Origin of the sequence: Leptospira chreensis, assembly GCF_016919165.1 — a bacterium.
Taxonomy (GTDB): Bacteria; Spirochaetota; Leptospiria; order Leptospirales; family Leptospiraceae; genus Leptospira_A; species Leptospira_A chreensis.
Genome location: NZ_JAFFPS010000057.1, coordinates 115,344 through 230,686 on the forward strand (window position 1 = coordinate 115,344; position 115,343 = coordinate 230,686).

At 41.3% G+C, this 115,343-nt stretch carries 103 protein-coding genes and 2 pseudogenes (1 of these 105 only partly in view); 33 read left to right on the plus strand and 72 right to left on the minus strand.

Translation table 11 applies throughout. The features are described from left to right. Positions 1-88 precede the first annotated feature (88 nt). From JWG41_RS15555 to JWG41_RS15600, 10 genes are all read left to right on the plus strand, one after another. On the plus strand, positions 89-415 hold the full coding sequence (locus JWG41_RS15555) for a hypothetical protein (protein WP_205270834.1): 327 nt from the start codon (positions 89-91) through the stop codon (positions 413-415). A gap of 75 nt (positions 416-490) precedes the next feature. Further along, positions 491-3,790 (plus strand): efflux RND transporter permease subunit, encoded by a 3,300-nt coding sequence (locus JWG41_RS15560; protein WP_205270835.1) that lies wholly within the window; start codon positions 491-493, stop codon positions 3,788-3,790. Beyond that, positions 3,791-4,414: an inorganic pyrophosphatase gene (locus JWG41_RS15565; RefSeq protein WP_205270836.1), complete on the plus strand. Its 624-nt coding sequence runs from the start codon at positions 3,791-3,793 to the stop codon at positions 4,412-4,414. Then, entirely contained in the window at positions 4,411-5,736 is a 1,326-nt protein-coding gene (locus tag JWG41_RS15570; protein ID WP_205270837.1) for a TolC family protein, read from the plus strand. The genes JWG41_RS15565 and JWG41_RS15570 overlap by 4 nt, the downstream gene beginning before the upstream one ends. Positions 5,737-5,742: 6 nt before the next feature. After that, positions 5,743-6,924, plus strand: a complete 1,182-nt coding sequence (locus JWG41_RS15575) for an efflux RND transporter periplasmic adaptor subunit (RefSeq protein WP_205270838.1) — start codon at positions 5,743-5,745, stop codon at positions 6,922-6,924. 50 nt (positions 6,925-6,974) lie between these two features. Next, positions 6,975-7,583 (plus strand): transcriptional repressor LexA, encoded by a 609-nt coding sequence (gene lexA / locus JWG41_RS15580; protein WP_205270839.1) that lies wholly within the window; start codon positions 6,975-6,977, stop codon positions 7,581-7,583. A gap of 36 nt (positions 7,584-7,619) precedes the next feature. Next, a complete protein-coding gene (locus tag JWG41_RS15585; RefSeq protein ID WP_205270840.1) occupies positions 7,620-7,910 on the plus strand; it encodes an LA_1448 family UV-C exposure upregulated protein in 291 nt (96 codons plus the stop codon). Between the two features lies 1 nt (position 7,911). Continuing rightward, positions 7,912-9,276 carry a S41 family peptidase gene (locus JWG41_RS15590; protein WP_205270875.1) on the plus strand — a complete coding sequence of 455 codons (1,365 nt, stop codon included), beginning with the start codon at positions 7,912-7,914 and terminating at the stop codon, positions 9,274-9,276. Then, a complete protein-coding gene (gene tsaD / locus JWG41_RS15595; RefSeq protein ID WP_205270841.1) occupies positions 9,276-10,301 on the plus strand; it encodes a tRNA (adenosine(37)-N6)-threonylcarbamoyltransferase complex transferase subunit TsaD in 1,026 nt (341 codons plus the stop codon). The genes JWG41_RS15590 and tsaD (JWG41_RS15595) overlap by 1 nt, the downstream gene beginning before the upstream one ends. Beyond that, entirely contained in the window at positions 10,298-11,053 is a 756-nt protein-coding gene (locus JWG41_RS15600) for a CDP-alcohol phosphatidyltransferase family protein (protein WP_205270842.1), read from the plus strand. Before tsaD (JWG41_RS15595) ends, JWG41_RS15600 begins: the two co-directional genes overlap by 4 nt. Here JWG41_RS15600 and JWG41_RS15605 read toward each other — a convergent pair. Further along, entirely contained in the window at positions 11,050-11,367 is a 318-nt protein-coding gene (locus JWG41_RS15605; RefSeq protein ID WP_205270843.1) for an STAS domain-containing protein, read from the minus strand. The genes JWG41_RS15600 and JWG41_RS15605 overlap by 4 nt on opposite strands. An 85-nt stretch (positions 11,368-11,452) precedes the next feature. Between JWG41_RS15605 and JWG41_RS15610 the strand changes: the two genes are divergently transcribed. Then, positions 11,453-12,409: an MBL fold metallo-hydrolase gene (locus JWG41_RS15610; RefSeq protein WP_205270844.1), complete on the plus strand. Its 957-nt coding sequence runs from the start codon at positions 11,453-11,455 to the stop codon at positions 12,407-12,409. Position 12,410: 1 nt separating this feature from the next. Beyond that, positions 12,411-13,907 (plus strand): glycerol kinase GlpK, encoded by a 1,497-nt coding sequence (gene glpK, locus JWG41_RS15615; RefSeq protein WP_205270845.1) that lies wholly within the window; start codon positions 12,411-12,413, stop codon positions 13,905-13,907. A gap of 24 nt (positions 13,908-13,931) precedes the next feature. Here glpK (JWG41_RS15615) and JWG41_RS15620 read toward each other — a convergent pair whose 3' ends face one another. From JWG41_RS15620 to JWG41_RS15650, 7 genes are all read right to left on the minus strand, one after another. After that, complete coding sequence (locus JWG41_RS15620; protein WP_205270846.1) at positions 13,932-14,594, minus strand: hypothetical protein; 663 nt, start codon at positions 14,592-14,594, stop codon at positions 13,932-13,934. A gap of 67 nt (positions 14,595-14,661) precedes the next feature. Next, a complete protein-coding gene (locus JWG41_RS15625; RefSeq protein WP_205270847.1) occupies positions 14,662-15,840 on the minus strand; it encodes a FliG C-terminal domain-containing protein in 1,179 nt (392 codons plus the stop codon). After that, the gene (locus tag JWG41_RS15630; protein ID WP_135600649.1) at positions 15,837-16,082 is read right to left on the minus strand and encodes a hypothetical protein; all 246 of its coding nucleotides are present in this window, start codon (positions 16,080-16,082) and stop codon (positions 15,837-15,839) included. Before JWG41_RS15630 ends, JWG41_RS15625 begins: the two co-directional genes overlap by 4 nt. Positions 16,083-16,088: 6 nt before the next feature. Beyond that, positions 16,089-17,255 (minus strand): iron-containing alcohol dehydrogenase, encoded by a 1,167-nt coding sequence (locus JWG41_RS15635; protein ID WP_205270848.1) that lies wholly within the window; start codon positions 17,253-17,255, stop codon positions 16,089-16,091. An 83-nt stretch (positions 17,256-17,338) separates the two neighbouring features. Further along, on the minus strand, positions 17,339-17,665 hold the full coding sequence (locus JWG41_RS15640) for a flagellar biosynthesis anti-sigma factor FlgM (protein WP_205270849.1): 327 nt from the start codon (positions 17,663-17,665) through the stop codon (positions 17,339-17,341). 21 nt (positions 17,666-17,686) lie between these two features. Then, a complete protein-coding gene (rsmI, locus tag JWG41_RS15645) occupies positions 17,687-18,409 on the minus strand; it encodes a 16S rRNA (cytidine(1402)-2'-O)-methyltransferase (protein ID WP_205270850.1) in 723 nt (240 codons plus the stop codon). Beyond that, positions 18,399-19,139, minus strand: coding sequence for an LIC11073 family putative lipoprotein (locus tag JWG41_RS15650; RefSeq protein ID WP_205270851.1), 741 nt, complete (start codon positions 19,137-19,139; stop codon positions 18,399-18,401). Before JWG41_RS15650 ends, rsmI (JWG41_RS15645) begins: the two co-directional genes overlap by 11 nt. A 42-nt stretch (positions 19,140-19,181) precedes the next feature. On the opposite strand from JWG41_RS15650, the gene JWG41_RS15655 reads away from it, so the two are divergent. Next, a complete protein-coding gene (locus tag JWG41_RS15655) occupies positions 19,182-19,877 on the plus strand; it encodes an LIC_20245 family lipoprotein (protein WP_205270852.1) in 696 nt (231 codons plus the stop codon). On the opposite strand, the pseudogene nadE (JWG41_RS21255) reads toward JWG41_RS15655, so the two are convergent. Then, positions 19,874-21,658: pseudogene (gene nadE, locus JWG41_RS21255) on the minus strand (NAD(+) synthase); the annotation flags it as partial. The gene JWG41_RS15655 and the pseudogene nadE (JWG41_RS21255) sit on opposite strands and share 4 nt — an antisense overlap. On the opposite strand from nadE (JWG41_RS21255), the pseudogene nadE (JWG41_RS15665) reads away from it, so the two are divergent. Further along, positions 21,655-22,980, plus strand: a pseudogene (nadE, locus tag JWG41_RS15665) (NAD(+) synthase); the annotation flags it as partial. The pseudogenes nadE (JWG41_RS21255) and nadE (JWG41_RS15665) sit on opposite strands and share 4 nt — an antisense overlap. On the opposite strand, the gene JWG41_RS15670 reads toward nadE (JWG41_RS15665), so the two are convergent. Then, positions 22,977-23,672 (minus strand): LIC_20245 family lipoprotein, encoded by a 696-nt coding sequence (locus JWG41_RS15670; protein WP_205270852.1) that lies wholly within the window; start codon positions 23,670-23,672, stop codon positions 22,977-22,979. The pseudogene nadE (JWG41_RS15665) and the gene JWG41_RS15670 overlap by 4 nt on opposite strands. A 42-nt stretch (positions 23,673-23,714) precedes the next feature. Here JWG41_RS15670 and JWG41_RS15675 point away from each other — a divergent pair, with 42 nt between their 5' ends. The 7 genes from JWG41_RS15675 (at position 23,715) to JWG41_RS15705 (ending at position 28,754) form a co-directional block, all read left to right on the plus strand. Continuing rightward, the gene (locus JWG41_RS15675) at positions 23,715-24,455 is read left to right on the plus strand and encodes an LIC11073 family putative lipoprotein (protein WP_205270851.1); all 741 of its coding nucleotides are present in this window, start codon (positions 23,715-23,717) and stop codon (positions 24,453-24,455) included. Next, a complete protein-coding gene (gene rsmI / locus JWG41_RS15680; protein WP_205270850.1) occupies positions 24,445-25,167 on the plus strand; it encodes a 16S rRNA (cytidine(1402)-2'-O)-methyltransferase in 723 nt (240 codons plus the stop codon). The genes JWG41_RS15675 and rsmI (JWG41_RS15680) overlap by 11 nt, the downstream gene beginning before the upstream one ends. A gap of 21 nt (positions 25,168-25,188) precedes the next feature. Continuing rightward, the gene (locus tag JWG41_RS15685) at positions 25,189-25,515 is read left to right on the plus strand and encodes a flagellar biosynthesis anti-sigma factor FlgM (protein ID WP_205270849.1); all 327 of its coding nucleotides are present in this window, start codon (positions 25,189-25,191) and stop codon (positions 25,513-25,515) included. An 83-nt stretch (positions 25,516-25,598) separates the two neighbouring features. Beyond that, on the plus strand, positions 25,599-26,765 hold the full coding sequence (locus tag JWG41_RS15690) for an iron-containing alcohol dehydrogenase (protein ID WP_205270848.1): 1,167 nt from the start codon (positions 25,599-25,601) through the stop codon (positions 26,763-26,765). Positions 26,766-26,771: 6 nt separating this feature from the next. Further along, on the plus strand, positions 26,772-27,017 hold the full coding sequence (locus JWG41_RS15695; protein ID WP_135600649.1) for a hypothetical protein: 246 nt from the start codon (positions 26,772-26,774) through the stop codon (positions 27,015-27,017). After that, positions 27,014-28,192, plus strand: a complete 1,179-nt coding sequence (locus tag JWG41_RS15700) for a FliG C-terminal domain-containing protein (protein ID WP_205270847.1) — start codon at positions 27,014-27,016, stop codon at positions 28,190-28,192. Before JWG41_RS15695 ends, JWG41_RS15700 begins: the two co-directional genes overlap by 4 nt. A gap of 67 nt (positions 28,193-28,259) precedes the next feature. Further along, positions 28,260-28,754 (plus strand): hypothetical protein, encoded by a 495-nt coding sequence (locus JWG41_RS15705; protein ID WP_232374050.1) that lies wholly within the window; start codon positions 28,260-28,262, stop codon positions 28,752-28,754. A gap of 192 nt (positions 28,755-28,946) precedes the next feature. Here JWG41_RS15705 and glpK (JWG41_RS15710) read toward each other — a convergent pair whose 3' ends face one another. After that, the gene (gene glpK, locus JWG41_RS15710; RefSeq protein ID WP_205270845.1) at positions 28,947-30,443 is read right to left on the minus strand and encodes a glycerol kinase GlpK; all 1,497 of its coding nucleotides are present in this window, start codon (positions 30,441-30,443) and stop codon (positions 28,947-28,949) included. A gap of 1 nt (position 30,444) precedes the next feature. Further along, on the minus strand, positions 30,445-31,401 hold the full coding sequence (locus JWG41_RS15715; RefSeq protein WP_205270844.1) for an MBL fold metallo-hydrolase: 957 nt from the start codon (positions 31,399-31,401) through the stop codon (positions 30,445-30,447). Between the two features lie 85 nt (positions 31,402-31,486). Here JWG41_RS15715 and JWG41_RS15720 point away from each other — a divergent pair, with 85 nt between their 5' ends. After that, complete coding sequence (locus JWG41_RS15720; RefSeq protein WP_205270843.1) at positions 31,487-31,804, plus strand: STAS domain-containing protein; 318 nt, start codon at positions 31,487-31,489, stop codon at positions 31,802-31,804. Here JWG41_RS15720 and JWG41_RS15725 read toward each other — a convergent pair. From JWG41_RS15725 to JWG41_RS15770, 10 genes are all read right to left on the minus strand, one after another. Next, positions 31,801-32,556 (minus strand): CDP-alcohol phosphatidyltransferase family protein, encoded by a 756-nt coding sequence (locus JWG41_RS15725; protein ID WP_205270842.1) that lies wholly within the window; start codon positions 32,554-32,556, stop codon positions 31,801-31,803. The two genes, JWG41_RS15720 and JWG41_RS15725, sit on opposite strands and share 4 nt — an antisense overlap. After that, a complete protein-coding gene (gene tsaD / locus JWG41_RS15730) occupies positions 32,553-33,578 on the minus strand; it encodes a tRNA (adenosine(37)-N6)-threonylcarbamoyltransferase complex transferase subunit TsaD (protein ID WP_205270841.1) in 1,026 nt (341 codons plus the stop codon). Before tsaD (JWG41_RS15730) ends, JWG41_RS15725 begins: the two co-directional genes overlap by 4 nt. Continuing rightward, the gene (locus tag JWG41_RS15735; protein ID WP_205270875.1) at positions 33,578-34,942 is read right to left on the minus strand and encodes a S41 family peptidase; all 1,365 of its coding nucleotides are present in this window, start codon (positions 34,940-34,942) and stop codon (positions 33,578-33,580) included. Before JWG41_RS15735 ends, tsaD (JWG41_RS15730) begins: the two co-directional genes overlap by 1 nt. Before the next feature lies 1 nt (position 34,943). Then, entirely contained in the window at positions 34,944-35,234 is a 291-nt protein-coding gene (locus JWG41_RS15740) for an LA_1448 family UV-C exposure upregulated protein (RefSeq protein WP_205270840.1), read from the minus strand. A gap of 36 nt (positions 35,235-35,270) precedes the next feature. Further along, positions 35,271-35,879, minus strand: a complete 609-nt coding sequence (gene lexA, locus JWG41_RS15745; protein ID WP_205270839.1) for a transcriptional repressor LexA — start codon at positions 35,877-35,879, stop codon at positions 35,271-35,273. 50 nt (positions 35,880-35,929) lie between these two features. Further along, the gene (locus JWG41_RS15750) at positions 35,930-37,111 is read right to left on the minus strand and encodes an efflux RND transporter periplasmic adaptor subunit (RefSeq protein ID WP_205270838.1); all 1,182 of its coding nucleotides are present in this window, start codon (positions 37,109-37,111) and stop codon (positions 35,930-35,932) included. 6 nt (positions 37,112-37,117) lie between these two features. Then, a complete protein-coding gene (locus JWG41_RS15755; RefSeq protein ID WP_205270837.1) occupies positions 37,118-38,443 on the minus strand; it encodes a TolC family protein in 1,326 nt (441 codons plus the stop codon). Then, positions 38,440-39,063, minus strand: a complete 624-nt coding sequence (locus JWG41_RS15760) for an inorganic pyrophosphatase (protein WP_205270836.1) — start codon at positions 39,061-39,063, stop codon at positions 38,440-38,442. The genes JWG41_RS15755 and JWG41_RS15760 overlap by 4 nt, the downstream gene beginning before the upstream one ends. After that, positions 39,064-42,363: an efflux RND transporter permease subunit gene (locus JWG41_RS15765; protein WP_205270835.1), complete on the minus strand. Its 3,300-nt coding sequence runs from the start codon at positions 42,361-42,363 to the stop codon at positions 39,064-39,066. 75 nt (positions 42,364-42,438) lie between these two features. After that, positions 42,439-42,765, minus strand: coding sequence for a hypothetical protein (locus JWG41_RS15770; protein WP_205270853.1), 327 nt, complete (start codon positions 42,763-42,765; stop codon positions 42,439-42,441). A gap of 151 nt (positions 42,766-42,916) precedes the next feature. On the opposite strand from JWG41_RS15770, the gene JWG41_RS15775 reads away from it, so the two are divergent. Both JWG41_RS15775 and recJ read left to right on the plus strand, forming a co-directional pair. After that, a complete protein-coding gene (locus JWG41_RS15775; protein WP_002973855.1) occupies positions 42,917-43,237 on the plus strand; it encodes a bactofilin family protein in 321 nt (106 codons plus the stop codon). Continuing rightward, positions 43,225-45,174, plus strand: coding sequence for a single-stranded-DNA-specific exonuclease RecJ (gene recJ, locus JWG41_RS15780; protein WP_205270854.1), 1,950 nt, complete (start codon positions 43,225-43,227; stop codon positions 45,172-45,174). The genes JWG41_RS15775 and recJ overlap by 13 nt, the downstream gene beginning before the upstream one ends. Here the strand turns inward: recJ and JWG41_RS15785 are convergent. The 13 genes from JWG41_RS15785 to JWG41_RS15845 form a co-directional block, all read right to left on the minus strand. Continuing rightward, complete coding sequence (locus JWG41_RS15785; RefSeq protein ID WP_205270833.1) at positions 45,171-45,704, minus strand: cupin domain-containing protein; 534 nt, start codon at positions 45,702-45,704, stop codon at positions 45,171-45,173. The two genes, recJ and JWG41_RS15785, sit on opposite strands and share 4 nt — an antisense overlap. Positions 45,705-45,796: 92 nt before the next feature. Continuing rightward, positions 45,797-47,239, minus strand: coding sequence for an NADH-quinone oxidoreductase subunit N (locus JWG41_RS15790; RefSeq protein ID WP_205270832.1), 1,443 nt, complete (start codon positions 47,237-47,239; stop codon positions 45,797-45,799). Between the two features lie 3 nt (positions 47,240-47,242). Further along, positions 47,243-48,976, minus strand: coding sequence for a complex I subunit 4 family protein (locus tag JWG41_RS15795; RefSeq protein WP_205270855.1), 1,734 nt, complete (start codon positions 48,974-48,976; stop codon positions 47,243-47,245). Between the two features lies 1 nt (position 48,977). Beyond that, positions 48,978-50,906, minus strand: a complete 1,929-nt coding sequence (nuoL, locus tag JWG41_RS15800) for an NADH-quinone oxidoreductase subunit L (RefSeq protein WP_205270856.1) — start codon at positions 50,904-50,906, stop codon at positions 48,978-48,980. 4 nt (positions 50,907-50,910) lie between these two features. Further along, entirely contained in the window at positions 50,911-51,231 is a 321-nt protein-coding gene (gene nuoK / locus JWG41_RS15805) for an NADH-quinone oxidoreductase subunit NuoK (RefSeq protein ID WP_205270831.1), read from the minus strand. Further along, complete coding sequence (locus tag JWG41_RS15810; RefSeq protein WP_205270830.1) at positions 51,228-51,845, minus strand: NADH-quinone oxidoreductase subunit J family protein; 618 nt, start codon at positions 51,843-51,845, stop codon at positions 51,228-51,230. The genes nuoK and JWG41_RS15810 overlap by 4 nt, the downstream gene beginning before the upstream one ends. Continuing rightward, a complete protein-coding gene (nuoH, locus tag JWG41_RS15815; protein WP_205270829.1) occupies positions 51,824-52,894 on the minus strand; it encodes an NADH-quinone oxidoreductase subunit NuoH in 1,071 nt (356 codons plus the stop codon). The genes JWG41_RS15810 and nuoH overlap by 22 nt, the downstream gene beginning before the upstream one ends. A 16-nt stretch (positions 52,895-52,910) precedes the next feature. Beyond that, positions 52,911-54,182 carry an NADH-quinone oxidoreductase subunit NuoF gene (nuoF, locus tag JWG41_RS15820; RefSeq protein WP_205270828.1) on the minus strand — a complete coding sequence of 424 codons (1,272 nt, stop codon included), beginning with the start codon at positions 54,180-54,182 and terminating at the stop codon, positions 52,911-52,913. A 1-nt stretch (position 54,183) separates the two neighbouring features. Beyond that, positions 54,184-54,672, minus strand: coding sequence for an NADH-quinone oxidoreductase subunit NuoE family protein (locus JWG41_RS15825; protein ID WP_205270827.1), 489 nt, complete (start codon positions 54,670-54,672; stop codon positions 54,184-54,186). Next, positions 54,672-55,892: an NADH-quinone oxidoreductase subunit D gene (locus JWG41_RS15830; RefSeq protein WP_205270826.1), complete on the minus strand. Its 1,221-nt coding sequence runs from the start codon at positions 55,890-55,892 to the stop codon at positions 54,672-54,674. The genes JWG41_RS15825 and JWG41_RS15830 overlap by 1 nt, the downstream gene beginning before the upstream one ends. A gap of 16 nt (positions 55,893-55,908) precedes the next feature. Then, entirely contained in the window at positions 55,909-56,430 is a 522-nt protein-coding gene (locus tag JWG41_RS15835; RefSeq protein ID WP_205270825.1) for an NADH-quinone oxidoreductase subunit C, read from the minus strand. Further along, positions 56,427-56,987 (minus strand): NADH-quinone oxidoreductase subunit B, encoded by a 561-nt coding sequence (locus JWG41_RS15840; protein ID WP_205270824.1) that lies wholly within the window; start codon positions 56,985-56,987, stop codon positions 56,427-56,429. The genes JWG41_RS15835 and JWG41_RS15840 overlap by 4 nt, the downstream gene beginning before the upstream one ends. Continuing rightward, positions 56,978-57,355 carry an NADH-quinone oxidoreductase subunit A gene (locus tag JWG41_RS15845; protein WP_205270874.1) on the minus strand — a complete coding sequence of 126 codons (378 nt, stop codon included), beginning with the start codon at positions 57,353-57,355 and terminating at the stop codon, positions 56,978-56,980. Before JWG41_RS15845 ends, JWG41_RS15840 begins: the two co-directional genes overlap by 10 nt. A 436-nt stretch (positions 57,356-57,791) precedes the next feature. On the opposite strand from JWG41_RS15845, the gene JWG41_RS21015 reads away from it, so the two are divergent. Together JWG41_RS21015 and JWG41_RS21260 are read left to right on the plus strand one after the other, a co-directional pair. After that, positions 57,792-58,112, plus strand: coding sequence for a type III-B CRISPR module-associated protein Cmr3 (locus tag JWG41_RS21015; RefSeq protein WP_232374046.1), 321 nt, complete (start codon positions 57,792-57,794; stop codon positions 58,110-58,112). A gap of 1 nt (position 58,113) precedes the next feature. Then, positions 58,114-60,222, plus strand: a complete 2,109-nt coding sequence (locus JWG41_RS21260) for a SpoIIE family protein phosphatase (RefSeq protein ID WP_332461303.1) — start codon at positions 58,114-58,116, stop codon at positions 60,220-60,222. A 46-nt stretch (positions 60,223-60,268) separates the two neighbouring features. Here JWG41_RS21260 and JWG41_RS15855 read toward each other — a convergent pair whose 3' ends face one another. The 10 genes from JWG41_RS15855 to JWG41_RS15900 are packed head-to-tail and all read right to left on the minus strand — an operon-like array spanning position 60,269 to position 69,305. Further along, complete coding sequence (locus JWG41_RS15855; protein ID WP_205270823.1) at positions 60,269-61,528, minus strand: replication-associated recombination protein A; 1,260 nt, start codon at positions 61,526-61,528, stop codon at positions 60,269-60,271. A gap of 1 nt (position 61,529) precedes the next feature. Next, the gene (locus tag JWG41_RS15860) at positions 61,530-61,751 is read right to left on the minus strand and encodes a hypothetical protein (protein ID WP_205270822.1); all 222 of its coding nucleotides are present in this window, start codon (positions 61,749-61,751) and stop codon (positions 61,530-61,532) included. Then, the gene (locus JWG41_RS15865) at positions 61,752-62,336 is read right to left on the minus strand and encodes a YqaA family protein (RefSeq protein ID WP_205270821.1); all 585 of its coding nucleotides are present in this window, start codon (positions 62,334-62,336) and stop codon (positions 61,752-61,754) included. 53 nt (positions 62,337-62,389) lie between these two features. Then, a complete protein-coding gene (gene pth / locus JWG41_RS15870) occupies positions 62,390-62,956 on the minus strand; it encodes an aminoacyl-tRNA hydrolase (protein WP_205270820.1) in 567 nt (188 codons plus the stop codon). After that, the gene (gene cimA, locus JWG41_RS15875; RefSeq protein ID WP_205270857.1) at positions 62,953-64,488 is read right to left on the minus strand and encodes a (R)-citramalate synthase CimA; all 1,536 of its coding nucleotides are present in this window, start codon (positions 64,486-64,488) and stop codon (positions 62,953-62,955) included. The genes pth and cimA overlap by 4 nt, the downstream gene beginning before the upstream one ends. Further along, positions 64,485-64,760, minus strand: a complete 276-nt coding sequence (locus tag JWG41_RS15880) for a Smr/MutS family protein (protein ID WP_205270818.1) — start codon at positions 64,758-64,760, stop codon at positions 64,485-64,487. The genes cimA and JWG41_RS15880 overlap by 4 nt, the downstream gene beginning before the upstream one ends. 21 nt (positions 64,761-64,781) lie before the next feature. Continuing rightward, complete coding sequence (locus JWG41_RS15885) at positions 64,782-65,198, minus strand: response regulator (protein WP_135632817.1); 417 nt, start codon at positions 65,196-65,198, stop codon at positions 64,782-64,784. Next, complete coding sequence (locus JWG41_RS15890; protein ID WP_205270858.1) at positions 65,195-67,927, minus strand: sensor histidine kinase; 2,733 nt, start codon at positions 67,925-67,927, stop codon at positions 65,195-65,197. Before JWG41_RS15890 ends, JWG41_RS15885 begins: the two co-directional genes overlap by 4 nt. A 20-nt stretch (positions 67,928-67,947) precedes the next feature. Then, a complete protein-coding gene (gene mutY, locus JWG41_RS15895) occupies positions 67,948-69,024 on the minus strand; it encodes an A/G-specific adenine glycosylase (RefSeq protein ID WP_205270817.1) in 1,077 nt (358 codons plus the stop codon). Then, a complete protein-coding gene (locus JWG41_RS15900) occupies positions 69,021-69,305 on the minus strand; it encodes a hypothetical protein (protein WP_205270816.1) in 285 nt (94 codons plus the stop codon). The genes mutY and JWG41_RS15900 overlap by 4 nt, the downstream gene beginning before the upstream one ends. A gap of 138 nt (positions 69,306-69,443) precedes the next feature. Here JWG41_RS15900 and ispG point away from each other — a divergent pair, with 138 nt between their 5' ends. From ispG to JWG41_RS15915, 3 genes are read left to right on the plus strand one after another with little or no spacing between them, the layout of a single operon-like run. Continuing rightward, a complete protein-coding gene (ispG, locus tag JWG41_RS15905; RefSeq protein ID WP_205270815.1) occupies positions 69,444-71,516 on the plus strand; it encodes a (E)-4-hydroxy-3-methylbut-2-enyl-diphosphate synthase in 2,073 nt (690 codons plus the stop codon). Positions 71,517-71,558: 42 nt separating this feature from the next. Next, positions 71,559-73,244 (plus strand): DUF2339 domain-containing protein, encoded by a 1,686-nt coding sequence (locus JWG41_RS15910; RefSeq protein WP_205270814.1) that lies wholly within the window; start codon positions 71,559-71,561, stop codon positions 73,242-73,244. Beyond that, on the plus strand, positions 73,241-74,482 hold the full coding sequence (locus tag JWG41_RS15915) for a hypothetical protein (RefSeq protein WP_205270813.1): 1,242 nt from the start codon (positions 73,241-73,243) through the stop codon (positions 74,480-74,482). The genes JWG41_RS15910 and JWG41_RS15915 overlap by 4 nt, the downstream gene beginning before the upstream one ends. Before the next feature lie 101 nt (positions 74,483-74,583). On the opposite strand, the gene JWG41_RS15920 is transcribed toward JWG41_RS15915, so the two are convergent. Continuing rightward, positions 74,584-75,672 (minus strand): alkane 1-monooxygenase, encoded by a 1,089-nt coding sequence (locus JWG41_RS15920; protein WP_205270812.1) that lies wholly within the window; start codon positions 75,670-75,672, stop codon positions 74,584-74,586. 12 nt (positions 75,673-75,684) lie between these two features. Next, positions 75,685-76,188 carry a TetR/AcrR family transcriptional regulator gene (locus JWG41_RS15925; protein WP_205270811.1) on the minus strand — a complete coding sequence of 168 codons (504 nt, stop codon included), beginning with the start codon at positions 76,186-76,188 and terminating at the stop codon, positions 75,685-75,687. A 641-nt stretch (positions 76,189-76,829) separates the two neighbouring features. Here JWG41_RS15925 and JWG41_RS15930 point away from each other — a divergent pair. Continuing rightward, on the plus strand, positions 76,830-77,279 hold the full coding sequence (locus JWG41_RS15930) for a DUF1499 domain-containing protein (RefSeq protein ID WP_205270810.1): 450 nt from the start codon (positions 76,830-76,832) through the stop codon (positions 77,277-77,279). Positions 77,280-77,315: 36 nt separating this feature from the next. Here the strand turns inward: JWG41_RS15930 and carB are convergent, their stop codons facing one another. From carB to JWG41_RS15990, 13 genes are all read right to left on the minus strand, one after another. After that, the gene (carB, locus tag JWG41_RS15935) at positions 77,316-80,636 is read right to left on the minus strand and encodes a carbamoyl-phosphate synthase large subunit (RefSeq protein WP_205270859.1); all 3,321 of its coding nucleotides are present in this window, start codon (positions 80,634-80,636) and stop codon (positions 77,316-77,318) included. A 17-nt stretch (positions 80,637-80,653) separates the two neighbouring features. Next, complete coding sequence (locus JWG41_RS15940) at positions 80,654-82,915, minus strand: sulfatase family protein (RefSeq protein ID WP_205270876.1); 2,262 nt, start codon at positions 82,913-82,915, stop codon at positions 80,654-80,656. A 41-nt stretch (positions 82,916-82,956) separates the two neighbouring features. Continuing rightward, on the minus strand, positions 82,957-84,636 hold the full coding sequence (locus tag JWG41_RS21025; protein ID WP_232374052.1) for an alpha-2-macroglobulin family protein: 1,680 nt from the start codon (positions 84,634-84,636) through the stop codon (positions 82,957-82,959). Between the two features lie 114 nt (positions 84,637-84,750). After that, positions 84,751-88,557 carry an MG2 domain-containing protein gene (locus JWG41_RS15945; RefSeq protein ID WP_232374053.1) on the minus strand — a complete coding sequence of 1,269 codons (3,807 nt, stop codon included), beginning with the start codon at positions 88,555-88,557 and terminating at the stop codon, positions 84,751-84,753. Positions 88,558-88,737: 180 nt separating this feature from the next. Next, positions 88,738-90,003 carry a porin gene (locus JWG41_RS15950; RefSeq protein ID WP_232374044.1) on the minus strand — a complete coding sequence of 422 codons (1,266 nt, stop codon included), beginning with the start codon at positions 90,001-90,003 and terminating at the stop codon, positions 88,738-88,740. A gap of 138 nt (positions 90,004-90,141) precedes the next feature. Next, on the minus strand, positions 90,142-90,825 hold the full coding sequence (locus JWG41_RS15955; RefSeq protein ID WP_205270808.1) for a response regulator: 684 nt from the start codon (positions 90,823-90,825) through the stop codon (positions 90,142-90,144). Positions 90,826-90,837: 12 nt separating this feature from the next. Continuing rightward, the gene (locus JWG41_RS15960; RefSeq protein ID WP_205270807.1) at positions 90,838-93,414 is read right to left on the minus strand and encodes a sensor histidine kinase; all 2,577 of its coding nucleotides are present in this window, start codon (positions 93,412-93,414) and stop codon (positions 90,838-90,840) included. Beyond that, on the minus strand, positions 93,407-93,985 hold the full coding sequence (locus tag JWG41_RS15965) for a potassium-transporting ATPase subunit C (protein WP_205270806.1): 579 nt from the start codon (positions 93,983-93,985) through the stop codon (positions 93,407-93,409). Before JWG41_RS15965 ends, JWG41_RS15960 begins: the two co-directional genes overlap by 8 nt. Then, positions 93,985-96,036, minus strand: a complete 2,052-nt coding sequence (kdpB, locus tag JWG41_RS15970; protein WP_205270805.1) for a potassium-transporting ATPase subunit KdpB — start codon at positions 96,034-96,036, stop codon at positions 93,985-93,987. Before kdpB ends, JWG41_RS15965 begins: the two co-directional genes overlap by 1 nt. 9 nt (positions 96,037-96,045) lie before the next feature. Then, complete coding sequence (kdpA, locus tag JWG41_RS15975; RefSeq protein WP_205270860.1) at positions 96,046-97,683, minus strand: potassium-transporting ATPase subunit KdpA; 1,638 nt, start codon at positions 97,681-97,683, stop codon at positions 96,046-96,048. Positions 97,684-97,761: 78 nt separating this feature from the next. Then, positions 97,762-98,559 (minus strand): hypothetical protein, encoded by a 798-nt coding sequence (locus JWG41_RS15980; protein ID WP_205270803.1) that lies wholly within the window; start codon positions 98,557-98,559, stop codon positions 97,762-97,764. A gap of 3 nt (positions 98,560-98,562) precedes the next feature. Then, positions 98,563-99,711 carry an LIC10775 family protein gene (locus tag JWG41_RS15985; RefSeq protein WP_205270802.1) on the minus strand — a complete coding sequence of 383 codons (1,149 nt, stop codon included), beginning with the start codon at positions 99,709-99,711 and terminating at the stop codon, positions 98,563-98,565. Between the two features lie 3 nt (positions 99,712-99,714). Continuing rightward, the gene (locus JWG41_RS15990) at positions 99,715-101,181 is read right to left on the minus strand and encodes a hypothetical protein (RefSeq protein WP_205270801.1); all 1,467 of its coding nucleotides are present in this window, start codon (positions 101,179-101,181) and stop codon (positions 99,715-99,717) included. A 93-nt stretch (positions 101,182-101,274) separates the two neighbouring features. Between JWG41_RS15990 and JWG41_RS15995 the strand changes: the two genes are divergently transcribed. Next, positions 101,275-101,541 (plus strand): hypothetical protein, encoded by a 267-nt coding sequence (locus tag JWG41_RS15995; protein ID WP_205270877.1) that lies wholly within the window; start codon positions 101,275-101,277, stop codon positions 101,539-101,541. A 25-nt stretch (positions 101,542-101,566) separates the two neighbouring features. On the opposite strand, the gene JWG41_RS16000 is transcribed toward JWG41_RS15995, so the two are convergent. Genes JWG41_RS16000 through guaB form a run of 3 tightly spaced genes read right to left on the minus strand, consistent with a single transcriptional unit; the run spans position 101,567 to position 104,561 of the window. Then, positions 101,567-102,247, minus strand: a complete 681-nt coding sequence (locus tag JWG41_RS16000) for a 16S rRNA (uracil(1498)-N(3))-methyltransferase (RefSeq protein ID WP_205270800.1) — start codon at positions 102,245-102,247, stop codon at positions 101,567-101,569. 4 nt (positions 102,248-102,251) lie between these two features. Then, positions 102,252-103,025, minus strand: a complete 774-nt coding sequence (locus JWG41_RS16005) for an outer membrane lipoprotein-sorting protein (RefSeq protein ID WP_205270799.1) — start codon at positions 103,023-103,025, stop codon at positions 102,252-102,254. A 9-nt stretch (positions 103,026-103,034) separates the two neighbouring features. After that, positions 103,035-104,561 carry an IMP dehydrogenase gene (guaB, locus tag JWG41_RS16010; protein WP_205270798.1) on the minus strand — a complete coding sequence of 509 codons (1,527 nt, stop codon included), beginning with the start codon at positions 104,559-104,561 and terminating at the stop codon, positions 103,035-103,037. A 95-nt stretch (positions 104,562-104,656) separates the two neighbouring features. Here guaB and JWG41_RS16015 point away from each other — a divergent pair, with 95 nt between their 5' ends. After that, positions 104,657-105,814: a DUF1577 domain-containing protein gene (locus JWG41_RS16015; RefSeq protein WP_205270797.1), complete on the plus strand. Its 1,158-nt coding sequence runs from the start codon at positions 104,657-104,659 to the stop codon at positions 105,812-105,814. A 1-nt stretch (position 105,815) separates the two neighbouring features. On the opposite strand, the gene JWG41_RS16020 is transcribed toward JWG41_RS16015, so the two are convergent. The 3 genes from JWG41_RS16020 to JWG41_RS16030 all read right to left on the minus strand — a co-directional run bounded on the left by JWG41_RS16020 (position 105,816) and on the right by JWG41_RS16030 (position 109,415). Continuing rightward, entirely contained in the window at positions 105,816-107,753 is a 1,938-nt protein-coding gene (locus tag JWG41_RS16020) for a B12-binding domain-containing radical SAM protein (protein WP_205270796.1), read from the minus strand. Positions 107,754-107,798: 45 nt separating this feature from the next. Continuing rightward, a complete protein-coding gene (locus JWG41_RS16025) occupies positions 107,799-109,058 on the minus strand; it encodes an EAL domain-containing protein (RefSeq protein ID WP_205270795.1) in 1,260 nt (419 codons plus the stop codon). Between the two features lie 192 nt (positions 109,059-109,250). Further along, on the minus strand, positions 109,251-109,415 hold the full coding sequence (locus tag JWG41_RS16030; RefSeq protein ID WP_205270794.1) for a hypothetical protein: 165 nt from the start codon (positions 109,413-109,415) through the stop codon (positions 109,251-109,253). Between the two features lie 79 nt (positions 109,416-109,494). Here JWG41_RS16030 and tmk point away from each other — a divergent pair, with 79 nt between their 5' ends. After that, positions 109,495-110,103: a dTMP kinase gene (gene tmk, locus JWG41_RS16035; protein WP_205270793.1), complete on the plus strand. Its 609-nt coding sequence runs from the start codon at positions 109,495-109,497 to the stop codon at positions 110,101-110,103. Here tmk and JWG41_RS16040 read toward each other — a convergent pair. The 6 genes in view from JWG41_RS16040 to JWG41_RS16065 are tightly spaced (at most 20 nt apart) and all read right to left on the minus strand, a layout consistent with a single transcriptional unit that may run on beyond the window. Next, a complete protein-coding gene (locus tag JWG41_RS16040) occupies positions 110,086-110,985 on the minus strand; it encodes a class I SAM-dependent methyltransferase (protein ID WP_205270792.1) in 900 nt (299 codons plus the stop codon). The genes tmk and JWG41_RS16040 overlap by 18 nt on opposite strands. Before the next feature lie 7 nt (positions 110,986-110,992). Next, positions 110,993-111,847: a metal ABC transporter permease gene (locus tag JWG41_RS16045; RefSeq protein WP_205270791.1), complete on the minus strand. Its 855-nt coding sequence runs from the start codon at positions 111,845-111,847 to the stop codon at positions 110,993-110,995. Further along, the gene (locus tag JWG41_RS16050) at positions 111,840-112,553 is read right to left on the minus strand and encodes a metal ABC transporter ATP-binding protein (RefSeq protein WP_205270790.1); all 714 of its coding nucleotides are present in this window, start codon (positions 112,551-112,553) and stop codon (positions 111,840-111,842) included. The genes JWG41_RS16045 and JWG41_RS16050 overlap by 8 nt, the downstream gene beginning before the upstream one ends. Beyond that, complete coding sequence (locus tag JWG41_RS16055; protein ID WP_205270789.1) at positions 112,531-113,475, minus strand: metal ABC transporter substrate-binding protein; 945 nt, start codon at positions 113,473-113,475, stop codon at positions 112,531-112,533. Before JWG41_RS16055 ends, JWG41_RS16050 begins: the two co-directional genes overlap by 23 nt. Before the next feature lie 15 nt (positions 113,476-113,490). After that, positions 113,491-114,849, minus strand: a complete 1,359-nt coding sequence (locus JWG41_RS16060) for a TonB-dependent receptor (RefSeq protein WP_205270788.1) — start codon at positions 114,847-114,849, stop codon at positions 113,491-113,493. Between the two features lie 20 nt (positions 114,850-114,869). Continuing rightward, positions 114,870-115,343: the 3' portion of a hypothetical protein gene (locus tag JWG41_RS16065; protein ID WP_205270787.1), read on the minus strand. The gene runs 270 nt beyond the window's last position; the window shows 474 of its 744 coding nt (coding positions 271-744); its start codon lies off the right edge, out of view; the stop codon is at positions 114,870-114,872.

The following is a 115,343-nucleotide window of genomic DNA, read 5'->3' on the forward strand; positions in this document are numbered from 1 at the left end:
GGAAATGGAAAAAAGTTCATATTTCAAGGGTTTTCTCTTGTGTCTCCACTTCAATTCTTGAACCTGGGTCTCAAGAGTCGAAAAAATAGTGAAAATTAGGCGCTTCTGGAAGTCAGGTTTCATCCTACTTTTAGCGGTTTTCATCAATCTGAATCTGGTCGATGACCGGTTTGTTTCTCCTCTCGAAGATTTGGACTTTCAATACCAATCCTACGAGTTGGAAGAAACGACTCGTGTGCTGACCTCGACTAAGGAATCCAATCAAGTTTTAAAATTGGTTCCCAATCGCAGGGAACAGTCTCTGGTTAAGGTATCTGTCCATCGTTGGTCTACAATCTCCACAGAACCTGTATTTTTTACTGAAATTCCCATCTTATTTCATTTTCTTTACCTTCCGCCTCCTTATTTGGCTTAATCGTTGCATGTAGATTAGTCTAGTACCAGAGTCCAAGTTTGGTCTTTGCAGTGTATTTAATTTGAAATAGGAATTATGTTAGAAAAAATCATTCAGTTTTCCATTCACAAACGAGCCACTGTTCTCGTTTTGACAGTAGCACTCACCATTGTGGGTTTTTATAATGCACTTCATCTTTCTATTGATGCGATTCCCGATGTAACCAACGTCCAGGTATCCGCAGTGACGTCTGTTCCCGGTCTTTCTCCACTGGAAGTGGAACAATTTATTACTTATCCCATCGAACTTGAGTTTAACGGGATGCCGAAGGTGACAGAAATTCGTTCGATCTCAAGAACGGGTGTGAGTTCTGTTACTGTTATCTTTGAGGATGGAACCGATATTTATTTTGCAAGGCAACTTGTGAATGAAAGATTAAAACAAGCCGAGAACTTCATTCCCAAATCGTATGGAAGGCCAGAACTTTCACCGATTGCTACAGGTCTTGGTGATATTTATGAATTTACTTTAGTTTCCGAAAGCCATACTCCGGAAGAACTCCGCACCGTAATGGAATGGGAGATCGCAAGACAACTTCGTTCAGTGAAGGGAATCATTGATGTAAACGTTGTGGGAGGGGATGCCAAACAATTCCAAATCAAAATTGACCCCAAACGTTTGTTATCTCACAATTTAACACTCTCTCATATCACAGAAGCGCTCGAAGGAGCCAACGTCAACCTAGGTGGTGGTTACATCCAAAAAGGGGAAGAGCAGTTTGTGATTCGAGGCGAAAGCCAATTTAAATCCATTGATGATATCGCAAGATTATCTGTCAGAACATCACGCGATGGAATTCCGCTTACCCTTGGTCAAATTGCCAAGGTAGAAACGGGACCGGCCCTTCGTTTTGGACTGAGCACGATGAACGGCAAACGCGAAGTTGTGAGTGGGACAGCCATGATGTTACTTGGCAGTAACTCGCTCCAAGTGGTGAGCCGAGTGAAAGAGAAGATGAAAGAAATTGAAGCAAGGCTTCCGCCGGGGATGAAAATTAAAGTCTATTATGACCGCTCGGAATTCATTGGTCGCACTCTTTCGACAGTCTTTACCAATTTGGTGGAAGCGGCCATCATTGTACTCGTTTGTTTGATTTTAACTTTAGGAACGGTGAAGGGAGCCTTTGCAGTCGCCCTTGCCATTCCTGTTTCTATGATGGTGGCTACCATCCTTATGAATGCCTTCGGGATCGTGGGAAACTTGATGTCGCTCGGTGCCCTCGACTTTGGTCTCCTTGTGGATGGTTCCATTGTGATGTTAGAATCTACATTACATGGATTTTTACTTCGTAAAAGTTTCCTTCTTTCGAAAACTTCGGCCCAAGATATGGAAGATGGGATGGAAGAAGTCATTTTGGAGTCTTGTATCAAAGTGGTGCGGGCTTCTGCTTTTAGTGTGGGAATTATTTTACTCGTTTATTTACCTCTGATGACTCTGGAAGGGGTAGAAGGTCGGATGTTCCGTCCGATGGCCATTACCGTAGCATTTGCATTAGGTGCGGCACTTCTCTATTCCATTACAACGTTTCCAGCACTCATGTCTTATATTTATACAAAACCAATTTTACATGAGTCAACTTTTTGGAACAAGTTTCAGTTGAAGTATGCAGAAGTTTTGACATACGGGATGAAATTCAAACGCCAGTTCACTTATGCAGGGATTGGTGTGGTTTTGTTATCTTTTGCGTTAGCATCGACACTCGGATCTGAATTTTTACCAAGAATTGATGAAGGGGAAATTGCAATCGATATCAAACGTTTGCCTTCCACCGCTATCAACCACTCCCGCGATTTAAATTTGGAAATGGAAAGAGTGATTTTAAAGTTTCCAGAAACAGTGAGTGTTGTTTCCAAACAAGGCCGGGGAGAGTCTGCCGCAGAACCCATTGGTTCCGAAGAAGGGGAGATGATGGTCAAACTCAAACCCCGCAAAGAATGGACTTCTACTGACGACCGCGAGGAACTCATGGAGCTTATGAAACACTCTGTGAATCAGAATGTTCCTTCGTCTTATATTAGTTTGTCGCAACCCATTGAAAACCGCGTCAATGCTTTGTTATCTGGATCCAAAGCGGATATCGTAATTAAAATTTATGGTGATGATTTAAAAACATTAAAGTCCATTGCCGACAATTACGCCTCCAAAATCAAAAAGATCCAAGGAGCTGCCGATTTACGAGTGCAAAAACTCCTCGGCCTTCCTCTACTTGAGATCAAAATGAATCGTGGGAATATGGCTCGTTACGGCGTTCGTGCAGAAGAAGTATTAACAACCATAGAAACTCTTCGTGTAGGTTTTAACGCGGGAAAGGTTTATGAAGGATACAAACGATTTGATCTCATTGTTCGACTGGACGCCGATGTAACAGATATTGGAGTCATTGAAAATGTTCCCGTAATGACTGAGCTCGGTGGAACGGTCCCTCTCGGACAAGTCACAGACATTATGATGACGGAGGGGCCGGCTGCTTTATACCATGAAGGCCTCAAACGTAGGATTCTTGTGGAAGTGAACGTTCGCGGGCGAGATATGATTGGGTTTGTGAATGATGTACAAGCGGCGACCCAGTCCATTGAATCGGGACTCCCCCAAGGTTATTATGTGGATTGGGGTGGTCAGTTTGAAAACTTCACTCGTGCGAAAAACAGATTGGCGATTGTGATCCCCATTGCCGGTGCCATTATTTTTGCGATGCTCTTTATTGCTTTTGGAAGTGTCTATTATGCATTGGGAGTGTTTATTTTAGTGCCATTATCACTTTCTGGTGGTATCCTTTCTCTTGTGCTCCGAGGACTTCCTTTCTCGATTCCTGCAGGTGTTGGATTTATCGCCGCTGCCGGAATATCAGTGTTAAACGGGGTTGTCTATGCATCGGCCTTAAAAGATCAATTGAAAGTCACCCGTGATCCGTCTAAAGCTGTAGTGGAAGCTGCGGTGTATACACTGAGAGCGGTGGCAACAACAGAACTTGTGGCCATCATTGGATTTTTACCGATGGCCATTGCTTCCAGTGCTGGAGCGGAAGTGCAGAGACCTCTAGCAACTGTGGTTATGGGTGGGGTTCTTGTTGCGACTATCTTATCTCGTTTTCTTCTTCCCATTGCGTTTGAGTTTTTAGTCAAACTAGCACAGAGACAAGAAATTAGACAAATGGAACGGGAACGTAAGATGAATGAATACTTTGTAGAAGAGATGAGAAAATACAAAGCGTTAGAAATTCATGATTCTCATGGACATTCCCATCATTATACCGAAGTGGAAGAACAATCTTCTCCAAACGAAGATGATTCCAAATCAAACAAACTAAATCAGAAATCTAAAAAAAAGAGGACTTAAATGAAACCGAATTATTACGTAGCGCACCCTTGGCATGGATTGGAACTGGGACCAAAAGCTCCCGATGAATTGGATGTATTCATTGAACTGACACCACAAGACACGGTAAAATATGAGATCGATAAAGCATCGGGATTCATTCGTGTGGACCGGCCTCAAAAGTATAGTAACCGTTCGCCGACTCTTTACGGGTTCATCCCAAGAACCTTTTCTGGGGAAGCATCTGGAAAACATTGTTCGGAAGTTGTGGGAAGGCCTGACATCATTGGTGATGGAGATCCCATCGACATTTGTGTTTTGAGTGTAAATCCCATCACTCATGGAAATATGATTCTAACTGTGATTCCTATTGGTGGACTTCGGATGATTGATAAGGGGGAGGCGGATGACAAAATTGTCGCTGTTCTCAAAGGGGACGAAGTGTTCGGCCAAATCAAAGATATTTCTGAGGTTCCGAAAGCACTCATCAACAAACTCCACCATTACTTTTTAACTTACAAGTTGGATCCTAACTCTCCTTCCACAGGAACCGTTGAGATTACAGAAGTATATGATAGAACCGAAGCAATTAAAGTCATCCAATATGGTATCGAAGACTATATAAAGAAATTTGTAACTGTATGAAGTTGATTTGGAAGTTTTTGATTTTTTCCCTTTTAGGGATCCATTCCTATGCTGTTTTTCCGAAAGAAAAAGCAGTATATGAACTACATTCTAAAGAAGAATTGTTTTTTCTTGGTGAAGATTCTCGTGCCCAAGATGCAAAAGAAAAATGGAACTTGGATGAGTTAGAAAATTTTGCTGTGACAAGTAATCCTCTCTACCTTCGTGAAAAACAAAATATTGGTATGGCTCGTGGGGATATCATCACTGCCAGTTTGTATTATAACCCGATCATGAATATGCAACAGCAGTTTATCGGAGCTTCCGCGAGTGCAGCGACGGGAAGGGCAGAAACTTCCTTTATTTATAACCAACCATTTGATATGAGTGGGGTCATTCCGCAAAGAGAAAAGGTCGCCAAACAAGAGTTTTTGGGGACAATTGCTAGTTTTCGCGACTTTGATCGGATGTTTCGTTTGCGTCTCAGACAAAACTTTTGGACTTATCTTTATGTAACAGAGCAGATCAATTACCAAAAAGAATTTTTGGAAAACTACCAAGACCTTTTGGACCTTACCAAACTCCGAGCCGAAAAAGGAGATATTTCTTTTTTGGAATATGACCGTTTGGCTTTAGAACGCGTACAAATTGAACGTGAGTATCGGAACGCTAGGATCCTTCGGGCCCAGGTCGTGAAAAACTTAAGGATCCTCATTGGAATCTCTGATATCAATTCGCCACTGAGCATCAAAGGAAGATTGGAGTTTATCTCCACTCGTGAATTTGGAATCGATTTAAATGATTTTGATATTGAAGAAAGACCCGACTTGGTAGCTTTGAAAATTCGCCAACAAAAGGAAAGAATGAATATCGAATTAAAAAAACGAGAGATCATTCCTCCTTTAACTCTTGGTGTTGAATTTTTAAACAAAGGAAATGAGAATGTAACTGGTTTGTATGCGGCAACTCCACTTCCTTTGTTTGATCGCAAACAAGGGGAAATTTTAAAGTCAGAAGAAGCCTATAAAAAATTAGGATTCGATGTCGATGCCAAACGAAATGAAATCATGTCAGAGATTTCCGCAGCCATTAAAGAATTACAAGCGCGGGAATCACAACTACTTGATTACCAAAAGATGGGACTACTCGAAAAAAACAAAGAAGTCCAAGAGAAATCCAGGCTTGCTTACATTCGAGGTGCATCCAATTTAGTAACCTTTCTGGAAGCGGAGAAAAACTATCTCAGTGTCCTTCGTAGTTATTACGAGATCATTTACCTCTATTACAATGCTTTGGAAGGATACAAAGCTTCTATCGGAAAGATGGATAGCTCGGAGTTTTAAATTTTTATGAAAACAGAATTCAATTTTAAGAATATTAGATCATTAAGTATACTCGTTCTTGTGGCCAGTTTGGCCTATTTCGGGTATTCCAAGTTTTTTGGAGCCGGTAAAAAAACGGAGGCACTGACTGATGATAAATCCAAGTTTGCAATCTCTGCGGAGATTCAAAAGAACCATCCCTTTTCGGTAGTTTATTTAGAAGAAAAGGCTTTGGAAGAAGAACTCCAACTTCCAGGAACCGTTTCTTATGATATGAACAGCGTGGCCAAAGTAGGTTCACGGGTGAGCGGACGAATTGTACAGGTGTTTGTGAAGGAAGGGGAACATGTAAAAAAAAGTACGGCCCTTGCTTCCATCCAATCTGTGGAACTCGGAACCACAGAAGCCAATTATTTAAAAGCAAGAGCAAGACTGGAAGCCCTCAAAGTACAAGCGGACAGAGCGAAAGATCTTTATGAAAGAAAAGTAACGTCTGCCAAAGAATACGAAATGTCTCTTATGGATTATAAATCGGTAAAAGCCGAAATGGAAACCTCCAGGAACGCTTTGGAAAATTTAGGTCTCAATGATTCGGAAATTGCTAACTTAGAAGCTGGAAAATACAATTCCAAAAACTTATACATCAGAACTCCTATTTCCGGAACTGTGACGGAAAGAGAAGCCATCATTGGTCAAGCCGTCAATGCTCGTGACAATTTATTCACTGTTGCGGATTTGAGTGTTCTTTGGATCAATTTGGAAGTATACGAAAAAGATTTATCATCCATTCGTATGGGTAACGAAGCCAAGGTCATTCCTATTGGTTCTAAAGATGAATCTTTAAAGGCTGTTGTTTCTCACGTAGGGGATGTGATTGACCCTGTCAAAAAAACTGCGGAGATCCGTCTGGAAGTTAGAAACTCAAAAGGGAGACTTCGCCCGGGACAAAGTGTGACGGCAACTGTAGTCGGTGCCATGGTAGAATCTTCGGTAAACAAAGCGAAGGTGATCCCTGCAGATTGTATCCATAAAATCGAAGGGGAGAATTATATCTTTGTTCGGAACGGTGACGGATCCTTCTCTGCCAAAAAAATTGGAGTGGGTAAAACCTATGACCATTGGGTAGAGGTCACAAATGGTGTGGAATCTGGCGAAGCCATTGTGGAAGAAGGAAGTTTTGTTTTGAAAAGTGAGTATTTAAAGTTATAACTCCTAGTTTTTTGTTGACATAACGCCCATTTCCTAGTTATCTGTTTAGTATGAAAGACCTCACGGAAAAACAAGAATTTGTTTTGCAATACATATCGGACACAGTGCGGGAGAAGGGTTTCCCACCTACCATTCGTGAGATTGGAGATCAGTTTGGAATCACAGCTAAGGGTGCTTACGACCACCTAAAGGCGATCGAGAAAAAAGGTTATATTAAAACTTCTAAAAACCAAAGCCGCGCCATTGAACTTTTGAAAGGAAATGGGGAAGAGGCACTTCTTGTTCGTGCTTCGGGAATTCCCCTCCTGGGTCAAGTGGCTGCGGGTTCTCCCATCCTCGCCGAAGAAAATATCGAAGAATACATTGCTGTCCCAGAAGACTTGGCCACCAAACCCGGAACCTTTGCTTTACGAGTGAAGGGAGATTCTATGGTGGAAGCAGGGATTAGTGACGGTGACATTGCCATCATCCAAAAGAAAGACACAGCTAGGAATGGGGAGATCGTCGTCGCTATGATTGAAAACGAAGCCACTCTAAAAGTGTTTTATAAAGAACCGGATATGATTCGTTTGGAACCAAGAAACGTAAAACTAAAACCCATTCGTACCAAAAAGGCTACGATAATTGGGAAACTAATCGGACTCTATCGCATTTACTGATTGACCAAACCCTGGTTGGGAGTGAGTTTAGAAGGGATGTCGAAACATCTCTTCTCTTTCCCAACATTTCTCCTTCTCTCACTGATCCTCTCTTGCGCTCCTAAAAAACAAGAAATTGATGCCTATGACTTAAAACGTGTCTTGGAACGGTTTGCTCAAAATCGGATCCAAACTGGCCTTATGGCAGATACCAAAAGACCGACACCGACAGACAGTGCTCTTTTTGAAGAGGCCTGCGAAGTCTACCGGTTGTCCATCCCGGAAGCCAAAGAAATGTTAAAAAAAGAAAACAAAGCCCTTTACGAGTCAATTTATGGAAATGAATAAAATCAAAATATCGGAACGTCTGGTTTGGGGAAGTGTAACCTTCTGTTTGGTGGTACTTGTTTTTTTTACAAGTCAGGAGAAGGTGAAAGCCATATCCACTGACGGGGAAAAATACTTACAAATTCTACATGAAGTGGTTTCTTATATTGAAAATGATTTTGTAGACCCGCAAGACGAAAAAAAAATCTATACGGGCGCCATCCTTGGAGCCTTACAAAGTTTAGGTGATCCGCATACAAGGTTTTTAGATACTGATGAATTTGGTGAATTACAAAATGAAACCAAAGGAAGTTTCGGCGGAATTGGTGTGGAGATTAGTTTTCAAGAAAACGCTTTTATCATCGTAGCTCCCATCGAAGGAACCCCTGCTTGGAAGGCCGGACTCCAACCCCAAGACAAAATCACAGAGATCAACGGAAAAAGTACCAAGTCTGTTTCTCTATCCGAATCCATTGGGATGATGCGTGGGGATGTGGGATCCTCCATTTCTATGAAGATAGAAAGAAAGGGAATCAAAGATCCTTTTGTGGTCAATTTAGTCAGAGAACTCATTCAAATTCGATATGTAAGATCCCATTACCTTCCAGAAACCCAAACCGGTTATATCAAACTCGTTCAGTTTATGGGAAAAGAAACCACAGCCAAAGAATTTGCAAATGCCGTGACTGCGATGAAAGATGCGGGTGCTAAAAAACTTGTGATCGATTTACGAATGAATCCCGGTGGGCTTTTGGATTTGGCCATTGACCTCGCCGATCTCTTTTTGCCACCAGAGGCGGAGATTGTCTCTGTAAAAGGTCGGGGTGGGGTTCTTGTAAAAAGTTATAAGGCAGATAAAAAAGAGAAAAAGTTTTTAGACATACCGGTTGCTATTTTAGTGAACGGGGGATCTGCCAGTGCTTCTGAAATTTTAGCGGGTGCTTTAAAAGATAACAAACGTGCTGTGGTGGTGGGAACTCAAAGTTTTGGAAAGGGAAGTGTGCAGTCGATTTTTCCTCTCTCTGGGGGAACGGGTGTTGCCATCACCATCCAAAAATACTATACACCATCTGGGGTATCGATTCATGGAAAAGGAATCACACCTGATCATATCGTGAACCCGATTGCCGCAAGCGAAGATGAAAAGTATGTCTTGGAAAAACTTTTTAAAAAGAATTTGATTCGTCCCTTTTTAGAAACTCATCCAGAATACAATGATACCGCTCTGGCTGATTTTTCTGCTCTACTGAAAAAAGAAAACCTAACCATTTCAGATTCAGTCACTCGGATCTTTTTATTTAATGAAATGAGAGCTGGTTCTTCGAATGCAAAACCAAGATTGGATTTAGATACACAACTTGCTGAAGCCATTCGTATCTTGAAGTAATGGCCTACGGGTTAGGCATTGAATCCAGTTGTGATGAAACCTCTATTGCCATCGTTCGCGATGGTAAGGATCTCCTATCTCTAAAAATCTATAGCCAAATCGATTCCCATTCTCCCTACCGTGGTGTGGTTCCAGAAATTGCATCCCGTGCCCATTTAGAAAAAATCAACTCTCTCCTCGCTGTTTCTATGGAAGAGGCGGGCATCGAATATTCTGAATTGGACTATGTAGCTGTGACAACCTATCCCGGGTTAGTTGGTTCCCTTATGATTGGGGCACAGCTTGCCCGTTGTATATCTCTCGTGCATCAAATTCCTATTGTGGCCGTCAATCATCTCGAAGCCCATTTGGCAGTGATTGGTTTAGAAAGAGAACTTCCCCCCTTTCCTTGGCTCGGAGTCCTTTTGTCGGGAGGAAACTCTTCCATCTATCTTTACCAAGGGTTTGGTGATTTACAAATCCTTGCCGATACACAGGACGATTCCCTCGGCGAAGCCTTTGATAAAGTGAGTGCTGTCTTAAACCTTCCTTATCCGGGTGGCCCTTATTTGGAAGCCAAGGCCAATGCCTACAAACTCGGGGAAGCGGAAGTGAATCCTTTTCCAAAACTTCTAAAAGAAGACGGTGAGGATAAGATTCGGTTTTCCTATAGCGGGTTAAAGACAGCTGTCCTTTATTACCTGAAAGCCCATGCGGAAGCTCCCCCTGTGGAAAAAATTTCCTACTTCTTCCAAAAGACGGCCTTCGAACTCGTCACCCGTAATATCCGCAAAGCCATTGCCAAAACCGGAATTCGGACTGTAGTCGCGGCCGGTGGGGTCCTCGCCAACGGGAAACTCCGGGAGAGTTTGGAAGCCGAAAAAGAAAGATCCCAATTTGACCTATTTTATCCTGGCAAAAAAATTTACTGCACAGATAACGGAGCGATGGTGGCATGTCTTGGATACCATCTCTGGAAACAAAAATCTTTTGTGGGGCTCGACTTTAAGGTAAGTCCCAAGCGAAACTTTGAACAAACATTATGAAACTAAAACTTACTTGGATCCCCAATACACTGACTCTCGGAAACTTAACCTTAGGGTTTGTTTCTATGCTCCTGGTTGCTGAAACCAATCCATCCCACACAAATTCCCACGAACTTTATTCCCTGGCAGGAGTGTTTATCATCTTAGCCGCGTTATTCGATGGATTTGACGGAATGGCCGCTCGTGCCCTCAACTGTACAAGCGAACTTGGGGCGGACTTAGACAGTCTTGCCGATCTCACTACATTCGGCATCGCCCCCGGATTTTTATCGTACAAAATGTTCTTCTATGATATCAAATTGGATATCTTTGACAAACCGGATTACTTTCCTTTAGGTATGTTCATCGCAGCTTTGTATCCGATCTGTGCGGCTTACAGGCTTGCTCGGTTCAATGTAGCCCACGATCCAAAGTCTTTCAATGGACTTCCGTCTCCAGTGGCCGGGGTTGTGATTGGAATTTTCCCTTTGGTGTTTTCTGTCTCTCAAGTGCCTGTTTGGACAGCAGTTCTCTTTTTTGTGATCACCGCTCTTCTTATGGTTTCGACTCTAAGATATAGCAAACCACAAGTTGCCATTCGCGGACTTTTCTCTTGGAAAAAATTAGGGATTGTTATCGTCGGTCTTGGCCTATTGTTACTGGCAATTGGATTCTACCGTTGGCCTTATGTGATGTATGGGGCGGTTGGGTTTTATGTGTTTAGTGGAATTGTCTCTTTTCTCATCCAAACCATTCAGGACTACCGAGTTTAGGTTTCTTCTTTGAGTTGGAAGATATCCAAAAGGTTGGCAACGGTAAATATGGTTCGCACTTCAGCGGAAAGGTTGATGATACGAACCTCTTTATTTTTTTCTTTTGTCCAACTGTAGGTATGGAGTAGGATTCCCACTCCAGAAGAATCTAGGTAACTCAAATTTTTAAAGTCTAAAACTAGCTCTTTGATTTCTTCTGTATCGATCAGCGATTTGATATCCGTTCGAAGTTTGGGACTGTCACGAAGGGACAGGGAACCTTCTAGATGGACAAAGGCCTTTTCATTCTCTCGTTTAATTTCATACTGAAACATAACTTCAGTTAAGACAACATCTGAAAGAACCAAATACAATCAAAAAACGTTTGATTTTTCAAAAAAGGACTCTAGAAAAAGAGCAATGAAAATCAAGTTTTGGGGTGTCCGCGGTTCCATTGGTTCACCCATTCGGCCTGAAAGTGTTAAACATAAAATTGAAAAAATCCTTTCTTTGGCAAGTCCCACAGACATTCAAAACGAACAAAGTATCCATAGTTTTCTCAAATCTTTAAGTTTTTCTTCGTCATCAACTTACGGCGGTAATACGACCTGTATAGAAATTCGTGACAAAGAAGAGAACCTAATCATCATTGATGGAGGAACGGGACTTAGGGAGCTTGGAAACCAAATTATGGGCTCTGATTTTGGGAAGGGAACGGGGCATGCGTATTGGATCTTAACTCATACCCACTGGGATCATATCCAAGGGATTCCGTTTTTTGTTCCTCTTTTTTTACCAGGCAATCATTTCGAATTTATCTCTTCTATGAACGATGCAGAAAAAAGGTTGGAACATCAATTTGTCTTCACTCATTTTCCTGTCTCCTTTGATCACTATGCTGCCAAAAAAACATTCCAGTACATTGAAGAAGGAGAAACCATTTCTCTTGGACCACATATCCAGGCATTTAGTAAAGCCGTGCGTCATCCGGGAGGGAGTTTCTCCTATCGATTTATGGAAGAGGGAAAGGCTATCATCTTTGCATCCGATGCCGAATTCAATTTAGAAGAAATGGAAAACATTGATACTTATATCGATTATTTCCGTGATGCCGATGTTTTGGTTTTTGATACACAATATACATTCGAAGAATCACTTCAAAAAATTGACTGGGGTCATAGTTCGGCGTCCATTGCTACAGACATAGCCCTTCGTGCGAAGGTAAAAAAACTAGTAATGTTTCATCATGATCCATCGTATGATGATGAAAAGTTAGACTTGGTATATTTACGAGCTCTCAAATACAAAGAGATGTTTGATCCTCACGGTGCATTAGAAATTATTATGGCTTACGAAGGTTTGGAAATAGAGGTTTAATATGGCAAAAAAAAGTTATATCATTGGGATTGATGCAGGGACTACAGGAATTCGTACATTTTGTTTTAACGACAAAGGAAAAGTAATTTCATCCGCATACCAAGAATTCAAACAATATTATCCGAAACCAGGTTGGGTAGAACATGACCCAGAAGAGATCTGGGTAAAAACTCAGAAACTCATCGGAACCGCTATCAAAAATGGAAATCTAAATCCCAAAGATGCTGTAGCCATTGGTATCACAAACCAAAGAGAAACCTCTGTCGTTTGGGATAAAAAGACCGGCAAACCCGTGTACAACGCCATTGTTTGGCAATGTAGAAGAACCTCTGATATTTGTAAGGACTTAAAAAAACAAAGTTTAGATTCTAACTTTCGCAATAAAACGGGCCTTGTTCTCGATGCTTATTTTTCAGGAACCAAAATCCAATGGATTCTAGATAACGTAAAGGGTGCTCGTGCGAAAGCAGAAAAGGGTGATTTGTTATTTGGAACCATCGACACTTGGCTTTTGTACAAACTCACCGGTCATAAAGAACACAAAACAGACCATACCAATGCCTCAAGAACTCTCCTATTCAATATCCAAACCAAAGAATGGGATGAAGAACTTTGTGATATTTTACGAGTTCCTATGTCTATGTTGCCTAAGGCATTCAATTCCAAAAATTTGTTTGGATTCACTTCCAGCGTAAAATCTCTTCCTGATGGAATTCCCATTTCTTCTCTTGTGGGAGACCAACAAGGAGCACTTTTTGGCCAACTCTGTACAGAACCAGGTGAGGCCAAAAACACTTATGGAACCGGATGTTTTTTACTCTTCAATGTGGGGGATGAATTTCGTATTTCGAACCAAGGCCTTATCACCACACTGGCACTCGGTCCTGAAGGCAAAACAGTGTATTGTTTGGAAGGATCTGTTTTTATTGGTGGGGCTGTGGTTCAATTCCTCCGAGATAATTTAGAATTTTTTAAGTATTCCAAAGACTCGGAAAAATTGGTCAAAGCCATTAAAACAAAAGATGATTTGGTTTTTGTTCCAGCCTTTGCAGGTCTTGGTGCTCCCCATTGGGACCAAGAAGCCCGTGGTGCCATCTTTGGACTCTCGCGTGACACAACAGCTGCCCAAATCACAAGGGCCGCTCTCAAAGCCATTGCTTTGCAGTCTTATGAACTGGCCAATGCCATGGAAAAGGAAACGGGAAAACCTTTGAAATTCTTACGTGTGGACGGAGGAGCCACTTCCAATGCTTGGCTTATGCAATTCCAAGCAGACATTCTCGGAACAAAAGTCATTCGCCCAAGTAACGTAGACACAACCGTTCTTGGGGCCGCTTACCTTGCAGGTCTGGAAAGAGGATTTTTTAAATCCGTAGCAAGCCTTCGTAAGGAAGAACAGAAAACCACTCAGTTTGTTCCTAAGATGAAAGATGACGAACGAAAAGAAGAAATCAATAAATGGAACTGGGGCATCTCCCGAGTCAAAACGGGAAACTAAACCAATCCAAAGTATTGTTAGTTGCTATCTGTTTGGTGTATTCGGCTCTTCGTTTTCGTTTTTCAGAAAATAAAAACCGATCGATAATAACCAAATCGGAAAACTCAATTGGCAAAAAAGTAAAAACCCTGGTGGAAGTAACCAGGGGAAACTTGCGAAAATTTGGAGTCCAAACACAAGGATTCCAAACCCTAACCCCAAACCTCCTCCCGTTTTTTTTCTAAAAGCAATACTATACAATAGAATCGCTAGAGCTGTAACCAGGGAGATCATATGGTTGGTTCCTGAAATCAAACTTAAGATAAAAACGATACTATCTTCTGAGAGAGGATAGACATTTACAGGATAGACCAACCGACCGAAAAGTAAATCCACGAGAACATACATAGGAATCACAATTAAGAAAAACAAACCAGAGGCAAATAAAGCAACTGGCGACTGGTTCTGTTTCCTTGGATTTGTTAGGGTATAGATGGAAGGAAGTAGAGCGAGTGTGGCGAAGATTAAAATTTCATCAGCAATTTGTAAATACGTTTTCCATTCCGAAATCCAGGCATGCAATTGGGAAGTATCATTTGGGGGAGGGGGAACTAAATACAAGAGAAGATAATAAATTACAAATAAGAAACTTGCAATGAAGTATGGGAATCCATTCTTAAGAGAGTTATGGTTTTTCGAATGCGCCATGCCTCATTAATGTAGAGAAAATGACAGGCAAGTCTAGTGAAAAATGACAAACCTTGTTTCGCAAAATTCAATAATCAAACCAAAGAAGGGAAAATTCAAAAGGTTTTCTTTCTTTGGTAACCCCGGCTCCCACAAGAAAGATTCCTGTTGGATAATAGGGGACTTCAATCAGTAAGTCGGGTGGTAATCTATGAAACTCGGTAGTTTCTATTTCTTTGCGAGATAAAAAGAAATCAAAGCGTAAACATTCCATCCAATCATTAGTTTTAAAAAATAACTTTGTTTTGGTTTTTCCATAGAAACTGAGAAGACCACCATCGACGAAGAAATTGATTTTCTCTGCATTAGTAAAAGAAATTTCTTCTTTGAATTCCTCCTCTCCCTTTTCTCTATAAGTAAATATCGATCCTTCTTCATAATAGATATTTCTTGCAAAGCGTTTGAAAGTTTCCGTTTCCATAATGGTTACCAGATCCTCTCCGTCCGGCGGTTTTAGAAAGGGCCCGTCCATGATATGTTTCATTTTATTTTTGGATATAGAAGACCGAATCACTTCCATTACTGGTTTCGAAAGTGTAGGTAGAATATATTTGATATACCTTTCATCATGTTGACGGAGGATCTCTTGTAAAAAAGATCCATGGATTAGAGGGATCATTTCTACGGTAAACATCTGTTTGTTTAAGAATTTGGCAAACTCGGGTTCATGACGAAATAAATTAGAAACTATGGTTTCTTCTTCCCCCGGAGTTCCCGAAAAAAGAATGGATACCAAGCGAAAGAGATAGGTTTTACTTTTGGCATCGAAGTAAAGAGTTTCTATTTTTTCACGCACCAAGATTTCCGAGAGTTCTGGATGGATGATGTCTCTAAGGGACAAATACTTCGCCGATTCGAACTGGTCTCGTTTGGAACGAAAGAGTGGGGAGGGAGAATTACGCATCCCACCCATTTCCGTTAGGAGAGATCCAAATCCCGGCTTTGGTTTGGTTTCTGAATCTCTCTGTGGCTTTATGCTACCCATGTAAGTGGGTGTAGTAACCGGTTTTACAGAGAAAGTTTGTCTATTGTATTGTAAGGAATATAAAAACTGAGGAATGAGAATGGGGTCTGTGGTGACAGAAGGGAGTTCTGGAATCTGGTTTTTGGGAATTGGATAAAAGGGATCGATGGAAGTTTGGAACCTGGCAACCGAGTCGGTTGTGCTTAAGAAAAAATGGTAATTGTTTCCTTGGCTGTATATCAAAGGGGAGGGGATTTTTTCAGTTTTTTCTGAATTCGGATTCTAAAGTGCTCCCAATTATAATCAGTTTTTAAAATTTCCAACTCATTTTCGACTCCAAAACGCATGAAGTCATAGATCTCTTCGTGTTCCATCCCCACAACAATCGAAAGGTCTTGGATGACTCTTTGTAATCGTCTGGCATCGCGGTCACTGAGAGTAAAGGTTTCTAATAGTTTTTTTTCGAATTCCGTCAGTTGGATCAAGGGAACCTAAAACGCAGCCACAAGGATGGTTTCGATTTCATTTTTGGGAAGTTCTCTAGGAAGACAATCAAGAAACGAGTAAGTTGCTGCCAGGGTAGCAATCCCCGGTAAATCGATTTTTTTCACTTCGTATTCCGACAACCTTTGAGGAATTCGAAGTTCCAAATAGATTTTACGAATCCCTTCCACCGCTTTGATCGCAGCTTCAATGACGGAGATATTCGTCACATCTTCATCGAGGGCTCTTGCAATCATTACATACTTACCGGCAGAGGAGGTTAAGTTGTATTCCATAACGTGAGGGAGGAGGATCGACATACTTTGAAAGATATCAAGATTGGTAACGGTCGTTACAGCTAGTGACAAGGCATAACAAAGGCCAAGGCTACTTGTAGATTGTGCAATGCCAGCCAGTAGACTTGCCGCATAAATCGAGTTCTTCGGTCCTAGGTTTCTAGGTTCCCGAATGGCGGGAACAATGTTTTTGGAAATGAGTTCGATGGAGCGAAGTGCTGTGGAAGATGTGATTTCGTTGGCATATTTAGAAAGAATGCTATCAACAGCCGCAGATAAAATGGAGATTCCCGTTTTGGCTGTTTCGGAGCTAGACATACCCGCACCAATTTTCGGATCCGAGACAATGAGTTCTGGAAATGCCCATTCATGTGCAAAGTATTTTCTATTTTTATCTTTATCATCTACGATAGAAAAGAAAGGAGAACATTCATTTCCGAGTAGGGGTTTTGTCGGCACAACCACTAAGGGAAGACCTTTTTTTTTGGGTTGTTTACGTCCTACGAGTAAATCTTCGGCAAAAAAATCATTGGTTGCCAGTAAGGCGGCCGCCTTACCTGCATTTACCGATTCGAACGAACCATAAGCAACAACACAATCGGCATTGGAAATTCTAAGGAAGTGGGCGCAGGAATCTAAATCTTTAAAATGAACGCGGTCTACAATATCATCATAGATGATCACACCTTCGGCGTGTTTTTCGAGACTGGTTTTGATAATGGAAAGTTCTTCGGCGTTTTCTAATTCTTTTTGTGTGGTGATAAGAACCACTCGAGACCCAATGTTTTTAACAAAAGATCCGAGTTTGTACCCACAATCGATTTCGAAGTGAATTTTAGGAGGAAATTGAAAATTAATCCATTCGGGGAGGACTGGCATACGTTCCCCTAATTATGATTCAACGGAGTTAGAGAAATCCTCGGAGAGGACAATAAAAAAGGATCCCTCACCACCCGTCCTTTTTACTGCTGACCGAGGAATGTTGACGCGATTTGGTCGGAAATTTTATCCAACATCTCTGTAGAGAGGTTGTCATAGTCGCCGTTTTTCAATCGTTCTTTGATCGCTTTAATTTTTTCTGTACGATCTTCTTCTGGAGGAGCTTGTACAATTTGTTTTGCGATTTGTTTTACTTCAGCTTGAAGCTTCGCTTCCGATGCAATTTTCTTTGCAGCATCAGAGATAGAAATCGTGTCTACCGGAGCTTGTGATTCCGCTTCTTTTGGCCCTTGTGGTTTTTTTGGTTCGTAACCGTAACCACCAACTCGTCCTACTTTGTCGACGTTCATATATTTAGTCCTCTTCCTACATCACATATCGGTGGAATCTGAATTTCCCTTAAGTGTTTTTTTTCGATGATTTAAGAGAAAAACAAACTCTCCCTTAGCATTTGGCGGTTTGCTTGCCAATTCCCTAGGATTTGCGTAGTAAAGTACCTCTTCAAAGGTCTTTGTCAACTCCCTTCCCACAAGAACTTCGGTCTCAGGGAAAAGCTCTTCGAGCATCGGGTAGAGCCTTGGGAGTTTGTGGACGGATTCGTAGAAAACAACAAGTCCGTCGATCTCCGAAGCTCTTTCTAATTCTCGGCGTTTTTTACTCGGTTTTTCAGAGAGGAAACCTAAAAAATACGTAGGATTTACCTGAAAACCGGAAACGGAAAGTAATGCGGTTAAGGCAGAGGCACCGGGCACTGGGACAATCCGAATTCCTTTTTCCCGAGCCGTTCGAACCATCTGGCTTCCTGGATCGGAAACACCGGGAGTGCCTGCATCCGAAACGAGGGCCATGGATTTCCCACTTAAGAGTTGTTCTAGGACATTGGAATAGGGAGATTCGGAACTATCTTTGTAAAGAGCAAGGACAGGAGTGACGATTTCCAATCTCGACAATAGAGAGCGAGTTTCTTTGGCAGATTCACAAAGGACAAGGTCTACTTCCTTGAAAATTTCCAGGGCTCGCAAAGTGATATCTCCCAAATTCCCAATGGGAGTGGCGACAACATAGAGAGAACCTGACTCGCGTTTATGGGCCAATGTATTGGCATCCTGGAGGGGAGGCACCGGCAGGGCAGGTGCAAGCAAGATCATTATTGCCTTTGGTACAAGGGTTACAAGCGGTTCCTAGGGCACAAGCTGTAGGAGTTGTACAAGCCGCATTGGAGCAGATCGTTGTGTTGCAACCGGTTCCCACAGCACAAAGGGTTTGGATATCGTTTACTTTGTTGGGAATGGCACAAGTGCTTACGGGAGTGGAAGGATTGGAAATCAGTCCTCCCGTCAACATGGAACGCAAGGTAAAGTTATAGATTTGGCATTTTTGGAAAAACTCTGCTCCCGGAGGAGGCACAGCAAATCGAATCCGTTTGGTGACGATTTTTGCCGATTCCGTGGAGGCTTCGTAAGGAAGGTGGGGGAAACTGGGTTGTACCCCATCTTCCAACCATTCTCCTTGGATGGTTTGGATCACCCCGGGAAAAGCTGTGGTTATATAGAGATTATAACCCAAAAACTGCGGTTCTCTGTTGGTAACAAAGTAACGGATGATGTATTCCGGCCTTGGGTCTAGGTTGTAATTAAAAACATCGGTTTGGTAGTCGTTTGTGATATTGCTATTCACAGCCACTACAGAAAGGAGCTGCGGAACGTTTGGCGGAACCAGAAACACAAAAGGAGCTACGGGCGTATCTGTATTGATCCCGCACCTAAAAAAAGAGAGAAAAGATATGCAGATAAAGTAAAGTGGATGTAAAGAGGGAAAACGCATTCTATTTCTCGTTTCCCTTCCAAGTTTTCAGGAATTCAATCTATGGGAATCCAAAAAAAATTACTCTTTGTCTCCATTTCTCTGATTGGGCTTTTTTTTCTCATCCTACTCGTTATGGGTGGAGAAGATGAAGAAGAAGCTCGCCGTAAAAAAGAAAGAAGTTCGCAGGCTCTAGCCTTATTTGGGGGGGGATCGAACAACCCCAAGGGAACCAACCGTTTGGGGGTGCGCGGGGAAGACGCCGGTTCCATCTTTGATTCCGATTACTACAACGCTGGTGGGATGCGTTATGAGGAAGATGGCAGTTTAGCAGGCTCGGAAGCCGGTGAGATGCCCATCAATCCGCAGACGGGAAAACCCTATCCTCCAGAAGCCATGCAGGCTTTTGACGAACTTAGGGAACAATTCCCTGATAATGATTTGATTCCGAAACGCCAGACACCGGACGACAAAAAAAAGCAGTCTGAATTCAATCAAAAGTTATCAAGAGCCACAAACTCTGTGTTTGGTGGAACTCCGAACGCCACCGACATTACCTTGTATTACAACCATGTTCGTAAACAAGGAAAGGATAGGTTGGAAATCATCAACTATTTGATCGAATCACAAGGGGGAGATGATCCGGAAATGGATAAAAAGTTCCAAGAGATATTGAAAAATATCCAATTCCAAAACGAACAAGTGGAAAAGGAAGCTGCCGGTGCATTCACCAAAGCTGGCTTAACACCACCGAATTAAGTTTCGTTCGATAGGATGGGGTAGCGGTAACTGGATTTTGGATCCAGGCCGTACTCATCCAAATGAAACGAGGGAGGAAGCCTCTCTCGTTTCCATTGTGAGATTCCAAATAATTTCTTAAACTTCTTTAGATACCCGAGGAGACTATCCGTTGTTTCCCAAGGGAATTCTTGTTTTAAACTTTCCAAACAATCGAGATCACTCAAAGAGAGAAACACCAGTTTCTTTTCGATGGATTGTAAGATCGGATAAGGCATCAGATCTTTTTCATCTTCTTGGTGTTCCGACAAAGGTTTAAGTTCTGCTGTGGGTTTTGTACTTCGTAAAATGCGGATGGAGTCTTTTGGCGTAAGGAAACGATTGTTGTCGTTTTGGATATCATCCAACCAATCGAGTAAAAATTCTTTGCTAACACCCGCTAGGGGAGCAATGGAACCCGACGAGTCTCCATCCATGGTGGTATAACCCACAGCGGCCTCACTCCGGTTTCCTGTCGATAGGAGCAAATGTCCATTGATATTGGCGAGTAACCAAACGAGGGGGGAACGAACTCTCGCTTGGATATTCTGTAAAGGTAGATCGTGTTCTTTCCAGTTCAAAGTTTTTCCAAGAACCGATTCGATGAGTTTTACGGAAGTATCAACCGCACGATCAATGGGAATGGAGTAAAAAGGGCAATGGAGTTCTTCGGCGAGGGCTTTCGCTATCTCTTCCGTCAGAGAAGAATTGTTTTCTGTTTTTTGGTAAATGGTGACGAGTAAGTTTTTTTCATCGATTCCCAGAGAGGAAAAGATCCTATCATCATTTTCCGTTTTGGCAATCTCTTTCATTGCACTGACAAGTAAGGCACAAGTGGCACTGTCTGCCCCACCCGAAAGAGAAAGGGTAAACCCTTTTGTTTTTGATTTACGTAAGTAATCAAAAAGACCGAGGCATACAGCTTTAGTGAATTCTTCATACACCGAAAGGTGGAGGGAATGTGGTTTCTCTTTCTCCCGAGGTTCTATTTCTTTTCGTTTGTCCAAAACAGAAAATCCCAAGGATTCTTTCCCGTCAGTTTTGGTTATCGAACCGAGTTGGATTTTTGGAATCTATGCTGCCTTTCCTTTGGGTTTTGGATCCCGAAAAGAGCGAGCTTTGGCCGCACGAATCTCCATTGGATCGAAAGAGTAAGACGTTACTTGGAAGGGAGAAAAGGAAAGCCTTGGGCCTTCTTTGACTAAGTTCCCGACGGATGCAAAAATAGCACCTCCCTCAAAGATGATCCGACCCGATTCATTTCCGACGAGATTGGTAAACACCTGAAGATTGCACTGGTTTCTACTGGACTCGGTAAAGATTTGTCTCCGTATCTTTTGTTTATTCATCGCAAAATGCGAGGCACCCGGAGAAAACAAAACATCGATTCCTTGTAGGCTATAAAAAGATGCCGGTTTTTGTACAGACCAACTGTCTTCACAAATCTCCACTCCAAAATTCCAATTTTGCGATTGAAAGATAAAATGTCCAAAAGGAACTTCTTCGCCGGCAAAACGAATGGTTTTGTTTAAGAATTCAGATTCGGAATGGAACCATCTCCGTTCATAGTGTACGCCTGTATTTGCTAAATTCAATTTAGGAACGAGAGCCACCACTTTGCTACCGTAAAGCACGGCCATACAATTGTATAAAAACGAGTCCACAAAGACAGGTAGGCCCACAATCACAATTTGATGGGGAGATAGAGTTTTTAATTCACCTATGATTTCTTCAGAACGAGTCCAAACATAGGGTTTGTAGAAACCAGTGCAATCTTCAGGTGTTTACCAATCTCGTCGGAAATGAATCGGGTCGGATCATCTTTGAGGGAGGTGCTATTTTTGCATCCGTCGGGAACTTAGTCAAAGAAGGCCCAAGGCTTTCCTTTTCTCCCTTCCAAGTAACGTCTTACTCTTTCGATCCAATGGAGATTCGTGCGGCCAAAGCTCGCTCTTTTCGGGATCCAAAACCCAAAGGAAAGGCAGCAGAGATTCCAAAAATCCAACTCGGTTCGATAACCAAAACTGACGGGAAAGAATCCTTGGGATTTTCTGTTTTGGACAAACGAAAAGAAATAGAACCTCGGGAGAAAGAGAAACCACATTCCCTCCACCTTTCGGTGTATGAAGAATTCACTAAAGCTGTATGCCTCGGTCTTTTTGATTACTTACGTAAATCAAAAACAAAAGGGTTTACCCTTTCTCTTTCGGGTGGGGCAGACAGTGCCACTTGTGCCTTACTTGTCAGTGCAATGAAAGAGATTGCCAAAACGGAAAATGATGATAGGATCTTTTCCTCTCTGGGAATCGATGAAAAAAACTTACTCGTCACCATTTACCAAAAAACAGAAAACAATTCTTCTCTGACGGAAGAGATAGCGAAAGCCCTCGCCGAAGAACTCCATTGCCCTTTTTACTCCATTCCCATTGATCGTGCGGTTGATACTTCCGTAAAACTCATCGAATCGGTTCTTGGAAAAACTTTGAACTGGAAAGAACACGATCTACCTTTACAGAATATCCAAGCGAGAGTTCGTTCCCCCCTCGTTTGGTTACTCGCCAATATCAATGGACATTTGCTCCTATCGACAGGAAACCGGAGTGAGGCCGCTGTGGGTTATACCACCATGGATGGAGACTCGTCGGGTTCCATTGCTCCCCTAGCGGGTGTTAGCAAAGAATTTTTACTCGATTGGTTGGATGATATCCAAAACGACAACAATCGTTTCCTTACGCCAAAAGACTCCATCCGCATTTTACGAAGTACAAAACCCACAGCAGAACTTAAACCTTTGTCGGAACACCAAGAAGATGAAAAAGATCTGATGCCTTATCCGATCTTACAATCCATCGAAAAGAAACTGGTGTTTCTCTCTTTGAGTGATCTCGATTGTTTGGAAAGTTTAAAACAAGAATTCCCTTGGGAAACAACGGATAGTCTCCTCGGGTATCTAAAGAAGTTTAAGAAATTATTTGGAATCTCACAATGGAAACGAGAGAGGCTTCCTCCCTCGTTTCATTTGGATGAGTACGGCCTGGATCCAAAATCCAGTTACCGCTACCCCATCCTATCGAACGAAACTTAATTCGGTGGTGTTAAGCCAGCTTTGGTGAATGCACCGGCAGCTTCCTTTTCCACTTGTTCGTTTTGGAATTGGATATTTTTCAATATCTCTTGGAACTTTTTATCCATTTCCGGATCATCTCCCCCTTGTGATTCGATCAAATAGTTGATGATTTCCAACCTATCCTTTCCTTGTTTACGAACATGGTTGTAATACAAGGTAATGTCGGTGGCGTTCGGAGTTCCACCAAACACAGAGTTTGTGGCTCTTGATAACTTTTGATTGAATTCAGACTGCTTTTTTTTGTCGTCCGGTGTCTGGCGTTTCGGAATCAAATCATTATCAGGGAATTGTTCCCTAAGTTCGTCAAAAGCCTGCATGGCTTCTGGAGGATAGGGTTTTCCCGTCTGCGGATTGATGGGCATCTCACCGGCTTCCGAGCCTGCTAAACTGCCATCTTCCTCATAACGCATCCCACCAGCGTTGTAGTAATCGGAATCAAAGATGGAACCGGCGTCTTCCCCGCGCACCCCCAAACGGTTGGTTCCCTTGGGGTTGTTCGATCCCCCCCCAAATAAGGCTAGAGCCTGCGAACTTCTTTCTTTTTTACGGCGAGCTTCTTCTTCATCTTCTCCACCCATAACGAGTAGGATGAGAAAAAAAAGCCCAATCAGAGAAATGGAGACAAAGAGTAATTTTTTTTGGATTCCCATAGATTGAATTCCTGAAAACTTGGAAGGGAAACGAGAAATAGAATGCGTTTTCCCTCTTTACATCCACTTTACTTTATCTGCATATCTTTTCTCTCTTTTTTTAGGTGCGGGATCAATACAGATACGCCCGTAGCTCCTTTTGTGTTTCTGGTTCCGCCAAACGTTCCGCAGCTCCTTTCTGTAGTGGCTGTGAATAGCAATATCACAAACGACTACCAAACCGATGTTTTTAATTACAACCTAGACCCAAGGCCGGAATACATCATCCGTTACTTTGTTACCAACAGAGAACCGCAGTTTTTGGGTTATAATCTCTATATAACCACAGCTTTTCCCGGGGTGATCCAAACCATCCAAGGAGAATGGTTGGAAGATGGGGTACAACCCAGTTTCCCCCACCTTCCTTACGAAGCCTCCACGGAATCGGCAAAAATCGTCACCAAACGGATTCGATTTGCTGTGCCTCCTCCGGGAGCAGAGTTTTTCCAAAAATGCCAAATCTATAACTTTACCTTGCGTTCCATGTTGACGGGAGGACTGATTTCCAATCCTTCCACTCCCGTAAGCACTTGTGCCATTCCCAACAAAGTAAACGATATCCAAACCCTTTGTGCTGTGGGAACCGGTTGCAACACAACGATCTGCTCCAATGCGGCTTGTACAACTCCTACAGCTTGTGCCCTAGGAACCGCTTGTAACCCTTGTACCAAAGGCAATAATGATCTTGCTTGCACCTGCCCTGCCGGTGCCTCCCCTCCAGGATGCCAATACATTGGCCCATAAACGCGAGTCAGGTTCTCTCTATGTTGTCGCCACTCCCATTGGGAATTTGGGAGATATCACTTTGCGAGCCCTGGAAATTTTCAAGGAAGTAGACCTTGTCCTTTGTGAATCTGCCAAAGAAACTCGCTCTCTATTGTCGAGATTGGAAATCGTCACTCCTGTCCTTGCTCTTTACAAAGATAGTTCCGAATCTCCCTATTCCAATGTCCTAGAACAACTCTTAAGTGGGAAATCCATGGCCCTCGTTTCGGATGCAGGCACTCCCGGTGTTTCCGATCCAGGAAGCCAGATGGTTCGAACGGCTCGGGAAAAAGGAATTCGGATTGTCCCAGTGCCCGGTGCCTCTGCCTTAACCGCATTACTTTCCGTTTCCGGTTTTCAGGTAAATCCTACGTATTTTTTAGGTTTCCTCTCTGAAAAACCGAGTAAAAAACGCCGAGAATTAGAAAGAGCTTCGGAGATCGACGGACTTGTTGTTTTCTACGAATCCGTCCACAAACTCCCAAGGCTCTACCCGATGCTCGAAGAGCTTTTCCCTGAGACCGAAGTTCTTGTGGGAAGGGAGTTGACAAAGACCTTTGAAGAGGTACTTTACTACGCAAATCCTAGGGAATTGGCAAGCAAACCGCCAAATGCTAAGGGAGAGTTTGTTTTTCTCTTAAATCATCGAAAAAAAACACTTAAGGGAAATTCAGATTCCACCGATATGTGATGTAGGAAGAGGACTAAATATATGAACGTCGACAAAGTAGGACGAGTTGGTGGTTACGGTTACGAACCAAAAAAACCACAAGGGCCAAAAGAAGCGGAATCACAAGCTCCGGTAGACACGATTTCTATCTCTGATGCTGCAAAGAAAATTGCATCGGAAGCGAAGCTTCAAGCTGAAGTAAAACAAATCGCAAAACAAATTGTACAAGCTCCTCCAGAAGAAGATCGTACAGAAAAAATTAAAGCGATCAAAGAACGATTGAAAAACGGCGACTATGACAACCTCTCTACAGAGATGTTGGATAAAATTTCCGACCAAATCGCGTCAACATTCCTCGGTCAGCAGTAAAAAGGACGGGTGGTGAGGGATCCTTTTTTATTGTCCTCTCCGAGGATTTCTCTAACTCCGTTGAATCATAATTAGGGGAACGTATGCCAGTCCTCCCCGAATGGATTAATTTTCAATTTCCTCCTAAAATTCACTTCGAAATCGATTGTGGGTACAAACTCGGATCTTTTGTTAAAAACATTGGGTCTCGAGTGGTTCTTATCACCACACAAAAAGAATTAGAAAACGCCGAAGAACTTTCCATTATCAAAACCAGTCTCGAAAAACACGCCGAAGGTGTGATCATCTATGATGATATTGTAGACCGCGTTCATTTTAAAGATTTAGATTCCTGCGCCCACTTCCTTAGAATTTCCAATGCCGATTGTGTTGTTGCTTATGGTTCGTTCGAATCGGTAAATGCAGGTAAGGCGGCCGCCTTACTGGCAACCAATGATTTTTTTGCCGAAGATTTACTCGTAGGACGTAAACAACCCAAAAAAAAAGGTCTTCCCTTAGTGGTTGTGCCGACAAAACCCCTACTCGGAAATGAATGTTCTCCTTTCTTTTCTATCGTAGATGATAAAGATAAAAATAGAAAATACTTTGCACATGAATGGGCATTTCCAGAACTCATTGTCTCGGATCCGAAAATTGGTGCGGGTATGTCTAGCTCCGAAACAGCCAAAACGGGAATCTCCATTTTATCTGCGGCTGTTGATAGCATTCTTTCTAAATATGCCAACGAAATCACATCTTCCACAGCACTTCGCTCCATCGAACTCATTTCCAAAAACATTGTTCCCGCCATTCGGGAACCTAGAAACCTAGGACCGAAGAACTCGATTTATGCGGCAAGTCTACTGGCTGGCATTGCACAATCTACAAGTAGCCTTGGCCTTTGTTATGCCTTGTCACTAGCTGTAACGACCGTTACCAATCTTGATATCTTTCAAAGTATGTCGATCCTCCTCCCTCACGTTATGGAATACAACTTAACCTCCTCTGCCGGTAAGTATGTAATGATTGCAAGAGCCCTCGATGAAGATGTGACGAATATCTCCGTCATTGAAGCTGCGATCAAAGCGGTGGAAGGGATTCGTAAAATCTATTTGGAACTTCGAATTCCTCAAAGGTTGTCGGAATACGAAGTGAAAAAAATCGATTTACCGGGGATTGCTACCCTGGCAGCAACTTACTCGTTTCTTGATTGTCTTCCTAGAGAACTTCCCAAAAATGAAATCGAAACCATCCTTGTGGCTGCGTTTTAGGTTCCCTTGATCCAACTGACGGAATTCGAAAAAAAACTATTAGAAACCTTTACTCTCAGTGACCGCGATGCCAGACGATTACAAAGAGTCATCCAAGACCTTTCGATTGTTGTGGGGATGGAACACGAAGAGATCTATGACTTCATGCGTTTTGGAGTCGAAAATGAGTTGGAAATTTTAAAAACTGATTATAATTGGGAGCACTTTAGAATCCGAATTCAGAAAAAACTGAAAAAATCCCCTCCCCTTTGATATACAGCCAAGGAAACAATTACCATTTTTTCTTAAGCACAACCGACTCGGTTGCCAGGTTCCAAACTTCCATCGATCCCTTTTATCCAATTCCCAAAAACCAGATTCCAGAACTCCCTTCTGTCACCACAGACCCCATTCTCATTCCTCAGTTTTTATATTCCTTACAATACAATAGACAAACTTTCTCTGTAAAACCGGTTACTACACCCACTTACATGGGTAGCATAAAGCCACAGAGAGATTCAGAAACCAAACCAAAGCCGGGATTTGGATCTCTCCTAACGGAAATGGGTGGGATGCGTAATTCTCCCTCCCCACTCTTTCGTTCCAAACGAGACCAGTTCGAATCGGCGAAGTATTTGTCCCTTAGAGACATCATCCATCCAGAACTCTCGGAAATCTTGGTGCGTGAAAAAATAGAAACTCTTTACTTCGATGCCAAAAGTAAAACCTATCTCTTTCGCTTGGTATCCATTCTTTTTTCGGGAACTCCGGGGGAAGAAGAAACCATAGTTTCTAATTTATTTCGTCATGAACCCGAGTTTGCCAAATTCTTAAACAAACAGATGTTTACCGTAGAAATGATCCCTCTAATCCATGGATCTTTTTTACAAGAGATCCTCCGTCAACATGATGAAAGGTATATCAAATATATTCTACCTACACTTTCGAAACCAGTAATGGAAGTGATTCGGTCTTCTATATCCAAAAATAAAATGAAACATATCATGGACGGGCCCTTTCTAAAACCGCCGGACGGAGAGGATCTGGTAACCATTATGGAAACGGAAACTTTCAAACGCTTTGCAAGAAATATCTATTATGAAGAAGGATCGATATTTACTTATAGAGAAAAGGGAGAGGAGGAATTCAAAGAAGAAATTTCTTTTACTAATGCAGAGAAAATCAATTTCTTCGTCGATGGTGGTCTTCTCAGTTTCTATGGAAAAACCAAAACAAAGTTATTTTTTAAAACTAATGATTGGATGGAATGTTTACGCTTTGATTTCTTTTTATCTCGCAAAGAAATAGAAACTACCGAGTTTCATAGATTACCACCCGACTTACTGATTGAAGTCCCCTATTATCCAACAGGAATCTTTCTTGTGGGAGCCGGGGTTACCAAAGAAAGAAAACCTTTTGAATTTTCCCTTCTTTGGTTTGATTATTGAATTTTGCGAAACAAGGTTTGTCATTTTTCACTAGACTTGCCTGTCATTTTCTCTACATTAATGAGGCATGGCGCATTCGAAAAACCATAACTCTCTTAAGAATGGATTCCCATACTTCATTGCAAGTTTCTTATTTGTAATTTATTATCTTCTCTTGTATTTAGTTCCCCCTCCCCCAAATGATACTTCCCAATTGCATGCCTGGATTTCGGAATGGAAAACGTATTTACAAATTGCTGATGAAATTTTAATCTTCGCCACACTCGCTCTACTTCCTTCCATCTATACCCTAACAAATCCAAGGAAACAGAACCAGTCGCCAGTTGCTTTATTTGCCTCTGGTTTGTTTTTCTTAATTGTGATTCCTATGTATGTTCTCGTGGATTTACTTTTCGGTCGGTTGGTCTATCCTGTAAATGTCTATCCTCTCTCAGAAGATAGTATCGTTTTTATCTTAAGTTTGATTTCAGGAACCAACCATATGATCTCCCTGGTTACAGCTCTAGCGATAGTATTGTATAGTAAAGCTTTTAGAAAAAAAAGCGGAGGAGGTTTGGGCTGAGGGTTTGGACTCCTTGTGTGTCGACTCCAAAATATCGCAAGGTTCCCCTGGTTACTTCCACCAGGGTTTTTACTTTTTTGCCAATTGAGTTTTCCGATTTGGTTATTATCGATCGGTTTTTATTTTCTGAAAAACGAAAACGAAGAGCCGAATACACCAAACAGATAGCAACTAACAATACTTTGGATTGGTTTAGTTTCCCGTTTTGACTCGGGAGATGCCCCAGTTCCATTTATTGATTTCTTCTTTTCGTTCGTCATCTTTCATCTTAGGAACAAACTGAGTGGTTTTCTGTTCTTCCTTACGAAGGCTTGCTACGGATTTAAAAAATCCTCTTTCCAGACCTGCAAGGTAAGCGGCCCCAAGAACGGTTGTGTCTACGTTACTTGGGCGAATGACTTTTGTTCCGAGAATGTCTGCTTGGAATTGCATAAGCCAAGCATTGGAAGTGGCTCCTCCGTCCACACGTAAGAATTTCAAAGGTTTTCCCGTTTCCTTTTCCATGGCATTGGCCAGTTCATAAGACTGCAAAGCAATGGCTTTGAGAGCGGCCCTTGTGATTTGGGCAGCTGTTGTGTCACGCGAGAGTCCAAAGATGGCACCACGGGCTTCTTGGTCCCAATGGGGAGCACCAAGACCTGCAAAGGCTGGAACAAAAACCAAATCATCTTTTGTTTTAATGGCTTTGACCAATTTTTCCGAGTCTTTGGAATACTTAAAAAATTCTAAATTATCTCGGAGGAATTGAACCACAGCCCCACCAATAAAAACAGATCCTTCCAAACAATACACTGTTTTGCCTTCAGGACCGAGTGCCAGTGTGGTGATAAGGCCTTGGTTCGAAATACGAAATTCATCCCCCACATTGAAGAGTAAAAAACATCCGGTTCCATAAGTGTTTTTGGCCTCACCTGGTTCTGTACAGAGTTGGCCAAAAAGTGCTCCTTGTTGGTCTCCCACAAGAGAAGAAATGGGAATTCCATCAGGAAGAGATTTTACGCTGGAAGTGAATCCAAACAAATTTTTGGAATTGAATGCCTTAGGCAACATAGACATAGGAACTCGTAAAATATCACAAAGTTCTTCATCCCATTCTTTGGTTTGGATATTGAATAGGAGAGTTCTTGAGGCATTGGTATGGTCTGTTTTGTGTTCTTTATGACCGGTGAGTTTGTACAAAAGCCAAGTGTCGATGGTTCCAAATAACAAATCACCCTTTTCTGCTTTCGCACGAGCACCCTTTACGTTATCTAGAATCCATTGGATTTTGGTTCCTGAAAAATAAGCATCGAGAACAAGGCCCGTTTTATTGCGAAAGTTAGAATCTAAACTTTGTTTTTTTAAGTCCTTACAAATATCAGAGGTTCTTCTACATTGCCAAACAATGGCGTTGTACACGGGTTTGCCGGTCTTTTTATCCCAAACGACAGAGGTTTCTCTTTGGTTTGTGATACCAATGGCTACAGCATCTTTGGGATTTAGATTTCCATTTTTGATAGCGGTTCCGATGAGTTTCTGAGTTTTTACCCAGATCTCTTCTGGGTCATGTTCTACCCAACCTGGTTTCGGATAATATTGTTTGAATTCTTGGTATGCGGATGAAATTACTTTTCCTTTGTCGTTAAAACAAAATGTACGAATTCCTGTAGTCCCTGCATCAATCCCAATGATATAACTTTTTTTTGCCATATTAAACCTCTATTTCCAAACCTTCGTAAGCCATAATAATTTCTAATGCACCGTGAGGATCAAACATCTCTTTGTATTTGAGAGCTCGTAAATATACCAAGTCTAACTTTTCATCATCATACGATGGATCATGATGAAACATTACTAGTTTTTTTACCTTCGCACGAAGGGCTATGTCTGTAGCAATGGACGCCGAACTATGACCCCAGTCAATTTTTTGAAGTGATTCTTCGAATGTATATTGTGTATCAAAAACCAAAACATCGGCATCACGGAAATAATCGATATAAGTATCAATGTTTTCCATTTCTTCTAAATTGAATTCGGCATCGGATGCAAAGATGATAGCCTTTCCCTCTTCCATAAATCGATAGGAGAAACTCCCTCCCGGATGACGCACGGCTTTACTAAATGCCTGGATATGTGGTCCAAGAGAAATGGTTTCTCCTTCTTCAATGTACTGGAATGTTTTTTTGGCAGCATAGTGATCAAAGGAGACAGGAAAATGAGTGAAGACAAATTGATGTTCCAACCTTTTTTCTGCATCGTTCATAGAAGAGATAAATTCGAAATGATTGCCTGGTAAAAAAAGAGGAACAAAAAACGGAATCCCTTGGATATGATCCCAGTGGGTATGAGTTAAGATCCAATACGCATGCCCCGTTCCCTTCCCAAAATCAGAGCCCATAATTTGGTTTCCAAGCTCCCTAAGTCCCGTTCCTCCATCAATGATGATTAGGTTCTCTTCTTTGTCACGAATTTCTATACAGGTCGTATTACCGCCGTAAGTTGATGACGAAGAAAAACTTAAAGATTTGAGAAAACTATGGATACTTTGTTCGTTTTGAATGTCTGTGGGACTTGCCAAAGAAAGGATTTTTTCAATTTTATGTTTAACACTTTCAGGCCGAATGGGTGAACCAATGGAACCGCGGACACCCCAAAACTTGATTTTCATTGCTCTTTTTCTAGAGTCCTTTTTTGAAAAATCAAACGTTTTTTGATTGTATTTGGTTCTTTCAGATGTTGTCTTAACTGAAGTTATGTTTCAGTATGAAATTAAACGAGAGAATGAAAAGGCCTTTGTCCATCTAGAAGGTTCCCTGTCCCTTCGTGACAGTCCCAAACTTCGAACGGATATCAAATCGCTGATCGATACAGAAGAAATCAAAGAGCTAGTTTTAGACTTTAAAAATTTGAGTTACCTAGATTCTTCTGGAGTGGGAATCCTACTCCATACCTACAGTTGGACAAAAGAAAAAAATAAAGAGGTTCGTATCATCAACCTTTCCGCTGAAGTGCGAACCATATTTACCGTTGCCAACCTTTTGGATATCTTCCAACTCAAAGAAGAAACCTAAACTCGGTAGTCCTGAATGGTTTGGATGAGAAAAGAGACAATTCCACTAAACACATAAAACCCAACCGCCCCATACATCACATAAGGCCAACGGTAGAATCCAATTGCCAGTAACAATAGGCCAAGACCGACGATAACAATCCCTAATTTTTTCCAAGAGAAAAGTCCGCGAATGGCAACTTGTGGTTTGCTATATCTTAGAGTCGAAACCATAAGAAGAGCGGTGATCACAAAAAAGAGAACTGCTGTCCAAACAGGCACTTGAGAGACAGAAAACACCAAAGGGAAAATTCCAATCACAACCCCGGCCACTGGAGACGGAAGTCCATTGAAAGACTTTGGATCGTGGGCTACATTGAACCGAGCAAGCCTGTAAGCCGCACAGATCGGATACAAAGCTGCGATGAACATACCTAAAGGAAAGTAATCCGGTTTGTCAAAGATATCCAATTTGATATCATAGAAGAACATTTTGTACGATAAAAATCCGGGGGCGATGCCGAATGTAGTGAGATCGGCAAGACTGTCTAAGTCCGCCCCAAGTTCGCTTGTACAGTTGAGGGCACGAGCGGCCATTCCGTCAAATCCATCGAATAACGCGGCTAAGATGATAAACACTCCTGCCAGGGAATAAAGTTCGTGGGAATTTGTGTGGGATGGATTGGTTTCAGCAACCAGGAGCATAGAAACAAACCCTAAGGTTAAGTTTCCGAGAGTCAGTGTATTGGGGATCCAAGTAAGTTTTAGTTTCATAATGTTTGTTCAAAGTTTCGCTTGGGACTTACCTTAAAGTCGAGCCCCACAAAAGATTTTTGTTTCCAGAGATGGTATCCAAGACATGCCACCATCGCTCCGTTATCTGTGCAGTAAATTTTTTTGCCAGGATAAAATAGGTCAAATTGGGATCTTTCTTTTTCGGCTTCCAAACTCTCCCGGAGTTTCCCGTTGGCGAGGACCCCACCGGCCGCGACTACAGTCCGAATTCCGGTTTTGGCAATGGCTTTGCGGATATTACGGGTGACGAGTTCGAAGGCCGTCTTTTGGAAGAAGTAGGAAATTTTTTCCACAGGGGGAGCTTCCGCATGGGCTTTCAGGTAATAAAGGACAGCTGTCTTTAACCCGCTATAGGAAAACCGAATCTTATCCTCACCGTCTTCTTTTAGAAGTTTTGGAAAAGGATTCACTTCCGCTTCCCCGAGTTTGTAGGCATTGGCCTTGGCTTCCAAATAAGGGCCACCCGGATAAGGAAGGTTTAAGACAGCACTCACTTTATCAAAGGCTTCGCCGAGGGAATCGTCCTGTGTATCGGCAAGGATTTGTAAATCACCAAACCCTTGGTAAAGATAGATGGAAGAGTTTCCTCCCGACAAAAGGACTCCGAGCCAAGGAAAGGGGGGAAGTTCTCTTTCTAAACCAATCACTGCCAAATGGGCTTCGAGATGATTGACGGCCACAATAGGAATTTGATGCACGAGAGATATACAACGGGCAAGCTGTGCCCCAATCATAAGGGAACCAACTAACCCGGGATAGGTTGTCACAGCTACATAGTCCAATTCAGAATATTCGATGCCCGCCTCTTCCATAGAAACAGCGAGGAGAGAGTTGATTTTTTCTAAATGGGCACGGGATGCAATTTCTGGAACCACACCACGGTAGGGAGAATGGGAATCGATTTGGCTATAGATTTTTAGAGATAGGAGATCCTTACCATCGCGAACGATGGCAATAGAGGTTTCATCACAACTGGATTCAATGCCTAACCCGTAGGCCATTACTTCAAGATACGAATGGCTTCAGCAAGTTGTGTATCTAAATCCAATCTTGGTTTTGCATTCGAAGAACCAGCTCTCATTTCATTAAATAAAAAGATCCGAGTGACTGAATCTGAAATGGTTAGGTTTTCTTTTTTCAGTAGAGCAGAAAAATCAGCCAGAGCGGTATCATTGTATTCTGGATGAGTTTCTAAAAAGGGACGAATCAAATTCTTTTTAAAAAGTTTTTCCAAGACATACTTTTCATCTTCGCTTGCGGCAATCGGGTTCACGATATGATCAGGTGTGATTCCTTTTCCATGAATCGATACCCCAGATGGTGTATAGTATTTTTGGATGGTGATGGCAACACCCGTTCCCCCAGAGAGAGGAAAAATCGACTGCACACTTCCCTTTCCAAAACTTTGAGTTCCCACCACCACAGCACGTTTGTTATCTTTTAAAGCACCCGCTAAAATTTCAGAAGCACTGGCAGATCCCCCGTTCACTAAAATAGCAACCGGTATGTCTAAAAACTTTTTCTCTTTTTTATCTGCCTTATAACTTTTTACAAGAACCCCACCCCGACCTTTTACAGAGACAATCTCCGCCTCTGGTGGCAAAAAGAGATCGGCGAGGTCAATGGCCAAATCCAAAAGCCCACCGGGATTCATTCGTAAATCGATCACAAGTTTTTTAGCACCCGCATCTTTCATCGCAGTCACGGCATTTGCAAATTCTTTGGCTGTGGTTTCTTTTCCCATAAACTGAACGAGTTTGATATAACCGGTTTGGGTTTCTGGAAGGTAATGGGATCTTACATATCGAATTTGAATGAGTTCTCTGACTAAATTGACCACAAAAGGATCTTTGATTCCCTTTCTTTCTATCTTCATAGAAATGGAGGATCCCACATCCCCACGCATCATCCCAATGGATTCGGATAGAGAAACAGACTTGGTACTTTTTCCGTTGATCTCTGTGATTTTGTCTTGGGGTTGGAGTCCGGCCTTCCAAGCAGGGGTTCCTTCGATGGGAGCTACGATGATAAAAGCGTTTTCTTGAAAACTAATCTCCACACCAATTCCGCCGAAACTTCCTTTGGTTTCATTTTGTAATTCACCAAATTCATCAGTATCTAAAAACCTTGTATGCGGATCACCTAAACTTTGTAAGGCTCCAAGGATGGCGCCCGTATAGATTTTTTTTTCGTCTTGCGGGTCTACAAAATCATTTTCAATATAAGAAACCACTTCATGTAGAATTTGTAAGTATTTTTCCCCGTCAGTGGATATGGCTTTCACCTTCTCCTGACTTGTAAAAAAAACAAGTACCACCAAACAGAAGGTTACACTTCCCCAAACCAGACGTTCCGATATTTTGATTTTATTCATTTCCATAAATTGACTCGTAAAGGGCTTTGTTTTCTTTTTTTAACATTTCTTTGGCTTCCGGGATGGACAACCGGTAGACTTCGCAGGCCTCTTCAAAAAGAGCACTGTCTGTCGGTGTCGGTCTTTTGGTATCTGCCATAAGGCCAGTTTGGATCCGATTTTGAGCAAACCGTTCCAAGACACGTTTTAAGTCATAGGCATCAATTTCTTGTTTTTTAGGAGCGCAAGAGAGGATCAGTGAGAGAAGGAGAAATGTTGGGAAAGAGAAGAGATGTTTCGACATCCCTTCTAAACTCACTCCCAACCAGGGTTTGGTCAATCAGTAAATGCGATAGAGTCCGATTAGTTTCCCAATTATCGTAGCCTTTTTGGTACGAATGGGTTTTAGTTTTACGTTTCTTGGTTCCAAACGAATCATATCCGGTTCTTTATAAAACACTTTTAGAGTGGCTTCGTTTTCAATCATAGCGACGACGATCTCCCCATTCCTAGCTGTGTCTTTCTTTTGGATGATGGCAATGTCACCGTCACTAATCCCTGCTTCCACCATAGAATCTCCCTTCACTCGTAAAGCAAAGGTTCCGGGTTTGGTGGCCAAGTCTTCTGGGACAGCAATGTATTCTTCGATATTTTCTTCGGCGAGGATGGGAGAACCCGCAGCCACTTGACCCAGGAGGGGAATTCCCGAAGCACGAACAAGAAGTGCCTCTTCCCCATTTCCTTTCAAAAGTTCAATGGCGCGGCTTTGGTTTTTAGAAGTTTTAATATAACCTTTTTTCTCGATCGCCTTTAGGTGGTCGTAAGCACCCTTAGCTGTGATTCCAAACTGATCTCCAATCTCACGAATGGTAGGTGGGAAACCCTTCTCCCGCACTGTGTCCGATATGTATTGCAAAACAAATTCTTGTTTTTCCGTGAGGTCTTTCATACTAAACAGATAACTAGGAAATGGGCGTTATGTCAACAAAAAACTAGGAGTTATAACTTTAAATACTCACTTTTCAAAACAAAACTTCCTTCTTCCACAATGGCTTCGCCAGATTCCACACCATTTGTGACCTCTACCCAATGGTCATAGGTTTTACCCACTCCAATTTTTTTGGCAGAGAAGGATCCGTCACCGTTCCGAACAAAGATATAATTCTCCCCTTCGATTTTATGGATACAATCTGCAGGGATCACCTTCGCTTTGTTTACCGAAGATTCTACCATGGCACCGACTACAGTTGCCGTCACACTTTGTCCCGGGCGAAGTCTCCCTTTTGAGTTTCTAACTTCCAGACGGATCTCCGCAGTTTTTTTGACAGGGTCAATCACATCCCCTACGTGAGAAACAACAGCCTTTAAAGATTCATCTTTAGAACCAATAGGAATGACCTTGGCTTCGTTACCCATACGAATGGATGATAAATCTTTTTCGTATACTTCCAAATTGATCCAAAGAACACTCAAATCCGCAACAGTGAATAAATTGTCACGAGCATTGACGGCTTGACCAATGATGGCTTCTCTTTCCGTCACAGTTCCGGAAATAGGAGTTCTGATGTATAAGTTTTTGGAATTGTATTTTCCAGCTTCTAAGTTAGCAATTTCCGAATCATTGAGACCTAAATTTTCCAAAGCGTTCCTGGAGGTTTCCATTTCGGCTTTTACCGATTTATAATCCATAAGAGACATTTCGTATTCTTTGGCAGACGTTACTTTTCTTTCATAAAGATCTTTCGCTCTGTCCGCTTGTACTTTGAGGGCTTCCAGTCTTGCTCTTGCTTTTAAATAATTGGCTTCTGTGGTTCCGAGTTCCACAGATTGGATGGAAGCAAGGGCCGTACTTTTTTTTACATGTTCCCCTTCCTTCACAAACACCTGTACAATTCGTCCGCTCACCCGTGAACCTACTTTGGCCACGCTGTTCATATCATAAGAAACGGTTCCTGGAAGTTGGAGTTCTTCTTCCAAAGCCTTTTCTTCTAAATAAACTACCGAAAAGGGATGGTTCTTTTGAATCTCCGCAGAGATTGCAAACTTGGATTTATCATCAGTCAGTGCCTCCGTTTTTTTACCGGCTCCAAAAAACTTGGAATACCCGAAATAGGCCAAACTGGCCACAAGAACGAGTATACTTAATGATCTAATATTCTTAAAATTGAATTCTGTTTTCATAAAAATTTAAAACTCCGAGCTATCCATCTTTCCGATAGAAGCTTTGTATCCTTCCAAAGCATTGTAATAGAGGTAAATGATCTCGTAATAACTACGAAGGACACTGAGATAGTTTTTCTCCGCTTCCAGAAAGGTTACTAAATTGGATGCACCTCGAATGTAAGCAAGCCTGGATTTCTCTTGGACTTCTTTGTTTTTTTCGAGTAGTCCCATCTTTTGGTAATCAAGTAGTTGTGATTCCCGCGCTTGTAATTCTTTAATGGCTGCGGAAATCTCTGACATGATTTCATTTCGTTTGGCATCGACATCGAATCCTAATTTTTTATAGGCTTCTTCTGACTTTAAAATTTCCCCTTGTTTGCGATCAAACAAAGGAAGTGGAGTTGCCGCATACAAACCAGTTACATTCTCATTTCCTTTGTTTAAAAATTCAACACCAAGAGTTAAAGGAGGAATGATCTCTCGTTTTTTTAATTCGATATTCATTCTTTCCTTTTGTTGGCGAATTTTCAAAGCTACCAAGTCGGGTCTTTCTTCAATATCAAAATCATTTAAATCGATTCCAAATTCACGAGTGGAGATAAACTCCAATCTTCCTTTGATGCTCAGTGGCGAATTGATATCAGAGATTCCAATGAGGATCCTTAAGTTTTTCACGACCTGGGCCCGAAGGATCCTAGCGTTCCGATACTCACGTTCAATTTGTACGCGTTCTAAAGCCAAACGGTCATATTCCAAAAAAGAAATATCTCCTTTTTCGGCTCGGAGTTTGGTAAGGTCCAAAAGGTCTTGGTAGTTTTCCAAAAATTCTTTTTGGTAATTGATCTGCTCTGTTACATAAAGATAAGTCCAAAAGTTTTGTCTGAGACGCAAACGAAACATCCGATCAAAGTCGCGAAAACTAGCAATTGTCCCCAAAAACTCTTGTTTGGCGACCTTTTCTCTTTGCGGAATGACCCCACTCATATCAAATGGTTGGTTATAAATAAAGGAAGTTTCTGCCCTTCCCGTCGCTGCACTCGCGGAAGCTCCGATAAACTGCTGTTGCATATTCATGATCGGGTTATAATACAAACTGGCAGTGATGATATCCCCACGAGCCATACCAATATTTTGTTTTTCACGAAGGTAGAGAGGATTACTTGTCACAGCAAAATTTTCTAACTCATCCAAGTTCCATTTTTCTTTTGCATCTTGGGCACGAGAATCTTCACCAAGAAAAAACAATTCTTCTTTAGAATGTAGTTCATATACTGCTTTTTCTTTCGGAAAAACAGCATAGGAATGGATCCCTAAAAGGGAAAAAATCAAAAACTTCCAAATCAACTTCATACAGTTACAAATTTCTTTATATAGTCTTCGATACCATATTGGATGACTTTAATTGCTTCGGTTCTATCATATACTTCTGTAATCTCAACGGTTCCTGTGGAAGGAGAGTTAGGATCCAACTTGTAAGTTAAAAAGTAATGGTGGAGTTTGTTGATGAGTGCTTTCGGAACCTCAGAAATATCTTTGATTTGGCCGAACACTTCGTCCCCTTTGAGAACAGCGACAATTTTGTCATCCGCCTCCCCCTTATCAATCATCCGAAGTCCACCAATAGGAATCACAGTTAGAATCATATTTCCATGAGTGATGGGATTTACACTCAAAACACAAATGTCGATGGGATCTCCATCACCAATGATGTCAGGCCTTCCCACAACTTCCGAACAATGTTTTCCAGATGCTTCCCCAGAAAAGGTTCTTGGGATGAACCCGTAAAGAGTCGGCGAACGGTTACTATACTTTTGAGGCCGGTCCACACGAATGAATCCCGATGCTTTATCGATCTCATATTTTACCGTGTCTTGTGGTGTCAGTTCAATGAATACATCCAATTCATCGGGAGCTTTTGGTCCCAGTTCCAATCCATGCCAAGGGTGCGCTACGTAATAATTCGGTTTCATTTAAGTCCTCTTTTTTTTAGATTTCTGATTTAGTTTGTTTGATTTGGAATCATCTTCGTTTGGAGAAGATTGTTCTTCCACTTCGGTATAATGATGGGAATGTCCATGAGAATCATGAATTTCTAACGCTTTGTATTTTCTCATCTCTTCTACAAAGTATTCATTCATCTTACGTTCCCGTTCCATTTGTCTAATTTCTTGTCTCTGTGCTAGTTTGACTAAAAACTCAAACGCAATGGGAAGAAGAAAACGAGATAAGATAGTCGCAACAAGAACCCCACCCATAACCACAGTTGCTAGAGGTCTCTGCACTTCCGCTCCAGCACTGGAAGCAATGGCCATCGGTAAAAATCCAATGATGGCCACAAGTTCTGTTGTTGCCACCGCTCTCAGTGTATACACCGCAGCTTCCACTACAGCTTTAGACGGATCACGGGTGACTTTCAATTGATCTTTTAAGGCCGATGCATAGACAACCCCGTTTAACACTGATATTCCGGCAGCGGCGATAAATCCAACACCTGCAGGAATCGAGAAAGGAAGTCCTCGGAGCACAAGAGAAAGGATACCACCAGAAAGTGATAATGGCACTAAAATAAACACTCCCAATGCATAATAGACACTTCCAAAAGCAATAAAGAGCATCGCAAAAATAATGGCACCGGCAATGGGGATCACAATCGCCAATCTGTTTTTCGCACGAGTGAAGTTTTCAAACTGACCACCCCAATCCACATAATAACCTTGGGGGAGTCCCGATTCAATGGACTGGGTCGCCGCTTGTACATCATTCACAAACCCAATCATATCTCGCCCGCGAACGTTCACTTCCACAAGAATCCTACGTTTGAGGCCTTCATGGTATAAAGCAGCCGGCCCCTCCGTCATCATAATGTCTGTGACTTGTCCGAGAGGGACCGTTCCACCGAGCTCAGTCATTACGGGAACATTTTCAATGACTCCAATATCTGTTACATCGGCGTCCAGTCGAACAATGAGATCAAATCGTTTGTATCCTTCATAAACCTTTCCCGCGTTAAAACCTACACGAAGAGTTTCTATGGTTGTTAATACTTCTTCTGCACGAACGCCGTAACGAGCCATATTCCCACGATTCATTTTGATCTCAAGTAGAGGAAGGCCGAGGAGTTTTTGCACTCGTAAATCGGCAGCTCCTTGGATCTTTTTGATTTTGGAGGCGTAATTGTCGGCAATGGACTTTAATGTTTTTAAATCATCACCATAAATTTTAATTACGATATCCGCTTTGGATCCAGATAACAAAGCATTGACGCGGTTTTCAATGGGTTGCGACAAACTAATATAAGACGAAGGAACATTCTGATTCACAGAGTGTTTCATAAGCTCCATGAGTTCCTCGCGGTCGTCAGTAGAAGTCCATTCTTTGCGGGGTTTGAGTTTGACCATCATCTCCCCTTCTTCGGAACCAATGGGTTCTGCGGCAGACTCTCCCCGGCCTTGTTTGGAAACAACACTCACTGTTTCTGGAAACTTTAAAATCACTCTTTCCATTTCCAAATTTAAATCGCGGGAGTGGTTGATAGCGGTGGAAGGCAAACGTTTGATATCGATTGCAATTTCCCCTTCATCAATTCTTGGTAAAAATTCAGATCCGAGTGTCGATGCTAACGCAAAAGATAACAAAACCACACCAATCCCTGCATAAGTGAACTGGCGTTTGAATTTCATCCCGTATGTCAAAACTTCTGCATACTTCAACTGAAACTTGTTCCAAAAAGTTGACTCATGTAAAATTGGTTTTGTATAAATATAAGACATGAGTGCTGGAAACGTTGTAATGGAATAGAGAAGTGCCGCACCTAATGCAAATGCTACGGTAATGGCCATCGGACGGAACATCCGACCTTCTACCCCTTCCAGAGTCATCAGAGGTAAATAAACGAGTAAAATAATTCCCACACTAAAAGCAGAAGCCCGCACCACTTTGATACAAGACTCCAAAATGACTTCTTCCATCCCATCTTCCATATCTTGGGCCGAAGTTTTCGAAAGAAGGAAACTTTTACGAAGTAAAAATCCATGTAATGTAGATTCTAACATCACAATGGAACCATCCACAAGGAGACCAAAGTCGAGGGCACCGAGCGACATCAAGTTTCCCACGATCCCGAAGGCATTCATAAGGATGGTAGCCACCATCATAGAAACAGGAATGGCAAGGGCGACTGCAAAGGCTCCCTTCACCGTTCCTAAAGTTAAAATCAAACAAACGAGTACAATGATGGCCGCTTCCACCAAATTGGTAAAGACTGTCGAAAGAGTGCGACCAATGAATTCCGAGCGGTCATAATAGACTTTAATTTTCATCCCCGGCGGAAGCCTTGCTTCAATTTCTTTCATCTTCTCTTTCACTCGGCTCACCACTTGGAGCGAGTTACTGCCAAGTAACATCATGGCTGTCCCACTCACAACTTCGCGTTTGCCGTTCATCGTGCTCAGTCCAAAACGAAGGGCCGGTCCCGTTTCTACCTTGGCAATTTGACCAAGGGTAAGCGGAATTCCATCGCGTGATGTTCTGACAGATAATCTTGCGATATCATCAATGGATTTAAATTGGCTTTCGCCTCGAATCACAAACTGCTCTTCCCCTTTTTGGATGTAACCACCACCTAGGTTGACGTTGGCTCCTTCGAGCGCTTCTGTGATATGAGAGAGTGTTAAATTGTGAGATAACAAACGTTTGGGGTCAATTTTGATTTGGAATTGTTTGGCATCCCCTCCCACAACGTTTACATCAATGATTCCCTTCACTGAACGAAGTTGTCTTGCGATCTCCCATTCCATTACGGTGCGGAGTTCTTCCGGAGTATGGCTTTCGGAAACTAAAGTAAATTCATAAATATCACCAAGACCTGTAGCAATCGGTGAAAGTTCTGGCCTTCCATACGATTTGGGAATGAAGTTCTCGGCTTGTTTTAATCTTTCATTCACAAGTTGCCTTGCAAAATAAATATCGGTTCCATCCTCAAAGATAACAGTAACAGAACTCACACCCGTTCTTGAGATCGAACGAATTTCTGTCACCTTCGGCATCCCGTTAAACTCAAGTTCGATGGGATAAGTAATAAATTGTTCCACTTCCAGTGGAGAAAGACCGGGAACAGACGTCACTGCGGATACCTGGACGTTGGTTACATCGGGAATCGCATCAATAGAAAGATGAAGTGCATTATAAAAACCCACAATGGTGAGTGCTACTGTCAAAACGAGAACAGTGGCTCGTTTGTGAATGGAAAACTGAATGATTTTTTCTAACATAATTCCTATTTCAAATTAAATACACTGCAAAGACCAAACTTGGACTCTGGTACTAGACTAATCTACATGCAACGATTAAGCCAAATAAGGAGGCGGAAGGTAAAGAAAATGAAATAAGATGGGAATTTCAGTAAAAAATACAGGTTCTGTGGAGATTGTAGACCAACGATGGACAGATACCTTAAACAGATACTGTTCACTGCGATTTGGAACCAAATTTAAAACATGATACGAAACCTTAGTCGAGGAAAGCACACGAGTCGTTTCTTCCAACTCGTAGGATTGGTATTGAAAGTCCAAATCTTCGAGAGGAGAAACAAACCGGTCATCGACCAGATTCAGATTGATGAAAACCGCTAAAAGTAGGATGAAACCTGACTTCCAGAAGCGCCTAATTTTCACTATTTTTTCGACTCTTGAGACCCAGGTTCAAGAATTGAAGTGGAGACACAAGAGAAAACCCTTGAAATATGAACTTTTTTCCATTTCCTTTTCATTACAAATACTTGTGTAGTTGCCAAAACGCAAGGATCACACAAGACTATCCCTACCGATGAAAGACGAATCTATAGACACCATCATTAGCGACGACATCACGTTTCGCGGAACCCTTTCCTTCAACCAAACATTAAAAATCAAAGGTCAATTCAAAGGAACCATCACTTCCCAAGGAAAACTCATCATCGATGAAACTGGTGATGTAGAAGCCGATGTAGAAGTAGGAAGCCTTGTGGTTCATGGTAACCTAAAAGGAAATGTGGACGCAAAAGAAAAAGTGGAACTTAAAAAAAATGGTAAGGTCGTTGGTGATATCAAAACACCGGGACTCGAAGTAGAATTCGGTTCCAAAATTATTGGCAATTGCATCATGTAACAAAGGTTCACTTCGGGCCACTGTTGTCCGAGGTACGAACCAAAGTTGATTCCAAAAGGCCCCTATTACGTTACTTAGTTGATAAACGTGAGGGCCTTCGTAATATCCATCCGAAGGAACTTCTTACTTCTGATTTCTCTTGCCTTCATTCTCCCTACTCCTTACCCGATTTATCCGATGCTGTAGAACTTTTAGTCCAGTTTGCAAAAGATGGCAAAAAAATTCTTTTGTATGGAGACCGCGATTCGGATGGAGTGAGTTCCACTTGCCTCCTTGCCTTCTTTTTAAAATCTCACCCCGAATTTTCTAATATCAACTTAGAAGTGATGGTATCCTCGGAAAGTGATCCTTATGGACTTTGTAAGGAAGCATTGGTTAAAATTAAAAAAGTAAAACCAGACCTGCTTGTGACTTTAGATTTTGGTTCCAGCCAAGCCGACGAAATCGAAGAATTAACAAACACTGGGATTCGAATGATTGTCCTGGACCATCACGAAGTTCCCGTGCGAATTCCCACTAACTGTGCTTTGGTGAACCCAAGAAGAACCGACTCGGTTTATCCAGAAAAAAAAATCTGCACTGCCGTATTATCGTTTAAATTAGTTTCTGCGATCCTATTTCGCATGAGTGATGAGTTTAACAAAGTCTATTCAAAAACCGAAGAGAATTCCTCAGGTCAAAGCGAAACACTCTACTTCCAAAACGGAGTGAGGGTTTCTAAGGAATCCATCGCAACCCAAAATCTAGAGGGAAAAAACATTCTGCCCTATCCGGAAGATTTTGTTACTTCCGTTCCCGTAGAAGAAGAAAGAAAACTTTTCTATTACCAATGTTCTCAGATTCCTGATTTTTTCTCCGGACTCGAAGAAGAAACAGATCTTGCAGGGATTGGAACCATTACCGATATGATGCCTCTTACCGGTGAGAACCGGCATTTTGTGAAATTGGCTCTGCAATCTCTCACCAAACTCTATACAGGTGACAAAAAAAGAAAAGGACTCTCGGAACTCCTAAAAGAACTCAAACTGAATCCGCATGGAATCACAACCAAGGATTTGGGTTGGTCGATTGGCCCTGTCCTCAATTCGGCAGGACGAATGGGGAAAACGGAAGAAGCGGTATCTCTACTTTTATCTGAGACAGTCCAGGATGCCAAATCTAAAGCCAAACAATTATTATCCATCAATGAGGAAAGAAAGGAACGAACCAAACGGAATATGGATCGGGTGGAACGTTACTTTGCCCGCAAACCCGAACGAACCACAAACCAAATTGTGTTTTGTTATGAACCTGATATGGAACCAGGTGTGAGTGGGATTGTAGCCACAAGAATGGTGGATACTTATAAAAAACCGGCAATATTTTTAGCACCTGACAATGGTGATGCGAGAGGAAGCATTCGTTCCTACGGACGGGAAAACGTTCTCGAACTTTTGGAATCTCTCGCAAGCCATTTTTTACATTTCGGAGGTCATCCCGAAGCTGGCGGATTTTCCATCCAACTGGATAAAATTCCCGCCTTTGAAGCGGCCTTGTATCCAACCGCCGATGAGTGGTTGTCCAAGGATAAAGAGAGATCCACCATCCATTCCATAGAAACTGATTTTACCGTTCTCACGGAAGAGATGGGAGAACGACTTCTAAAAGAATGGAAAGACCTAGAACCCTTTGGCCAAGGAAACCCCGATATCAAACTTGCGATTCGTAATGCAAAAGCCATCCACCTAACACCACTCAGTGCGGGAAAACATGTCCGGTTTCATTTGATTGGAAGTGGATCTTTAAAGTACATGATTTGGAATAAGGGAGACGAGTTCCAAAAATTTATGTCGGAACATGGAAGTTTTGATTTAGTGGGGAGTTTGGAAGAAAACTTCTACCAAGGAAGAACCACCCTACAATTCATTGTAGAATGGTTTGGAATTGCATCGGATTAAGCGTTAATCAATACTTTAGATTCATCCACATACACAGGAGTCCATCCGGAGTTGTCTTTAAAATAACGAACGGCTTTAATTCTTAAGTTTTTATCTAATGTAAACCAGTGGTTGGTATTAGCCGGAATGGAAAGGAAATCTCCCTTACTGACATGCACTTCAAATCTTTCCCCATCAATGATAAATCCGAAAACACCACTTCCATCGATGATATAACGCACTTCTTCATCTGTATGGATATGAAGTTTGTCAAATTTGGCTAACATGTCTTGGATGCCAGGCACTTCGTCATGTAAAACAACGAGGTCATTGGCCTTGTAGCCATGTTCCTTTTTTAGTTGGTCAAAACGGTATTCTAATCCAGATAGCACTTCGCTTTTTTCGGCATCATTCAATCCCTTTTGGCCAAGGATCAAATCCAATGCTTCCGGTGTTTTATAGGATTCATAAACAAGTCCCTTGGAAACAAGGAAGGTCTTGATTAAGTCTAGGTCGGTTAAGGTTTCTGTTTTTTTTACAATGGTTGCCATGGTGCGTACCTACTTATCGACTAGCCTCTGCACCCTGCCAAATCCATCAACCCGTTTTTCGCTATCCTGGAACTATTTCTGCTATAGCAGATTTAAAGCAGAGCCCCAGGTTGGAAGAAAAGCCAACCGGCGGTGAAGAATAGGCTGAGTAAAAACACAAGAAATCCCAAAGTCGGCATACTCGGAAGGTCTCTGACCCCAGCCACAGCCCCTGTTTCCTGTTTCATATAGGACTGGATGGTGATCTTCATATAGTAGTAGAAGGCCACACAGGAGTTGGCTACGGCTCCGAAGAGTAAAATCCGGTGAAAAAATAAATCCGACTCAGCTATCTTTTGCAAAAGAAAGAGTTTCGTCCAAAATCCAATCAGAGGTGGGAAACCGGCAAAAGACAAAAAGACAATCGAAAGAGCAAGGGCTGTTAACGGGTGTTCACCGCTTAAGTGAGAGATTCCATCCACTGTCACTTCATGTTTGCCTTGTTCCAAATAGGAGATGATGGCAAAGGCAACTAAGTTGAGAAGAGAATACGAGAAAAGATAATACAAAGCTTCGAGCCCTGCCCCACAAACAATCCCCGCCACAATATAACCTGCATGGGAAATGGATGAGTAAGCTAACATCCGTTTGAGATTTTCTTGTTTTAAAGCAACGATATTTCCCCAAGTCATGGAAATGAGAGCAATCGCTCCCATAAGGAATTTCCATGACTCACCAACCTCACCCATAGGAACATGATTGAATAAAACAATGATAAGACCAAGGGCCGATGCCTTACCCGCACTGGCCATAAAACCAGTGATTGGTGTTTGGGATCCTTCATACACATCCGGAGTCCACGAGTGAAAAGGAACAAGGGCAGCTTTAAAAGAAACCCCGACTAAAAATAAACCAAATCCTAATTTAGAAAAATTGGATTCATACCCTTTTAGAAAAAGACCACGAAGGGCTCCGTCTAAGTTTGTCGTTCCTGATCCGCCATATAAAAAAGCAATCCCAAGCAACATAAACCCAGAACTAAAAGATCCGAGTAAAAAATACTTCATCGCACTTTCTAGAGATGATACAGAAGAACGAGCCATTCCAATCATTACATACAACGAGAGAGAAAGGATTTCTAAACCGACAAAGATGACAATAAAATCATAACCAGAGGTTAAAAACATCATTCCCGACAAACAAAAGAGTACGAGGGGAAAAAACTCAGGGAATAGAGTTTTGTGTTCGGAAAGAAAAGGGGGAGCAATGAGTAGAGTGATGAGTCCCGCAATCAAATAAATTGCACTGAGCCATACGGTGAGTGGACTTAAAGAGATCTGTGATCCAAAAAACTTACCATACCCTGGAGATCCAGTTGTATGATATAGAGCATACATGGCTCCAGTGATTCCTAAAATAGAAAGGACCCAAAGTGGTTTGGAATCTTCTTCTCTCGGAATGAGAAATTGAACCACAAGGGAAAGTAAAGCCACCCCGCATAGTATGAGCATGGGAGAGATGGCGATCAGGTCATTGGCAGAAGGAGTATATGACATGGGTTAGTTTCCTATAGTCTCTTTCGGGGTTGGTTCCAATTCAAAATCCGACTCAATGGACTCGTCCAAATTGTCTAAATTCAAATTTGGTGGATTTGATTTTAAGTAAACAAAACTGGGAAGCGCAAACTTCGACTGATAAGCTCCCAACCTTTCTTCATACGAAAGTGGTTCCTTACCTAAACTCGTGTAATCCGAAAATTGTCGGCTCGAAGTTCCGGAATGAAAATCTTTTTGGATGTCTTTTCGTTCCGCAATGGATTGCACGGATGCTGAGTTCAAATACACATTGGCTGATGATTGTAAAATTTCTAAAAATGGTTTTGGATAAATCCCAATCCAAAAAATAAAAATAACAAGGGGAGATAAAATTCCCACCTCTCGAAAACTTAAATCTTTATAAGGTTTGGCTTGGATGGTTTTACTCACACCAAAAAGGAATCGTTTCACAAACCATAAAAGATAAAGGGCTCCAAGCACTACACCCGTGGCGGCAATCCCACCAAGCCAAACATTGGATTTGATGGCTCCCATTAGGATGAGAAACTCACCCACAAATCCGTTCGTTCCCGGAAGACCGACAGAAGACAAAACAGCGATCAAAAAGAAAGTAGAGAACACCGGCATTTGTTTGGCAAGACCACCAAACTCGGCAATGTTTCTCGTATGAGATCTTTCGTAAATCATACCAATCATAAGGAAAAGCATCCCGGTAGAAACACCGTGGGAAATCATCTGCAACATCCCCCCGACAACTCCTTCTTTGGTAAAAGAAAAGATTCCCAAAATACAAAAACCTAAATGGGATAACGAACTATATGCAATGATTCGTTTGATATCTGTCTGCACAAGAGCAGCCATTGATCCATACACAATGCCGATAACAGCAAGGATTTGAATCCAATTTTGGGATAACAAACTTGGTTCCGGGAAAAAAGGAATACAGAATCTAATGAAACCATAGGCTCCAATCTTTAACAAAACTCCCGCCAAGTCCACCGAACCAACAGTAGGTGCTTGGGTGTGGACATCTGGCATCCAAGTATGGAATGGAAAGAGTGGGATTTTAATGGCAAAGGCTAAGAAAAAACTAAAAAACAAAAACCACTGGAGGGGTTCGGAATACATTCCAAGGTTTGCCGTAGCCAAAGACTCAATAGAAGTTTTCCCTGTTTTGAAGTAAAGTGTAAGAATACCACCTAACATAAACAAGGAACCAGCCATGGAAAATAAAAAGTATTTGAGTGCAGCTTTGGTTCTATCTTCCCCACCCCAGATTCCAATCATCAGAACCATCGGAAGAACCATTAGTTCCCAAAATACATAATAAAGGACAAGGTTACCCGCTGAAAAAACGCCAAGGACGGCTGTTTCTAAAACAAGTAGGCAGATATGAAATTCTTTAATTTTTTTGGGGATGTTCGACCAAGAAGCAAGGCTCGAAAGAAAAAACATAAAGGCAGTGAGCCCAAATAATAAAAGAGAAACTCCATCCAGACCCACATGGTAATCTACGCTGAGTTTTCCAGAAAGGATCCAATCCGGTATCCAATGTACAAACTGAAGGCCTGATTTGGTAGGGTCATACAAAAAGAACAAACCCACGGATAGGATGGTCGTAAATGCAGAAGACAAAGCAGAAATGACAACCACTGTTCCCATTCGTTTTTGGAAAACGATCACAAAGGCAGAAAGAATTGGTAAAAAGATAATGAAGGAAAGAATTTGTTCCGGCACCTTACACCCCCCTCGTTAATAGATACACTAAAATACAAAATGTACCAATGACCACATACAAAGCATAATCACCAATAAATCCGGACTGGAGCCGTCGAAGCCCATTGGCAATCAGACCAAAACTAAGTCCTATGTTTAAGAAAAAACGATCCAGGATTTTGGTATCGAAAAAGAAAGCAATCCCCTTCGAAACAAAAAGAAAGGGGCGAACCAAAACTAAATCATAGATTTCATCTATATAGTATTTATGAAAAAGAATCTTTCGAAAACCCGTATGTTCTTCTATTACTGGATTTAGTTTTCTCTGGTAGAGGAAATACGCTAAAATCAGTCCCACAGTTCCAATTGCTACAGAAAAAGCAGCAAGGGAAAGTTCCACATCATGCACAAGGGATTTGTGTTCCGCAAGACTTCCATGTAATGAGGCTAGTTCATAACCTTTACTGAATACGGGTGCAAAATACCTTTCCAAAGTATCGATATGTAAAAAGAAATGCGGTGTTTGTAAAAACCCTACAACAACAGCACCAAACGCTAGTACAACGAGAGGAAAGGTCATTGTCCATGGAGATTCGTGGATTTTGTGGTGAGGATCTGTATTGTTTTTACCAAAGAACACAACAAAGACGAGGCGAAACATATAAAACGAAGTGAAAAAAGCCGCCACAATCCCCATGGTCCAAAGGATGGAACCATAAGCTCCGTAAGTGTAAGCTTTTTCTAAAATTAAATCTTTGGAGAAAAATCCAGAGAAAGGAAAAAATCCGGCAATGGCCAGTGTTCCGAGTAAGAAGGTAAAGGAAGTAATTTTGATTTTGCCAAAAAGACCTCCCATATGTTTGATATTTTGTTCGTGGTGGAGTGCGTGGATCACAGATCCCGCCCCGAGAAATAACAAAGCCTTAAAAAAAGCATGGGTCATTAGATGAAAAAGTCCTGCAACATAACTCATACTTCCCATCGCAAGAAACATAAACCCAAGTTGCGATACTGTCGAGTAGGCAAGGATCTTTTTGATATCGTTTTGTAAGGTTCCGATGGTTGCTGCAAATAGAGCAGTTGTGGCACCAATACAAGCGATGAAAAGGGAAGTTTCCGGTGCGAGTAAAAATACAAAGTTGAGACGAGCAATGAGAAAGATTCCCGCAGTCACCATGGTAGCCGCATGAATGAGAGCGGAGACTGGAGTGGGACCTGCCATCGCATCTGGAAGCCATACATAGAGTGGGATCTGTGCTGACTTACCCATAGAGGCGATAAAGAAAAACAAAGCCACAATATTCGCGTAAGGTGCAAACTGAGTGAGTCCACTCAAATTGGATTGGAGTTCTAAGTATTGTAAACTCCCCCCAAACCAAAACAAAAATCCAGTTCCCAAAATAAAACCCACATCCCCAATACGGTTGAGAACAAATGCTTTCATCCCCGCTTCGGCCGCCGAACTTTTGTCATAGTCAAAACCAATGAGAAGGTAAGAACTAAGTCCCACCCCTTCCCAACCAAGGAAGGTCAAAACCAAGTTGTCACTCAGGACAAGGTTCAACATACAAAAGATAAATAAATTCAAATAAGCGAAAAACCGGTTATAACTCAGATTGGATTTCATGTATCCCATCGAATACAAATGAATTAAAGATCCTATTCCCGTGATGATAAGAGTCATATAAAGGGAAAGTTGGTCGATTTGGTATCCAAAGGAGGATTTAAAATTCCCAACAACAATCCAATCAAAAACAGGAACCAAATGCGGTGCCGTTCTTTCCATAGGGCGAAATTCGTTAAACGCACCTAAGGTGATGAGAAAAGGAATGAATACGGCTAAAGTTCCAATCGCACCGGCCATACGGTGAGGGATCCTACCTTTTAGTAGACCATTGAATAAAAAACCAACGAGAGGAAGGAAGACAACTAAAGGAAATATCTCTAACATAGGATTACCATCTCATCGATTGGAGTTCATCCACATTGGTGGATTTTTTATGGCGAAAGATTGCAATCACAAGTGCAAGGCCAACGGCTGCTTCTGCAGCCGCAATTGCCATCACAAAGAATACAACGGTTTCACCGGAAATATGGGAAAGGGCTTTCGAAAATGTTACAAAAACTAAATTCACTGAATTCAAAATCAATTCCACAGACATAAAGATGATGACGATGTTCCGACGAATGAGAACTCCAAGAACACCAATGGAAAATAAAATTCCAGCAAGTCCGAGGATGTATGAAATGGGGATACCATTGACGATTGGGTTCATAGAATTGTATCCTTTGTTTGTTCCACTTCCGTGTTTCTTTTTTTAGCAAGGATGACGGCACCAAGAACGGCAACAAGAAGTAAGATGGAGATCATTTCAAAAGGAAGTAAATAATCCAAATAGGTGGATGCACCCACGGTAGCCACGTTACCTTTTGCATTTACAGCAGCGGTTCCCTGGATAGGAAAGGAATACTGCGAGAGTTCATATCCTTTTCCCATTTGTTCGGAGTGAGGGACACCTGTTGTGAGAGCACTATACAATAAAAAGAAAAAACCAAAAACAAAAACGGAAAGTAAAACGAGTCGAATCGGATACTCCCGGTATCTAGATAATGTTTCCGCTCTTTGAGAAAGTAACATCAACACAAACACCACAAGTACCATAATGGCACCGGCATACACTAACACCTGCATTGTAGCAATAAAGAGGGCTCCCATGATTCCATAAATTCCAGCCAAAGCAAAGAATGTAAAAACAAGAGATACGGCTGAAACCACCGGATTTTTTTGAAAGATAACACTTAGGGCCGTAACAACAGTCACTGTTCCAAAAAAAATAAATAATAAAAAGGAAGGAGAAGTTTCTATATTCATATAAATAATTTCATCCATCCTTCTTTCCAATATACTGTATAAACGGCCGAAAACATTACCGCGAAAAGACCCCAAGGAATCATCTTTTTCCAACCAAGTTTCATGAGTTGGTCATAACGAAACCGAGGCAAAGTCCAACGAACCCAGATGAATAAAAAGGCAAAGAATAGGACTTTCAGAATAAAAAATCCAAGGCCAATAAAGGCTTGGTAGGGAGAGCCCGCACCCAACTGAAATGGAACATTATAGCCACCAAAGAAAAGTAAGGTGGTAAGGCATGACATAGTGATCATGTTCATGTATTCTGCCAAAAAAAATAAGGCAAACTTAAAGGCACCGTATTCCGTATGAAAACCCACAACTAGTTCTGATTCCGCCTCCGCCAAGTCAAAAGGAAGACGGTTTGTTTCCGCAAACATTGCTGTCACATAGATAAAAAAAGCAACAAAACCAGGGGGAGATAAAATATTCCACATATCTTTTTGGGAATCACTGATCTCTGTTAACTTTAAAGATCCAGTCATAATCACAATCACGATAATGGAAAGTCCCATGGGAAGTTCATAACTGATCATCTGTGCGGTTGACCTAACTCCACCGAGGAGCGAATACTTATTGTTACTCGACCAACCAGCAATCATAATTCCGTAGACTGACAAAGAAGAAATGGCAAGTAAATACAAAACACCCGAGTCAGGGTTAGCAATTTGTAAGTCGATCGTAGCCACACCTGTAAGTGCGGTAAGCCATTCCGGTGCGGGAAGAGTTCCCCCAAAAGGAATCACAGCCCAAGCCATAATGGCACAGGTCATGGAGATGGTGGGTGCCAAAAGATACATTCCTTTGGAAACATTTTTTGGAAAAATTTCTTCTTTGGCGATGAATTTGATTCCATCCGCTAGAGGTTGAAAAATTCCAAAAGGGCCGGCACGGTTTGGACCGGGTCGATCCTGGATAAAACCAGCAAACTTACGTTCGGCGAGCGTATAATAAGCAACGCCAGTTAAGATTACAAAAAATAAGGAGAGGATTTTGATCCCCCAAGCAAGTAATAGAGCCCAGTCCATAATGTTTCGGTGACCTTTAGTGAGAGATACTCACTTCCTTTTTCAATCGAGCCGAGAACTCTCCTTTAAACTTTGTCATGGTAGGACGAACTGCCATCACACATGCATCCGCTAACGGACAAATGGTGGTTCCCCCTTCCATATTTCTGGACAAAGAAAAAATGAGTTCTACATCTTTTTCCGTCCCCTCCCCGTTCTTTATTTTATGGAGAAGGTCTTTGACCCAATGTGTTCCTTCGCGACAAGGTGTACATTGGCCACAAGATTCATGAGAATAAAATTCCGCCAATCGGTATGTGGTTTCTACAAGATCCGCAACCTCAGAAAGAATGATAACAGCGCCAGAACCTAACATTGATTTGAGAGAGGCAATGGATTCGTAATCCATAGTTGCCGTCATTGCTTCTTCTGCCGTGAGAATGGGAGAAGAACTTCCTCCTGGAATCACAGCTTTTAGGGTTTTATCGTTTTTGATTCCACCACAGATATCATAAATGAGCTCCTTCATCGGAGTTCCCATTTCCACTTCATAAATTCCTGGTTTTTTCACGTGCCCACTGACAGCAAATAATCTGGTTCCAGGAGATTTTTCTGTTCCAATCTTTTTGTATTCTTCTCCCGTCATACGTATGATATGTGGGACATTACAAAAAGTTTCTACGTTGTTCACGACAGTCGGACAAGAATAAAGACCAGAAACCGCTGGGAATGGTGGTTTCAAACGAGGATGGCCCCTCCTTCCCTCAAGGGAATTGATGAGTGCGGATTCTTCTCCGCAAATATAAGCACCGGCACCGGAGTACACCGCCAAATCAAAGTCATACCCAAAGCCCATGATATTTTTACCAAGAAGGCCTGCTTTGTAAGCTTCTTCCACCGCCTCTTCGACAACACGAATTCCTTTATGGAATTCACCGCGAATGTAAATATAACCTTGGTGGGAATCGATTGCTTTGGCCGCAATAACCATTCCTTCAATCAGCATATGAGGAAGTTTTTCTAAGAGGAGCCGGTCTTTGAATGTTCCCGGTTCGCCTTCGTCCCCATTACAAATTAAATACTTTGGTTTGTCTGTTTTCGGAATGAATCCCCATTTGTTTCCCGTAGGAAAACCAGCACCACCACGGCCACGAAGACCAGAGTTTTTCACGTCGTTTACGATTTGTTCGGCGGTCATCTCAGAAAAAGCTTTCTTCTGACTTTCATACCCACCAACGGAACGGTAATGGTTTAAGGTATGGGAATCGGCAGCATCAATATGAGTTGTGAGTAAGGTCTTTAGTCCCATTTTATACCTGCTTATCCAATTCGGAGAGGATGTTTTCTATGATCTCTGGGGTTAGATTTTCATAATAACGATCATTGATTTGTGCCACAGGTCCAAACCCACAAGCACCAAGACACTGCACTTCATCCACAGTAAACTTTTTATCTTTTGTGGTTTCTCCGGCTTCAATTCCTAATTTAGAACATACATGTTTTGTAATGGAATCAGATCCCGAGAGGTAACAAGAAATGTTTCCACAAATTTGTATATGGAACTTACCTACGGGTTTTTTATTGTACATGGTATAGAAGGTAGCCACCCCATGCACTTGTGCGAGAGAGACTGGTGCTCCAATCCGTTCTGCGATGTATTGCATCCCTTCTTGGTCCACAAAACCTTTGTCAGTTTGTAAAAGAAAAAGGCATGGTAAAATTAAGGAACGTTTGTTTGGGAACTGCGGGATCAACCTTTGGAATCGTTTTTCCGAATCTTGTGAAAACTGATAAACCATTAACAATCCAACTCCCCTGCTATGACGTTGAGTGAAGACATAGTTGCAATTGTATCAGCAAGGAGTCCTCCTTTGACAAGTTCAGGAAACGCTTGGTAATACCAAAAACAAGGACGTCTTACATGTACGCGCCAAGGAGTTTTTTCTCCCTCCGAGACCACATAAAACCCAAGTTCACCGTTAGCGGCTTCCGTTGCCATATAGTATTCCCCTGGAGGAACTTTTACGCCATGCATAATGATTTTAAAATGATAAATGAGTTCTTCCATATTATTGTATACCTTGTCCTTCGGAGGAAGGAAGGTATGTGGAACATCTGCATGGTATGGACCATCAGGGATACCATCGATCAGTTGTTCAATGATTCGCATGGACTGACGCATCTCTTCCATACGAACAAGCGTTCTGTCAAGAGCAGATCCGTCCTGTCCCACAGGAATGTCAAAGTCTACTTTGTCATAAAACATATAAGGATCATCTTTTCGAACATCCCAAGGAACCCCTGCGGCTCTTAGGTTTGGTCCAGAAAATCCGTAAGCAATGGCTCTTTCTGCAGAAATTCCACCAATCCCCGCGGTTCTTTCATTAAAAATTTTATTACGAATGAGAAGTTCCTCAAATTCATCCAAAGCAGGTTTTAAACCTTTGAGGATGATTTTGATTTCTTTTTGGAATTCAGGATAGATATCCCTTTCCATTCCACCAACACGACAGAAGGTTGTAGTCAACCGAGCACCCGTTAGTTTCTCTAAAATTTGATAAATGTTTTCTCTATGATGAAATAAATGCAAAAGACCAGAAAAAGCCCCAAGATCCACACCGATGATTCCATTACAAATGATATGATCCATCATCCGGGAAAGTTCCGAAATGATCATCCGAACATAGGTCACTCGATCAGGAACTTCGATCTGCATCATCTTTTCTACAGTGAGGATCCATCCAATATTATTCAATGGGGTGGACACATAGTTCATACGATCCGTACAAACTAAGAACTGGTTGTAATCGTAACGTTCGCCTAGTTTTTCAAAACAACGGTGAACATAGCCAATGACTGATTCTGTGTCGACAACACGTTCTCCATCAATTTGGATTACGTTTTGTAAAATTCCATGAGTTGCGGGATGGCTTGGCCCAAGGTTGACAAGTAAATGGCCTTCCGGTAGGTCTTTGAATTTTTTGCCAAAATGTTCGGCTGTTTTTTCGTACATTACCATAATGATTTTCTACCGCCTAACCGGTAATATCCTCGTTCACATGAATGGTGAGTAAATCTTCGATGAGATAATCTTGGCCTGGGCCTTCTAATGGATAGTCCTTACGAAGAGGATGGCCTACAAAATTATCAGGCATAATGAGACGTTCCATCTGTGGATGGTTGGAGAATGAAATCCCCATCAAGTCATATACTTCTCTTTCCGGCCAATTGGCGGCAGGAAAAATCCCAGAGAGACTCGGAACATCTTCCCCTTCTCCCACAGGCACTCGGAGTTGCATACGAAAGTGTTTGTTTTTAGGAGAACGAAGTAAATAAACCACTTCGAACCTTGGTTCCCTTTTCCCAAGCCAATCCACGGAAGTGAGGTCATTCAGATAAGTAAAAGCAAACTCTGGATGATCCTTTAACGCCTGTACAACGGAAGGAAGGGCTTCCGCTTTAATGCTAAAATAAAGTAAATTCGTGTTTATGTCCCTTTGCGGGAGTAATACATCGGAAAACCGTGAGTTTAGGTATTCAGTAATTGTTTCTTTCATGCGACTACGAGAGGTTTGTTGCGTTCGTTGATTTCTTCGATCTTTCTCATCACTTCTTGTCGTCTTGCTTCCAATCCTTGGCTTTGGACTTTCTTCTGAAGTTTGACAAGGGCATCGAGAAGTGCTTCTGGTCTTGGAGGGCAACCAGGAACATAAACATCCACAGGAAGGATCCGGTCTACACCTTGTAACACACCGTAGGTGTGGAACATCCCACCAGAAGAAGCACAAGCACCCACAGAAATAACAAATTTGGGTTCCGCCAATTGGTCGTATATCTGGCGTAATACGGGAGCCATTTTATAAGTAATGGTTCCGAGTACTAAAATCATATCAGCTTGGCGCGGGGAAAAAGAAGGACGTTCCGCTCCGAAACGAGCAATATCATAATCAGCACAAGCGGTGCTCATGTATTCAATCCCGCAACATGCCGTTGCAAAAGGATACGGCCACAAAGAAAAACTTTGTCCCCACTGCACTACGTTATCGAGTGTTGCGACTTGGAACATATCTCCAAACATCTCGCCGGGTTTGGATAGTGTTTCTGTTAATCCCATTCCAGTGCTCCCTTTTTCCATATATAGTATAGACCCACAACAAGTATGAGTAAAAAGAAAAACATCTCCAAAAGGAAGAAAGTTCCAAGACCTGCTTCTTTGAAACTGATTAAGTTCACTGCCCAAGGGTATAAGAAGACGGCTTCTATATCGAAGAGAATGAAAAGAACCGCAACAAGGTAGAACTTGATGTTGAAGAGTCCTCTTGCATCACCGTAGTATGTCACCCCACATTCGAACGTGTCTTGGGGTTTCGATTTTTTCTTCGGGTTGAGAAGGAAGGCAAGTGATAAGATCAGAGCGGAAAAACCGACTCCGAGCAAAAGTTGTAAGAGGATTGGCGCAAAACTATCTGGTGCAGAACCCATTCCTTGAATGATCTCATCCTTATTTTGAATTGTCAAGACGAGATTCTTTTCGAGTGAGTTTTCTCAATTTAGATAAGAAAATGGCGGTTATTTGAGAATGGCTCTCAAAGGATTGCCGATCGCAATTTCTCTTGAGTCACTTTTCTCAACTCCTGAAAAAGAAAAGTAAGGAGACTTCGAAAGCGATTGGAAAAGGAAATTCACTGAAAAAAGTAACTGCCTTTCCCAATTCCAATCTACTAGCTTTGTCCCTGAAATCACTACCTGTCATTGGTTTCTCAGAACACAAACCGCATCTAAATGTAAGAACCAACCAGTATAGCCTATCCAACCCCAAACTTCTCGATCTTCCATATTAGAATCTTTGCATTTTATATAAACGAATATACGCTATAACGAACTATTCATCCGTAATAACGAAATCATCCTTGTCAGGATGCTCTCTGATTCCTTTGCTAAAAAGAAAGGAGTGAAACAGACTATGTTTACAGAAACGAGACCCAGTTACAACCCCTACGAAATTTCCAGAGAATCACATGAGATTTTGGAATCATTCTCCTCTTTGGTTCTTTCTCCCCCTTCTGGAGATTTTTTCCAAACCCGAGTGTTACGGCTCGCCCATGTTTTCCACCTATCAGCTGTTTGGATCGCAGAATGGAAAAAAGATACGTCCCAGTTCCAAACCTTAGCCTTGGTACATTTAGGGGATCTTTCGGCCACACAAAACCTACAATGGGAAAATTGCCCCTTGTTCTGAGGTGATCGAAACAAAAACTTACTACCACACCACAGACCTGGAAGAAGGTTATCCCGGATTTCAATCGGTGTTACCCATCAAAGGAAATCATTATTTAGGATATCCATTGAAATCCAGATCAGGAGAAGTCATCGGGGTTGTGGCGATTCTCAATCGCAAACATATCCCTCATCTGGACCGATTGATTCGAATTTTGGAATTACTCTCTGTACGAACTGCCCAGGAATTAGAAAGACGAAAATCAGATACATACATTTCCCATGCTATTGAATCTGTTTACGCACTGAGTTACGCTTTAAAAGAAATTCATAGACTCACAACTTCTCATTTTGATTCCATTGAAGATTTATTTTCCGGTTATCTCAAAACTGGATTGCAGTTGTTCCATTTTCCCGTGGGAATCATTAGCCAAATCAACCAAGATAAATATAAAATCGTACAGATAGAAGGTGACTCCAAAGAACTCAAAGCGGGAGAGACACTACGAATTGTTGATACGTTTTTTTCGAAAGCCAACCAAACAAAAAAAACAGAAGTGTATGAAGATATTTTTTCTTCAGAAGACAACCTACAAAAGACGGCGTTGTTTAAGGAATATGGATTTGTAAAGTCCATCGAGGTTCCCATTTTGATTGATGGGAAAGTGGAAGGATCTATTGGATTTTTTTCTGAAGAAATTGGAGGAATGCCTATCGAAAATCATTTTATCGAAGTGATTGAGGTGATGAGTAGGAGTATAGCCCATGAAATTGAAAAAAGAGAAGCAGCTGAAGAAATCAAAAGGATCAAACTCCACCAAGACGGGGATTATTATTTAACTTCCCTACTCGTAAAACCTTTAAGGGGAACGACCATTGAAAGTTCCAATGTTAAAATTGAATTTTTAACCAAACAGAAAAAGGAATTTTCCTTCCAAGGGAAACATGGAGAAATTGGAGGCGACCTTTGTGTAGCTCATACTGTCATCTTACGCGGAAAAAAACATACTGTATTTATCAACGCCGATGCCATGGGAAAATCTCTTCAGGGTGCCCCAGGAGCCCTTGTCCTCGGAGCTGTATTTCGATCCATCATCGAAAGAACAAAAAACAGAGAGGAATACCAAACCAAATATCCTGAACAGTGGTTACGCGAAGTATTCGATGAATTAAACAAAACTTTCGAAAGTTTTGATTATACTATGCTTGTTTCGTTAATTCTTGGTTTGGTGGAAGATGAGTCTGGATTATTATACTTTGTCAATGCAGAACATCCTCAATTAGTTTTATATAGAGATGGAATCGCAAGTTTTATCAAAACAAAATACAGTTACCTCAAAATCGGTGCCACCCTTCCTCAGGATCGGTTTGCCATCAATACCTTCCAATTACAAAAAGGGGACATTCTACTTGGTGGATCGGATGGAAAAGATGATATCTTGGTTCATGGTGCCTGCAGTGGAGACCATTTCCTAAATACAGATGAAACATTATTTTTAGAACATGTGAGAAGAAAAGAAGGAGAACTTTCAGGAATTGTTCGGTCCATCCAACAAACTGGTGACCTTACAGATGACTTATCCCTTTTCCGATTGGAATTCACTCCAGAATCAGAGCGGGAACCATTCACAAACGGTGAAGGATTAGAACATATTTCCCAGTTCAAACAAGAGATTCGAAAAGGGAATTTGAATGCGGCCCAAATTCTTTTGGAAAGTGCTTATGAACTAAACCATCGTAATTTGGAAGTATTACAAAGTTTGGTGAAGTTTCGAATTGCTAATCATGAATATGAACAAGCTGTCAAATACGGAGAAGAGTATTTGTCTTTAAAAGCAGATAGTAATCATATCCTCTTATCTTTATCATTTGCGTATCAAAAATTAGGAAAGATCAATAAGGCAATTGAATATTCGGAAAGACTCATCCTTCGGGAACCACAACACCTAAAGAACACAACCCATTTGGCAGTTCTCTATGGCAAAAAAGGAGACTTTGAAAAGGCTAAGGAATTTTTAAACTTTGCTATCGAATCCACAAATGATAAAACCCAATTAGAGAAATTGGAAAAATATATGACTCGAATTGAACATGTCTATGCCAAACAAAAGAAAAAAGTTTTACTGGAATGAGTTCAGAAACGAAGAAACGAGTTTAATAAAAGTATACAAAAGAATTTTATTTTGAATCGCCCCAAAGTTTTCGCAACTGGTCTTTTAAGTTTTTTTCCATTCCTTGGTTTGTGGGTTCATAGAACTGAGGTGGCGCGGGATAAAAGGAATCAGGAAAGTATTTTTCCCGAACAAAATGATCTGGATAGTCATGGGGATAATTATAATCTTTGCCAGCCCCTTCTTTCTTATGAGTGGCTGTGGGTGCATTTCGTAAATGGTTTGGGATTTGGAATTCTCTTTTTCTTTCCCGAACGAGTTGTAATGCTTTATCAATCGCCAAATAACTAGCATTAGACTTCGGAGCCGAAGCAAGGAAAGTAGTGCATTGTCCCAAAGGAATCCTTCCTTCTGGCATGCCTACTCGCTCTACTGCCTGCCAAGTAGCAATCGCAAGGGGAAGGGCATGGACACTGGCATTTCCCACATCTTCACTGGCAAAAATCACAAGTCGTCTGGCGATAAAAAGTGGATCTTCTCCCCCTTCAATCATCAAAGCTAAATAAAATAAAGCAGCATCCGGATCACTCCCGCGAAGGGATTTAATAAAAGCAGAGATGATATCATAATGGCTTTCACTATTCTTATCATAAAAGATAACATTCTCCCCTAAAATCTCAGCCAACTTAGTTTCTGTGATCTGATCTGTTTCTTCTGTGGCATTAAGAATTCGTTCCAAATACCCGAGGAGTTTTCTAGCATCTCCTGAACTTCTGCGGAAGAGTTCTTTCTTTAAATCCTCAGGAAAAGTTCGTTTGTGGTTTAGTTTGGCCAGACAAGATTCAAAGATAAAATTTTCATCTGCTTCAGAAAGAGAAGTGAGCCTGTAAACAAGCATTCGCGAAAGGAGGGCTTTATTCACACGAAAACTAGGGTTTTCTGTGGTCGCAGCGATTAAAATGATCTCCCCTTCTTCTACAGCAGAGAGAAGTGCATCTTGTTGTGAAGAAGAAAACCTATGGATCTCATCTAAAAACAAAACAATGGTTCCTCGGCGTTTGGCTTCATCCAAAACTTCTCGCACTTCTTTTAGACCACTCGTCACACAACTCAAATAACGTTTTTCCAAACTCCAAGTTTGTGTGAGAAGATGGGCCAAAGTGGTTTTCCCTGATCCCGGGGGACCGTAAAACAGAATGGAGGTGGGTTTCGGAATGGATTTGAGAGATTGGACTACTTGGTTTTGGCCCACAAACTCAGACCAATTTTTCGGTCGCACCGCATGGGCTAAGGGAACTTGTTTGTTTTGGGAAAAGAGGGAATCCACCTTAAGTTTTTTCCAGTTCTTTTTTTACGGCCATATAACAATTATATATGGTTTCATTACAAACATCACAACCAGAATTACAACAAATGAGTGACCGCTCCGACACCTTTCCATCTACCAAATTTTTAACAAAGGCAGCCGTTCTGTCCGGTAAAAAGAAAAACCTGACCTTCTCTAAGATCACTTCATCCACAGACCTTGGAAACAAACGTTCTTCTGACATCTATCCCCCCGTGATCCATCCCAGATACATGGCGTAAAAATAAACAGTGACTCGCACAAAACGAAATAGGGAACCAAGTAAAAACAAAGAATAACGCATCTTAAATGTTCCCACCGTATAAGCCATCCAAGAATACGGGATGGGTGTGAGAGCACTTAAAACCACGGCTCCAAATCCATATTTACGAAGGTAAGGAAGGAGTTTGTCTTCGTAATGCAAAACCATCTGTCTTCCCAAATGGAATTTCGGAATGAGATACAATCCAATAAAATAAGCGAGAGACCCACCGATGATACTTCCAATGGACATAGAAAGAATGGTGAATAACGGGTCCATTTCTCCAGTGATGGCAAGCATCAAGAAAGCATCGGGCGGAACAAAGGCAGGAAGGCTATCTGAAAAGATCATTCCAACAAAAAGCCCCCAATATCCAAAAATGCGAACAAAGTGTTCGCTAAATCCAAGAAGTTCTTTGCGAAAGAAAAAGGCCAATCCGAAAACAATCACAAGCACAAGAACAATAGAAAGGATGGTTTGGAAGATGAGGTTGCGAAGGTTGATGGAAGTTTCTTTTTCTTTTGTCATAAAAATCTGATTTTAACTTTCGTTAGGTTTGCCTACTGAGGAAATGATAACCTTTAAGCTCCATTTTCTTTTCGAATGAGAATTCGGTTGGTTCGGATCCAATCTTCTACTTTGGTAATGGATTCTTTGATGAGCGTATCCAAACTGTTTCGTTCTTCGGAATTAAAATTTTGCAAAACAAAATCTGCCACTTCCATCCCACCCTTTTCTGGTTTCCCTACACCAAACCGCAATCGGTGAAAGTCTTGAGAACCCAGTTTTGCGACTATATCCTTTAGTCCGTTGTGGCCCGCCGTTCCGCCGCCAATTTTATTTTTTATCTTACCAAAAGGTAGATCCACTTCATCTTGGATCACAAGAATTTGTGAGGGAGGGATTTTATATAAATTGGCAAGGGTTTGTGTGGCTTTCCCAGAAAGATTCATAAATTCCATGGGTTTGAGAAGGTGAATTTTGTCCCCTTCCCCTGTATATGTGGTATCTAAATATTTTTTTGAATCTTTAAACGAAACACTGAAACTTGCAGCCAGTGCATCAAGAATCATAAAACCAATGTTATGGCGTGTGTTTTTGTATTTATCCCCTGGATTTCCAAGGCCAACAATGAGAAAATGAATCATACGTTTCCGAGTAAAATATGTAACAATCGTTCCGTGGCTTTAACGGCAGCCACTTGTTGGTCAGAGTCGATTCCTATCGTGCGGATGGGATGGGTATCTCCCTCCCCTTTCCCAGTAATGCCAGGTTCGACAAGGGCATTGGGATTGCCCCCGGGAGGAATCCTCACTTCATAGTCATAAAGTTTGGGAATTTGAATATTCAATTCTTTTAAAATTTTACCAAGGGCATTCATAAAGGCATCGTATCCACCATCACCAAATCCACTGGCTTCAAAATACTTTCCTTGGTAATTGACCTTTACTTCGGCTTTGGGTTTCACACCAATTCCACTGGTCACAGTGCAGGTTTCGATCCGGAAACTGGCTTCCAAATTTTCCCCAGTAATGTCAGAGATGATATAAGGTAAATCTTCTTTGGTGACGGTCTTATTTTGATCCCCCAGTTCAATCACTCGTTCCAAAACTTTTTTTTCAATTTCGGGTGAAAGAACCATTCCCAACTGCTTTAAGTTCTCTGTGATACTGGCCTTACCAGCTAACTTCCCTAATGCGTATACTCGGGATCGCCCAAACCTTTCTGGCAAAATGGGATTGGCATATAAATTTCCTTTTTTGTCACCATCAGCATGAACCCCTGCTGTTTGTGTGAAAACATCTTCCCCCACAATTGGACGATTGTCTGAAATTCGTTTGCCGGAAAAAACTTCCACAAGCCTTGAGGCATTGGTGATTTCTCTTTCGACAACGGAAGTTCGATATTTTGTTTTGTCATGCAAAGCCGTGACCACAGCTTCTAAGGGTGAGTTTCCGGCCCTTTCCCCCAGTCCATTCACAGCCACATGAAGGCCACGAACCCCAGCCTCTACGGCTTCCAAACAATTGGCAACGGCCAAATCATAATCATTATGGCCATGAAACTCAAACCAAAGTTTGGGGAATTCTTTTACTAAGTCAGTGATAGCAGTTCGCACTTCTCGGGGTGACAATACACCGAGTGTATCAGCTAAATAAAATCGGCTGACAGGAAATTTGGAGACAACACTCAAATATTCTAAAACATAATCGCGGGAATGAGTGTATCCATTGGACCAATCTTCTAAATAAACATTCACTGTAATTCCTGCGGCCGCAGCGTATTCTACAGTTTTTTGGATGTCAGAGAAATGTTCTGTTGGAGTTTTTCGTAGTTGGTTTGTTAGATGATTGAGTGACCCTTTTGTCAAAAGGTTAAGGACTCGAACTCCCGTTCCCTTCATCCATTCTACGGTTTTATCATAATCAACAAATCCTAAAATTTCAATCCGGTTCTGAAGCCCTTCCGACTTGGCCCAATCTACAATTTTTTTTACAGCTTCAAATTCACCGGGAGATACACGAGCACTGGCGATTTCCACTCGATCGGTTTTTAAGTCTTTTAATAGATGTTTGGTGATATTGAGTTTTTGCTGCCAAGAAAAAGACACACCATTGGTTTGTTCCCCGTCTCGCAAAGTGACGTCCAGGATTTCTATAGAATGGTTTAATTCAGTCATGATTTCAATCGTTTGATGTATTCTTTGGACGGAGCGAGAATTTCCACAATCGTTGCGCCCGGGTTGGACCGAAACATCGGATCGGTCTCCACTAATTTCAGAAAATCGCAAGTCGCTACGTAGTCAATCGCCATTCGCCGAAGGATTCCTTCGCCAATTCCATGTAAGATCTCTACATAGGATTCCCCGTCCATAAAAGCATCATGGAGTTCCCGCTCGAGTTTGATACGAGCTTCTTCAAATCGGAGTTTGCGGATGTAGATGGTACGCACCTTAAGTCCAGAAAATGGGACTTAGGTCAAATTGCAACAGAAACGAACGGCATCTAGTAGTTCTCTGGTATTCCAAGGTTTGGAAAAAATAGCGTAGGTTTTTGCCTCTTCTTTGACACGGTTGATGGCATCGCGATCAGCATGACCCGAGATGAGGATGGACTTAATTTGTGGGTATTTTTGGTGAACCTGGATGAGAAACTCATCGCCCCGCATTCCCGGCATGAGCCAATCCGACAGGATGAGAATGACTTCCACTCCCGAACTACAAAGATCATCGATGACTTCCATTGCTTCTTCGGGATTTTGGGCAGTTTCGTACGTGTAACTCCCACCAATCTCGCGTTTTAGTTCTTGTACGAGGGAAAGAAGAAGAATAGGCTCGTCATCCACACATAGGATTGCGTTTTTCTCATGTTGTAGCTGCGTAATATTCAATCTCTTTCCCCTTCTTGTGCTTTTGGCAAATAAACTCTAAATTCCGTACCCATATCATCTGACGAAAATTCTATGGTACCCTTCATTTTTTCTACGATTTGTTTACAAATGTCAAGCCCAAGCCCAATGCCTTCGCCATGTTTTTTTGTAGTGAAAAAAGGTAAGAAGATCTTATCGTGAATTTCAGGGGCAATCCCTTTTCCTGTATCATGGATAGCAGTGATCACAAAATTTGTATTGGAAGTCACAGAGATTTTTATTTTTCCCTTATAGTCCATTGCTTGTAAGGCATTGTTAATGAGATTGATCCAAACTTGATTGAGTTTATCTCTTTCCGCCAAACAATAATCAGCTGTTGTATAAAACTTGGTAATTTCCACATCGTTTTTAATTTTTGTTTGGTATAAGGTAAGAATAGAATCGAGTTCTGTAGGGATATGAACATTTTGAAAATTTGTTTCTGTTTCCGAACGATCAGTGTATAAATAATGTTTGAGTGCATTCACAACATGAGAGGCTTTTTCTGTAGCTGTTTGTACAATATAAACCAAACGATACAAACTCCCCAAAATAAGTACGTTTTGTAATATAATTCCAGACTTTGGTTTTTTCAAAATTTTTAAAAGTGGATCTTCTAATTGTAAAATACCAAGAGAAGTCAAATCTTCAATGATCTCTTCTGGATTTTCGATTTGATGGGAATTTAAAATTCCCAATCGTTCTTTTTTTTCCGCACGACTGAGTAAACCGGAATTACGAGAACCAAAAGATACACCCATCTGTAATAGGTGACGAAAGTCTTCTCTTTCCGAAAGATTCAAAGATTCTAAAAAATCAGGAATATTGATAATAAAATTTTTAATGAATACTGAAATAACCCGCACACTGGATGTAATCGCACCCAGGGGAGTATTCAATACAAGAGTGATCCCAGCAGCAAATTGACCGAGAGCAGCCAATTTTTCGCTCATAAGAAGTTGGGTTTGTGTTTTATGTAAATCGATTAGGATTTTTTCTTTTGTCTCAATCATCTCGACAAGACTACGATTGCTTTCGATGAGAGCTTCCGTCCTTTGCCCAATTTTTTCTTCTAAATTAGAATTGGTTTCCATCACCAAACGTTGGCTTTCTTCCACACGTTTGAAACTTTGTTTGAGCTCCGAAGACATAAAACGTAAGGCTTCTGACAGGTCTTTGAGTTCGGCAATCATACTCTCACCCACCGGAATGTCCCAATCACCGCGAGCGAGTGATTTCGATGCTTTGGCAAAAGAGAGGACAGGTCTTGTCACAAACTCTGCAACCACAATGGCCAGGACCAAACTGAGAAGAATCGCCCAAGCAAAAACCATAGCCGATTCACTATTTCCGGAAATCACGCCACTCAAATAAAAAGAATATGGAAACAAAGTAATGAGGTATGTTTTTTCTTTTAAGTTAGGATGGGTATAGATGGTGACCATCGCATTCCAGTTCTCGCGAGAGAGTGGTTTTCTTGTGAGTATGGCAAGACTATCTGTTTTTTCTGAAGTATTAATTTCGTTACCGAGTTTCTTTAGTTCCACTCTGACTGTTTCGAGTAATCTTGTTTTACCAACCTCAGAAGATAAAGAGGCCAATGGATTCAAATGTTCATCCAGTAAAAATACACGACCATGAGTATTAACTTTGGAAACATCCAGAACTTCAATGAGTCCAGGCGTATCATAACTTTTTTTAGAAGAGATGGCTATCTCAGATAAATACCGATCCAAACTCAGGTTGATATTTTTGGACCATTGTCTATGTAAAACTTCCACCATCTGGTAGGCAGACCCTTCTGCATTTTTTAATGTTACGTAAGCGGTGACACCCACCAAAAATAAAACCAAACAGACGAAAGGTGTCACTATGAAAAGTTGTAACGAAATACCTGTCCGTATTTCTAAGTCGGGTTGTAAGGTTTCGAATTCGTCTGGTCCCGACTTCCAAATGGTGATTGGTTCTGAAAGGGTGACTTCTTTGACTTGGTCTGGAACCTCAGCCCAAAAAAATCCCAACCTTCTTACCAGCGGGAAAACAAACACCATGGCGAAAGGAGCTAAAATCCAAGTGATTCCCGTTGTGAATAGTAGGGCCGAACTAATTGTATGGTAAGAGATTTCGGCACCAAATTGTTCCGAACACAAATACCCCCACAAAAAAGGTTCGAGGATCAAAAACAAAATTACAAATAAAAGATAATACACCCATATGCGAAACTTACGAAAGTCAGGTGACTTACCTATCATTTGGTAGGACAACCAAAACAAACTGGGATTGATAAAGTAACCGGGTAACCAGTCCCAGAGAAATTCGGGAGGGACTCCTTCAATCAAATCGGAAAGTCCGTAAGCAAAGGGCACAGCAAGGAGAGCCGGGTATCCAAAAAAATTCAAACAAAGAAAAACAGAGAGGTCTTTGAGACTTTCAAGGGTTTGTGCTCCCGGGATGAGGACAATGGAACTCCCCAAATACCCAGTCAGAAAGATGGAAACAAAGGTGATGAGAAACCAGTAGAAACTAGTTAAGTTCCAATTCCAAACCTCACGAGAAATGCGAAATGTTTTTCCGTTTCGAAAGGTAAATCCAGTGAATGCAAATATCGAAATGATAGATCCGAGTAAAAAAGAGAACCGGCCCCAAACCTCCAAAATGGGTAATGGGATGTTGGAAACAAGATGTTCGATCCAAACAATGATCTCGGCCATAGCCCGTGAATCGTAGCGAACTAGGGTTCTAAGTAAAGCAAAATCTTTTTTACCTTAGAAGCGAGGGACGAGGGGAATTCCGTATCCAAAGTGGAAAGAGTGACCCACTTACTTTCTACACCAAATTTCTTTGTCAGGCCTTCTATCCGGTCCTTTTCTTTCAATCGAGAACGGAGAACAGAAAAAACCATCTTATGATGGGTGATGGTATGTTTGAATTGGCCGATTGGTTTGGAATCTGGATCCGACAATGTTTCTCTTAAGGACAAAAAGAACGGTGTGGGTTCGTAAGCATCCCCGGGAATTTCTCCGGTAAATCCATAAGGCAAATGGAACATCTCCTTTAAAAAACGCATTTTTGGTTCCCGAACGAGGAGGATGGACTCCTTGTAAAAAAGAACCCATATCTCTGCGATCAGTTGGATCTGTTTTTTGTCCTTTTCTCGAAGAGGGATCTCACTTGTCTTTTGGTGGATCCTCGCAAAACAAGAATCAGTCAAGGGGCATAACAGGCATTTCGGAGATTCCGGCAAACAAAGGGTGGCCCCTAGTTCCATCATGGCTTGGTTATGATCCCCGGGATGGTCTGTATTTAAAAATCCATCGGCTTTCTTTTGTAAGTCGCTGTCTGCTTTGGAACCAAGAATGTTTTCCGTATAACCATAATAACGAGAGAGAACTCGTTTGACGTTCCCATCCAAAACAGCCAAAGGTAAGTCATAGGCTATGGACAGGATGGCACGTGCAGTATAGTTTCCAATTCCCGGAAGTTGCAAAACCGAATTTAGATCTTTGGGAAAGGATCCATTATAATTTTGTACAATAAAAATGGCGGCTTTTCTGATATTGCGAGCCCGACTGTAATACCCAAGTCCTTTCCAATGGGCAAGGACCTCATCTTCTGAGGCAGAGGCTAAGGCTTCGGGCGTGGGAAATCGTTTGATAAAGGATTCATACAAAGGCAACATCGCATTAACGCGCGTTTGCTGAAGCATCACTTCAGAAATCCAAATTGGATATGCTTGTTTTTTCTTTCGAAACGGGAGGTCCCTTTTATGAATTTGGTACCAATCGTGTAGTTTTTTTTGCGGGATCAAGTTTCCGAATCTTGTATGCTGTATCTGAGGTAGGTATTACAACTCCCCTCTTCTGTGTAGCGGACGAGATCGTAGTCCAAACGTGTGGAACGGAAGAATTTGGAATGAGCCAACCTTTCGCGAATTTCTTGGCGGATATGGTCACGAGCTTCCTGGCGTTTGTCGTAATAGGCTGGGGAAAGGATTTCACTTTTATAAGACAAACTCCCCTCTCGGTAGATTGCCACTGTGACCTGCACCCGGTATTTTCGCTGTAATCCTTGTTTTACTTCAGTATTCATCGTTTAAGAACTCAGGTATTCTTCCTAAATAGATTTTCGGTCTGGGAGAGAGGGAAATTGAAACCAACGGATTTTTTTCATACTGCTTGCCCAAAAATTCGAATTTAATTTCCTAGATAATGAGAACATAAGATTCAAATGAGCACCAAATATAACGAATCGCCATTTTTCTACAAAAGACGTCCTACCCGAGAAGTGATGGTGGGAGGTGTGGGAATTGGAGGAAAAAATCCAATTCGTATCCAATCCATGATTACATCTAACACAAGAGATACGGATGCAAGTATACAACAAATTGCTGACTTAGAAAGAGCTGGTTCCGAAATTGTTCGCCTAACAGTTCCCAGTCAAGCCGATGCAGATAATTTGCCAGAGATTCGAAAAAGAATGAAAGAACTTGGTCTCAAAGTCCCTCTAGTGGCAGACATTCATTTCACTCCGCAAGTGGCACTAAAATGCGTAGAATGGGTGGAGAAGGTGCGAATCAATCCAGGCAATTTTGCAGACAAAAAGAAATTTGAAATCATAGAATATACAGACAAAGATTATAACGAAGAATTAGAAAGAATCGAAGAAGTTTTCACACCCCTTGTTTTACGTTCTAAAGAACTAGGTGTTGCTATGCGGATAGGAACCAATCACGGAAGCCTTTCTGATCGGATCATGAACCGGTTTGGGGACACTCCCCTCGGTATGGTGGAATCTGCATTGGAATTCATCCGCATTGCCGAAAGAAATTCTTACAAAGATATTGTAGTTTCCATGAAGGCTTCTAACCCACAAGTGATGATCCAAGCCTATCGTATGTTAGTTTCCCGGTTTTATGATTTGGGAATGGACTATCCTTTACATTTAGGTGTCACTGAGGCCGGGGACGGAAAAGACGGAAGGATTAAATCTGCGATTGGAATTGGAAGTTTACTCGAAGACGGACTTGGGGACACCATCCGTGTGTCTCTCACAGAAGATGCAATTTATGAAATCCCCGTTGCCAAAGAACTCGTTCGTAAATACAACGAAAGTTTTCTAAAAGAAATCCATACACAATCGACAACACAAACTTCGAACGCCGAGGATCAGCTTTCCCTTTCAAAAGACGCATCATCAAAAAACAAGGAAACTATCTATACCGAGTTTCGTGATCCTTTCCAATACTCGAGATTCTATTCCAAAGAATTAAATCTAGGGGATACAAAACTCGGAGACAGCTCCCCCGTTCGTATCGAAATTAGTTTTCCTTTTTTTGGATCCGAATCCGCAGAAGAAGTTTTAAACCTTATCCAAAGAGAAACCAAGTCGGGCCGCATTCCCGAACTCCTCCATTTCAAAATTGATTCCGAGTTGGATTTGATTTCTCTCGGAACCATGGCGAGGCGAGGATCTTTTCCTTTGCCAGTTTCCGTGGAACTTTCCAAAGAGTTAACCTATCAATATGATAGTTTGGCAGAAGACCTCTACCGCATCCAAAAATGGGTCATTAGCCCTGATATTTTTTTTAAGGAATCAGAAGAATCCTGGGATGATCTTTTGGATTTTGTCACACGTTTTGCCAAAGACAAACGAACTGTGGAATGGAGTATCGACGCCAAAGACATCCACCTAACAGAAAAAATCGTTAGGGAATCCCAAAAACGAAAGATAGAAAACCTTATCTTTTCTGTTAAAAATGGGGATTTACTGACTGTTCGAAAACTAGCTTTTCATTTACGGGAATCAGACTATCCCATCGCCCTTGTCACCCACACAGGTGACAAAGAATCACTGCTTTACGAATCTTCCATCCAAGTGGGTGGAAGTCTCCTGGACGGAATCGGAGATCTGGTTCGTTTATCATACGGGGACGGGGAACCCGAAGAATCGCTCATTCTCAGTTTCGATATTTTGCAAGCCACAAGACTTCGCCTAACAAAGACAGAGTATATATCTTGTCCCTCTTGTGGTCGCACCATGTTTGATTTACAGTCCACAACTGCCATGATCAAAAAAAGAACGGGGCATCTGAAAGGTGTGAAAATTGCGGTGATGGGTTGTATAGTCAACGGCCCGGGGGAGATGGCAGATGCCGATTTTGGGTATGTAGGTGCCGGAATTGGTAAGGTTCATCTCTACAAAGGGAAAGAAATTGTAAAAAAAGGTGTCTCGGAAGGAGAAGCCGCTGACCAACTCATTGACCTCATTCGTGAAAATGGAATGTGGAGCGATCCCGAATAAAAAGTAGTTCCCCTCCTTCCACGGATGTGAACCATTTCCACCGTGGAAGAAAAAGAAACGAAAGAAATCCTGACAAGGATTCAGTCTATGGAGAGAGAACTTTCTTTATTAAAAGAAAGAGTTCTCTCTCTCACAAGTCCCCAAACTCCGAAACAGTCCACCCCGCCTGTTTCCAAACCGGTTGCCGTAGAATACCACCAAACAGAAGTTCCATTAAACGATGGACCCAACTGGTTCGTCCAATGGATCGGCGAAAATCTGTTTGTAAAGCTCGGAGTGCTCTCACTTCTACTTGCATCCATTTGGTTTTTCTATTTAGCCATTGAAGAGTATTGGATCAATGAATCAGTCCGTATTTGGATCGGCCTTGTTTTAGCCATTCCCATCCTTATCTATGGATATAGGGTTCGAAAATCAAGACCCTATCTTTCCCCAAGCTTTATGGGACTCGGGATTGCCGTCCTCTTCTCTGCTTATTACTCTGGGTATTTGTGGTATGATTTGTACTCTACAGAAACCTGTTTTGTGGGTCTACTCATCCTCAGTTTGACAGCGGTGGCCATTGCCCATGCACAAAAAAGTGAAGTGTTATTTGGATTTGCCTCTCTAGGTGCTTTTCTTGTCCCACTCCTTCTTTCCACAGGTCAAAACTCCTACCCATTTTTATTCACATATTTACTCTTATGGAATGTTCTATTCTTTTGGGTGAGAAAGGATACGGGTTGGAAAGTCATCCCCCTTCTCCTCCTTGCGGCAAACCACCTTATCTTTGTTGGTTGGGCCAATGATAACTTGGTAGATGCCAAACCTTTTTTTCCGATCAGTTTCCAATTGGGTGTTTTTGTTTTATTTTTACTAAGAGAGTTTAAAACATTAGAAACTACAAAATCCAAGGAACCGATTCTAACACTCATTACCATTGGTTCTACCTTAGCACTCGGATTCATCCAATCCTTTTGGGCTTTCTCGGTATTCTATCCAATCGCCAAACCATTTTTACTCACTCTCCTACTCATTCTATTTTATGGATTGTATGAACGCTCCCTCAGACGAACAGAGCTTAGTTTAGAGAAGAAAAAACTCTATGATCTGATTGGACTTTTTGGCCTCCCTTTCATTGTCAGTTTGATTGTGATCGGAACCTCTGGAAAACTTTTGGCTTTTAGCCTGATCAGTTTTGCATTTCTTGTCACGGTGGCCTCAACCTATTCCAAACAACTTTATATGTACTGGGCGGCCTTTCCTGTTTGGTTTTTTGCTCTGTTCTATATCTTTGCCTTCACCTATCGTTCTCAAAACGAAATCCCATTCCTGAATGGAAGGTTTTTGGTTTTTGCTACAGGATCTGTGTATTTGCTACTTTCTTATCTCTATAGTAGAAAGTTTTCTGAGTTCTCTAAGGTCTTCTTGTATGCAGCCTATCCGTATTGGTTACTCGGAACCTTTGTAGAAATCTATCTCGGCTTCCCCGAAGAGAAACAGTTATTCCTCTACACACTCAGTTTGATTCTTTATGGACTCGTGGCTTTATCCATCGGATTTGGAAAAAAGATTCAATCTCTACGTTATGTAGGGTTCGGATCTTTGGCCCTTGTCATCATCAAATTCTATCTTTATGATTTTTGGAATTTGAGTTTAGGATACCGAATTTTAGCAGGTTTATTCTTAGGTGTGACTCTTATCGTCACGGGAAAATTCTACAATCATTTCAAAAAGGAAACAAAATGAAGACCAAACTTATACTACCCATTCTATTTTTTATTTCAATCACAACCCAAGTGACAAGCAGACCCCTTGCTGTTCAGAACTTTAAATATAAAAAAGATCTGAAGATCTCAGGGAATCTTTCTCCTAACGGTGTTGTAAAACTTATGTTAGATGAAGATTTCTACAAACATTCTTTTTATGGAGACTTGAGGCTCGCTTACAATGGGGAGATTGTTCCTTACCATATTCAAAATGCCGAGGAAATTTCGAAAAATACAGAAAAGGTAAAACCAGAACTTCTTTTTTCGAAAAAAGACGATTTAGAAATCTATGTATTGGAACTTCCGAAACTACCGGAAGGAATGAACTATACTAAACTTTCTGTATCCAGCGCCTATGACTATGAAACATCCATCACTTTAAAGTTAGGTGACAACCCTGATAATTTCATAGATTCAAAGACTGTTTTTCTCTATAAATATGGAAGCCAATCTTCTGGGGAAATTGACCTAGGTGGGACCAAACACCGTTTTCTTCGATTGGAAGCAGAGCCTGGTTCTGATTTAAAATTCCCAACAGCCCTTCGCGCCAAACAAAACAAAAATCTATATTATGAAAAATCGCATTCTGTACCAAATCCCATCCTTGCAGAAAACGATTGCCAGTTTTTGTTTCCCAACGAACCACAAGCAGCTTTTCAAATTCTGAAATTACAATTTGAAGAAGGGAATTGGGAACGAAGGATCACTGTTCGCGGTAAAATTGACAAAAAGGAATGGGATACTGTATTTGAAGGGACTGTGAGTCATAACAAAGCGGAAGGTCCATACACAGAAATTCCTCTTTCGCGCACGATTAGCTCTGAATTCGAAATTCGAATTTATGATGGAGAAAATGAAACACTGCACCTAACAAACGTAGTTTCTGTGCAACCACTCGAAGAAATCTATTTTTTTGCCAACGGGGACGGGAACAAAGACGGATACTCTCTCTACTATGGGAACCCTTACCAATGGCCAGCGAGTTTTGATTCCTACTCCTACCCGTCTAGTGATGAAATCAAAAGCGATGATATAAAATCAGGAACCCTCCTTGCGGAATCAGAAAACCCTGATTTTAGTTTCAGTATCCTATACCCACCTATCTCCGGTTATTTGGCATCTGGATTCTTTTATTTGGGTGTTGCCGCATTGTTATTTCTGTTATTTTCGATTCTAAAAACAAAACGTTCTGTGCTCGCAGAATCAGAATCTAAATAACATCAAGTCCAAATCTCACGGAGACAACTTTCTCCGTGAGAGAAAACTGAGATTCTATAAACCTCTCCTGAAAGAAGCGATTCCCTCTCCGATCCAATTGACTATGACTGCACGAGACTCTTCTTTTCCCAAGATTCCAAAATGGGATTCATCATGGAAAACCAGAGTGGAGGAAAAAGAGCAATGAGGATCATGACTTCATAACCAAAGGGCAATTGGGGAGCTTCTTCGAAATGGCGAAGGGTTTGGTAACGCCTTCCCGCATTGGCATGGTGGTCCGAGTGCCTTTGTAATTGGAACAAAAGCGCATTGGATACAAAGTAATTTTGATTCCAAGAATGGATTGGTAATACTTTTTCAAACCGACCATTAGAAACTTCGTTTCGCTTCAAACCATAATGTTCAATGTAATTTGTTAACTCCAAAAGTGAAAATGCAACGAATGATTGTAAAAGTAAAAATCCAAGTACATCCCAACGAATTCCTTTACTACTTAAGAATGATCCAAAGAAAACAAGACTCGTTAGGAAAAGAAGGGTGATGATCGAATACCAGATCATTTCATTTCTATAGTGTAAAATTCCCAGTCCTAATTTAGACAAACGCCTTTTCTCCAATTCCCAAGCAGATTTGTAGGCTCCAAAAACAGTCTGTGGATAAAACCTATAGAATGATTGGTTCTTTTTGGAAGACGCGGGATCATTCGGAGTGGAAACATGAGTATGATGGCCGCGATTGTGTTCTATATAAAAATGCATATAACACACTGTCATATAAATCATTTTGGATAGGAACTGTTCATACCGAGTATTTTTATGCCCCAGTTCATGACCCACAGTGATCCCGATCCCACCTGTAACAATTCCCACTGCAACGGCAAATAAAACAAACTCAAAGGTTGTATGCGGGTATGAAACAATTCGATAGACCGACCAAATGACAAATATTAGCTGAACGTAAGCCCAGGTTTGTGTCAGATAACGAAAATAGGAATCGTTTTGAAGATTCTGAAAACTTGTTTCGGTTGGATTGGATTTATCCCTTCCTAATATCAAATCCAACACTGGTAAAAGGATAAAAACTATTATGGGAACAATCAAATAAGATACTCCCCCCATCCCTTCAGCAATCACTGCTAAAATTGGCAAAACATAACAAAGTAAAAAACTAAGTCGTTTGGTGAGAGTCATAATCCTTTCTCCTTATTCTGTGTTTTGAAACAATACCTTCAAGTTCTCCAATCCAGCAAAAAGTTCAGGCCAACCCGTTTCTTTCGTTGCTTTATTTTTCAAAAACAGAGCGCCGAGAAAAAAAGATAAAAAAGCCCTGCCACTCGTTGCATTGGTATCCGCAGGAAAAAATCGATCCAAAGCTGTCCGATATAAATCAAATGAATCCTCGACTAACTTTACCAACTCATCTGATTCACTTAACTGCCGCTTCACATCCACCGCAAGTAACATCAAGTTCATAAAATGCGACTCACGTGAGGCGACAAAATTCATAATGTCCGAAAGAGCCGAATGACTTTCCGATAGTTCGGTAATCTCTTTTGCATCGATGGCAACGAGCTGTTTTACCATAGATTCAAATAGAATCTCTTTCGTTGGAAAGTAATGGTAAAGAGTTCCCGTAGAAACCCCGAGTGCACTAGATAACTCACGCATCGAAACCGAAGACACCCCTTTGGAAACGAAGATAGGCATACACTTCGTCAAAAGCTCTATCCGGTAGAGATCGTGATCGACTATTTTAGGCATAAGGCGTTGCCCTTTTTTATATCGAACGTTTGTTTTATATAATTACTGAGACCACGGTTTGTCCATCTTTTTTTCTTAGTTACCATAGTTTTCCATACTTCCCACTTTATTTCCATCTAACATTAGACTTTTCCCTAGTTAAAAATGCAAACCCGATCTGTTTCGCGAGGGAATAGGCACAAGTACGAGCGCATCCAAGGAAAATTCAAGCGAGAAAACGGGATCAAGAAAACGAGGGGAAGGAGAGAATCTAGGTTATTTTGGGTAGGAAATGGCGGGTAAGGAAGTTTCGATCCTGAGGGAGGGATTTTGGGAAGTCAATTTCTAAAGAAAGTCAGTTTCTAAAGAAAGTCAGTTTCTAAGGTAGGTCAGTTTCTAAGAAAAGTCTGTTTCCAAGGTAGGTCAGTTTCTAAGAAAAGTCTGTTTCCAAGGAAGGTCAGTTGCCTTGGTGTGTGACTTTCGTAAGAAAACCAGCTCCAAAAGTGCGCGACTGGAAAAAGTAACTGACTTACCTTTTCCAGTGAGACGAATTTTTATCCAATAGGAAAAAAGAACCGTCCAATACAAGGAATCTCACAGAGGCATCAATGAACTTAAAAACCATCCCCTTTTTCCTTTTCCTATCCCTTTCTTTTTTCCTTGGCTGTACAGGGACAAGACCCGATTTCCTGGGAATCAAATCCGAAAGATTGGCTGATTGTCCCACAACTCCAAACTGTGTTAGTAGCTTTGCGGAACCGACAGATAAGGAACATTACCGGGGAGCAGTCCCTTATAAAAAAAATCTAAAGGAAGCTTTTGCTATTTTAAAACTGAAATTAGAACAAAGTCCGAGAACCAAAATCATACAAGAAAATCCAAACTACATTTACACCGAGTTTACTTCTAGACTCATGCGATATGTTGATGATGTGGAATTCTATTTCGATGAGAAAAATAAACTCCTTCACTTCCGGTCCGCATCAAGGTTGGGGAAATCAGATTTAGGTGTGAACCGGAGTCGAATTGAGTCGATACTAAAGGATCTAGAAATCTAACAGAGTCGTTAAACTTTCTAAATCCTTGTTTTCAATTTAGTTCTTTTTGTGATTCGCGTGGATTTCCTGAAGGGAATTCACGGAGAATCCTTTATCTTTCATTTCCACCAAACCATGAATCAACGCCTTAGCCGCTTGAGCAGTCGTCAAACAAGGAACCTTATACTTAATCGCAGCTTGACGGATCGTAAAAGCATTCTCACGAGTGACTCTTGATAAGGGAGTGTTGATAATCAAATGGATCTTCTTTTCTTTGATATAGTCGATTACATTCGGAAAGTATCCATCGTAAATTTTGTTAATTTTACTAGAGAGAATTCCATTATCAGAAAGAAATTTATGGGTTCCTTCTGTTGCAATGATATTATACCCTAAGTTGGACAAAGAACGCACTGGCTCAAGTAACTCTTTCTTCGTTTTATCATTGATAGTCACAAATACGGTTCCATGTTTAGGTGGTTCTTCTCCAGCCATGATCTGTGCTTTCACAAAGGCTTCCCCTTTTGTAACAGCAACACCCATAACTTCACCAGTGGACCTCATTTCTGGACCAAGGATTGTATCCACGCCAGGAAATTTACTAAACGGCAACACGGCTTCCTTAACCGTAATCATCGGTGCAGAAAAACGTTTTCCTAGTTTGAAAGAAGCCAATGGTTCACCTAACATCAATCGCACGGCAATTTTTACGATTGGAATCCCGATTGATTTTGCAACAAAAGGAACGGTTCTTGACGCGCGAGGATTTACTTCCAAGACATACAGTGTTTCTTCTTTAATGGCATATTGTACGTTGATCAAACCCTTAACATCTAACTCTAAAGCCAAACGGTAAGTTGCTTCTTCAATTTCTTGCAACATACGTTGTGAGATATTTTGTGGTGGCAACACACAAGCAGAGTCACCGGAGTGGATTCCCGCTTCTTCAATATGTTCCATAATTCCAGCAATGAACACATCCTTTCCATCGCATAGTGCATCCACATCCACTTCAACAGCATCTTGCAAAAAGGAATCTACGAGAAGTGGTCTATCTTCCGATACCTCTTCTGCTTCTTCCATGTATTTATCTAGTTCCGATTCTTCGTTAACAATGAGCATCGCCCTTCCGCCTAATACATAGGAAGGTCGAACAAGCACTGGATAGCCGATTTTTCTTGCGATCTCTCTTGCCTTATCCTTAGAAGCTGCGATTCCGTTATCAGGTGACTTCAAACTTAGTTTCTCTAAAACCTCAGCAAAACGTTTCCGATCTTCTGCCCGATCAATGGAATCAGGACTTGTTCCCAGAATCGGAACACCACGTTTTTCAAGTGACTTTGCCAATTTTAGTGGAGTTTGACCACCTAACTGAACAATGACTCCATCTGGTTTTTCTTTTTTGAAAATCGCCATGACATCTTCGAGACTTAATGGTTCAAAGTATAACCTGTCCGAAGTATCATAATCCGTGGATACTGTTTCTGGATTGGAGTTTACCATAATGGATTCCACTCCTGCTTCTTGTAAGGAAAAGGAAGCATGGCAACAACAATAGTCGAACTCAATCCCTTGACCGATACGATTCGGCCCACCACCAAGAATCATTACTTTCTTTTTAGAAGTTACATCCGATTCATCTTCCTCATCATAAGAGGAATACATATAAGGGGTGAAGGCTTCAAACTCACCCGCGCAAGTATCAATTCGTTTATAAACCGGACGGACATTTTTATCTTCTAAGTATTTTTCAATGGATTCCTCTTCCTCTCTGAGGGTTTTTTCCACTTTTGCTTTCGTAATTTCAATGGCTGCACCACTGCGAACTTGAGCGAGGATTTGTTCTTCTTTTGTTAGAAAGGCGAGTTGTCGGTTGGAAAATCCGGCCTTTTTCATTTCTTCAATGATGGCCTTTCCCTCTTTTCGAAACTTGTTTTCAAGTTGAAATAACTCTTCGAATTGATAGAGAAACCAAGGATCAATTTTACAAATATCAAAAATCTCTTCTACACTCATCCCAAAATCAAAGGCCATCTTTACGTAAAAAATGCGTTTGTCTGTGGGCCGTTTTACTTTCGCGGTAAGCCAAGTTTTTCTTTCTTCTTTGGGAACAGCTTCCCATTCTAAAAGTTCTTTCAAATATCCATCGCTTCCAAAACCGAATCTATCGGTTTCCAAAGAACGGAGAGCTTTTTGAAAACTTTCTTTGAAGTTACGACCAATAGCCATTGCTTCTCCGACCGCTTTCATCTGAACACCTAAGGTATTATCAGAACCTGGAAATTTTTCAAAAGCAAATCTTGGAATCTTTGTAACGACGTAATCGATGGATGGTTCAAAACTTGCTGGTGTCACTCGGGTGATATCGTTTCGAATCTCATCCAAGGTATAACCGATAGATAATAGAGCTGCAATTTTTGCTATGGGAAAGCCGGTTGCTTTTGATGCCAAGGCAGAAGATCTAGAAACACGAGGATTCATTTCAATCACAATGACATCACCATTTTCTGGATTCACTGCGAATTGAATATTGGAACCACCAGTTTCTACTCCGATTTCTCGAATGATATCAATCGACATATCACGGAGTCTTTGGTATTCTTTATCACTTAAAGTTTGTTGTGGTGCAACAGTGATGGAATCCCCTGTATGAACACCCATTGGATCTAAATTTTCAATAGAACAAATGATGACCACGTTATCGGCGAGGTCTCGCATCACTTCCAATTCAAATTCTTTCCAACCCATCACGGATTCTTCGACTAATACCTGTGATATGGGAGATGCAGAAAGACCTTGTTGGGCAATTTCTTCGAATTCAGATTCTTCATAACAAGTTCCACCTCCAGTTCCCCCCAGGGTAAATGCCGGTCTAATAATGATAGGAAATCCAATTTCATCTTTTGCTTTTCTTGCAGCTTCCATGTCGGAAACCATAAACGATTTGGCGACACGGATTCCGAGTTTTTCCATCGCTTGTTTGAAAAGTTCTCTGTCTTCCGCTTTGCGAATGGCATCAACCTTTGCACCAATGAGTTCTACATTGTATTTCTCCAAAACACCTTCTCGATGAAGTGCTAAGGCTAAGTTGAGGGCCGTTTGCCCACCTACCGTTGGTAAGATGGCATCAGGTTTTTCTTTTTTAATAATCTTTTCTAAGACAGGGACTGTGAGTGGTTCGATATAAGTGGCATCGGCAAGATCGGGATCCGTCATGATCGTTGCTGGATTTGAATTTACGAGGATGACTCGTATTCCTTTTTCTCGGAGGGCTTTGGTCGCCTGAGTCCCCGAGTAGTCAAATTCACATGCCTGCCCGATGACGATAGGTCCGGATCCGATGATCAAAATTGATTTTAAGTCGTTACGTTGCGGCATAGTTTCCTCTTTTTTCCTTATTTAGTTTCATTGATTTCTGATAAAGAACTTGGTATTAAATACTCTCCAGCGAGAGTCGCATCTTCCCATTGGATCACCGTTTGATACAACAAGTCTTTCATTTTTGCTGCAGCGGGGTGATGGGGATAAAGATTCTTTCTATTTAAAGGATCTTTTTTTCGATCATACAATTCAAAAACCACACCTTGACGCGTGGGGATATAAATTAGTTTATAATTAGAATTTTGAACCGACCTATGTTTTGAGAAAGCAATGGTTTCTCTATAGATGGGATCTGTGATCATAATTTGGTAGTCCTCTTCCGGAACTACTTGGTGGAGAGATAAAATATTCGGATAGGGAATTCTTTGTTTTTGGAAGAAGTGGTCACCTGTATCAGAAAACCAAATTCCTGTTTCTGCATAGACAGATCTCTCCCCTTCCCAATTTGTTTTTCCAAGGACTTGTAATAATGACTGCCCAGGAAACTTTGATTTAGTGGTGATTCCAAAATATTCCATTAGAGTGGGATAGATGTCTACACTGGATGTGATTCCAAAAAATTCATGATCCGCTTTTGTTTCATTTCTCGATTTAGGAAATTTAATGAACAAAGGAACATGAGTTACGGCTTCTCCACGAAGGTGTTCTCCATGCCCTTGCCCATGAACATCTTCATACAATGCTTCCCCATGGTCGGCCGTGAGAATGATGATAGCCTCATCATAAATGCCTCGGGATTTCAATTCAGAAATGATATTCCCCAATTCTGCATCAAAAGCAGAAACCGCACTATCAAACAATCCCCGTATTTGTTTGGTTTCCTCTGCATTTGGAACCGTGGAATTTGTAGGATCCACAAACTTTAAATACTTATACTTACCATAGTAGTTAGGATCAGTAAAAGTTTTATAATGAGGATATGCGGGTGTGTAAGGGAAATGAATGACACTCGAAAAATAAGTCACCGAATAAGGAGAATCTCCTTCTCGTTTGACAATGGAACGGAACCGGTCCAAAATACGAGTCCCATCTCCCCAAGTAGAAAGTCCATCCATCTCCTCCAAATACATTTTGCCAGAAAACCAAGATCCAGTCAGAAAGGGCAAAAGGAAAAGTTGGGATTCAGCCGTTCGCTGAACCGTCATAATACGGGCGTTAAAATTCGGTGCGAGCACTTCATCGAAACCAAAGTTAGCACGGGGAAAGATATCTGCGGCAAAACTTCCCACGGCATAACTTCGGTAACCTAGTCCCTTTAACATTTGTTGGATGGTAGGAAAAGAAGCCGAACCAATCCTTTGTTTTTCTTCTAGGGATGGGAACATATCCCGAACCTTATGGCTCATCGAATACTGTCCGGTTAATAAATCGGCCCAACTTGGAAAAGTGCGAGGAATGGTTGTATGGTGATCATGGAACACATAACTATCAGCTGCAAACAAATCAATGTTTGGTGTGATGCTTTTACCATCGATTTGTAATCCTACTTTATCATATCTTAATGAATCTGCTGATAAAATAAAAACAGGAGGTTTGCCTTTTTCTTTAGAATGTGTCAGAGCATCAATTTGATTCCAGACACTAGGCACTAGATAAAGAAGGACTAAAAGGATGAGGATGAGTCCGTAAGACTTAATATGAATTCTTTGGTATTCTTTACCTTGCCAAAATAAAATCGCAAAATAGAAAATCCCCACCATATAGTGACCGGATGTATGGACAAGTCCTAGAACCAGCACATGCACAAGGGCCAAAAAACTTTCTTTATTTTTATGAAGATAAATTTGTCGAAAAAGGACAGAGAGGAATCCAAAAAGGAGAGTTCCCAAAACCAAACTAAAGTAACCAGGGTTTGTATGATCGGTTAAAAAATAAAGGAAGTGAGCCAAGGAAGGATAACGAAAGAAAAAGAACTCACCATAAATCTGAGGGAAACTGACCATCGAATGGCAAAGAGCCAAACATTCAATGAGTAGAACCCAAACGGATAACCCATACCAAGGAACCTCTCTTCTACCGAGGAAATGATAGGTTAAGTAAACAAGAGAAAAGAGAGTGAGGTGTAAAAAGAGGGAAACAGAAAAAACTTTGAATGTGGTGGAGAGATAAACTCCAAAAAAAGCACCTAAGTATTGTTTAAGGAAGTCACCGACATCGACTCCCATGATGGTAAAACTTGTATTAAAGATTAAAAAAAATAGATAAAAAAAAACCGTAAACCAAAGAGCGATTCTTAGGATTCGGATCGGGAAAAGAGGGGCTTGGTTCGGACCCATTAGAGTCATAATTCCAGAACCCCCGATTCCGTAAACTTTTCCTAGTACCCGTTCTCCGAAATCCTTACGGTTTCATTCGGCCATTCGGCATGAGTTTCGGGAGAATACATAGCCTCGACTCGAGTGGCAGGCATTTTGAAACTTCCTGAATGATTCAACCGAAAGCTATGTTCCAAAGTATGAGTTCCCTTAGGGAGATATTCAAAATACGCTCTGTACTGGGAGAGGGTCTTTTCCTCAAAACTCAAATAGTAGGAAGAATCCCCGGTTTTTCCCTCCTGAGAAATGATGGACTCGCGACCAAAACCTCGGCCGAGAGGGAGTGATCCCGGTGGAATCGGATCTTCTACAACCACCCAAGTTTTATCGGAGTCCGCTTGGATCTCAATCGTGACTCGAACGGTATCTCCTTTGGAGAGAACTCCGGGTTTGGCCACTTGGATCGGTTCGAAGGTTCGTTTCAATCGGTAACCACTGGAGATCGGAGCTTTCAGAGGAAGGATGGAGTTTACAGACCACTCCACCCAAGGTTTACCCTTTCCATCATAACTGACAGAAACAGATTCCGGTGTGGTTCCAATGGATTGGGATACCGTTTGTTTTCCGTTAGGTTCTAAATTCAAGGTTTCTTTCGCTGATTGGATTTTTAATTTTCCACCTGTGACTTTTTCTGATTCCAGAAGTTTACTCACTCGGTCAAAAACCAAAATGGAATAGGCATTACCAAGAGTGGTATCGTAACTTCCCCTCTTTTGCATTTTGACAAAGCCTTTGATGAGGCGAGGCATATCTTTTTTATAACTTGGTTCTGCAAATGCCCAAAGTAAAAGTTTTGCCATTGTATAATCACGGCTTCCCAAAATCCACCAAGGATTGGTAAAACCAGAATCGGCAACCACAAGTTCGGAACCTTGGATATTGAGTCTTGATCGCAAAGTACTTGTCAGGCGAGATTTAACAGAGCTATCTCCTCCATCCACTCTCCCCCAAATTTCAGCCAGGTCAATGAGAGATGCCGTTGGTAAAAATTCCATTCCGTCAAAGATAGGACGCACTTGTTCCCATTCATAAGTTTGGTATCTAGTGAGCGCCTCCCAAACGATGATCTTTCTCACCACAGAGTCCGCCCCGAATTTGTAACGCTCCCCGCTCACGCGGCCCTCCAAATACCCTTGGAGTCCTGCGATCATTCGTCCCAAACTATCCTCAGGAATTTTTTGATTCGCAAGACTTGCAGATGTGAGCACATAAGCGGTAAGAATTTCACTTCCATGTTCCATTCTGGCAAAATACTTCACAAGCCCATCATAATCCAAAAAGGAATTTAAGTCGTTTGATACTTCGCTCCACAAAGCTTCGGATTTAAGACCAATGGCTTTGGATACACGTTGCTCCATACAGTAGTAAGGGTAATTTTGGAAATAGGTTTGGATGCCAGTAAGACTTGTGAGAATGGTCGGTGAAGCCTTCCATACCATTTTACCAGAGTTTGGTGCTGATCCCTCAGGCACCCGAACCGATTCTTTAATGGGAGATTCATATAAAAAGAGTCCTGCTTGGTAGACCCTTTCTGTATCCACTGGTAAAACTTTTTGTTCCACGGACATTTGATCCAGAACCGTTCCGTTCGGTGCCGATACTTCTAGACGGAACTTCCGTTTGGTGGTATTTTCAGGAACAGTCAGATCCCAAAAAACGACTTTGGTTTCCCCGGAAGCCAAGATGGAAGATTTTGTTTCTAATTCTTCTTTTGTTTCCGTTCCATTTTTTACATCCGTGACAGAAAGACGGAGTCGAAGTTGTTCTTTTTTATCTCATGCATTAGGGAAAGTGAATTAATGGCGAAGTGTATAACATAACCGAACCACAGGTGGAATTCCCGAAAAGGATTGGATCTTTTGTGTGGTTTGGATTTTAGCAAAACCAGTTCCAAATTCTTTGGATCCCGAAGTCGCCACCGCCACGATTCGAAAACTCGTAAGGGAATCATTCAAAGGAAAACTAAACTTGAGTTTTCCATCCTTACCAACGATTGCTTTTCCTTTCCAATAGAGTAAGGTATCAAAGAGAGAACGAGTGGATTGTTTCCCCCCGCCTCCTCCTTCCGGTTTTGCTTTCAAACCAAAATGTCGTTTTCCAATAATCTGCGACTGAGCCGTGGAAGTTCCCACCGAATGGGGTCTTGTTCCCATCATTACATCGAGGAGATTCCAAGTAGGGTTCGGAGAAAGTTCGAGAAGGGCTTCATCCACAACAGCAAGTGTGACTTCCGTCGATTCTAAAGGAGGTTTTCCATCGGAGGTTTTGATTTCCAGCTCTACGTTGGCCGTCTCTCTCACTTGGTAGAGTTTTTTCTCTGGGTTCACCGAAACGGACAGACTGTACGGTTTGGATCCAACCTTTAACATAGCAAGGCCAAATCGGTATCCCGGTTTTGCTAAGTCCACAAGCCCTGTGGGTTTTGGTTCTCCCACACGACCTCGCACAAGAAACACCGATACAAACACATTGGGTGCATATTCCTTTTTGATAGAGATGGAAATCACAGGATCTTTTCCAGATACCGGTGTCACAAAATAATCTAAAACCCCTTCTCGTTCCAAACTCACAAGGGCCGTTGCTTCCCGAAAAGGAGAGCGAATTTGTACTTTGATGGTTTCTCCGACATCGACCGAACGTTTTTCAGGTAAGATGTCCATCCGGTTATGATCACTCACATCAAACCAAGCTTCTTGTTTGGAACTCACCCAAACACTGTATCCAGAATTCGTAGGATTGCCTTTGGAATCTTTTGTTTCTGCAAGAAAGACAATATCACCCACAGCCGGCGATTTTCCCTCACAAATCAAAATCCCTTTGGAATCTGTTTTCCCTTCACAGAATTCACCAAGTTTTGTGACTTCTTCATAATGTTCGTAGGCATAAAACCCACCCACGAGTCGTTTACGGTTGGAATAAAATTCTCTTTTATAGGCTGTGACTTTTATTTTTTGGGAACTCAGTGCTTTATCTTTTACATCCAGAGCAACTAATTGAAGTTTCACGTTGTCTTCTGTAAATAACCATCCGTCCGGTAAAATTCCCAAATGCACTTCGGACGGGGAAACAGGAAAACTTCTAGATACAGTTTGGATTTCCCCCGAAGGATCGGCGTATTCCATTTCTACCTGGAAACTTCCGTAACCAGGAACAGGTTTTAATCCACTAAACGTATATTGCAAAAATCCCTTTTCGTCGGTTTTGAGAGAGGTAGAAACAACGGTTGGTTTTGTTTCTTCCGCTTCTTCTTCGTCATACCCACTGGCCTTCCACTTCCCTTCTCTCATTGTCTCAGGAGAAAAGGAAAAAGCAGAATATTCTTCTTTGGGAGAATAATAACTAGAAACCACTTGGGATCGAATTTTTACAGGGAATCCTCCGGCCCCTCCCCCGGAAAGGTATTCCAATCCAAATAGAACCTTGGATTCTTTTGGAGATACTAACTCTTGTTTATCGCCAGCTAGTTGAATATTTCCCTTCACGACAGGAAGACGAAATTCCTCTACTCGAAACTCTACGACCGTATCTCCATAACTTGAATCTTCATTCGAATAAGGATAATAGACAATATAGATTCCATGTTTGGCGTTCTTTGGAATTTTGAATTCCGATTCGGAATGGCCCGGAAAAGACCAAACCAGTGGCAATGGATAGGCTTCTCCCGAACCTTCATGTTTGATGATGACTTGAGAAGGATAGTCTTTAGGTTCTGCGGGAACAAGTCCTTTATTTCCAAAACCACGCCGAACATGTTTTAGGTGAACTGTCTCCCCCTTTTTGAATAGGGTTCTGTCAAGCACTATGGATGTGAGTTCTTTCGAATGACCGGCAGTGGCTTGTGGCAATTGGTATCGCCAACTTTCAATTCCTTTGTCCCAAGTACTTGAAGTAAAACTAATATCATCATTTTTTTGAACAAAGACGGTAAGTCCAGAACCTAACTCATGATGACCGCAATAAGGAACCGCTTGGAAATTTAAATTCCCAAAGAGCATACTTCCATCTTTTCCTGTGATCCCCGCTCCGCGTAAATTCCCTTTACAATCCAAAATTTTAATTTGGACTCCCGATTCTGGTAGGCCTTGGTCTAAACTAGTCACCCAAACAAGGCTTGTATCTTTTCCCCATTTGAAATGAGCCGAAAGGTTTGTAACAAGAGCCGCACTGGATACATACATCTTTCCTTTTTTTTCAAGAAGGCTGCCTCCCAGGATATCACTCGCAAGTTCTACCACATAAAACCCGGGAGTTTCGAGAGGAATCCCCACCACTTCCATTGGTTTTTTCCCATTGGGTTTGGGCAGAGAGAAAGAAGATATCCCTGCTGACGTGGGTGGATTTTGAAATACAGATTGTTCGCGTTCTCTAGTAGCTAATACTTGAAACCATTTTTGGATCTCCAGAATGTCCATGGTCTTTTGGCTTTTTCCACCCACACCGAGAGATACAGATTTCATCGGAAGATTGATTTCTAAATTGCGAAGTGTGACCGGTAACGCTGGTTTGGCTTTGGATTCTAAAATTCCAAATTTAGCACCAAACTTAGCAAGGGGTGGAAACTCATCCGTTTTAAACTTTAAAGGAAAAGAGGCCTGGTTCGACAAACTTCTGTTTGTCTCATCGACGATATCGGGAATTTTAATTTCAAACTCTGTATTTTCAGGAAAGGGCCCGGGAAAACTCACCCATTCAAAAAACTCGTTTCCTTTTTCGGTGAAAGGAGACTGAGGATAAACTTTTCCGTCCTTGGAAACAAGTTGGATTTTTTCTAACAACGAACGGGACACCGCCGAACTAAAATAAAGCGAAGTGGGAAGGATGGGAATACAATCTGCTTTTGCATTCACTCTTTCACAACTAAACCGAACCGAAAATACCGGTCTTACCGTAAATGAAAGAACTTCGTCCTCTCGGATCTCTCCCCCCCAAATGGATTTGCTTCCTTTACCAAGAACCAATTGGATTTGTCTTTCAGGCAAAAATGTTTGTTTGGATTTAACAAGAACTGTTTCTTCTCTATCCGTGTCCCCCGTAGATTGGAGGATTGTTTTTCTTTCCGAACCTGTGACAAAGGTGATCGGAATTCTATTTCCTAATTCCTCAGAACGAAAGTATGTATATTTTTGAAAAGAATCCAGATCCGGTTTTGCATCTAAGTGCAAAACAAAAATTTGGTCTTCTGTGATGGATGAACCTTGGTAAGGTGAGGAATACTGGACGGAAGGCCCACCCGTATGAAAAGAAAAGTTACGTTCCCCTTGGACAGTTTCTCCACTGAATGTTTTGGTTCCTTCCTTCAATTGGAAAGAACAGTCCACCCCACCAGGCAGTTCCTTTTCGAATTCATAAACCCAAGTGGTGGAATCGATAAAACGACTGGTTCCAGGTAAGGGACATTTGATTTGGAAGATATCAATTTTTGGCCGGATGTCTCCGAGAGAAACCATCGGTTTTGTGAACCGAACAGTCACTTGTTTGGGTTGTTTGACAAATCCGCTGGGAGTGAAAAATTCGATTGTCGCGGGAAGTGACTGGGTGTCATCCGAACGAACCAAAAACAAAGAAAGGAGGAGGAATAGAAGAAGCCGGCGCTTGACGAACATGACAGAATTTAAAAACAGGGAAGCAGATTGGAAAGAAAAAAAAGAAAATCAGGGATATTGACCCCTCCCTGCGGGTATCATAAGGAGAAACATCTATGAACAAAATTTAGACCGAACGTTTGGGAAAAAGGTTTTCACTTTTTCTCATATTCTAAACCCTAATTTTGAAATTCCCATTCCTTAAAATTTCATTGAAAATGCCACGACAAAGAAATCTTCTTTTTTAGATGTATGATTTTCTTTATAAGCAAAAAGAGAATCAGCTGACCTTCTGTAGACATATTCGAAACGAATGAGTCCCGGATCAAAGGTTAAGATATCCAAGGTTGTGGTATACCCATTACTCATAAAACCGTTACGAGTTCCGGTATTTACCATCACTTGCAGAGGGTCATAAAAACGTTCTACACGAAAACTCAATCGAAATTCGGGAGCGATTTTGTAACTAACCCAAAGGGTTCCATGATACCACTGCCGATAAACATCTGATTTTGTTTCCCGGTGTTCTCCAAGACTTGGATCATAAGCAGCTAACCAAGGTTCATAGATAAAACTTTGTTTTGCTTTTTGAGCCCCCACATCAAATTGCCCCACCAAACTAAATGAATCTGTTAAAATCCATTCTAATATGGTGTTTTGATACAACCGCATTTGTTTCCTTTCGTTGTTTGGAGCTTCGTTTCCGGCAAATTGATTGAGTGTTAAAATCAGATTCGGAAAAAATAAATACTTAATCTGACTACCAAATGATTTATCTTTATTGTTATCAGTAATGTTTTGCCAACCGTTTAACACTTGCAACTGTATGCTCAATTGATCACCGAACTTGTGACTCAACCGAACCCCCGAAGAATAGTAAGGCACATAATCTAGGGCAAAGGCTCTTGTGTAATTCACGTTGTTTTGTGAAATCCAAGATTCGTGTCCGATATTTCCAAAAAAAATACCTGCGTCGACCCAAGTATCACGCGCAATTTTAAAACCTGTATAAGCCTCTTGGATATTTTTCACCGAGTTTTGATTGGAATATTTATCAGCAACTAACTCTGCCGCATAATTCGCATTTACCGAAGTTCCCCATTGAAAGGCAAGTCGACCGCGATAATTCTTTTCCTCTACCTTTGCATCAATATATGCTAGGTTTACATTGAATTCTCCGTTCCTTACTGCTTGGGTGGTAAAATTTCTCTCTGTATCTTTCGGAAGATTTCGATTGAACAAATAATAGGAATCAATGAATCCACCAAACTGAAAGGACTTTGGCAAAACGATTGTTGTTGGAATCGAATCCGCTTTTGGCATCGTTTTTTCGGAAGAAGTTTCTTCAGCGAGCAATGGAGAAAAAATAACAAAAAGAATCAAAATAAATATTCTCAGCAGAGATTTTGGATAACCGCTATAAAGAATATTCCCAAAAGACAATACACTAGTTTGATTAAACATCATAGTATCAAATTATCATAATTCGATACAAGTCGCAATGTTTGAGAAATTATGGTTTTTGGATTTGCCTTAAGAATTGATTAAGATTAGAAAATGAAATTTTGGCTTAAATATTTAAGTAAGGATGCACCATTTAAAACTTTAATTACCAACCCAGCGATAACCAATTCCAGGCTCAGTAAGAAGTAAATGGGGACTACTTGGGAAATCTTCAATTTTCTTTCTTAGTTGAGTGATATGAACTCTCAAAGAATTCATTTCGTTCAGTGCCTGATCTCCCCAAATTTTTTTAATCAAAACATCATGAGTAATTACTTTACCAGAATTTTTAATGAGAAAGGTAAGAATTTGAAATTCTGTTGGAGTCAAACGAACCTGAATATTATTTTTGATGACCTGATAGTTCACAAAGTCTACCACCAGATTTTCTTTATCCCAATTAGAAGGAGTTTCTTCTAGAGGAAGACGACGTAATGCTGTGCGAATTCTTGCTAACAACTCTCCCATACTAAAAGGTTTGGTAATGTAATCATCTGCTCCTGAATCAAGTAAGGCAATTTTATCCTCTTCGGAACTCATCACTGACAAAACGATAAACGGAATTTCGGAAAATGTTCTTACTTCCTTAATGACATCCAACCCACTTCCATCTGGTAATTGTAAATCGAGTAAAACTAATTTTGGAGAATTTAATGCAACGGATTCAATGGCTTCTTTTCTAGAAATTGCTTCTATTGTTTCGTATCCTTTCGCCTCCAATGCAATACGAAGCATTTTCCGAATGGCGCTATCATCATCCACAAGAAGAATCAATTCCCTTAGCATAGTATTTCTATACTATGCTAAGAACGGTATGTCAATGAGAAAGCTTGCGCCTCCTTCTTTTCGATTCATCGCTTCAATACTTCCGCCATGTAACTCAACAATAGACTTAGAAATGGCAAGCCCGAGGCCAGTGCCAATTTTTCCCGAAGATTCCCCTCTATAAAATTTCTGAAAAATACGAGAGGAGTCAAGAGGAAGGCCACTGCCATTATCTTCTACGATCCATTGCAAACTGTTTCCATCTCTTTCCAAGGAAATCCATATTATGGAACCTGCAGGCGTATACATACATGCATTATACAAAAGGTTAAAAATTGCATGTGAAAAAAGTACTCGATCCAATTCGATTGGCAAATCGTTATCATTCAAATTGATTTTTATCAAATGATTTGTCTTATTTTTTCCTAAATAGGAAATTGCATCCTGAATGACATCAGATGGATGAACTTTTTCTTTCTTTAAAGTTAAATATCCTGATTCAATCCGACTGATATCCAATAGATTTCCGAGAAGTAAGTTCAATACAAGAGAACTTTCCTGAATTTCTTCTAAGAGCGCCTTTCGTGCAACAGTATCCGATCCAATCTCAGGATCGAGCAAAGCTGATGCAGATCCTTGTATTGATGTCAGCGGAGTTTTCAATTCATGTGATAAAGAATTAAAAACTAAATTGTATAACTTCTCAGATTCTTTTAATAAAAAATTCTTTCTTGAATCTTCTGATAGTATATCCCGATCCAAAGCTAAGGCAACTTGATTTGCCACCGTATTCAAAAGAATTTCCTGCTCTAAACTTGGTTCCGTGTTTGTTTTCACATTAATCACACCGGTGATCCCGCCAGGAGATAATAACGGATAAAATGTTGTATTGGATAATGGCAGAGTCTCCGTATATTTACCAGCTGGTTTCGCATTTTTAATGGTCCATGATGCCACAGCTAAATCTTTTGAATCCTCAATAATGGGAGTGAACTCTCCTCCTTGGTAAAAATGAAGATTTACTGGAAAAGGAAAAATACGTTTAATAAAGGAATCTCCCGTTTTGATGATCTCAGAAGCAGAAGAAGTTTTTGATAAATTTTGAGTGAGCTCATAGAGAATGGAAAGTTTTTCTTCTCTTGACCTAAGTTTAGATTCATTTTTTTTAAGCCTTGCCGTGAGTCCTCCATTGATGAGCGCAATCAACATAAAGATGATAAACATCAATGCATCTTCTAATTTAGAAATGTAAAAAGTATAAAGTGGCGGTATAAAAAGAAAGTTCCAAAAAGAAGCTGATAAAATAGCGGCGAGTAAAACCGGACCCCGACTAAAAAACATCCCGAGCACTGCTACATAAAATAAATACAAAATCGATATAGTCCAATACCCAATATAAGAAAGTAGGAATGAATTGAATAAAGTTACAAGTGATGTAAGAGCAAATACTGCAGCGTATTGTCGAATCCCAGAAGACGGGATTAACTTTTTATAAAAGTCAAATTGAAACGACCTGTTATCAAAAAAAGGAACGATGATAATTTCCACATCGCGAAGTTGCTTAATGATCTTTGAAGAAATATTTTTTTGAAATAAACCATAAAAAAAACTTTTTTTTGCTCCCCCTATCACCAAACGGTGAATTCGTTTTTCATGTACAGCAGCCAATATCCCAACAACTGGATCAGACTCATAAGAATGAACCACTTCTGCACCTAACTCTTTTGCAAAACGAATATGTGCCCGGATGGAATTTGCAGAGTCCAAATTTCGATCTTCTTCATTCTCAGAAAAAACCGCATATAATTCGGAGTTTCTCTCCAAAGCCAATCTTTTTGCATTCCTGAGAAGTGTTTTTGAATGAGGACTCGCTGAGATAGCAACCATGATCCTTTCTCGACCTTGGGGCATTCTTTTTTCCACATACTTTGCCGTATAAGTTAAAGATAATTCACGAAGGTAAGTAAGATTTTCCTTTCTAAAAAAGTTCTCTTTTGCCGAAATTATTTTTTCTGGTAAATAAACTTTCCCTTCTGATAATCTTTTTAATAATTCATCAGGAATAATATCAATTAACACCAATTCGTCGGCTCTCTCCAAAATACTATCCGGAATGGTTTCTTTTACCGGGCTTTGGATGATTTTCTCAATAGAATCGACTTGGCTCTCTAGATGTTGAACATTAACCGTAGAAAGCACATGAATCCCGGCATCAAGTAGTGAAAATATATCTTGGTATCTTTTTTTATTTATGGAACCAGGAATATTGGTATGGGCCAACTCATCAACTAACACATAACTTGGTTTTTCCTTCAGGATTCTTTCAACATCCATTTCCTCCCATACTTTCCCTCGATACTCTATTTTTTTCAATGGTATCCATTCGAGGTCTTCAATCAATACCTTGGTATCAACTCTTCCGTGGCTTTCTACTATGCCAATCCTAACTTCTTCCCCTTCTTCCTTTAAATGGTGAGCCTCGGTTAACATGGCGTAGGTTTTACCCACACCGGGAGACATCCCAAAATAAACCTTTAGAATTCCTTTTTTCTTCGACTCTTCTTGGTTGGCTATTGAGAGAAAGTCTTCCGGACGTTTTCCGTCATTCATGATTCATCTGTTTCCAGGAAAAATTTAATTTAGTAACATTGACTCGTTCACGACCCATAAAACCAAAAAGTGGATATTCCGTATGTTTCAGAATCAATTCATTTATTTTATCCAAAGGAACATTTCCCTCCTTCTCGAGAACTTTCGCCTGCTCATATGCACAAGTGGGTGTAATATGCGGATCTAACCCAGAACCAGATGTATAGAGTAATTCTTTACATCCATCTTTACTAATACCCGCAGTTTCCAATTCGAGGATTCGTTTCTCAACTAAATTCTTTAAATCCATACTAGAAGGACTTAAATTGGATGCACCACTTGGAATAGTTGTATAAGTGACTGCACTTGGGCGGTAACGAAACATTGCTTTTGATGTTGTGTTTTGGGCTAATAATTCAGAACCAAGGACTTTTCCTTTTTCAACTAACAAACTTCCATTGGCCTTAAAAGAAAAAAATGAAGATGCTATTCCCGTGACCGCAAGTGGATAAAAAAATCCTAATATTAACAAAGATAAAAATCCGAACCGAATCGCTATCTCCCATTGATTTAATGGTTCATTCGATTTCATTAAAATCCTCCTGATAAAATTAAGTCGATAAGTTTGATTCCGAAAAAGGGAAAAATCATTCCTCCCCCTCCGTAAATAATAAAATTTCGAAGTAAAGCTTGATCTGGAGACTTTGGCACATACTTAACACCGCGAAGAGACAATGGAATGAGGGTTGGAATCACAAGGGCATTGAAAATCACCGCAGAAAGAATTGCATTGTCCGGATTAGATAACTGCATGATGTTTAATGGAGCTAAGGGTAAAAACAAGGCAGGGAGGATAGCAAAGTATTTTGCTATGTCATTGGCGATACTAAATGTGGTGAGCGCTCCTCTTGTCATAAGAAGTTGTTTTCCAATTTCTACAATTTCGATGAGTTTACTTGGATTACTATCCAGATCTATCATATTACCAGCTTCCCTAGCAGTTTGTGTTCCTGTATTCATGGCCACACCCACATCAGACTGAGCAAGGGCCGGTGCATCATTCGTTCCATCCCCGATCATAGCGACCAAATATCCGTTTGCTTGTTCTTCACGAATTCGTTTTAGCTTTGCTTCAGGTGTAGCTTCAGCTATAAAATCGTCCACGCCAGCTTCTGCAGCGATGGCTGCCGCTGTGAGTGGATTGTCACCAGTAATCATAACAGTTCGAATTCCCATCCTTCTCAAATAAGCAAATCGTTCCTTTAGTCCCCCTTTCACAATATCCTTCAATTCGATAATGCCCAACAATCGATTTCCTTCGGAAACAAGAATGGGTGTGCTTCCCTTTCTTGCTACTTCATCTGAGATCGTTTGGATGGTTTGAGGAATAGATCCACCTAACGATTCGATATGTTTTCGAATGGCTTCAAAGGCTCCCTTCCGAATATTACGAATTTTCTTTCCATTCTCTGAAATCTCAACTCCACTCATCCGAGTCGAAGCAGAAAAGGGAATCCAATTTACTTCTAGAGATTTTAAGTTTCTTTCACGAATCGCATATTTTTGTTTGGCGAGCACAACAATGGATCTTCCTTCTGGGGTTTCATCTGAAAGTGAGGAAAGTTGTGCCGCATCTGCTAACTCTTCTTCTGCAATACCCTCTGACGGATAGAACTTATGTGCTTCCCGATTCCCTAGAGTAATCGTACCAGTTTTATCTAACAACAATACATGAATGTCGCCTGCGGCTTCCACTGCCTTTCCACTTTTGGCAATAACATTATACCGTATTAACCGTTCCATTCCAGAAATTCCAATGGCACTGAGTAAGGCCGCGATGGTAGTAGGGATTAAACATACAAACAATGCAAGCCATACGGAGAAATGGAAATTCCAATTTTGTCCCAATTGGTTTCCAACGAAGTTGGCAACTGGGATCAAAGATAAAACTCCCAATAAGAAAAGGATTGTGAGAGCAAAGAGAACAATACCGAGTGCCACTTCATTGGGAGTTTTTTGTCTAGTGGCTCCTTCAATCATTGAGATCATCTTATCAATAAAACTTTCCCCAGGTTTCGTTGTGATTTTAATATACAAATGATCTGAGATCACTCGAGTTCCACCAGTGACAGCAGATCTGTCTCCACCACTTTCACGGATAACCGGGGCCGACTCTCCTGTCACTGCCGATTCATCCACACTGGCAATTCCAGATATTACTTCCCCATCTCCAGGAATCGTAAAACCGGCTTCAACAAAAACAATATCATTGATTTTTAATTCGTTAGAAGCTATCTCAATAAAAACCTTATCCCCTATTGATTCTACTTTTTTTGAGATTGTTGAGGACCTAGTTTTTCGTAAATTATCGGCTCTGGCCTTACCTCTACCCTCAGCAATACTTTCCGCAAAGTTTGCAAAGAACAATGTTAAAACTAACCAAAAGAAGATGGGAAGTTCGTTATGAAACGAAATCCCGGAAAACCAATAGTATAGGATTTGTAACCAGAGAATCAAGGTACCTACCCAAACAGTGGCCATCACTGGATTCGAAAATGCATTTTTCGGAGAAAACTTTTGTAAAGCATTCCAAAACGAAACATTCAAAAGTTCCTTAGAGATCAAATTTTTAGAATTTACCATATGTTCCTCTTAAAAGAAAATTCCCTTCCCAATTAATAACTGTTCCAAGATGGGGCCGAGAGCCAAAACGGGAAAAAAAGACAGACCACAAACAATTAGGATCACACTGAAAACTAAAGTTCCAAATAACAATGTATCCAATTTAAAATTTCCATCAGAAGACTTGGTTGTAACCTTTCCACCCAAACTCCCGGCCACAAAAACTACCGCATAAATCACACTAAACCGTCCAACTAACATCGAAAAACCGAGTGATAAATTCCCCCAGTAGGAATCAGCGGAAAATCCCGCAAAGGCAGAGCCGTTATTACCAGCAGCAGAACTGTATGCATATAGAATTTGTGATAGGGCATGCGGTCCTTTCGCAGTATACCCCGAGTCTAAAAATATCGTGATTGTAGTTCCGACTAATATACAAACGGTAGGGGCAAGGATTCCAAATAGTGTCCATTTGATTTCAAAACTTCCTATTTTTTTCCCAAAGTATTCGGGAGTCCGACCAGTCATGAGCCCTGATAAAAACACTGTGAGGATTAGAAATAGAAACATTCCATACATTCCAGAACCAACTCCTCCAAAAATAATCTCACCTAACATCATTTGAAAAATAGCAACTCCACCAGCCAATGGTGAATAACTGTCGTGCATGGAATTGACAGAACCATTGGAAGCGGCAGTCGTAGAGGACAACCAAAGTGTGGATTCCGTTAAGGTAAACCTCGTTTCCTTACCCTCCCAAAAACCGGCGTGATTCCATTCCGAATCATAAACACCAACAAAACCTAAGATAAAAAAAGCCAACATCACAAAGAAAATAACCCAAGCGTGACGAAATGAATTTGTGATTTTGCCGTATAAAAATACGCATGAAGCTGGCAAAAAGAGAATCGAAAACATCTGAATGAAGTTTGATACAGGAGTTGGATTTTCAAATGGATGAGCACTATTCACTCCAAAGAAACCTCCCCCATTCGTTCCAATTTGCTTGATAGCAATTTGTGATGCGGCAGGTCCTAAGGGAATGGTCTGAGAAAGTCCATCAATTCCCAAAGTTTGTATTGGCTCTTGGAACGATTGAATGACACCTTGGCCTAGAAGTAGGATGGCGACAAAAAACGAAATGGGAAGGAGGATATAAAAGGTAGAACGAAATAAATCCTGCCAGAAATTTCCAAATTTAGTTGTCGAAGAAGATACAATTGATCGACTTACAAAAGTTAATACAGATATTCCAACTCCAGCACTGAGAAAGTTTTGTGGAGTGAGTCCCGCCATCTGTGAAAAATTACTAAGTTGACTCTCTCCAGAATAAGCCTGCCAGTTCGTATTTGTGATAAAGGAAATGGCAGTGTTTAATGCTAAATCCCAATCCATTCCAGAAATACCAAGTGAATTCATAGGTAAAAAATTTTGGTATCTTAGGATTACAAATAAGATCACTCCTCCTAGAAAATGAAACACAACCATACTGTTTAGGTATTGTTTTGGTGTTTGAGGCGGGGGATCACCGGAGTATAGGAATCGGTGGAATATAGATTCCAAGGGTAAAACCTTTGCATTTAATACAAAAGCCATATAATAACCGACAAAGGGTGAAACCAGTATCAGTAACCCAATATAAAAAGGAAAATAGAGTAACTCAACCATAAGTAGATTTTCTCATGGTTTATGCGAATCGTAAAGGGCCAGTGCCTTAAGGGATAAGATTAAGATATTAAGAAAGGATTAAGATTTTTCCTCATTCGAAAATGGAAAATAAACCATGAGAGCCCATAACAAAATGAGAAAGACAAAGAATAAAAAAGAATAAACCCCTTTGGTAAACATTTCCGAATCCATCGGTCCTCGCCAAACAAGAAACACCGAATCCTTCGCAAGAGGAAGTTCTTCCATATCCCAAACTGGTTCTAACAAAACCACCCCTCCTGTATACAAACTGGAAAGACTACATTTAAGATCTCCCTTGGAATAACAAATAGCATATAACGAAGGTTTGATTTCTCTACCAGAGATAGCACGAATGCGTTTGTATTGAAAACGAATCACAGGCCCATACACGGCCCCACCAGATCTACGCCGAACAAGAAGGGGAGAACGAAACTCACCAGCGTCTACATCATCCAAATAAAAATCTCGGAGAAACAAATACCTGTAATCCAGGTAATGTGGTACCTCTTCCGGAAGGACTTCCGTTTTTGCAGTGATCCCCAAGTAATACCCAATGGAATCCCCCAAAAACAAAATGGAATTTCCTCCTGCAAGTAAGGACAAAAAAACAGCTAATAAAATTTTGAAACCTGTTTTCTTGGAAAGTAGGATTCCCAAAAACAAAACGGGTAAAAATAAAACAAGGATGGCCCAAACAGAAATCGAAAGTGGGAAAAAGGCTCCGAACGGAAGTAATAAAATTCCAAATCCCAAAATCAGAGAAAGGCCCATCCAAAAAATAAAAAAAGAAGACGCAGGTTCCCCATTTGGTTCTGGTTTTTTTCTGTTTTGATTTTCTACAAAACCAACGAACATCCGTTACTCCTTAACTTCAAATGAACTGCGAATGGTTTGCCAATAAAGGTCTGCCGTTTCTTTTTCTCGTTTGGGATAAGACAAGGAAAGAAAGTAACCGCGAGGTGCGTTATAAAGATAATACTCTTTCATTTCCATTTCAACTGAATTTCCAATTTCATCTACCTCGGTCCATTCACTCAAATATTCCGATTTTGATTCCGTCCTTTTGAACCCGAGTTTCCGAATTTGGGTGGGTGTGAGAGAACGCATGGAATCCCAAAAACGAAAGTAATTTTTGGTAGTTCGCAGAGGTCTTGTTTTATCGAAACTAGAACCAATGGATAAAATGATTTTAGGAAGGTTTTTCTTTTTTTTACCGGAGGTTTGGAGTTTTAAGGCTTCATCCCATTCTGTTTGGCCTGCAGGTAAATAATTGGAAAGAAATTGGACAAAACGTACCATCCGGTAAATGGAATCTCTGTTTTCCCCGTAAATCCCAAGTCGATTCCCATACAATCCCTCGTAACGTAGTCTTGAGGGAAGTCGGATTCGATAACGAAAGGATTCGGATTCTAAAACCAGGGACTCTTTGGGTTGGGAATCACCCACATAACATCCATAAGGTTCGCTCACCAAATCCAAAGGGATGGTTTGGTCTGACCATTCATTGGCCGCTCTGTTTGTAATTTCATTAGAACGGATGAGCCAATTCGGGAAAAATCCAGGTTCTTTTTCTAATTTCAATCGGTAACAGAGATGGATTCCTTTCCCAAGAAATACGACTTCTTTTTCCTTACGAACCTCGTATAAAGATTCCAACTCTTTTGCGGCAATGTCGGCCTCATCACCCACAGGAAATTCTTTATAGTATTCATCATCGATGAGAAACCGCATCTGTCCCGATGGAGAAACCAAATAGTTTCGACCATGGGCATCTTTTTTTTTGACTGTGGATTGTTTGTTTTTAAATTCGGAAAGGAAACGATGGAAACTACGACTCTCCTCTTCTTCCGCATCGGGTATCCAAGGTTTTTGTAAGAGAGGATCAACAATGATTTTAGAATTTGGTTCTGGAATTAGAAAAGAAAAAGGAGAAAGGATTAGGACGAGACTGATTCCTATTTTTAGCAGTAAGTGAGAAAATAGAAGAGAGTGCTTCTCCCCTAACATGAATTATGCCTGGTATTTGGATTGGATAAAGTTCAGTGCCATAGTGAAGATCTTAGAAAAATCCTTTTTATGGTTTTCATCTGTCACCCTAGACAAAATCCCCTTGAGCAGAGTTTGCACTTGTGTGTAATTCGGAACTTCAAAAAAAGCTTTTTGGATGTATGGCCAAGCCATCTTCACCATTTGCATAAACTCAGGACTTCCTTTTTTGAATTCCTGAATCATACGATCTAACGTCAGTTTAACAACCTGGAAGTTTTTAATTTTTTTAACAATTCCAACTAAAACTTCACGACTCAAGTCAGATTTGGAACTCATCATTTGGAATAAAGAATTCCAATCCACTGGTTCATTTTTTTGTTCTTTCAGAACTTGGGTGCGTAAAGAGACGACTGCCTTTTCAAATTCAGAAAGACCACGTAGCCAATTCTGGTATCCCACTTGGTCCGCTTTGGTTTGGTATCCAGTAATGGTCTGCACCAGATCCATAAATTCTTTGACACTAAAAGATTCTAACCGTTCCAGATTCGGATCAATCGCAGCGGCTGGTTCTGGTTCTTCAAAATCAACATCGATGTCTTGCGAGAAGTCATCATCGTCAGTATTTGTATTGGAGTTACTAGATCCGCTAGCAGAAGAATCAGAATCATCAAATTCTAAATCTTCAATTTCGTATTCTTCCGAAGAAGTTGGTGTTCCGTTTTTTGAGGATGGTTCCGGGATGGGATTGTCTTTGGGGTCTGGACCGATTCTTACTTCTAAGAGTTCTCCAGTCAGATTTTCAGCAAAGGTTTCTACAATTTCCAATAGAATGGATTTGTCTTTTTCGACAATGAGGGATTGTTTTTTGGCAACGGGTACGGGAGGAGCATTGGCAACTGCCAAGGCATCGGTGAGAGAGACTGGTTCTTTTTCTGACTCCGCGCTTGCTGGCATCGAAAGGGCTGCTTTGGCAGATTCTGCCATAAGACCCTTAGGTTCGATGATCTCCCCCGTAAGAGGATTTTCAAGGACTGTTAAAATTCCTTTTTGAACAAATACAAAGTCTTTGGGGTGAGTGACTTGCAACTTCTCGACGATTTCTTCCGCCACAGAGGAAAAACTAGGAGCCGGTGCATTTTCGAGTTTGTCCAACTCTTGGGCTTTTAGTTTTTCCTGTACTTTGTTTAAAACTTCTATAAAGTTAGTATTGAGATAAGCAGAAACTTCATTCTGCGGAACACCTAACATAGTCGCAAATTGCGGGAGGTGTTCAAAGAACTGGTCGGTCTTTTTGATATTCCCCGTCATGTAGGATTTGATCTGTTTTGCGACCTCTTCCACCTTACCCGGGTCCATTTTCCTAGCTTTGAGTAGTTTTTTGAAAATATCGATATGGGCGTGGAAATAGGATAAAAATTCCCCGTAAGCGGTGAATTCAAACTCTCCGTGCGCTTTTTTTTCTAAAACCTTTTTGGAACCGTCTGACATAGTAGAATCTCATCCAATGCATAGGAAAAGTCACAAGGGTCAAGATTTTTACGAACCGATTGACGAAATGCAGGGAGAACGGAGTTTAGGAATATGAATCGTTTGTTCGTTTTGGTAGTGTTGTGTTTTGTCATGATCTTCTCTACATCTTGCACAAAGAGAGAAGACAAAACTGTGGAAAGAAACCTAATGACTTTCCTTTTGACTTGTACGGGAGGAAGCCTCGAGGCCTGTAATGCGGGTTGCGCTGCCAAATATCCAGACGTTACGGGAGATAATTACCCAGCAGCTTCTACATGTTTTAGCGCTTGCACGACCAATTGTAACTTATCCACTACCTTACTTCTACTCACCAATTAGAAGCAAAGGTAAGGCATGCAGAACTTTAAGTTCCGTATGCCAGGAAACTTGCGGCAACAATGCCTGCAGTTTCTGTACGGAGCACCCCACCCGGGAGAGTCACTTTCGGGATCTTGTTTTTTTCCATCCAATCTTCTTCGTCTGCATGAAACCCACCCTCAGGTCCAATCACAGGAATTTTTCCAAGGATTTGACTTGTACGAAAGATCTCGGACTGATGAGGATGAAATACCACCAAACTCTCTTTATGTGAATCCATCCATTCTGCTGCAGGTTCAATAGAAAGTGTGAGAAGTTCAGTTTGTTTGGACTGAGCGGCCGCTTCCTTTACGATTTTTTCGGCCCGTTCTAAATTGAATTCTTTACGAATGGAATGACGAAAGACAAGAAAAACGACAGCATCAAGTCCAATCTCTGTTACCTTTTGTAAAAAAAAATCAAAGCGGTTCCCTTTCGGTAAAGCAATCGCTACGGTTTTCCTTTCTGTTTTTCTAGGCCCTTGCGTTTCGTCTAAAAATTTTAGTTCTTTGGATTGAGGAGAAAATTGGTAATCATAAAGCCCACCCACTCCATCTCGAATTTGGATGGTGGTTTCTTCCTTACTCAGTCGTAAAGCCCGAAGGTGGGCCATCTCTTCTGGACTCAGGGAGATCGTAGGTTTTTTAGAAAACCCGGTGCGAAAAAGAATCAAACCAGGTTCTAACAAGAGTTTAACGGCTTAGGTTATCGACGGCAAACAAAGAAGCATCCGGATTTACGGATTTGTCCACTTCCTGGATTTCCCAAACCGTGATACTACCTGTATTCAAATCTAACATCTCAAGCCGTGAAGCTTTTTGAATCTCTTCCACTTTCCCGGAAGTTTCTTTTACTTTCACAGGTCCGTATTTTAAGTTTAAGGTTTTGAATAGAATCCCGTCCCGGTCATGAAAGTCGACACGGTAGGGTTTTAGGTCTTTTTTGCCCACAAGGAGGACTAACTTTTTATAAAAGTAAGGAAGGATGGGTTTTAGAGAAATGCGATAATACACCTCTCCCCCAATTTCCAAATCAGCATTTACAAGCGGGTTGTAGTTGGCCTGATAAGAATATCCAGAAAGATCCACATAGAAAAATCCAGTTCCCATCAGGGCTTCATACTTTTCATCATCTGTTTTTCGAAAGAGTTTTGCACTGAGAACATTGAAGAAAAAAACATTTTCCCCTTCATCTTTGGTGAGGAGTTTGGATTCCAATCCCCTACCCTTTCTATCGAATAAAAGAAGTGCATCTTCTCCATTGAAAAACCGGTTGATTTTCCAAGTTTCCGAAGTTCCATTCCTACGAATGAGAACGTAAGTTCCTTTCACAAGGCCTTTTCCGAAATCCATTTCTCGGTCAAGCCTTGCCAAAAGTTCCTGCGCCGACAAACTGGTATCAGGTGGCGCTTGTGCTTCTAACGAAATAAAACTAAAAAAGAATATGAAGATCCAAAGTTTTCGCATGTAAAGTTTTTATTCCGCTCTCATAGAAGGTTTTGTGTAAGAATACAAACCGTGAACACTACCTTGTGCTTGGGCCGATTCCGTCCTTCGTTCAAAACGAAGTTTTCCTTCCCGTAACGCTTTATGTATATCTTGGATGTTTCTAAATCCCATATCTTGGAAACTTTGTCTGAGTCCTTGCACAAGATAAGGAATGAGGTTGAGAACTGATCCTTTATCCACAACGTATCCGGAAACACCTTGTGCGACTTTGATCTTTTGTGACTCGGAGAAGTACCGTTTGTCTCCACCTTTACTCATTGCTTCTAAACTTGCCATTCCCCGGTATTTCTTTAGACGAATTCCATTTTCATAAAAATACTCACCAGGTGCTTCTTTTGTTCCTGCAAACATAGAACCCATCATACACATAGAAGCACCAATCGCAAGAGCGTTGGCAATGTCCCCAATATTGGAAATACCACCGTCAGCAATCACAGGAACTCCATGTGCTTGTGCATACTCCGCTGTTTTGAAAACAGCTGTTGCTTGCGCACGACCCACGGCCATTGTATCTTGAGTGATACAAATGGAACCGGGTCCCATACCAATCCGAAGTCCATCCGCACCCGCGGCAATGAGGTTTGCTGCTTGTGCTTTGGTCACGACGTTACCACCGATCACATCAATACTTGGAAAATTGGATTTGATCCATTGGATCATTTCCATTTGGTAACTGGAATTTCCTTGAGCGGAATCAATGATGATGACATCCACTCCAACACCAGCTAGAGCCGCCATTCGATCACGTGACTCAGGTAAGGTGGAAAGGGCCGCACCCACTCGCAGTCTCTTTTGATCGTCTTTGGAAGATTGAGGGAATTCTTTATTTTTTTTCAGGTCACTGCGACAAATCAGTGCTACAAGTTTGCCTTGTTTGTCTACTAGAGGGAGTTTTCCCTTTTTGCTAGTTCTTAAAATATCGTTGGCTTCCAGTAAACTAATCCCAACATTTGCGGTGATCAGTTCCGTAGTCATCACCTTACCTAGTTTGATATTACGATCTTTTTCAAAATCCACATCGCGGTTGGTAACAATACCAACTAACTTAGTATTGGCGGTTCCATCTTCAGTGATGGGAATCCCACTAAACCCGTATTTTTCTTTGACAGCATCCAAATCAGCAAGTGTATGTTCAGGAGAGAGAAGGATTGGATCTTTGATGAATCCATTTTCGTATCGTTTTACTTTACGAACGAGATCTACCTGTTCGTCGATACTGTTGTTATAATGTATAATTCCGATTCCGCCCATAAGTGCTTGTGCGATCGCCATCTCGGACTCAGTGACTGTGTCCATGGGCGAACTCATAAGAGGTCTTTTGAGTGAAATATTTTTGGAAAGTTTGGTTTCTAGTTCTACATCGCTCGGGTTAAAGTCTATATAACCGGGTAGAACTAAAAAATCCCGATACGTGAGTCCCATGTTGACCGAGAAGAGCTCTTGTCCACTGACTCCGTCGAGAAGCTCCGATCCTGGTAGGGGTTGATTTGACATAATTATCCTTCCTTTTTCTACTTTAGGTAAGAAAACTCTCCGTGCAAGAGAATTTCAGGAGAAATTTGTCCGATATTAGTAAGTAACGACCTTTTATGGATACACTAGAAAGAAGTAAGCGATCTTTGGATGTTTTTTCCGACACTGAAAAAAAACTCCATGTTTTGACGAAATTTTTATTAAACCAAGAATTGAGTTTAAAAGACAATATCCATACCGGAGAGAGTTGTTTTTTAAAAAAAGTTTCTGCAGACGGGAACAAAATCCTAGTCAGCGTACGTCCAACCATGTCCCTCTCTGTGGGGCAAAAAATCACTCTTTATAAAATTCTAGGAAGATACCTCCACCTAGAATGCACCGTCGAACAAGAAAAGGCGGAGTCTCAATACGTTTTACACTTAGATAAAATTGCGATCGCCAAAAAAGACAGAGAAAGTTCCAGGATTCCTGTTCCTCCTGGTTCCGCTTGGATCACCAATGTGGTCTCCAGCAAAGCAAAAATCGAAACAGATATGTTCCATGTTCCCACAGCAGTGAAGGTAAACTTCCAGGATTATGAAACAAAGTTAAAGAACTCGGTTGATTTTATTAAAATTTCCACCTTTAACTCGAGCGAAGACAACGAAATCATCCGCCAAATCAAAAAAACGAAGAAAGGCCTACTCCTTGAAGATGCGACAGATAAAAAATGTTACGAATCTTCACCTAACGAAGACTTTTTGGTATTTTCGGAAGAAATCGAAGAAGATATCGCGAAAGAAATCAATAACAAACGAAACCAAAAAATCAAATCCGAACTCATTTTACCCATTCTCTATCTAACTGATGAAGAAGAATCCATCCCCATTGGTTACATCCAGATGCAAAGTAAAACAGAAACCTTTGATTTACTGAAAGCTATGGAAATGAAAACTGTATGTTTTGAAATGGTGGACCGGATTCGTCATTCCAATATGATTAAGTCGGATGGAAAGTTCCCGGTGATTGATATTTCTGAGGGAGGATTGAAAGTGATCGTAGACCATCCTGATTTAATGCAAAGCCTTCCCAAACTTTCTGGATTTCAGTTTGATATATTTTTTAAAATGCAATCACCTCTCACCGCTTTTGGAACCATTAAAACGATTACCAAAAACCATGAGGGTCACCTAACAGTGGGTCTTGCGATTGCAGGTCACTCCTCTCGTTCGGGTGAGAAAAAAAGATTTTTAGAAAACGTAGAATTCTTTCGCAAACAAACCCTAAAACCTTAAGTCAAAGTTCCCCATAACCCAAAACTTCCATAGACCACTTTTCTTCTAATTTCCGAGAAGAAAAGGTAATGGCCTCTGAATCCATTTCTTCTTTGAGAAATGCAAAGTCGGAGGCATCGATTTCTTCTCCTTCGATCAAATAGAAAGCTTCCTTAGATGGATCAATACTGCGAATTCGATTTGTAGGAATGGTTTCATAAATGAGAAATGATGTCGAATCCAACTCTCGGTCTCGCCAGTTTTTTAATTCGGAATGGTTTCCATCGAATACAAAAACCAAACGGTGTTGGAGGTTTTCACCTCTATGGGCAAGGGTTCGAGAAAGATAAGAATTTCGTTTGGTTTCCAAAATAGAAACAAGTTTTGTCATCTCTTTGGGTTTCGGAAGAGAAACCAAAGGCAAAACAAAATCCACGGTACAAAAAGGTTCGGCCGTGATTCGTTCCTCGATCAGAGAAAGAATCCGAGAAAGGTCTTTTGAAAGATCTTCTGTGTGGAACCAAACACTGTGATGGCGACTCCCCGACCAGGAAGACAAACTGGATTCTGAAACGAAGTTTTTTCCGGACGCAGAATGATTTCTAGAATCAGTGAATGCGATATCGATACGATCGTTTTTTTTGGATAAGGCAGCACATAAAAACGGTCTTGGGAATTCATCCAACCTTCTTTCAAGTAAATCTTCGGCAAAGTATAAGGACTCTGTCAAATCACGAGGACTAAAAGTGGGAGTTTGGATGATGCGGTATGGGGGTGTTGGCATAAAGGAAAGTCCTTCTTTTTCGGCATCCCTACGCATCGCCGTTCCCGGAAGGACAGACAATGGAAAGGCCTGCACCCATTCTCCCAGTCCATGTTCTAAAAAGAAATGGATTCCTCTTTCCACATCATCGGGTTTGTCCCCGGGGAGTCCAATGATGAGATCAAGTAACAACTCCATCCCTTCTCCGGCAAGCATCTTGGCCACTTCTGCTACTTTATGAGGGCTGCCGTAACGTTTGACTCGTTTTAAGGTTTCTTCATTTACTGATTGCAGTCCCAGTTCCACACGAGTAAATCCCGCCTTACGGAGTTTAGTTGCCAGTTTCGGTGTCACACCTTCCGAACGTAATTCGGCAAACATAGACATACTTCCATCCGAATTCACTTCCGCAATGGCATCTAAAAAATTTTCAAAGCCTGGTCTATGGTTGAAAGTGGGATCTAAGAATACAAGTTCCTTGGCACCCTTCTCTTTTAAGTTCGAAATCAATCGAATGGTTTCTGGAATGTCTAAGGTGCGGAGATTCTGTGAAGATTTAGGATAAAAACAATAAGTACACTGTGATTTACAACCACGCACCGTTTCTAAATAAGTGGAACGTCTGGGATCCACTTGCAAATGTCCAGTGGTATAAGGAGAAGGAAAGTCAGTCAAAGGAAAGTCTGCTGCCGCTTGTTTTCCAAAGGAAGTGAGAGATCCGTTATCTAAACGGTAAGCCACATTCTCTAAACCTTCCAAGGAAGACTTAGAAAGTAAGGCGCGCATCAAAGAACGAAAGCTATGTTCTGCCTCGCCGGATACAGCAATGTCATAACCCTCTTCGCTTAAAACATAAGGGTTGTCTTCATTGACCTCGGGTCCACCGATAAGAATGGTTGTTTCTGGATTTCGTTTTTTAACTTCTCTTGCAATATAAAGACTACGTTCTGTGTTCCATAAATAAAGAGAGAGTCCGAGAAAATCAGGTCCTTCTTTGGCAATTCGGTCAATGAGTTCCCGGTCTCCCAAAGAATCGGTATCTTCTGGAGAAACGACATAAGGACTCACCCCAAGGACTGGATCTTCTTTGGATTCGAGGCAACTCGCCAAACTAGCAGCTGCTAAAGGAACGTTTCCGGTGGCTGCATAGTAGGATGGTGGCGGAACTGGTAATTGCAAAAATTGTATTTTTGCCATATCTTCTGCCAGTATCCACCGAGAGAGGGATTTTCGCAAAACCTTTCAGGAACGAGAGACCACCACATCGATAAATAAAATCAAGTTTTCAGAGAGGTTCCTCGCGAATGTCCGTAACATCATCCGTTCGGAAATGTCATGATACATTTGAGAGAGAGTCCAAGCATCTCGACTGGTTTTGGATTTGTGAAGGTGTTCAAAAAAATAAGGCCGAAAGGACCAGTTTTTACCTAAAAAGGAATAGTCCGGTTCCATTTTTCCGGACTGGTCCCGCGAATAATTGGGTGAGACCTGGAATCCTAATGGGTTTGTGATGTACATCCGAAAGAAATTTCCATCTCCAAAAACATTAGTTTCAAAATCTCCCTTCCATTCCCAAATTCCATTGTCTTCGGTAAACCCCATCATGATTTCAGAAAGTTTGTCCTTCCAAAGGGTTTCCCATTCAATCTGACGATTCATCTCTCCTTGTTTGCGAGCATGAAAGTATTCGAGAGAGGACTGCATCTCTGTTCGGTATTCAAAACGTTTGGCAAAGTATGGTTCTGGTTTGGCAAAATAAAACCCTTGGATGTATCTGGCCCCATAGTTTAGAGCATTATAAAGTTCGTCTTCCGATTCAATCCCTTCAAAAAGAAGACTACTTCCGAGAGACTCACCTAACTTTGATAAATTGAGTAAAATCTCTTTGAAGTTTCTTGAGAAGGTTGACCTACGTAACATTTGTAAGTCGACTTTGATAATCTCTGGATGAAAAAGTCCAATCCGGTCTAAGTTACTGGCTTCCGATCCGGCATCGTCAACAGCAATCGAAAATCCTTCCTGCCGATACAAATTCAGAACCGGTCGCAAAAGTTCTAAGTTGTGAGGAAACCGTTCTTCGGTAATTTCAATGACAATCCGCTCCGGATCCACACCCACTTCTCTGACCATTCGAATGGTTTGCGGGAGTGCTGTTTCCAATTGTAAGAGAGCATGGTACATTACGTTCGGTGAAATATTTAAAAATAACTTGGTTTCGGGTGGTGCTTCTTTCGCGAACTTTTGTAAGGCAGCAAAACGAATTTCTTCGTCGACTTGTTTTTTAAGATAAAAGATTTCATCGTAACCAAAGGTTTGGGATAAAAAGAAATCTCCAAGACTGACAAGCCCTTCCGGTGTGGAAAGCCTTCCTAAAAGTTCGTATCCGTAAATACCAGTGGATTCGGACGAGAGGATGGGTTGGAAAACGGGAACGAGAGTTCCGCCAGACAACAAATCTTTCCATTCTCGTAAGAATTTATGACTTTCTCTTTCTGTGATCATAGATGGATACAGAATCTATATTGCAAGATCGGTACCAGTAAGCATTGTAGGGAATATTACTGCATTTTGCTTAAGAGAGAGGCATTAGAGAACAAAGTGGGGGAAAAAGAGGAAATGGTGCTTACTGAATAAGCAAAATGGTAAAAAAAAACCATCCAAGTTGCCCGGGATGGCTTCCGCTTTGAGTAGTAATTACTTAATGTCTCTAGCTCTTGTTTTGAAAGACTCATCCAATTTTGGCTTTTTAGAAGGTTTTGGTTCTTCCACAACTGGTGTTTGTTTAACTTCTTCAGAGGCACAGTTAATCATAAATACAGCCAAAAAAGCAATGATTAGGATAGACGAAATTTTTTTCATGTTTTTGCTCCTTAGACTAAATTGCCGAGTTTAGTAAATAAGTCGAGGAAAAAACGACCATTCTTATAATGGAGGGGATATGCCAAAAAATAATCAGTTCTTTGTATTTGAAGGGATCGATGGTTCAGGGAAAACCACCGTCTCTCGTTTGGTTTCCGAAACACTCCTTACAAAATCCATTCCTAACCTCTGGCATAGAGAACCCACAGACAGTGTGCACGGAAAAAAGATCAGAGAATTCTTACAAGGGAAACTCAAACTCACCAAAGAGGAACAAATTGAGGTCTTTATCGCTGACCGCGAATGTTCCGTGAATGAAGTCATCTTACCAACGTTAAAGGATGGCAAATCTATTGTACAAGATAGATATTATTTTTCCACCGCAGCCTACCAAGGTCGGGATGAGGAACATGCCGCTGACATTTTGTATAAAAATGAAGACAAAGGATTTCCAGAACCCAACCGTGTTTATTTTTTAGACCTCTCTCCTGAAGAAGCCCATGAACGCAGGACCGCTCGCAATGGAGAGAAAGAAGTTTTTGATGTGGATTCGGAACAAATTCGTATCTACCAAAACTATTTGGCAATTTTACCAGAGTCTACCATCTTCGTGGATGCGACAGCCGACCTGGATGAAGTGGTTGCCTTTTGTGTGGAAGACATTTTGAAATCACTCGGAGTGGAGTGATTTTTTTTCTACCATATACACCATCATATCGCCAATCTCAAACCATTTCACCGCACGATCCATCACCCACTTCCGGAGTTTGAAAAAAACACTCGCTCCGGGGCGAGTGGTCATCCCACTTCCATAAGTAAAGGAAACGGGACGTGCATACCCCAAATCCAAAAGTAGGTTTTTTAATCCCCGGTAAGAGTAATAATACAAATGCTCGGGAACATTCAAATACCGCCAGGTTAGTCCGGCGAGTTTCGCAAGGATTCCATACCGACAAGTGGATAGGATGAGGACTCCCCCCGGTTTCAAATGCTTTTGGATTTTTGCCAAAGTCTCTTTTGGCTGGTGCAGATGTTCGATGGTCGCCCAAAGGGTGATGGCATCAAACTGGTTTTGAAAAGTCGGATCCCAAGAAAGAAAGTTCTCTTGGAAGATATTTAAATTTAAAGTTTCGCGAGCAAAACGAACAGGGCCATCGGCAATTTCAATTCCATAGGCATCGTATCCCCTGTCTTTTTGGTAGGCCACAAAGTAACCCGCCGCACAGCCAATGTCCAAAGAAGAAAGTTTTTGAGTTTGCGAGAGAGGAGAGAGACGGTCCTTTTCCCAGGAAAAAAAATCCAAATCATTTAGGTTGAGTTGGAAAACACGAGAGATCTCTTTTCGTAATTTATCTGAGTAATAATTATCATACCCACGTTCTGTTCTTTGGGTAAAATAAGAATCATCATAGTATTTTTTGACATCGGCAAAACTGGGTTGTGGGTTCACTTGTACAAGCCCGCAAGACTCGCAAGCGACAATCGAGAAAGACTCACCGAGTGGACTTTCTTTGGTATAAATCGAACGGAAGCGGTTTTGTCCGCAGGTATTGCAAGGGATTAGTTCCACAGAATATCTATCGGACAGATTTGGAAAAAACGGAAGTAGTTAGGAATCGGATTAGGTGGAGAAAAAAAGCCAAAGCACAAAGAACCAGGATGATGCTTGAGGATGTGGGAAAGTAAATCAGTTCCCCATTTCGCTCCACTCCCACAAGAGAGATGAGAAACCCGGAGATGGTAGCAAAGACGGAAAACAAAGCACAAACTATGGTCAGTAGTTTCAAGGAACGAATGAGAGGAAGGAGAGCAAAAACAGGCAAAATCAAATGGGCAATGCTATAAAATGTTCCCAGTAAGTTTACAGCGACTGTGAGAGAGGCCGCAAGGATGATATAAAACAATAAGTCAAAAGGAAGGGGATTTCCCACTTGGATTTTGTATTCATCTCGATCAAAACTGATAAAAAGAAACCTTCGAAAGAAACTTAAGTAGAGGATAAAAAAGAAAACTGCGATATAGATTCCAAAGGAATCGGCCCGCACTTGGGAAGTTAAGATATCGCCAAAAAATGCTGCCATCAAATGGTTTTGTACATTCCCACCGAGAGCCAACATAACTTGCGACGCCGCAGAAAAGAATACAAATAGAATGCCGAGGATGACCTCTTCTTTCATCCCTCGAAGTTTTCTCACATACAAAAGCGGAAAGACCAAAATACAAGAAAACACAATGGGGAATATTTCTCCGGGCCACTCCATAAACAAGGATAAGGCGACAGAAAAAGTCACTGCTTGCGAAAGGGTGACTCCAAAGAATGTCATCCCACGGAGCACAATTAAGATTCCCAGAACCGATAGGAGAGCCCCAACAAGGCTACCCACTACCATTTGCGGTAAAAACAAAGTCCAACTAGAAAGAATATTAGTCATGATGGTGGCAGTTCGGAGGCCGTTCTCCACTGGTGATATTGTAGAGTTTCCCTTCGTCTATTTCGTAAATTTCATCAAACCCAAATCCCCAATCATGTTCCAAACTATGAGTGATAAAAAATAGAGAACGATTTCCTTCTCGCAGGTATTCGGACAAAACAGTTTGAAAAAGTTCACGGGCATTATGATCCAAAGAATCCATGGGTTCATCTAAAAATATCAAATTGGCTTTGGTAAGAAGGGAACGAAGGATGAGGACTTTTTGTAATTGCCCCCCACTACAAAGAGAAATTTGTTTTTTTAAAATGGAACTAACACCTGTTCTTTCAATGAGTGTCATATCTTCTTCAGAAAATTTCTTTTTGGGAAGAAAACTGAGGCCAATGTTTTTTGGCATGAGTAATACATCCTGCACACGCAAAGGAAATTCCAAAGACATTCGTTTGGCCTGGGGAACGTAGGATGTTGTGATTTCTTTGGAAAAGGAAATGGATCCGGAAAGTGGTGGCAAAAGATCTGTTAGAGTTCGAAAGAGTGTGGTTTTTCCAGCACCATTTCCCCCGACAAGGGCATAGGTTTTGCCGGAATGGATATGCAAATGAATGTCGGATACCACAGGAAATTCCTTTCGGTAACCCACAGACAAAAGATCCGTATGGATAAAGGTTTTGGTGTTATCTAAGCTATTTGGTTTTGTCGCTTGCATCACGTATTTTTTGTAACATCAACCGGAGTGTGTCTTCGTAAGTATTGGCTTCGGGAGTTCCCCCTACAGAGACAGGTAGTGTGACCACCACAGATCCCGGCACTTTTGACGACACATACTCAGCATACTTTGGATTGTGATAGGGTCCAATCAAGATAATTTTTATCTTTTCTGCTGTCATATAACTAATGACTTGGTCCATATAACGGACAGAAGGTGGAACTCCTGGACGTTCCTCGATGGTTAAGTTGGCATTGAATTTAAACCGAGAGGCCAAATAGACAAATTGGTCATGAAAAACGGCCACTTTCAGTCCAAAGTATGGTTCCATTTTTTTCATTTCTTCTTTTGTGAGTTGGATGAGGCGTTTTTTGAATGAATTAAAATTTCCTTCGTAGTATTCCCCATTCAATGGATCCACACGAGTGAGGGCATTTTTTATATTTTGAGCCATTTGGATGGCGTTGATAGGATCATTCCAATAATGAGGGTTTCCATAGATATGCATATCTCCCATGGAACGATCCATCATCACCGTAGGTTCACCAAGGATTTTCACTCCAAAGGAAGTGTCGCAATACCCAGGTTGTCCTTTTTGGATTTTGATATTGCGGGATTGTTGTTGGAGGTAAGGAATCCAACCAATTTCTAAATCCAGACCAATCACACAAAGCACATCGGCTTCACTCAGTTTCACAAGAAAGTCGGGCCTTGTCATTACAAAGTGTGGGTCATCGGTTCCGCGAATCATTCCCGAAACTTCGGCCCGGTCTCCGGCAATTTGTTCGGCAATGTATTTGATATCGGGAAGGCTTGTGACAAGGGATACTTTAGCCGAGAGAGTCTGGCCAAAAAAGAGGGAAAGAAAAAAACTAAAGAGGAAAAATGCGGATCTTTGTTTGGAAAACATTTTCTGTAACATAACTTACCTTTTGACTTAATAACTGTGTGCTGGGTGAGAGCCAAGCACTGCCACTGTTTGGATATAAAATCTGTATTCTCTTGTTTCTTCCTGCGAAGTGCGAGAATAGTCTTGGATGTAACGACGTTCGATGGATCCGCGTACCTTTCCAAATTCAGAACTATGGAAGGTCATTTGAAAGGACTGGGCTTCAATGGCGTTCTTTGCTGGATCCCCATTTTTATCCACAAGGGACTTGTCCGTAAAATAATCATAACGAAAACCCACAGACCACAATTGGTGGAATTTAAAATCAATGAATCCATAAGCTCCCCACTGGTCTTTTGTAGGAGCTTTGGTTTTTTGAAAAGTAACAGGATCCATACTGGAAGGAAACACTTCTTGTTGGTACCAAGCCTCTCCCATAAGCATTATCTCACTCAAATTAGACCGGTTCCAACGAAGGACTGCATCGGCCCCGTAAAGTAACCTTTGGTTTTTTCTTTCTGTTGTGGGTTCAAAACGAATCCCTGAAAATCCAAATTGGGTGCCCCAGTTGTTTCCAAAATAATAAAAATGTTTTAAGTGGGCATACATGAGTGGGTTATTTTTTTGAACTCCCGCGTCATGAGAGTGTCCCCATTTCCTTCCGTTCGTGGCACCTAACACAAGTTCTTGAGTGATGAGCTTCCAAGGAAATAAAATACTAAATTCGGCTCCTGTATCAATGGCCGATTCCCAACCGATAAATTTTTCGTGAACAATCGGTGTCATGGTAAAAGCGCGGTCATGGGCATGGATTTTATTGAGTCTACCCACATCGATAAACATCTGTCCTGCTTTCAGAGAAGTATTAAAAGGTAAAAAAGGAAATTGAACCCAAGCTTCGTGGACTTCAAAATTGTATTTACCGTTTTCCCCGTGGGCTGCTCCCACAAAAGTTCCACGCATCCACTGGTCAACGGCCCCGTTAAACCCAAATTCGGCGGTGCGGATGTCGAGTTGGTTGTCAATCCTCTCCCCTGTTCCCCGGGGTTTGTTTCTGTCCCAAGCACCCACGATGTCGAGGGCAGCATAAGCATCCATCATAAGGTTCTGTGCCGACCGGTTGACCTGTTGGTTGGATTGGACAGGAGAGGAGATTCCCCTGCTACCTTCCGTTCCCTTTTCTCGTTTTTCTTGGTCTTGTAAGTCTTTTTCTAAATCCGCTTCCCAATCAGAGCCAGTCGTATCCGTTTTGGATTGAGATACAACCGTAGCCTTTTTGTTAGCTGGTAATTTATTTTCTAATTCTTTTTCCCATTCCGTTGTCTCGGCAAAAAGAAGGGCGGAAAACAAAAGGGAGAGGATCACTCCCCCAAGCTTAACTTTTGAAAAACGATGGTTTGGTTTCACTGTGTCTTAAATTTTAGAATCTATTGAAAGGAACCTGCGGTTCCAATGTTACTGGAATAGATTGTGATCGATTTTACTGTAGCCTTATTGATCCGCAATCCAATTCTATCTCCACCAAAATCAGCGGCAACCCCATCTTCTTCAAATTGGTAAGTGCCTCGGCTAGCAGCGGCACAAGCGGACTCCCAACCAAATACATGGGCATTCCCACTTTCTTGGTGGACTTCTAAACAAAGTGTTTTTTCAGCAGATACAGAAGAAGACCAAGTTCTAGGAGTTCCTAAAGCAGAATTGGTACCATTCGTTGCGATTTTATTCACAGTTGTTGGTAAAATATGAAAGCCTGGTCCACTTAAGTTCGTAGTGGAAGGAAGGATGGCATCCAAACTGGAATCGCCTTGAGAAAGCACATAAACGATTTCGATACTTGCTTTTTTATCTCCACCAAGGCTCGATAAACTAGAAGCATTTGTATAAACCGTAGAACTAGATCC

What these genes read in the sequence shown, in the direction of transcription:
- JWG41_RS15560 (WP_205270835.1), top strand. Translation starts at nt 491, where the DNA reads ATGTTAGAAAAAATCATTCAGTTTTCCATTCACAAACGAGCCACTGTT.
- JWG41_RS15565 (WP_205270836.1), top strand. Translation starts at nt 3,791, where the DNA reads ATGAAACCGAATTATTACGTAGCGCACCCTTGGCATGGATTGGAACTG.
- JWG41_RS15570 (WP_205270837.1), top strand. Translation starts at nt 4,411, where the DNA reads ATGAAGTTGATTTGGAAGTTTTTGATTTTTTCCCTTTTAGGGATCCAT.
- JWG41_RS15575 (WP_205270838.1), top strand. Translation starts at nt 5,743, where the DNA reads ATGAAAACAGAATTCAATTTTAAGAATATTAGATCATTAAGTATACTC.
- lexA (WP_205270839.1), top strand. Translation starts at nt 6,975, where the DNA reads ATGAAAGACCTCACGGAAAAACAAGAATTTGTTTTGCAATACATATCG.
- JWG41_RS15585 (WP_205270840.1), top strand. Translation starts at nt 7,620, where the DNA reads ATGTCGAAACATCTCTTCTCTTTCCCAACATTTCTCCTTCTCTCACTG.
- tsaD (WP_205270841.1), top strand. Translation starts at nt 9,276, where the DNA reads ATGGCCTACGGGTTAGGCATTGAATCCAGTTGTGATGAAACCTCTATT.
- JWG41_RS15600 (WP_205270842.1), top strand. Translation starts at nt 10,298, where the DNA reads ATGAAACTAAAACTTACTTGGATCCCCAATACACTGACTCTCGGAAAC.
- JWG41_RS15605 (WP_205270843.1), bottom strand. Translation starts at nt 11,367, where the DNA reads ATGTTTCAGTATGAAATTAAACGAGAGAATGAAAAGGCCTTTGTCCAT.
- JWG41_RS15610 (WP_205270844.1), top strand. Translation starts at nt 11,453, where the DNA reads ATGAAAATCAAGTTTTGGGGTGTCCGCGGTTCCATTGGTTCACCCATT.
- glpK (WP_205270845.1), top strand. Translation starts at nt 12,411, where the DNA reads ATGGCAAAAAAAAGTTATATCATTGGGATTGATGCAGGGACTACAGGA.
- JWG41_RS15620 (WP_205270846.1), bottom strand. Translation starts at nt 14,594, where the DNA reads ATGGCGCATTCGAAAAACCATAACTCTCTTAAGAATGGATTCCCATAC.
- JWG41_RS15635 (WP_205270848.1), bottom strand. Translation starts at nt 17,255, where the DNA reads ATGCCAGTCCTCCCCGAATGGATTAATTTTCAATTTCCTCCTAAAATT.
- JWG41_RS15640 (WP_205270849.1), bottom strand. Translation starts at nt 17,665, where the DNA reads ATGAACGTCGACAAAGTAGGACGAGTTGGTGGTTACGGTTACGAACCA.
- JWG41_RS15650 (WP_205270851.1), bottom strand. Translation starts at nt 19,139, where the DNA reads ATGCGTTTTCCCTCTTTACATCCACTTTACTTTATCTGCATATCTTTT.
- JWG41_RS15655 (WP_205270852.1), top strand. Translation starts at nt 19,182, where the DNA reads ATGGGAATCCAAAAAAAATTACTCTTTGTCTCCATTTCTCTGATTGGG.
- JWG41_RS15670 (WP_205270852.1), bottom strand. Translation starts at nt 23,672, where the DNA reads ATGGGAATCCAAAAAAAATTACTCTTTGTCTCCATTTCTCTGATTGGG.
- JWG41_RS15675 (WP_205270851.1), top strand. Translation starts at nt 23,715, where the DNA reads ATGCGTTTTCCCTCTTTACATCCACTTTACTTTATCTGCATATCTTTT.
- JWG41_RS15685 (WP_205270849.1), top strand. Translation starts at nt 25,189, where the DNA reads ATGAACGTCGACAAAGTAGGACGAGTTGGTGGTTACGGTTACGAACCA.
- JWG41_RS15690 (WP_205270848.1), top strand. Translation starts at nt 25,599, where the DNA reads ATGCCAGTCCTCCCCGAATGGATTAATTTTCAATTTCCTCCTAAAATT.
- JWG41_RS15705 (WP_232374050.1), top strand. Translation starts at nt 28,260, where the DNA reads ATGGCGCATTCGAAAAACCATAACTCTCTTAAGAATGGATTCCCATAC.
- glpK (WP_205270845.1), bottom strand. Translation starts at nt 30,443, where the DNA reads ATGGCAAAAAAAAGTTATATCATTGGGATTGATGCAGGGACTACAGGA.
- JWG41_RS15715 (WP_205270844.1), bottom strand. Translation starts at nt 31,401, where the DNA reads ATGAAAATCAAGTTTTGGGGTGTCCGCGGTTCCATTGGTTCACCCATT.
- JWG41_RS15720 (WP_205270843.1), top strand. Translation starts at nt 31,487, where the DNA reads ATGTTTCAGTATGAAATTAAACGAGAGAATGAAAAGGCCTTTGTCCAT.
- JWG41_RS15725 (WP_205270842.1), bottom strand. Translation starts at nt 32,556, where the DNA reads ATGAAACTAAAACTTACTTGGATCCCCAATACACTGACTCTCGGAAAC.
- tsaD (WP_205270841.1), bottom strand. Translation starts at nt 33,578, where the DNA reads ATGGCCTACGGGTTAGGCATTGAATCCAGTTGTGATGAAACCTCTATT.
- JWG41_RS15740 (WP_205270840.1), bottom strand. Translation starts at nt 35,234, where the DNA reads ATGTCGAAACATCTCTTCTCTTTCCCAACATTTCTCCTTCTCTCACTG.
- lexA (WP_205270839.1), bottom strand. Translation starts at nt 35,879, where the DNA reads ATGAAAGACCTCACGGAAAAACAAGAATTTGTTTTGCAATACATATCG.
- JWG41_RS15750 (WP_205270838.1), bottom strand. Translation starts at nt 37,111, where the DNA reads ATGAAAACAGAATTCAATTTTAAGAATATTAGATCATTAAGTATACTC.
- JWG41_RS15755 (WP_205270837.1), bottom strand. Translation starts at nt 38,443, where the DNA reads ATGAAGTTGATTTGGAAGTTTTTGATTTTTTCCCTTTTAGGGATCCAT.
- JWG41_RS15760 (WP_205270836.1), bottom strand. Translation starts at nt 39,063, where the DNA reads ATGAAACCGAATTATTACGTAGCGCACCCTTGGCATGGATTGGAACTG.
- JWG41_RS15765 (WP_205270835.1), bottom strand. Translation starts at nt 42,363, where the DNA reads ATGTTAGAAAAAATCATTCAGTTTTCCATTCACAAACGAGCCACTGTT.
- JWG41_RS15775 (WP_002973855.1), top strand. Translation starts at nt 42,917, where the DNA reads ATGAAAGACGAATCTATAGACACCATCATTAGCGACGACATCACGTTT.
- JWG41_RS15785 (WP_205270833.1), bottom strand. Translation starts at nt 45,704, where the DNA reads ATGGCAACCATTGTAAAAAAAACAGAAACCTTAACCGACCTAGACTTA.
- JWG41_RS15790 (WP_205270832.1), bottom strand. Translation starts at nt 47,239, where the DNA reads ATGTCATATACTCCTTCTGCCAATGACCTGATCGCCATCTCTCCCATG.
- nuoL (WP_205270856.1), bottom strand. Translation starts at nt 50,906, where the DNA reads ATGTTAGAGATATTTCCTTTAGTTGTCTTCCTTCCTCTCGTTGGTTTT.
- nuoK (WP_205270831.1), bottom strand. Translation starts at nt 51,231, where the DNA reads ATGAACCCAATCGTCAATGGTATCCCCATTTCATACATCCTCGGACTT.
- JWG41_RS15810 (WP_205270830.1), bottom strand. Translation starts at nt 51,845, where the DNA reads ATGGATGAAATTATTTATATGAATATAGAAACTTCTCCTTCCTTTTTA.
- nuoH (WP_205270829.1), bottom strand. Translation starts at nt 52,894, where the DNA reads ATGGACTGGGCTCTATTACTTGCTTGGGGGATCAAAATCCTCTCCTTA.
- nuoF (WP_205270828.1), bottom strand. Translation starts at nt 54,182, where the DNA reads ATGGGACTAAAGACCTTACTCACAACTCATATTGATGCTGCCGATTCC.
- JWG41_RS15825 (WP_205270827.1), bottom strand. Translation starts at nt 54,672, where the DNA reads ATGGTTTATCAGTTTTCACAAGATTCGGAAAAACGATTCCAAAGGTTG.
- JWG41_RS15830 (WP_205270826.1), bottom strand. Translation starts at nt 55,892, where the DNA reads ATGGTAATGTACGAAAAAACAGCCGAACATTTTGGCAAAAAATTCAAA.
- JWG41_RS15835 (WP_205270825.1), bottom strand. Translation starts at nt 56,430, where the DNA reads ATGAAAGAAACAATTACTGAATACCTAAACTCACGGTTTTCCGATGTA.
- JWG41_RS15840 (WP_205270824.1), bottom strand. Translation starts at nt 56,987, where the DNA reads ATGGGATTAACAGAAACACTATCCAAACCCGGCGAGATGTTTGGAGAT.
- JWG41_RS15845 (WP_205270874.1), bottom strand. Translation starts at nt 57,355, where the DNA reads ATGGGTTCTGCACCAGATAGTTTTGCGCCAATCCTCTTACAACTTTTG.
- JWG41_RS21015 (WP_232374046.1), top strand. Translation starts at nt 57,792, where the DNA reads ATGCTCTCTGATTCCTTTGCTAAAAAGAAAGGAGTGAAACAGACTATG.
- JWG41_RS15860 (WP_205270822.1), bottom strand. Translation starts at nt 61,751, where the DNA reads ATGTCAGAAGAACGTTTGTTTCCAAGGTCTGTGGATGAAGTGATCTTA.
- JWG41_RS15865 (WP_205270821.1), bottom strand. Translation starts at nt 62,336, where the DNA reads ATGACAAAAGAAAAAGAAACTTCCATCAACCTTCGCAACCTCATCTTC.
- pth (WP_205270820.1), bottom strand. Translation starts at nt 62,956, where the DNA reads ATGATTCATTTTCTCATTGTTGGCCTTGGAAATCCAGGGGATAAATAC.
- cimA (WP_205270857.1), bottom strand. Translation starts at nt 64,488, where the DNA reads ATGACTGAATTAAACCATTCTATAGAAATCCTGGACGTCACTTTGCGA.
- JWG41_RS15890 (WP_205270858.1), bottom strand. Translation starts at nt 67,927, where the DNA reads ATGGCCGAGATCATTGTTTGGATCGAACATCTTGTTTCCAACATCCCA.
- JWG41_RS15900 (WP_205270816.1), bottom strand. Translation starts at nt 69,305, where the DNA reads ATGAATACTGAAGTAAAACAAGGATTACAGCGAAAATACCGGGTGCAG.
- ispG (WP_205270815.1), top strand. Translation starts at nt 69,444, where the DNA reads ATGAGCACCAAATATAACGAATCGCCATTTTTCTACAAAAGACGTCCT.
- JWG41_RS15915 (WP_205270813.1), top strand. Translation starts at nt 73,241, where the DNA reads ATGAAGACCAAACTTATACTACCCATTCTATTTTTTATTTCAATCACA.
- JWG41_RS15920 (WP_205270812.1), bottom strand. Translation starts at nt 75,672, where the DNA reads ATGACTCTCACCAAACGACTTAGTTTTTTACTTTGTTATGTTTTGCCA.
- JWG41_RS15925 (WP_205270811.1), bottom strand. Translation starts at nt 76,188, where the DNA reads ATGCCTATCTTCGTTTCCAAAGGGGTGTCTTCGGTTTCGATGCGTGAG.
- JWG41_RS15930 (WP_205270810.1), top strand. Translation starts at nt 76,830, where the DNA reads ATGAACTTAAAAACCATCCCCTTTTTCCTTTTCCTATCCCTTTCTTTT.
- carB (WP_205270859.1), bottom strand. Translation starts at nt 80,636, where the DNA reads ATGCCGCAACGTAACGACTTAAAATCAATTTTGATCATCGGATCCGGA.
- JWG41_RS15940 (WP_205270876.1), bottom strand. Translation starts at nt 82,915, where the DNA reads ATGGGTCCGAACCAAGCCCCTCTTTTCCCGATCCGAATCCTAAGAATC.
- JWG41_RS15945 (WP_232374053.1), bottom strand. Translation starts at nt 88,557, where the DNA reads ATGTTCGTCAAGCGCCGGCTTCTTCTATTCCTCCTCCTTTCTTTGTTT.
- JWG41_RS15950 (WP_232374044.1), bottom strand. Translation starts at nt 90,003, where the DNA reads ATGATGTTTAATCAAACTAGTGTATTGTCTTTTGGGAATATTCTTTAT.
- JWG41_RS15955 (WP_205270808.1), bottom strand. Translation starts at nt 90,825, where the DNA reads ATGCTAAGGGAATTGATTCTTCTTGTGGATGATGATAGCGCCATTCGG.
- JWG41_RS15960 (WP_205270807.1), bottom strand. Translation starts at nt 93,414, where the DNA reads ATGAATGACGGAAAACGTCCGGAAGACTTTCTCTCAATAGCCAACCAA.
- JWG41_RS15965 (WP_205270806.1), bottom strand. Translation starts at nt 93,985, where the DNA reads ATGAAATCGAATGAACCATTAAATCAATGGGAGATAGCGATTCGGTTC.
- kdpB (WP_205270805.1), bottom strand. Translation starts at nt 96,036, where the DNA reads ATGGTAAATTCTAAAAATTTGATCTCTAAGGAACTTTTGAATGTTTCG.
- kdpA (WP_205270860.1), bottom strand. Translation starts at nt 97,683, where the DNA reads ATGGTTGAGTTACTCTATTTTCCTTTTTATATTGGGTTACTGATACTG.
- JWG41_RS15980 (WP_205270803.1), bottom strand. Translation starts at nt 98,559, where the DNA reads ATGTTCGTTGGTTTTGTAGAAAATCAAAACAGAAAAAAACCAGAACCA.
- JWG41_RS15985 (WP_205270802.1), bottom strand. Translation starts at nt 99,711, where the DNA reads ATGTTAGGGGAGAAGCACTCTCTTCTATTTTCTCACTTACTGCTAAAA.
- JWG41_RS15990 (WP_205270801.1), bottom strand. Translation starts at nt 101,181, where the DNA reads ATGTCAGACGGTTCCAAAAAGGTTTTAGAAAAAAAAGCGCACGGAGAG.
- JWG41_RS15995 (WP_205270877.1), top strand. Translation starts at nt 101,275, where the DNA reads ATGAATCGTTTGTTCGTTTTGGTAGTGTTGTGTTTTGTCATGATCTTC.
- JWG41_RS16005 (WP_205270799.1), bottom strand. Translation starts at nt 103,025, where the DNA reads ATGCGAAAACTTTGGATCTTCATATTCTTTTTTAGTTTTATTTCGTTA.
- guaB (WP_205270798.1), bottom strand. Translation starts at nt 104,561, where the DNA reads ATGTCAAATCAACCCCTACCAGGATCGGAGCTTCTCGACGGAGTCAGT.
- JWG41_RS16015 (WP_205270797.1), top strand. Translation starts at nt 104,657, where the DNA reads ATGGATACACTAGAAAGAAGTAAGCGATCTTTGGATGTTTTTTCCGAC.
- JWG41_RS16020 (WP_205270796.1), bottom strand. Translation starts at nt 107,753, where the DNA reads ATGGCAAAAATACAATTTTTGCAATTACCAGTTCCGCCACCATCCTAC.
- JWG41_RS16025 (WP_205270795.1), bottom strand. Translation starts at nt 109,058, where the DNA reads ATGATCACAGAAAGAGAAAGTCATAAATTCTTACGAGAATGGAAAGAT.
- JWG41_RS16030 (WP_205270794.1), bottom strand. Translation starts at nt 109,415, where the DNA reads ATGAAAAAAATTTCGTCTATCCTAATCATTGCTTTTTTGGCTGTATTT.
- tmk (WP_205270793.1), top strand. Translation starts at nt 109,495, where the DNA reads ATGCCAAAAAATAATCAGTTCTTTGTATTTGAAGGGATCGATGGTTCA.
- JWG41_RS16045 (WP_205270791.1), bottom strand. Translation starts at nt 111,847, where the DNA reads ATGACTAATATTCTTTCTAGTTGGACTTTGTTTTTACCGCAAATGGTA.
- JWG41_RS16050 (WP_205270790.1), bottom strand. Translation starts at nt 112,553, where the DNA reads ATGCAAGCGACAAAACCAAATAGCTTAGATAACACCAAAACCTTTATC.
- JWG41_RS16055 (WP_205270789.1), bottom strand. Translation starts at nt 113,475, where the DNA reads ATGTTACAGAAAATGTTTTCCAAACAAAGATCCGCATTTTTCCTCTTT.